Annotated in this window: 139 protein-coding genes (1 of these 139 only partly in view); 65 read left to right on the forward strand and 74 right to left on the reverse strand. The window is 38.4% G+C overall.

Annotated elements, in window-relative coordinates; all coding sequences use genetic code 11:
- On the forward strand, positions 1 to 469 hold the end of the coding sequence (gene pntB, locus R8G33_07055) for a Re/Si-specific NAD(P)(+) transhydrogenase subunit beta (GenBank protein MDW3095410.1). The gene continues 929 nt to the left of window position 1, outside the view; the window shows 469 of its 1,398 coding nt (coding positions 930–1,398); its start codon lies beyond the left edge, outside the window; its stop codon occupies positions 467 to 469.
- 122 nt (positions 470 to 591) lie between these two features.
- Here pntB and R8G33_07060 read toward each other — a convergent pair whose 3' ends face one another.
- Both R8G33_07060 and R8G33_07065 read right to left on the reverse strand, forming a co-directional pair.
- Positions 592 to 1,281 (reverse strand): hypothetical protein, encoded by a 690-nt coding sequence (locus R8G33_07060; GenBank protein MDW3095411.1) that lies wholly within the window; start codon positions 1,279 to 1,281, stop codon positions 592 to 594.
- 205 nt (positions 1,282 to 1,486) lie between these two features.
- Positions 1,487 to 1,711, reverse strand: coding sequence for a hypothetical protein (locus tag R8G33_07065; protein ID MDW3095412.1), 225 nt, complete (start codon positions 1,709 to 1,711; stop codon positions 1,487 to 1,489).
- A gap of 221 nt (positions 1,712 to 1,932) precedes the next feature.
- Between R8G33_07065 and R8G33_07070 the strand changes: the two genes are divergently transcribed.
- Positions 1,933 to 2,691 (forward strand): hypothetical protein, encoded by a 759-nt coding sequence (locus R8G33_07070; GenBank protein MDW3095413.1) that lies wholly within the window; start codon positions 1,933 to 1,935, stop codon positions 2,689 to 2,691.
- Positions 2,692 to 2,798: 107 nt separating this feature from the next.
- Positions 2,799 to 3,221: a hypothetical protein gene (locus R8G33_07075; GenBank protein ID MDW3095414.1), complete on the forward strand. Its 423-nt coding sequence runs from the start codon at positions 2,799 to 2,801 to the stop codon at positions 3,219 to 3,221.
- A gap of 15 nt (positions 3,222 to 3,236) precedes the next feature.
- Here the strand turns inward: R8G33_07075 and R8G33_07080 are convergent, their stop codons facing one another.
- From R8G33_07080 to gatC, 4 genes are all read right to left on the reverse strand, one after another.
- Positions 3,237 to 3,809 carry an NAD(P)H-dependent oxidoreductase gene (locus R8G33_07080; protein MDW3095415.1) on the reverse strand — a complete coding sequence of 191 codons (573 nt, stop codon included), beginning with the start codon at positions 3,807 to 3,809 and terminating at the stop codon, positions 3,237 to 3,239.
- A gap of 109 nt (positions 3,810 to 3,918) precedes the next feature.
- Complete coding sequence (gatB, locus tag R8G33_07085; protein ID MDW3095416.1) at positions 3,919 to 5,352, reverse strand: Asp-tRNA(Asn)/Glu-tRNA(Gln) amidotransferase subunit GatB; 1,434 nt, start codon at positions 5,350 to 5,352, stop codon at positions 3,919 to 3,921.
- Positions 5,353 to 5,361: 9 nt separating this feature from the next.
- On the reverse strand, positions 5,362 to 6,810 hold the full coding sequence (gene gatA / locus R8G33_07090) for an Asp-tRNA(Asn)/Glu-tRNA(Gln) amidotransferase subunit GatA (protein ID MDW3095417.1): 1,449 nt from the start codon (positions 6,808 to 6,810) through the stop codon (positions 5,362 to 5,364).
- Between the two features lie 39 nt (positions 6,811 to 6,849).
- Complete coding sequence (gatC, locus tag R8G33_07095) at positions 6,850 to 7,137, reverse strand: Asp-tRNA(Asn)/Glu-tRNA(Gln) amidotransferase subunit GatC (protein MDW3095418.1); 288 nt, start codon at positions 7,135 to 7,137, stop codon at positions 6,850 to 6,852.
- A gap of 115 nt (positions 7,138 to 7,252) precedes the next feature.
- On the opposite strand from gatC, the gene R8G33_07100 reads away from it, so the two are divergent.
- From R8G33_07100 to mreD, 3 genes are all read left to right on the forward strand, one after another.
- The gene (locus tag R8G33_07100; protein MDW3095419.1) at positions 7,253 to 8,296 is read left to right on the forward strand and encodes a rod shape-determining protein; all 1,044 of its coding nucleotides are present in this window, start codon (positions 7,253 to 7,255) and stop codon (positions 8,294 to 8,296) included.
- Positions 8,297 to 8,382: 86 nt separating this feature from the next.
- Positions 8,383 to 9,231, forward strand: coding sequence for a rod shape-determining protein MreC (gene mreC, locus R8G33_07105; GenBank protein ID MDW3095420.1), 849 nt, complete (start codon positions 8,383 to 8,385; stop codon positions 9,229 to 9,231).
- Between the two features lies 1 nt (position 9,232).
- Positions 9,233 to 9,718, forward strand: a complete 486-nt coding sequence (gene mreD / locus R8G33_07110) for a rod shape-determining protein MreD (protein MDW3095421.1) — start codon at positions 9,233 to 9,235, stop codon at positions 9,716 to 9,718.
- A 9-nt stretch (positions 9,719 to 9,727) separates the two neighbouring features.
- On the opposite strand, the gene R8G33_07115 is transcribed toward mreD, so the two are convergent.
- The 4 genes from R8G33_07115 to R8G33_07130 form a co-directional block, all read right to left on the reverse strand.
- Entirely contained in the window at positions 9,728 to 10,333 is a 606-nt protein-coding gene (locus R8G33_07115) for a histidine phosphatase family protein (GenBank protein MDW3095422.1), read from the reverse strand.
- A gap of 128 nt (positions 10,334 to 10,461) precedes the next feature.
- Positions 10,462 to 11,376: a DMT family transporter gene (locus tag R8G33_07120; protein ID MDW3095423.1), complete on the reverse strand. Its 915-nt coding sequence runs from the start codon at positions 11,374 to 11,376 to the stop codon at positions 10,462 to 10,464.
- 77 nt (positions 11,377 to 11,453) lie between these two features.
- Entirely contained in the window at positions 11,454 to 12,872 is a 1,419-nt protein-coding gene (locus R8G33_07125; protein MDW3095424.1) for a dynamin family protein, read from the reverse strand.
- Positions 12,873 to 12,882: 10 nt separating this feature from the next.
- Positions 12,883 to 13,869, reverse strand: a complete 987-nt coding sequence (locus R8G33_07130; GenBank protein MDW3095425.1) for a ChaN family lipoprotein — start codon at positions 13,867 to 13,869, stop codon at positions 12,883 to 12,885.
- A gap of 15 nt (positions 13,870 to 13,884) precedes the next feature.
- Here R8G33_07130 and rnd point away from each other — a divergent pair, with 15 nt between their 5' ends.
- Both rnd and R8G33_07140 read left to right on the forward strand, forming a co-directional pair.
- Entirely contained in the window at positions 13,885 to 14,991 is a 1,107-nt protein-coding gene (gene rnd, locus R8G33_07135) for a ribonuclease D (GenBank protein ID MDW3095426.1), read from the forward strand.
- Between the two features lie 93 nt (positions 14,992 to 15,084).
- On the forward strand, positions 15,085 to 15,327 hold the full coding sequence (locus R8G33_07140; GenBank protein ID MDW3095427.1) for a BolA/IbaG family iron-sulfur metabolism protein: 243 nt from the start codon (positions 15,085 to 15,087) through the stop codon (positions 15,325 to 15,327).
- 47 nt (positions 15,328 to 15,374) lie between these two features.
- On the opposite strand, the gene R8G33_07145 is transcribed toward R8G33_07140, so the two are convergent.
- Together R8G33_07145 and R8G33_07150 are read right to left on the reverse strand one after the other, a co-directional pair.
- Entirely contained in the window at positions 15,375 to 15,707 is a 333-nt protein-coding gene (locus R8G33_07145; protein MDW3095428.1) for a cytochrome c, read from the reverse strand.
- A gap of 43 nt (positions 15,708 to 15,750) precedes the next feature.
- Positions 15,751 to 16,029, reverse strand: a complete 279-nt coding sequence (locus R8G33_07150; GenBank protein ID MDW3095429.1) for a cytochrome c — start codon at positions 16,027 to 16,029, stop codon at positions 15,751 to 15,753.
- 202 nt (positions 16,030 to 16,231) lie between these two features.
- Between R8G33_07150 and R8G33_07155 the strand changes: the two genes are divergently transcribed.
- From R8G33_07155 to R8G33_07165, 3 genes are all read left to right on the forward strand, one after another.
- On the forward strand, positions 16,232 to 16,720 hold the full coding sequence (locus R8G33_07155; GenBank protein ID MDW3095430.1) for a hypothetical protein: 489 nt from the start codon (positions 16,232 to 16,234) through the stop codon (positions 16,718 to 16,720).
- Positions 16,721 to 16,818: 98 nt separating this feature from the next.
- On the forward strand, positions 16,819 to 18,093 hold the full coding sequence (locus tag R8G33_07160; protein ID MDW3095431.1) for a bifunctional O-acetylhomoserine aminocarboxypropyltransferase/cysteine synthase: 1,275 nt from the start codon (positions 16,819 to 16,821) through the stop codon (positions 18,091 to 18,093).
- Between the two features lie 28 nt (positions 18,094 to 18,121).
- On the forward strand, positions 18,122 to 19,087 hold the full coding sequence (locus tag R8G33_07165) for an alpha/beta fold hydrolase (GenBank protein MDW3095432.1): 966 nt from the start codon (positions 18,122 to 18,124) through the stop codon (positions 19,085 to 19,087).
- A 124-nt stretch (positions 19,088 to 19,211) separates the two neighbouring features.
- On the opposite strand, the gene R8G33_07170 is transcribed toward R8G33_07165, so the two are convergent.
- Together R8G33_07170 and R8G33_07175 are read right to left on the reverse strand one after the other, a co-directional pair.
- Positions 19,212 to 19,817, reverse strand: a complete 606-nt coding sequence (locus tag R8G33_07170; protein ID MDW3095433.1) for a DUF924 family protein — start codon at positions 19,815 to 19,817, stop codon at positions 19,212 to 19,214.
- A gap of 4 nt (positions 19,818 to 19,821) precedes the next feature.
- Complete coding sequence (locus tag R8G33_07175; protein MDW3095434.1) at positions 19,822 to 21,771, reverse strand: transglycosylase SLT domain-containing protein; 1,950 nt, start codon at positions 21,769 to 21,771, stop codon at positions 19,822 to 19,824.
- A gap of 184 nt (positions 21,772 to 21,955) precedes the next feature.
- On the opposite strand from R8G33_07175, the gene R8G33_07180 reads away from it, so the two are divergent.
- Positions 21,956 to 22,243 (forward strand): hypothetical protein, encoded by a 288-nt coding sequence (locus R8G33_07180; protein MDW3095435.1) that lies wholly within the window; start codon positions 21,956 to 21,958, stop codon positions 22,241 to 22,243.
- 48 nt (positions 22,244 to 22,291) lie between these two features.
- On the opposite strand, the gene R8G33_07185 is transcribed toward R8G33_07180, so the two are convergent.
- The 4 genes from R8G33_07185 to R8G33_07200 form a co-directional block, all read right to left on the reverse strand.
- Complete coding sequence (locus R8G33_07185; GenBank protein ID MDW3095436.1) at positions 22,292 to 23,500, reverse strand: hypothetical protein; 1,209 nt, start codon at positions 23,498 to 23,500, stop codon at positions 22,292 to 22,294.
- Positions 23,501 to 23,615: 115 nt separating this feature from the next.
- Complete coding sequence (locus tag R8G33_07190; GenBank protein ID MDW3095437.1) at positions 23,616 to 24,131, reverse strand: DUF4124 domain-containing protein; 516 nt, start codon at positions 24,129 to 24,131, stop codon at positions 23,616 to 23,618.
- Positions 24,118 to 24,651, reverse strand: coding sequence for a transcription elongation factor GreB (gene greB, locus R8G33_07195; GenBank protein MDW3095438.1), 534 nt, complete (start codon positions 24,649 to 24,651; stop codon positions 24,118 to 24,120). The genes R8G33_07190 and greB overlap by 14 nt, the downstream gene beginning before the upstream one ends.
- Positions 24,652 to 24,659: 8 nt before the next feature.
- Positions 24,660 to 24,881, reverse strand: coding sequence for a hypothetical protein (locus R8G33_07200; protein MDW3095439.1), 222 nt, complete (start codon positions 24,879 to 24,881; stop codon positions 24,660 to 24,662).
- A gap of 62 nt (positions 24,882 to 24,943) precedes the next feature.
- Here R8G33_07200 and R8G33_07205 point away from each other — a divergent pair, with 62 nt between their 5' ends.
- Positions 24,944 to 25,291 (forward strand): hypothetical protein, encoded by a 348-nt coding sequence (locus tag R8G33_07205; protein ID MDW3095440.1) that lies wholly within the window; start codon positions 24,944 to 24,946, stop codon positions 25,289 to 25,291.
- On the opposite strand, the gene R8G33_07210 is transcribed toward R8G33_07205, so the two are convergent.
- Entirely contained in the window at positions 25,288 to 25,959 is a 672-nt protein-coding gene (locus tag R8G33_07210; protein MDW3095441.1) for a methyltransferase domain-containing protein, read from the reverse strand. The genes R8G33_07205 and R8G33_07210 overlap by 4 nt on opposite strands.
- A 20-nt stretch (positions 25,960 to 25,979) precedes the next feature.
- Between R8G33_07210 and R8G33_07215 the strand changes: the two genes are divergently transcribed.
- Both R8G33_07215 and R8G33_07220 read left to right on the forward strand, forming a co-directional pair.
- Entirely contained in the window at positions 25,980 to 28,046 is a 2,067-nt protein-coding gene (locus R8G33_07215) for a S9 family peptidase (protein MDW3095442.1), read from the forward strand.
- Between the two features lie 229 nt (positions 28,047 to 28,275).
- A complete protein-coding gene (locus R8G33_07220; protein ID MDW3095443.1) occupies positions 28,276 to 28,491 on the forward strand; it encodes a hypothetical protein in 216 nt (71 codons plus the stop codon).
- A 5-nt stretch (positions 28,492 to 28,496) separates the two neighbouring features.
- Here the strand turns inward: R8G33_07220 and pdxH are convergent, their stop codons facing one another.
- The gene (gene pdxH, locus R8G33_07225) at positions 28,497 to 29,150 is read right to left on the reverse strand and encodes a pyridoxamine 5'-phosphate oxidase (GenBank protein MDW3095444.1); all 654 of its coding nucleotides are present in this window, start codon (positions 29,148 to 29,150) and stop codon (positions 28,497 to 28,499) included.
- Between the two features lie 20 nt (positions 29,151 to 29,170).
- On the opposite strand from pdxH, the gene R8G33_07230 reads away from it, so the two are divergent.
- Complete coding sequence (locus R8G33_07230; protein MDW3095445.1) at positions 29,171 to 29,392, forward strand: DUF2835 domain-containing protein; 222 nt, start codon at positions 29,171 to 29,173, stop codon at positions 29,390 to 29,392.
- Between the two features lie 34 nt (positions 29,393 to 29,426).
- Here R8G33_07230 and R8G33_07235 read toward each other — a convergent pair whose 3' ends face one another.
- From R8G33_07235 to R8G33_07245, 3 genes are read right to left on the reverse strand one after another with little or no spacing between them, the layout of a single operon-like run.
- Complete coding sequence (locus tag R8G33_07235; GenBank protein ID MDW3095446.1) at positions 29,427 to 29,798, reverse strand: DUF393 domain-containing protein; 372 nt, start codon at positions 29,796 to 29,798, stop codon at positions 29,427 to 29,429.
- Between the two features lie 17 nt (positions 29,799 to 29,815).
- On the reverse strand, positions 29,816 to 30,826 hold the full coding sequence (locus R8G33_07240; GenBank protein ID MDW3095447.1) for an ATP-binding protein: 1,011 nt from the start codon (positions 30,824 to 30,826) through the stop codon (positions 29,816 to 29,818).
- A complete protein-coding gene (locus R8G33_07245) occupies positions 30,795 to 31,472 on the reverse strand; it encodes a response regulator transcription factor (protein ID MDW3095448.1) in 678 nt (225 codons plus the stop codon). The genes R8G33_07240 and R8G33_07245 overlap by 32 nt, the downstream gene beginning before the upstream one ends.
- Positions 31,473 to 31,643: 171 nt before the next feature.
- Here R8G33_07245 and R8G33_07250 point away from each other — a divergent pair, with 171 nt between their 5' ends.
- Genes R8G33_07250 through R8G33_07285 form a run of 8 tightly spaced genes read left to right on the forward strand, consistent with a single transcriptional unit; the run spans position 31,644 to position 37,784 of the window.
- Entirely contained in the window at positions 31,644 to 32,198 is a 555-nt protein-coding gene (locus R8G33_07250; GenBank protein MDW3095449.1) for a chalcone isomerase family protein, read from the forward strand.
- Complete coding sequence (locus R8G33_07255; GenBank protein ID MDW3095450.1) at positions 32,185 to 32,736, forward strand: DUF3833 family protein; 552 nt, start codon at positions 32,185 to 32,187, stop codon at positions 32,734 to 32,736. Before R8G33_07250 ends, R8G33_07255 begins: the two co-directional genes overlap by 14 nt.
- Positions 32,729 to 33,154, forward strand: a complete 426-nt coding sequence (locus R8G33_07260) for a nuclear transport factor 2 family protein (protein ID MDW3095451.1) — start codon at positions 32,729 to 32,731, stop codon at positions 33,152 to 33,154. The genes R8G33_07255 and R8G33_07260 overlap by 8 nt, the downstream gene beginning before the upstream one ends.
- Positions 33,144 to 33,923 (forward strand): SDR family NAD(P)-dependent oxidoreductase, encoded by a 780-nt coding sequence (locus R8G33_07265; GenBank protein ID MDW3095452.1) that lies wholly within the window; start codon positions 33,144 to 33,146, stop codon positions 33,921 to 33,923. The genes R8G33_07260 and R8G33_07265 overlap by 11 nt, the downstream gene beginning before the upstream one ends.
- Before the next feature lie 2 nt (positions 33,924 to 33,925).
- Positions 33,926 to 35,212: an FAD-dependent oxidoreductase gene (locus R8G33_07270; GenBank protein ID MDW3095453.1), complete on the forward strand. Its 1,287-nt coding sequence runs from the start codon at positions 33,926 to 33,928 to the stop codon at positions 35,210 to 35,212.
- Positions 35,178 to 35,927 carry a DUF1365 domain-containing protein gene (locus R8G33_07275; protein ID MDW3095454.1) on the forward strand — a complete coding sequence of 250 codons (750 nt, stop codon included), beginning with the start codon at positions 35,178 to 35,180 and terminating at the stop codon, positions 35,925 to 35,927. The genes R8G33_07270 and R8G33_07275 overlap by 35 nt, the downstream gene beginning before the upstream one ends.
- Before the next feature lie 8 nt (positions 35,928 to 35,935).
- Positions 35,936 to 37,204: a cyclopropane-fatty-acyl-phospholipid synthase family protein gene (locus R8G33_07280; GenBank protein MDW3095455.1), complete on the forward strand. Its 1,269-nt coding sequence runs from the start codon at positions 35,936 to 35,938 to the stop codon at positions 37,202 to 37,204.
- Positions 37,205 to 37,211: 7 nt separating this feature from the next.
- Positions 37,212 to 37,784 (forward strand): DUF2878 domain-containing protein, encoded by a 573-nt coding sequence (locus R8G33_07285; GenBank protein MDW3095456.1) that lies wholly within the window; start codon positions 37,212 to 37,214, stop codon positions 37,782 to 37,784.
- Here the strand turns inward: R8G33_07285 and msrA are convergent.
- The 3 genes from msrA to R8G33_07300 are packed head-to-tail and all read right to left on the reverse strand — an operon-like array spanning position 37,774 to position 39,675.
- Positions 37,774 to 38,403, reverse strand: coding sequence for a peptide-methionine (S)-S-oxide reductase MsrA (msrA, locus tag R8G33_07290; GenBank protein ID MDW3095457.1), 630 nt, complete (start codon positions 38,401 to 38,403; stop codon positions 37,774 to 37,776). The two genes, R8G33_07285 and msrA, sit on opposite strands and share 11 nt — an antisense overlap.
- Positions 38,404 to 38,406: 3 nt before the next feature.
- Positions 38,407 to 38,901 (reverse strand): hypothetical protein, encoded by a 495-nt coding sequence (locus tag R8G33_07295; protein ID MDW3095458.1) that lies wholly within the window; start codon positions 38,899 to 38,901, stop codon positions 38,407 to 38,409.
- 6 nt (positions 38,902 to 38,907) lie between these two features.
- Positions 38,908 to 39,675, reverse strand: a complete 768-nt coding sequence (locus R8G33_07300; protein MDW3095459.1) for a TatD family hydrolase — start codon at positions 39,673 to 39,675, stop codon at positions 38,908 to 38,910.
- A gap of 50 nt (positions 39,676 to 39,725) precedes the next feature.
- Between R8G33_07300 and tcdA the strand changes: the two genes are divergently transcribed.
- From tcdA to R8G33_07315, 3 genes are all read left to right on the forward strand, one after another.
- The gene (gene tcdA / locus R8G33_07305) at positions 39,726 to 40,508 is read left to right on the forward strand and encodes a tRNA cyclic N6-threonylcarbamoyladenosine(37) synthase TcdA (protein ID MDW3095460.1); all 783 of its coding nucleotides are present in this window, start codon (positions 39,726 to 39,728) and stop codon (positions 40,506 to 40,508) included.
- Positions 40,509 to 40,739: 231 nt separating this feature from the next.
- The gene (locus R8G33_07310; protein MDW3095461.1) at positions 40,740 to 41,504 is read left to right on the forward strand and encodes an NYN domain-containing protein; all 765 of its coding nucleotides are present in this window, start codon (positions 40,740 to 40,742) and stop codon (positions 41,502 to 41,504) included.
- 44 nt (positions 41,505 to 41,548) lie between these two features.
- Positions 41,549 to 42,205, forward strand: a complete 657-nt coding sequence (locus R8G33_07315) for a potassium channel family protein (GenBank protein MDW3095462.1) — start codon at positions 41,549 to 41,551, stop codon at positions 42,203 to 42,205.
- A gap of 49 nt (positions 42,206 to 42,254) precedes the next feature.
- Here R8G33_07315 and R8G33_07320 read toward each other — a convergent pair whose 3' ends face one another.
- On the reverse strand, positions 42,255 to 43,127 hold the full coding sequence (locus tag R8G33_07320) for a LysR family transcriptional regulator (protein ID MDW3095463.1): 873 nt from the start codon (positions 43,125 to 43,127) through the stop codon (positions 42,255 to 42,257).
- Between the two features lie 125 nt (positions 43,128 to 43,252).
- On the opposite strand from R8G33_07320, the gene R8G33_07325 reads away from it, so the two are divergent.
- On the forward strand, positions 43,253 to 44,002 hold the full coding sequence (locus R8G33_07325) for an SDR family oxidoreductase (protein MDW3095464.1): 750 nt from the start codon (positions 43,253 to 43,255) through the stop codon (positions 44,000 to 44,002).
- A gap of 35 nt (positions 44,003 to 44,037) precedes the next feature.
- Here the strand turns inward: R8G33_07325 and R8G33_07330 are convergent, their stop codons facing one another.
- The 7 genes from R8G33_07330 to cfa all read right to left on the reverse strand — a co-directional run bounded on the left by R8G33_07330 (position 44,038) and on the right by cfa (position 47,597).
- On the reverse strand, positions 44,038 to 44,418 hold the full coding sequence (locus R8G33_07330; GenBank protein MDW3095465.1) for a hypothetical protein: 381 nt from the start codon (positions 44,416 to 44,418) through the stop codon (positions 44,038 to 44,040).
- Entirely contained in the window at positions 44,408 to 44,707 is a 300-nt protein-coding gene (locus tag R8G33_07335) for a heavy-metal-associated domain-containing protein (GenBank protein ID MDW3095466.1), read from the reverse strand. The genes R8G33_07330 and R8G33_07335 overlap by 11 nt, the downstream gene beginning before the upstream one ends.
- Before the next feature lie 15 nt (positions 44,708 to 44,722).
- Complete coding sequence (locus tag R8G33_07340) at positions 44,723 to 45,361, reverse strand: hypothetical protein (GenBank protein ID MDW3095467.1); 639 nt, start codon at positions 45,359 to 45,361, stop codon at positions 44,723 to 44,725.
- A gap of 74 nt (positions 45,362 to 45,435) precedes the next feature.
- Positions 45,436 to 45,783 carry a hypothetical protein gene (locus tag R8G33_07345; protein MDW3095468.1) on the reverse strand — a complete coding sequence of 116 codons (348 nt, stop codon included), beginning with the start codon at positions 45,781 to 45,783 and terminating at the stop codon, positions 45,436 to 45,438.
- Positions 45,784 to 45,876: 93 nt separating this feature from the next.
- Complete coding sequence (locus tag R8G33_07350; GenBank protein MDW3095469.1) at positions 45,877 to 46,131, reverse strand: DUF2470 domain-containing protein; 255 nt, start codon at positions 46,129 to 46,131, stop codon at positions 45,877 to 45,879.
- A 53-nt stretch (positions 46,132 to 46,184) separates the two neighbouring features.
- On the reverse strand, positions 46,185 to 46,355 hold the full coding sequence (locus tag R8G33_07355; protein ID MDW3095470.1) for a hypothetical protein: 171 nt from the start codon (positions 46,353 to 46,355) through the stop codon (positions 46,185 to 46,187).
- Between the two features lie 129 nt (positions 46,356 to 46,484).
- Positions 46,485 to 47,597 (reverse strand): cyclopropane fatty acyl phospholipid synthase, encoded by a 1,113-nt coding sequence (cfa, locus tag R8G33_07360; GenBank protein MDW3095471.1) that lies wholly within the window; start codon positions 47,595 to 47,597, stop codon positions 46,485 to 46,487.
- A gap of 261 nt (positions 47,598 to 47,858) precedes the next feature.
- Between cfa and R8G33_07365 the strand changes: the two genes are divergently transcribed.
- From R8G33_07365 to R8G33_07420, 12 genes are all read left to right on the forward strand, one after another.
- On the forward strand, positions 47,859 to 48,836 hold the full coding sequence (locus R8G33_07365) for a rhodanese-like domain-containing protein (protein ID MDW3095472.1): 978 nt from the start codon (positions 47,859 to 47,861) through the stop codon (positions 48,834 to 48,836).
- Positions 48,837 to 49,116: 280 nt separating this feature from the next.
- Positions 49,117 to 49,956, forward strand: coding sequence for an adenylyl-sulfate reductase (locus R8G33_07370; protein MDW3095473.1), 840 nt, complete (start codon positions 49,117 to 49,119; stop codon positions 49,954 to 49,956).
- Positions 49,957 to 49,974: 18 nt separating this feature from the next.
- Positions 49,975 to 50,457, forward strand: coding sequence for an adenylyl-sulfate reductase subunit beta (aprB, locus tag R8G33_07375; protein MDW3095474.1), 483 nt, complete (start codon positions 49,975 to 49,977; stop codon positions 50,455 to 50,457).
- Positions 50,457 to 52,337 carry an adenylyl-sulfate reductase subunit alpha gene (aprA, locus tag R8G33_07380; protein ID MDW3095475.1) on the forward strand — a complete coding sequence of 627 codons (1,881 nt, stop codon included), beginning with the start codon at positions 50,457 to 50,459 and terminating at the stop codon, positions 52,335 to 52,337. The genes aprB and aprA overlap by 1 nt, the downstream gene beginning before the upstream one ends.
- Before the next feature lie 144 nt (positions 52,338 to 52,481).
- Positions 52,482 to 52,832 (forward strand): hypothetical protein, encoded by a 351-nt coding sequence (locus tag R8G33_07385; GenBank protein MDW3095476.1) that lies wholly within the window; start codon positions 52,482 to 52,484, stop codon positions 52,830 to 52,832.
- Between the two features lie 35 nt (positions 52,833 to 52,867).
- Positions 52,868 to 53,395, forward strand: a complete 528-nt coding sequence (locus R8G33_07390) for a peptidylprolyl isomerase (protein MDW3095477.1) — start codon at positions 52,868 to 52,870, stop codon at positions 53,393 to 53,395.
- Positions 53,396 to 53,422: 27 nt separating this feature from the next.
- Positions 53,423 to 54,532 (forward strand): tetratricopeptide repeat protein, encoded by a 1,110-nt coding sequence (locus R8G33_07395; protein MDW3095478.1) that lies wholly within the window; start codon positions 53,423 to 53,425, stop codon positions 54,530 to 54,532.
- A 166-nt stretch (positions 54,533 to 54,698) separates the two neighbouring features.
- The gene (locus R8G33_07400; GenBank protein ID MDW3095479.1) at positions 54,699 to 55,547 is read left to right on the forward strand and encodes a hypothetical protein; all 849 of its coding nucleotides are present in this window, start codon (positions 54,699 to 54,701) and stop codon (positions 55,545 to 55,547) included.
- Between the two features lie 83 nt (positions 55,548 to 55,630).
- A complete protein-coding gene (locus R8G33_07405) occupies positions 55,631 to 55,957 on the forward strand; it encodes a hypothetical protein (GenBank protein ID MDW3095480.1) in 327 nt (108 codons plus the stop codon).
- A gap of 19 nt (positions 55,958 to 55,976) precedes the next feature.
- Entirely contained in the window at positions 55,977 to 56,303 is a 327-nt protein-coding gene (locus R8G33_07410; protein MDW3095481.1) for a hypothetical protein, read from the forward strand.
- A 1-nt stretch (position 56,304) separates the two neighbouring features.
- Positions 56,305 to 56,937: a hypothetical protein gene (locus R8G33_07415; GenBank protein ID MDW3095482.1), complete on the forward strand. Its 633-nt coding sequence runs from the start codon at positions 56,305 to 56,307 to the stop codon at positions 56,935 to 56,937.
- Between the two features lie 156 nt (positions 56,938 to 57,093).
- Entirely contained in the window at positions 57,094 to 58,176 is a 1,083-nt protein-coding gene (locus tag R8G33_07420; GenBank protein ID MDW3095483.1) for an alkene reductase, read from the forward strand.
- 60 nt (positions 58,177 to 58,236) lie between these two features.
- Here R8G33_07420 and R8G33_07425 read toward each other — a convergent pair whose 3' ends face one another.
- Positions 58,237 to 59,262, reverse strand: a complete 1,026-nt coding sequence (locus tag R8G33_07425) for a GNAT family N-acetyltransferase (protein ID MDW3095484.1) — start codon at positions 59,260 to 59,262, stop codon at positions 58,237 to 58,239.
- Positions 59,263 to 59,492: 230 nt separating this feature from the next.
- Here R8G33_07425 and R8G33_07430 point away from each other — a divergent pair, with 230 nt between their 5' ends.
- Positions 59,493 to 59,654, forward strand: coding sequence for a hypothetical protein (locus R8G33_07430; GenBank protein ID MDW3095485.1), 162 nt, complete (start codon positions 59,493 to 59,495; stop codon positions 59,652 to 59,654).
- A gap of 116 nt (positions 59,655 to 59,770) precedes the next feature.
- On the opposite strand, the gene R8G33_07435 is transcribed toward R8G33_07430, so the two are convergent.
- The 12 genes from R8G33_07435 to R8G33_07490 form a co-directional block, all read right to left on the reverse strand.
- Positions 59,771 to 60,298, reverse strand: a complete 528-nt coding sequence (locus tag R8G33_07435; protein MDW3095486.1) for a multicopper oxidase domain-containing protein — start codon at positions 60,296 to 60,298, stop codon at positions 59,771 to 59,773.
- Positions 60,299 to 60,447: 149 nt separating this feature from the next.
- Positions 60,448 to 62,124, reverse strand: coding sequence for a multicopper oxidase domain-containing protein (locus R8G33_07440; protein ID MDW3095487.1), 1,677 nt, complete (start codon positions 62,122 to 62,124; stop codon positions 60,448 to 60,450).
- 5 nt (positions 62,125 to 62,129) lie between these two features.
- Positions 62,130 to 62,744 carry a hypothetical protein gene (locus tag R8G33_07445; protein MDW3095488.1) on the reverse strand — a complete coding sequence of 205 codons (615 nt, stop codon included), beginning with the start codon at positions 62,742 to 62,744 and terminating at the stop codon, positions 62,130 to 62,132.
- 36 nt (positions 62,745 to 62,780) lie between these two features.
- The gene (locus tag R8G33_07450; GenBank protein MDW3095489.1) at positions 62,781 to 63,143 is read right to left on the reverse strand and encodes a cytochrome C oxidase subunit IV family protein; all 363 of its coding nucleotides are present in this window, start codon (positions 63,141 to 63,143) and stop codon (positions 62,781 to 62,783) included.
- Between the two features lie 9 nt (positions 63,144 to 63,152).
- On the reverse strand, positions 63,153 to 63,812 hold the full coding sequence (locus R8G33_07455; protein ID MDW3095490.1) for a heme-copper oxidase subunit III family protein: 660 nt from the start codon (positions 63,810 to 63,812) through the stop codon (positions 63,153 to 63,155).
- Positions 63,813 to 63,821: 9 nt separating this feature from the next.
- Positions 63,822 to 64,487, reverse strand: coding sequence for a cytochrome c oxidase subunit 3 (locus R8G33_07460; protein MDW3095491.1), 666 nt, complete (start codon positions 64,485 to 64,487; stop codon positions 63,822 to 63,824).
- Positions 64,488 to 64,489: 2 nt separating this feature from the next.
- A complete protein-coding gene (locus tag R8G33_07465; GenBank protein ID MDW3095492.1) occupies positions 64,490 to 66,229 on the reverse strand; it encodes a cbb3-type cytochrome c oxidase subunit I in 1,740 nt (579 codons plus the stop codon).
- A gap of 50 nt (positions 66,230 to 66,279) precedes the next feature.
- On the reverse strand, positions 66,280 to 67,626 hold the full coding sequence (gene coxB / locus R8G33_07470) for a cytochrome c oxidase subunit II (protein ID MDW3095493.1): 1,347 nt from the start codon (positions 67,624 to 67,626) through the stop codon (positions 66,280 to 66,282).
- Between the two features lie 37 nt (positions 67,627 to 67,663).
- The gene (gene cyoE, locus R8G33_07475) at positions 67,664 to 68,593 is read right to left on the reverse strand and encodes a heme o synthase (GenBank protein MDW3095494.1); all 930 of its coding nucleotides are present in this window, start codon (positions 68,591 to 68,593) and stop codon (positions 67,664 to 67,666) included.
- 210 nt (positions 68,594 to 68,803) lie between these two features.
- On the reverse strand, positions 68,804 to 69,337 hold the full coding sequence (locus R8G33_07480) for a hypothetical protein (protein ID MDW3095495.1): 534 nt from the start codon (positions 69,335 to 69,337) through the stop codon (positions 68,804 to 68,806).
- Between the two features lie 427 nt (positions 69,338 to 69,764).
- On the reverse strand, positions 69,765 to 69,956 hold the full coding sequence (locus tag R8G33_07485; GenBank protein MDW3095496.1) for an HIG1 domain-containing protein: 192 nt from the start codon (positions 69,954 to 69,956) through the stop codon (positions 69,765 to 69,767).
- A gap of 432 nt (positions 69,957 to 70,388) precedes the next feature.
- On the reverse strand, positions 70,389 to 70,595 hold the full coding sequence (locus R8G33_07490) for a hypothetical protein (GenBank protein ID MDW3095497.1): 207 nt from the start codon (positions 70,593 to 70,595) through the stop codon (positions 70,389 to 70,391).
- Positions 70,596 to 70,792: 197 nt separating this feature from the next.
- On the opposite strand from R8G33_07490, the gene R8G33_07495 reads away from it, so the two are divergent.
- Positions 70,793 to 72,082 (forward strand): MFS transporter, encoded by a 1,290-nt coding sequence (locus R8G33_07495; protein MDW3095498.1) that lies wholly within the window; start codon positions 70,793 to 70,795, stop codon positions 72,080 to 72,082.
- A 60-nt stretch (positions 72,083 to 72,142) separates the two neighbouring features.
- Here the strand turns inward: R8G33_07495 and R8G33_07500 are convergent, their stop codons facing one another.
- Together R8G33_07500 and R8G33_07505 are read right to left on the reverse strand one after the other, a co-directional pair.
- Complete coding sequence (locus tag R8G33_07500) at positions 72,143 to 72,559, reverse strand: EF-hand domain-containing protein (protein ID MDW3095499.1); 417 nt, start codon at positions 72,557 to 72,559, stop codon at positions 72,143 to 72,145.
- A gap of 141 nt (positions 72,560 to 72,700) precedes the next feature.
- Complete coding sequence (locus R8G33_07505; GenBank protein ID MDW3095500.1) at positions 72,701 to 73,645, reverse strand: homocysteine S-methyltransferase family protein; 945 nt, start codon at positions 73,643 to 73,645, stop codon at positions 72,701 to 72,703.
- 527 nt (positions 73,646 to 74,172) lie between these two features.
- On the opposite strand from R8G33_07505, the gene R8G33_07510 reads away from it, so the two are divergent.
- Positions 74,173 to 74,325 carry a hypothetical protein gene (locus tag R8G33_07510; GenBank protein ID MDW3095501.1) on the forward strand — a complete coding sequence of 51 codons (153 nt, stop codon included), beginning with the start codon at positions 74,173 to 74,175 and terminating at the stop codon, positions 74,323 to 74,325.
- A 324-nt stretch (positions 74,326 to 74,649) separates the two neighbouring features.
- A complete protein-coding gene (locus R8G33_07515) occupies positions 74,650 to 75,168 on the forward strand; it encodes a DUF1097 domain-containing protein (GenBank protein ID MDW3095502.1) in 519 nt (172 codons plus the stop codon).
- Positions 75,169 to 75,357: 189 nt separating this feature from the next.
- On the opposite strand, the gene R8G33_07520 is transcribed toward R8G33_07515, so the two are convergent.
- The 7 genes from R8G33_07520 to R8G33_07550 form a co-directional block, all read right to left on the reverse strand.
- Positions 75,358 to 75,912 (reverse strand): hypothetical protein, encoded by a 555-nt coding sequence (locus tag R8G33_07520; GenBank protein ID MDW3095503.1) that lies wholly within the window; start codon positions 75,910 to 75,912, stop codon positions 75,358 to 75,360.
- A gap of 139 nt (positions 75,913 to 76,051) precedes the next feature.
- The gene (locus tag R8G33_07525) at positions 76,052 to 76,492 is read right to left on the reverse strand and encodes a hypothetical protein (GenBank protein ID MDW3095504.1); all 441 of its coding nucleotides are present in this window, start codon (positions 76,490 to 76,492) and stop codon (positions 76,052 to 76,054) included.
- 115 nt (positions 76,493 to 76,607) lie between these two features.
- Entirely contained in the window at positions 76,608 to 76,823 is a 216-nt protein-coding gene (locus R8G33_07530) for a hypothetical protein (GenBank protein MDW3095505.1), read from the reverse strand.
- Between the two features lie 67 nt (positions 76,824 to 76,890).
- Entirely contained in the window at positions 76,891 to 77,568 is a 678-nt protein-coding gene (locus tag R8G33_07535) for an MBL fold metallo-hydrolase (protein MDW3095506.1), read from the reverse strand.
- Positions 77,569 to 77,682: 114 nt separating this feature from the next.
- The gene (locus R8G33_07540) at positions 77,683 to 78,366 is read right to left on the reverse strand and encodes a DUF3313 domain-containing protein (GenBank protein MDW3095507.1); all 684 of its coding nucleotides are present in this window, start codon (positions 78,364 to 78,366) and stop codon (positions 77,683 to 77,685) included.
- A gap of 116 nt (positions 78,367 to 78,482) precedes the next feature.
- Positions 78,483 to 78,938: a DMT family transporter gene (locus tag R8G33_07545; protein MDW3095508.1), complete on the reverse strand. Its 456-nt coding sequence runs from the start codon at positions 78,936 to 78,938 to the stop codon at positions 78,483 to 78,485.
- Between the two features lie 173 nt (positions 78,939 to 79,111).
- Positions 79,112 to 79,489 (reverse strand): hypothetical protein, encoded by a 378-nt coding sequence (locus R8G33_07550; protein ID MDW3095509.1) that lies wholly within the window; start codon positions 79,487 to 79,489, stop codon positions 79,112 to 79,114.
- Positions 79,490 to 79,676: 187 nt separating this feature from the next.
- Here R8G33_07550 and R8G33_07555 point away from each other — a divergent pair, with 187 nt between their 5' ends.
- Entirely contained in the window at positions 79,677 to 80,438 is a 762-nt protein-coding gene (locus R8G33_07555; GenBank protein ID MDW3095510.1) for a peptidase, read from the forward strand.
- Here the strand turns inward: R8G33_07555 and R8G33_07560 are convergent.
- From R8G33_07560 to R8G33_07590, 7 genes are all read right to left on the reverse strand, one after another.
- Positions 80,365 to 81,402, reverse strand: a complete 1,038-nt coding sequence (locus R8G33_07560) for a putative zinc-binding metallopeptidase (protein ID MDW3095511.1) — start codon at positions 81,400 to 81,402, stop codon at positions 80,365 to 80,367. The genes R8G33_07555 and R8G33_07560 overlap by 74 nt on opposite strands.
- 12 nt (positions 81,403 to 81,414) lie before the next feature.
- Positions 81,415 to 82,359 (reverse strand): alpha-E domain-containing protein, encoded by a 945-nt coding sequence (locus R8G33_07565; GenBank protein ID MDW3095512.1) that lies wholly within the window; start codon positions 82,357 to 82,359, stop codon positions 81,415 to 81,417.
- Position 82,360: 1 nt separating this feature from the next.
- The gene (locus R8G33_07570) at positions 82,361 to 83,800 is read right to left on the reverse strand and encodes a circularly permuted type 2 ATP-grasp protein (GenBank protein ID MDW3095513.1); all 1,440 of its coding nucleotides are present in this window, start codon (positions 83,798 to 83,800) and stop codon (positions 82,361 to 82,363) included.
- A gap of 186 nt (positions 83,801 to 83,986) precedes the next feature.
- A complete protein-coding gene (locus R8G33_07575; protein ID MDW3095514.1) occupies positions 83,987 to 84,619 on the reverse strand; it encodes a YchE family NAAT transporter in 633 nt (210 codons plus the stop codon).
- 151 nt (positions 84,620 to 84,770) lie between these two features.
- The gene (locus R8G33_07580; protein ID MDW3095515.1) at positions 84,771 to 85,493 is read right to left on the reverse strand and encodes a type 1 glutamine amidotransferase; all 723 of its coding nucleotides are present in this window, start codon (positions 85,491 to 85,493) and stop codon (positions 84,771 to 84,773) included.
- 66 nt (positions 85,494 to 85,559) lie between these two features.
- Positions 85,560 to 85,739 (reverse strand): hypothetical protein, encoded by a 180-nt coding sequence (locus R8G33_07585; protein MDW3095516.1) that lies wholly within the window; start codon positions 85,737 to 85,739, stop codon positions 85,560 to 85,562.
- Positions 85,740 to 86,197: 458 nt separating this feature from the next.
- Entirely contained in the window at positions 86,198 to 86,701 is a 504-nt protein-coding gene (locus R8G33_07590) for a hypothetical protein (GenBank protein MDW3095517.1), read from the reverse strand.
- Positions 86,702 to 87,081: 380 nt separating this feature from the next.
- Here R8G33_07590 and R8G33_07595 point away from each other — a divergent pair, with 380 nt between their 5' ends.
- From R8G33_07595 to R8G33_07605, 3 genes are all read left to right on the forward strand, one after another.
- Positions 87,082 to 88,569, forward strand: coding sequence for a hypothetical protein (locus R8G33_07595; protein ID MDW3095518.1), 1,488 nt, complete (start codon positions 87,082 to 87,084; stop codon positions 88,567 to 88,569).
- Between the two features lie 201 nt (positions 88,570 to 88,770).
- The gene (locus tag R8G33_07600; GenBank protein ID MDW3095519.1) at positions 88,771 to 89,307 is read left to right on the forward strand and encodes a hypothetical protein; all 537 of its coding nucleotides are present in this window, start codon (positions 88,771 to 88,773) and stop codon (positions 89,305 to 89,307) included.
- A 24-nt stretch (positions 89,308 to 89,331) separates the two neighbouring features.
- Positions 89,332 to 90,696 (forward strand): LssY C-terminal domain-containing protein, encoded by a 1,365-nt coding sequence (locus R8G33_07605; GenBank protein MDW3095520.1) that lies wholly within the window; start codon positions 89,332 to 89,334, stop codon positions 90,694 to 90,696.
- A 377-nt stretch (positions 90,697 to 91,073) separates the two neighbouring features.
- Here R8G33_07605 and R8G33_07610 read toward each other — a convergent pair whose 3' ends face one another.
- A complete protein-coding gene (locus tag R8G33_07610; protein MDW3095521.1) occupies positions 91,074 to 91,976 on the reverse strand; it encodes a LysR family transcriptional regulator in 903 nt (300 codons plus the stop codon).
- 156 nt (positions 91,977 to 92,132) lie between these two features.
- Between R8G33_07610 and R8G33_07615 the strand changes: the two genes are divergently transcribed.
- The 5 genes from R8G33_07615 to R8G33_07635 all read left to right on the forward strand — a co-directional run bounded on the left by R8G33_07615 (position 92,133) and on the right by R8G33_07635 (position 95,254).
- Positions 92,133 to 92,702, forward strand: a complete 570-nt coding sequence (locus R8G33_07615) for an NAD(P)H-dependent oxidoreductase (GenBank protein MDW3095522.1) — start codon at positions 92,133 to 92,135, stop codon at positions 92,700 to 92,702.
- An 18-nt stretch (positions 92,703 to 92,720) separates the two neighbouring features.
- The gene (locus tag R8G33_07620; protein ID MDW3095523.1) at positions 92,721 to 93,398 is read left to right on the forward strand and encodes a pirin family protein; all 678 of its coding nucleotides are present in this window, start codon (positions 92,721 to 92,723) and stop codon (positions 93,396 to 93,398) included.
- 259 nt (positions 93,399 to 93,657) lie between these two features.
- On the forward strand, positions 93,658 to 94,167 hold the full coding sequence (locus tag R8G33_07625) for a dihydrofolate reductase family protein (protein ID MDW3095524.1): 510 nt from the start codon (positions 93,658 to 93,660) through the stop codon (positions 94,165 to 94,167).
- Between the two features lie 63 nt (positions 94,168 to 94,230).
- Positions 94,231 to 94,731 (forward strand): hypothetical protein, encoded by a 501-nt coding sequence (locus R8G33_07630; protein MDW3095525.1) that lies wholly within the window; start codon positions 94,231 to 94,233, stop codon positions 94,729 to 94,731.
- 28 nt (positions 94,732 to 94,759) lie between these two features.
- Positions 94,760 to 95,254, forward strand: a complete 495-nt coding sequence (locus R8G33_07635) for an ATP-binding protein (GenBank protein MDW3095526.1) — start codon at positions 94,760 to 94,762, stop codon at positions 95,252 to 95,254.
- Positions 95,255 to 95,439: 185 nt separating this feature from the next.
- Here the strand turns inward: R8G33_07635 and R8G33_07640 are convergent, their stop codons facing one another.
- Positions 95,440 to 95,757, reverse strand: a complete 318-nt coding sequence (locus R8G33_07640) for a metalloregulator ArsR/SmtB family transcription factor (GenBank protein ID MDW3095527.1) — start codon at positions 95,755 to 95,757, stop codon at positions 95,440 to 95,442.
- A gap of 143 nt (positions 95,758 to 95,900) precedes the next feature.
- Here R8G33_07640 and R8G33_07645 point away from each other — a divergent pair, with 143 nt between their 5' ends.
- A complete protein-coding gene (locus tag R8G33_07645) occupies positions 95,901 to 97,232 on the forward strand; it encodes an outer membrane protein transport protein (protein MDW3095528.1) in 1,332 nt (443 codons plus the stop codon).
- A 103-nt stretch (positions 97,233 to 97,335) separates the two neighbouring features.
- Here R8G33_07645 and R8G33_07650 read toward each other — a convergent pair whose 3' ends face one another.
- Positions 97,336 to 97,569, reverse strand: a complete 234-nt coding sequence (locus tag R8G33_07650; GenBank protein MDW3095529.1) for an ATP-binding protein — start codon at positions 97,567 to 97,569, stop codon at positions 97,336 to 97,338.
- Positions 97,570 to 97,891: 322 nt separating this feature from the next.
- Here R8G33_07650 and R8G33_07655 point away from each other — a divergent pair, with 322 nt between their 5' ends.
- The 5 genes from R8G33_07655 (at position 97,892) to R8G33_07675 (ending at position 101,310) form a co-directional block, all read left to right on the forward strand.
- Positions 97,892 to 98,257: an STAS/SEC14 domain-containing protein gene (locus R8G33_07655; GenBank protein MDW3095530.1), complete on the forward strand. Its 366-nt coding sequence runs from the start codon at positions 97,892 to 97,894 to the stop codon at positions 98,255 to 98,257.
- A 130-nt stretch (positions 98,258 to 98,387) separates the two neighbouring features.
- The gene (locus tag R8G33_07660) at positions 98,388 to 98,912 is read left to right on the forward strand and encodes a cytochrome b/b6 domain-containing protein (protein ID MDW3095531.1); all 525 of its coding nucleotides are present in this window, start codon (positions 98,388 to 98,390) and stop codon (positions 98,910 to 98,912) included.
- Between the two features lie 104 nt (positions 98,913 to 99,016).
- Positions 99,017 to 99,196 (forward strand): hypothetical protein, encoded by a 180-nt coding sequence (locus R8G33_07665; protein MDW3095532.1) that lies wholly within the window; start codon positions 99,017 to 99,019, stop codon positions 99,194 to 99,196.
- Between the two features lie 33 nt (positions 99,197 to 99,229).
- The gene (locus R8G33_07670) at positions 99,230 to 100,405 is read left to right on the forward strand and encodes a serine hydrolase (protein ID MDW3095533.1); all 1,176 of its coding nucleotides are present in this window, start codon (positions 99,230 to 99,232) and stop codon (positions 100,403 to 100,405) included.
- A gap of 344 nt (positions 100,406 to 100,749) precedes the next feature.
- Entirely contained in the window at positions 100,750 to 101,310 is a 561-nt protein-coding gene (locus R8G33_07675) for a hypothetical protein (GenBank protein MDW3095534.1), read from the forward strand.
- 179 nt (positions 101,311 to 101,489) lie between these two features.
- Here the strand turns inward: R8G33_07675 and R8G33_07680 are convergent, their stop codons facing one another.
- The 5 genes from R8G33_07680 to R8G33_07700 form a co-directional block, all read right to left on the reverse strand.
- Positions 101,490 to 102,143 carry a DUF2490 domain-containing protein gene (locus R8G33_07680; protein ID MDW3095535.1) on the reverse strand — a complete coding sequence of 218 codons (654 nt, stop codon included), beginning with the start codon at positions 102,141 to 102,143 and terminating at the stop codon, positions 101,490 to 101,492.
- A 153-nt stretch (positions 102,144 to 102,296) separates the two neighbouring features.
- Positions 102,297 to 102,767, reverse strand: a complete 471-nt coding sequence (locus R8G33_07685) for a DM13 domain-containing protein (protein MDW3095536.1) — start codon at positions 102,765 to 102,767, stop codon at positions 102,297 to 102,299.
- 66 nt (positions 102,768 to 102,833) lie between these two features.
- On the reverse strand, positions 102,834 to 105,908 hold the full coding sequence (locus R8G33_07690) for an efflux RND transporter permease subunit (protein MDW3095537.1): 3,075 nt from the start codon (positions 105,906 to 105,908) through the stop codon (positions 102,834 to 102,836).
- Positions 105,909 to 105,926: 18 nt separating this feature from the next.
- Complete coding sequence (locus R8G33_07695) at positions 105,927 to 107,036, reverse strand: efflux RND transporter periplasmic adaptor subunit (protein ID MDW3095538.1); 1,110 nt, start codon at positions 107,034 to 107,036, stop codon at positions 105,927 to 105,929.
- On the reverse strand, positions 107,003 to 109,303 hold the full coding sequence (locus R8G33_07700; protein ID MDW3095539.1) for a TolC family protein: 2,301 nt from the start codon (positions 109,301 to 109,303) through the stop codon (positions 107,003 to 107,005). Before R8G33_07700 ends, R8G33_07695 begins: the two co-directional genes overlap by 34 nt.
- A gap of 130 nt (positions 109,304 to 109,433) precedes the next feature.
- Here R8G33_07700 and R8G33_07705 point away from each other — a divergent pair, with 130 nt between their 5' ends.
- Positions 109,434 to 109,904: a hypothetical protein gene (locus R8G33_07705; GenBank protein ID MDW3095540.1), complete on the forward strand. Its 471-nt coding sequence runs from the start codon at positions 109,434 to 109,436 to the stop codon at positions 109,902 to 109,904.
- Between the two features lie 52 nt (positions 109,905 to 109,956).
- On the opposite strand, the gene R8G33_07710 is transcribed toward R8G33_07705, so the two are convergent.
- Entirely contained in the window at positions 109,957 to 110,316 is a 360-nt protein-coding gene (locus tag R8G33_07710; GenBank protein MDW3095541.1) for a hypothetical protein, read from the reverse strand.
- A gap of 172 nt (positions 110,317 to 110,488) precedes the next feature.
- Positions 110,489 to 110,923 carry a hypothetical protein gene (locus R8G33_07715; GenBank protein ID MDW3095542.1) on the reverse strand — a complete coding sequence of 145 codons (435 nt, stop codon included), beginning with the start codon at positions 110,921 to 110,923 and terminating at the stop codon, positions 110,489 to 110,491.
- A gap of 139 nt (positions 110,924 to 111,062) precedes the next feature.
- Here R8G33_07715 and R8G33_07720 point away from each other — a divergent pair, with 139 nt between their 5' ends.
- The 5 genes from R8G33_07720 (at position 111,063) to R8G33_07740 (ending at position 115,029) form a co-directional block, all read left to right on the forward strand.
- A complete protein-coding gene (locus R8G33_07720) occupies positions 111,063 to 112,190 on the forward strand; it encodes an ABC transporter permease (protein ID MDW3095543.1) in 1,128 nt (375 codons plus the stop codon).
- Between the two features lies 1 nt (position 112,191).
- Positions 112,192 to 112,947 (forward strand): ATP-binding cassette domain-containing protein, encoded by a 756-nt coding sequence (locus tag R8G33_07725; protein ID MDW3095544.1) that lies wholly within the window; start codon positions 112,192 to 112,194, stop codon positions 112,945 to 112,947.
- On the forward strand, positions 112,944 to 113,939 hold the full coding sequence (locus R8G33_07730; protein ID MDW3095545.1) for an MlaD family protein: 996 nt from the start codon (positions 112,944 to 112,946) through the stop codon (positions 113,937 to 113,939). Before R8G33_07725 ends, R8G33_07730 begins: the two co-directional genes overlap by 4 nt.
- 14 nt (positions 113,940 to 113,953) lie before the next feature.
- On the forward strand, positions 113,954 to 114,562 hold the full coding sequence (locus tag R8G33_07735; GenBank protein MDW3095546.1) for a PqiC family protein: 609 nt from the start codon (positions 113,954 to 113,956) through the stop codon (positions 114,560 to 114,562).
- Positions 114,563 to 114,660: 98 nt separating this feature from the next.
- A complete protein-coding gene (locus R8G33_07740; GenBank protein ID MDW3095547.1) occupies positions 114,661 to 115,029 on the forward strand; it encodes a group 1 truncated hemoglobin in 369 nt (122 codons plus the stop codon).
- 42 nt (positions 115,030 to 115,071) lie between these two features.
- On the opposite strand, the gene R8G33_07745 is transcribed toward R8G33_07740, so the two are convergent.
- A complete protein-coding gene (locus tag R8G33_07745) occupies positions 115,072 to 115,278 on the reverse strand; it encodes a SlyX family protein (GenBank protein MDW3095548.1) in 207 nt (68 codons plus the stop codon).
- Positions 115,279 to 115,343: the final 65 nt, after the last annotated feature.

The raw sequence follows: 115,343 nt of genomic DNA on the forward strand, positions 1-115,343 counted from the left end.
TGTCATAATTGTTCCTGGCTATGGAATGGCAGTTGCTCAGGCTCAAACAGTTGTCAGTGACATTGTTAAAAAGCTACGCTCAAATGGCGTCAATGTAAGATTTGGTATTCACCCAGTCGCTGGAAGACTACCAGGGCACATGAACGTTCTATTAGCCGAAGCCAAAGTCCCTTACGATATTGTGTTGGAGATGGATGAGTTAAATGAAGACTTCCCTGACACAGATGTATCCCTTGTCATAGGCGCGAATGATATCGTTAACCCTGCCGCACAAACAGATCCAAACAGCCCAATCGCAGGCATGCCGGTACTGGAAGTCTGGAAAGCAAAGTCTTGTATCGTACTTAAAAGAAGTATGGCATCAGGATATGCCGGCGTTGACAATCCATTGTTCTACAAAGAAAACACTGACATGTTGTTTGGTGACGCTAAAGACAGCATGAGTGAAGTGCTGAAAAATTTAGATTAACTGAAGAGATTTGCTGTTCTAGCAAAGGCCGAGGTGCACGCACCTCGGCCTTTTTATTTATCTGAATTTAATGACAGAATATATTTTTCTTAACTTAAATCTTAGCCTGCTCTCAAGTATTCTCAAATTCGCTTCCGCACTCCAAACAAGACTAACAAGCCAGATACAAATAACATTAATGCTGCAGGAATAGGTACAGCGGTAACAGTCAAGGAGTTAATATTACCAATTGCCGCTCTATTAATTTCGTCGTTAGTAAAATCAAAAACAAAAAACTGTCCTATATCAGTCATTGCATTAGGTGGCGCATCCGGAATTGTATTCACATCAGAGAAAAAGTTGGTATTAGTGAAAAATAATAATCCAATCTGAATTCCAGTACTTAATACACCATCTCTATCCAACACAGCACCGGGTGACGTTGACTGCAAACCAAAGCCGTCATAAATGCCAGCAGGCACACCTGGGAAATCATCAATTGCAACATTGATATTATTTGCCACACCTACCTCTACACCTTGATAGTTAACATCATAAGTAGGCATTAATGGATTACCTACAACTGCACTACCAAAATATGGCGCATCAAATATATACCCAACATCATTAGGTGCATCTATCGTCATTACAGAAGACAAACTCGTGTCTGTTTCATATAAGAAGCTAGAAGAAAATGCATTACTAGTAAAACTACCAAGTACAATTACATCTAAAACTCCGCTGACATCAACTCGAACCTGCGCTGAAAATACCTGACTGGATAATAAAAGACTACTGGCAATTAACAGGCGTAATATTTGATTGACTAACATGATGGCTGCCTTAGTTATTATTCTTATTTTGTCAGAATAGCATAATTAATATGACAAAATTATTATTATTCAATAATAAACCACAACAATCATTCTCTTTAAAAATCCAAACAATTTATTGAATTTAAAGAGAGTTATATCATCTAGCTAGATTTAAAAAGAAAAAATGGTAGTAAATATTAGGAGTTAGACGAGAATCAAACCTCTATTTATTCGGTCGCCCCAAAATACCCAAAGCAAATAAAGCACTAGTTAACAACCAAACTATTGCTGGCAATGGAACAGGAGAAGGCTCATCGTCTATCGGAGTAAAATCATAAGTGAGTGTGAAACTTGCACCAAGAAATTCAGTTTGGGAAATGGTCGCGCCCTGGAGGCAATGTGGAAACAGCATCACAAATAAAACTCTCGTTGTTATTTTGCTGATCATACGAAACCTCTACGCTACATAGTGTATTATTGATTGATTTTTACAAAATATAGCATTAATCAATAAAGTAATAGCAGAATCACTACATATAATTTTTAGCCTGACAAATTTTCTTATAGAGGTTATTTTAACTTCACCTACTTACTTCCAATGCAGTTTTGCTCTAAGCTACTGGAATAATTTATACCAAATTAATTTTTATCGTCCCTGAGAGAACTCACATGAGAATAAAGTACTTCTTGAATAAAATAATATCTCCATTGGCAACATTCACGATACTCATGATTATCTCAGCTTCTAGCTTTGCCAGTCTGATCACAATTGGCACCGGCGACACAAATGTAGTTGGATCAAGCACACCAGAGGTCAATCGAGATGAAGACAATGTCGTTAATGGTTCTGGCATTGGGCTTGATGCATTAACAGGTAAACTTATCACTACAACCACGCAGCCAAATGGTTTCCACTGGAACACTTTAACTGAATTTGCAGATATCACATTTGACCTGGGTGCAGTTTATAATATTAACTTTATTCATATATGGAATTTTAATGACGGCTTTGGAAACAGTGATTTTGGCCCAGAAACGATAGACTTACTTGTTTCTAGCATTGGTACAAATGCACAAGATGCTGACTTTTCACAAGCGTCGGTGGTGCCCAGGTTATCCATACAGCACGCGCCAGGACAAATAGGATATCAAGGCGAAAATTATCGATTCAATGGCAAATCTGCCAGCGACATTCCCGATGAATTAGGTGGAGAATTACATGATTTATCATTTTTATATGTCACTGGGAGATTTGTTAAATTTTCTGACTTAGACGGGCAAGATAGATTTGGTGGCCGAGCAGGATTATCTGAAGTTCAATTCTATGGAACACCGGTGCCCTTACCTGCATCCGTGTGGTTTTTAATATCAGCGTTGATCTGTCTCTTCACGTTTGGCCGCAATAAATTTAATCAAGGTTCAATTTAAAATTAGCTTTAGTGCAAATAGCAAATAACTCATGCTTCTTTTTCAATGAAATTATTATAGAAATCTAATAATCATATGCTACTTATCTTAAATTCTATAATGCAATAATGATCCGCTTGAGATATTTTAATCACACATTGATTTTAATTGTTAGTTTCATTGTAAGCGGCTGCGCTAGCACTCAGACCAAAGAGGCCAACACAAATGAAGTCTATCCATTCAGCGCACAAGGCTGGGGCGGCACTACATGTACAGAATTAATTCACGACATCACACCTAAGAACGTTGGTTTTCAGCAAGCAGTACAGAACATTCGCCTGTATCAGTCTTGGGCGAGTGGATTTGTGTCTGGCGTGAATTACTCTGAGAGTGATGTTTATGATGTTTCTGGCGCGACTTCACCTGAAGATACTTTTATTTGGCTGAAAGACTATTGTGCAGATAATTTAGAGACGGCAATACCAATTGCATTGCATGAGCTGTTGGTTATATGGCAGCAGGAAGGAAAAACTTTAAGAGAAGCCAACTAGTAATTCTTTCATTTGCTAGAAATTTTTCACTAACACATCTAATTCTTCTAGCATTTTAGCTCGCTCTTCAGCTTTAACTATTGGTACTGAATAGAAAACTCGATCGACAATATCAGTAATACCACAAAAGGCTAAGGTTCCTTCAGTGGTGCTTTTTGTTAATTGATCTGCATTTTTTCCAAAGTCTTTTTTAGTGCCACCCGCAGTAACTACTACAATAGCACGCTTGCCAGTTAATAACCCTTGCACACCATTCTCATCGAAGTTGTATGCAAACTCTTTTGTAAACACACGATCAAACCAACCTTTCAATATCGCAGGGCGGTCAAACCACCATAATGGATATATAACAACAATTGTATCTGCCCATGTGACTTGCTCCTGTTCGCGTTTAATATTTTCAGGCAGACTGCCTTCATTTTGCAGTGATAGTTGCTCTTCATCCAAGACCGGGTCAAAACGTTCCGCGTATAAATCTTTCAGGCGTACTGTTGCACCCTTGTTTTTGAAGGATGAATTAATTACCTTCAATATAGATTGATTGAAACTTAACGGATTTGGATGTGCGTATATAATTAGTACGTTCATGATGTTGGTTTTAGAAGAAACAGGTAACTTTCAAGTATTTCTATAAAGCAATTTAAACAAAGGGGCTGCAGACTTAAATGTCTTTATGAGTATTAATTCTTTCTAAGAATTAAACCAATTTTTTCTTTAATAGCTCGTTTACTTGAGCAGGATTTGCTTTTCCCTTAGTCAGCTTCATAACACTACCCACAAAGAAACCAAATACTTTATCTTTACCAGATAAATACTGTTCAACTTGCTTAGGGTTTTCGGCAACAACTTTATCAACAATTGCTTCAAGCTCACCAACATCTGAGATTTGTTGCAAACTTTTTTCCTCGATGATCTGATCGGCAGTTTTGTCACTGCTCCACATATCTTGAAATACTTCTTTTGCAATTTTGCCCGAGATTGTGTTGTCTGAAATGCGTGAGATTAGTTGCGCTAATCGTTCAGCACTTACCGGACTTTGCGCAATGTCTAGATTATTTTGATTTAAGGCACCTGATAACTCACCTGAAACCCAATTTGCTGCCATTTTTGCTTGTCCATTTGCCTCTGCGACGACTTGTTCAAAATAATCAGCCATTTCACGTGAAGTACTAAGCTGTTCGGCGTCTTCGTCACTTAATCCATAGTCGCTGCAGAAACGTTTTTGTTTTACATCTGGCAACTCTGGTAATTCTTCTTGTAGCTGTGCCAGCAATTCCGGATCAAGCTTAACAGGCAATAAATCAGGATCTGGGAAGTAACGGTAATCGTTAGCTTCTTCTTTTGTTCGCATAGTACGAGTGGAATCATCATCGGCATCATACAAACGCGTTTCTTGCACTACGCGACCGCCACTTTCAATCACATCAATTTGGCGTTCTATTTCATAGTTAATGGCACGTTCAACAAATCTAAATGAGTTGAGGTTTTTGGTTTCTGTGCGAGTACCCAACTCTTTATCCCCTTTGTGACGCACAGACACATTAGCATCGCAACGGAACGAGCCTTCCTGCATGTTACCGTCACAAATACCCAAGTACTGAACAATAGAATGAATCTTCTTCATGTAAGCAACCGCTTCTTTAGCAGAACTCATTTCAGGCTCAGAAACAATCTCAATTAATGGTGTACCAGCTCGATTAAGGTCAATACCTGTCATACCATCAAAGTCCTCATGTAACGACTTCCCAGCATCTTCTTCTAAATGTGCGCGTGTGATGCCTACTGATTTAGTAGAACCATCTTCTAAAGAAATATCTAATTTTCCGTGCTCAACAATAGGTATGGCCAATTGGCTTATTTGATAGCCTTTTGGCAAATCAGGATAAAAATAGTTTTTGCGATCAAACACAGAGCCATCATTAATCGTGGCATCTACCGCTAAACCAAACATTGCCGCTTTAGCCACAGCTTCTCTATTCAATACCGGCAACACTCCTGGAAGTCCTAAGTCAACCGCACATGCTTGTGTGTTCGGCTCTGCACCATACGCAGTGGCTGCCGCTGAAAATATTTTTGTTTTAGTGTTTAGCTGGGTATGAATCTCTAGCCCAATAACAACTTCCCATTCCATATTCATACCCTATTCAAACTCCTTAGGCATTTGCAGGTGATGATCAGTCTGTAGCTGATACTGATACCCAAGATTTAATAATGTTTGCTCTTCAAAATAATTACTCACTAGCTGCATCCCCACTGGCAAGTTTTGTTGGAAACCAACCGGCAAGGATATGCCTGGCAAACCTGCCAGATTGACACCGATCGTGTATATGTCAGAGAGATACATGGTAATTGGATCATCTGACTTTTCATTCACCTTAAATGCAGTCGTGGGTGTGGTTGGGCTTAACACCGCATCGACTTGATTAAAAGCAGCACGATAATCTTCACTGATTAATCGACGTATTTTTTGCGCTTTCAAATAATAAGCATCGTAATAGCCGGCAGACAATGCATAAGCACCGACCATGATGCGTCGTTTAACCTCTTCTCCCAAACCTTCGCTACGAGATCGCAAATACATATCTTCTAAACTGGTTGGATTTTCACAACGATAGCCATAACGTACACCATCGAAACGTGACAGATTTGATGAACATTCCGCTGGTGCGATTACATAATAAGCGGCAATTGCTAGTTTTGCGTTTGGCAATGAGATTGGTTTAATTTCACAGCCTAGGCTTTTAAGCACGTCACAGGCTTGTTGTATTTTTTCAGCAATATCTGGATCTAACCCCTCTTGAAAGAACTCTTCAGGCAATCCAATCCTCAACCCTTTAACGGATTGATTTAAACCTGCAACATAATCAGGTACCGGTTGATCGACACTGGTAGAGTCACGCGCATCATGCCCGGCAATTGCTTGTAGCATGTATGCACAGTCTTCAGATGTAACTCCAAAGGGCCCTCCCTGATCTAAACTGGAGGCATAAGCAATCATGCCAAAACGTGAGACACGACCGTAAGTTGGTTTTAACCCTGTAATACCACATAACGCAGCGGGCTGCCTGATTGAACCTCCCGTATCGGTGCCTATACTCGCTGGCGCTAATCGCGCAGCGACCGCAGCAGCAGAGCCACCCGATGATCCGCCAGGCACACGCTCAGTATCCCATGGATTTTTTACTGCGCCGTAATAGCTCGACTCAGACGATGAACCCATGGCAAATTCATCCATATTTGTTTTACCTAGAGATACCGCGCCGGCTTGATTTAACTTTATCACCACGGTGGCATCGTAAGGTGCAACAAAATTATCTAGCATGCGAGATGCACAAGATGTTTTTATTCCGTCTGTACAAAATATATCTTTGATCGCAATTGGAACGCCATTCAATATCCCACCTTGCTCATTGCGCACATCAGCTTGCTTAGCACTCTCAATTGCCTGTTCAGGCGTAAAGGTCACAAACGAATTCAATTGTTCATCATGCGCTTCAATACGCTGAATATAATGATTGACCAATTCTTCACTGCTAAATTCTTTAGCAGCGAGTGCTTTCGCTTGCTGTGCGATAGTTAACTTATGCATAAATTAAAAGTAGGTTGTGGAATGCTAATAACGCGAAATCTATTCGATAACTTTTGGAACTAGATACAAACCGTCTTGAGTCGCTGGCGCAATTTTCTGAAACTTTTCACGCTGATTAGTTTCCGCGATTTCATCAGCACGTAACGATTGCATCATGTCTTGTGGATGTGCCATGGGCTCAATATTCTCCACATCAGCTTGGTTCATTTGTTCAACAAACCCCAATATACGAGAAAGATCTTGCTTGTAGCGCTCTAGCTCATCTTGATTAATTTGCAATTTTGCCAGTTTGGCAATATTGCGAACATCTTCCGTTGAAAGTACCATAAATTACTCCTCTATCAGGTACAGAAAGGTACCATATATAACGTCTTGCCCAAACCCATACCCGCTGTTAGAGTACCCTTTCTATTCCAATGATTATTAAAGACATTTCTCCCACATGATTGGACGAATTCTAGGATTATTTTCTAACGACCTTTCTATTGATCTCGGTACAGCAAATACCCTTATTTATGTTCGAGACAAAGGTATTGTTCTTAACGAACCTTCAGTAGTCGCCATTCGTAATGACCCGAATACCGGCACTCGCTCGATTGAAGCGGTCGGCGCAGGCGCTAAAAGAATGCTGGGCCGCACACCGACCAATATTGAAGCGATTCGCCCGATGAAAGATGGTGTAATCGCAGATTTCACTACCACTGAACGCATGTTGCAGCATTTTATCCGTGCAGTGCATAAGAATATGCTCTTACGGCCAAGTCCACGCGTTTTGGTATGTGTTCCCTGTGGTGCCACCCAAGTAGAGCGTCGTGCTATTCGTGAATCGGCTGATGGTGCTGGTGCTCGAAAAACATACTTAATTGAAGAACCCATTGCTGCTGCAATTGGTGCCGGATTACCCATTGATGAAGCACGTGGCTCAATGATTCTAGACATTGGTGGCGGTACTTCAGAAGTGGCTGTTTTATCTCTTAACGGCATAGTCTATTCAGCTTCAGTCCGTATTGGCGGCGATAAATTTGACGATGCTATTATTAGCTATGTACGACGAAATTATGGCGTATTAATTGGTGAGGCAACAGCTGAACGAGTCAAACAAGATATTGGTACAGCTTATCCTGGCAAAGACATGCTAGAAATTGAAGTCAAAGGTAGAAATCTATCTGAGGGTGTACCAAAAAGCTTCTCACTCAATAGCAACGAAATTCTAGAGGCGCTACAGGAACCACTGTATGGAATTGTCAGCGCGGTCAAAACTGCTCTAGAGCAAACTCCCCCTGAATTAGGTGCTGATGTAGCTGAGAGAGGCATTGTCCTCACTGGTGGCGGCGCATTACTGCGTGATCTTGATCGCTTAATCATGGAAGAAACAGGTATTCCTGTCATTGTGGCGGATGACCCTCTCACTTCGGTAGCTCGAGGCGGCGGCAAAGTACTTGAAATGCTTGACGAATTTGGCAGCGATTTGTTGACTGTAGACTAAACAGTTAACTGCCCGCATATGTTGCACGGAGGATCATTATAAAACCTCTATTTACATTTGACGCATCTGCCTCATCTAAACTTCTTATTCTGGTAATCATGTCGGTTGTTATTATGACCGTAGATCATCGCTATCAGCATTTACAAGTAGTTCGTTCTTCATTAGCAACGCTCACTTACCCTCTTCAATACCTTGCCCATTTGCCTTCAGCAATTAGCGAAATATTGAGTGAAAATCTAAACACACGTAATGACTTAATTTCTGACAATGAAAAATTACGCGAGCAAGCGCTCTTTAATCAAGCCAAGTTGCAACGTCTAGCCCTACTTGAACAAGAAAATGCTCGCCTGCGACAGTTACTAGATTCACCTGTGCAAATTTCTAATGAACAAGTATTGATTGCAGAAATTTTATCTGTCGATTTACACCCATTTAAACAGCTAATTTCAATCAATAAAGGTAAACGCCAAGGCGTCTATGAAGGACAACCACTAGTTGCTGCAAAAGGCATAATTGGCCAAGTTGTTGAAGTGTTCCCAATGCATTCAAGTGCACTATTGATATCGGACCCTAACCACGCGTTACTTGCCGAAACTAATCGCACTAACTTACGCGCATTATTAGTTGGCAGCGGTAAAACTGATAGAGTTGAATTAAAAAATGTTTCTTCTTCAGCTGATATCCGCATCGGTGACTTACTGCATACATCAGGTTTAGATGGTCGCTACCCTCCCAATTATCCTATTGCTGAAGTTACCACCATTAACAATCGTCCTGGTGAAGCATTTTTACATGTAGAAGCAAGACCGCTAGCAGACTTAGATACTATTCGCGAAGTATTACTATTATGGACCACACCTCCCCCAAAGGAAGAGACAGATTCAGAAAAAGATATTGGTGAACAGCCACTCTCAGACAAAAAAGACAACCCATAGTATGCACAGAACTACACGAACATATTATGTATTGATTGGCTCTTTTATTATCGCCACACTACTTACCATTATGCCTATCCCAGTATGGGCAGAGCCTTTCCGTCCAGAGTGGATTTTATTGCTTGTTATTTATTGGAGCATGACAACGCCAAGATGGATTGGTGTTGGTTCCGCCTGGGGGCTTGGGTTAATTGTGGATGTTTTGCGTGGCGCACTGCTAGCACAACATGCGTTAGGATTTGCGTTGACCGCATTCATAAGTATTCGCTTTCATCAAAGGGTACGCATTTATCCGCTGCACCAACAAGCACTTTTCATTGCAATGATCTTATTGCCACACATGAGTGTTTCGCTGTGGGTGTATGGTGTATTGGGTCAAGACCCAGAGTCATGGACTTACTGGTCTCCCGCATTAACCAGCGCTATTGTTTGGCCGTGGATTTATATTGTAATGCGCGCAGTACGTAGAACCACAGATTTAGATTAGAAAAATTCACTAAAAAACTATTCTACCTACCACTTCAACATCGTTTTTAAGGGAACGAGCGACCACTGCTTCCCCACTCGACGCATTAATCCCTGTTAATGCAAGAATATTTTCTGGGTGCGTCATCAATACTAAAGCATTTGACCCACTCCAATTCAAAATAATCTCTTTTAATTTTCTAGTATAAAACGCCTCATGTTCAGGACGCAGACGAAATGAATCAATCGATGATTCCATAAAGCTAATCCCTGGAAATGCCAAAAAGGCCGTTTCTCTTGTGCGACACCAACTAGAATGCAACACAATTCCAACTTCAACACCGTGCTCACGAAATCGCTTACCAATTCTTTTTGCTTGATTACGCCCTGTTTCAGAAAGATTAACTTGTGTCTTACAATCACCTAAGCGAAATTTATAAGGGTCATCCTCACCTTTTACATGCGCATGCGACATCAATGCCACCGCGCCACCATCAAGTGCTTGCCATGCCTGCGGCTCTAGGACTATACGGTTATACAGCACTGAATTTAAATACGCGGCGCCAAAAAAAAATAATACAAGCAACAAAATTAGCACTTGCCTTATAAAACTATCGGCGAAAAGATTTTCTCGCACAAATACCTCCCTTAGAAAGTACCTACTTAGCTTACCTTAGATATCGACAGTAACGCTAATTTCTAGAGTTATTTGTGAACCAATGAACAGAAAAAAACAAACGCTATAACTCTATCCTTTACGCGTTATCAATTATTTTTATCTTTATTCATCATCAGATTTGCGACACCAACCATCATCAATGCTACACCAAATACTAGAGACACACTAAATGGTTCACCTAATAAGTAAATCGCTAGTGCAATAGTAATAATTGGTCCCAACATGCCTACAATCCCTGACTGAGTTGCACCTATGCGGTTTAATGCCTCCACCATCAGAAAACTAGGAATGACAGTACTTAATACAACCAACATAAACAACCAAAGCCACGCAACTTGGTTTATTGCTAAATCACTCCACTGCAATACGATTACACCATGCAACAATCCAAAGCCACATGAAGAAATCATCGCAATACATGTAAATAACTGCGAACCTAACTGATTGATATAACGCTTACTGAATAGCACATAGAAAGCAAAACTTAATGCTGCACCCAATACTAAAAATGTGCCTTCAATCACCCCATCACCTGTTAATTTTAATTCTTGCCCGACAACCACATATAAACCTGCATATGTAATCACTAGTGAAAAAATTATTCGACGGGTTATTTGTTCATTAAAGAAAAAATGACCTAATAACGCCACCATAAATGGATATGTGAATAAACCCAAGCGTTCAAGTTGCGCACTTATCAGCTCCAGACTCATCAAGTCTAATAACGAAGCCAAATAATAACCAAAGAAACCAAGCATAAATATTTTAATTATTATCTGGAAATTTAAAGCTACATCGGTAGATCTATTGCGCAATGATAAAACTAAAATCATCATATAAATTGGCAATGACAATGCCATACGCAATACCAATACTTCGTCGGCATTCATGCCTTCAGCATAGAGGTATTTAATGAAAATAGATTTCAACGAAAACAATAGCGTTCCGAAGCCCGCCAAAGCAAAGCCCAGAGATAAATGCTTATCTTTTACGGTTTTCAAGCGAATAATTGGCTATGAAGAAATTTAACCGCAAGCTAAATTTCCTTCTAGATTATGAATAATACAATTTATAAAGGTTAACCTGACGGATTTGTATATTGATCATTTAGATTCTGAACGAAACCATCAGCTGAATCTCGTAGCTCACTAATTTTCTCAATAGCTTTTTGATCCCATCCAGTTATGCGTCTAAATAATATGCTTTTAAACCACCGTGTATTTTTGAGAAATGCTGCTCGTAAATTCCCATAGTATCCATCTTCCGCCAAACCCCGCGCATACCATTTCGCCATTGCACCTCTAATCACAAAATGAACTAATACAAATACCACGATGACCATTCCTAATAATGAATTAGACATAAGATTACTGTAATTGCCATCCGATATTCCCGGAATAGAAAAATCTAACCCCTGCCAATAACCATGGGAAATTGAGTAAGACAAAAAGAAGATAAATAAGGGTATCAACACTATTGCATCAGCTATCAATACACGTTTTTTCCATACACTTACCGCTGTTTGCAACTCAGGAACAATTTCTTTTTCAATGCGATTAGAAAAATTTTCTAGCGCACCAATAATTCTATAGGCGCGCTCAACACTGACTTGGGCTATACGCTTAGTGATTTCATGCAGGTCAGCATCTCGCTTCTTTTTATATCTCTGTTCTAACCCCGAATCTTCAATTTTAACAGCGGCCTCTTCATTATAGAGTGTATGAAAACTACCACTAACCAATCCACCTTGAGCAATCGCACGCTGCCATGCTGCGACGACATCTTCTAAGTTATCTTCTGCTGCAGTAGTGTCAATTTGATTCAAAATAAACATTATCTTATTTGCATCCTTACGGCGCACAGTACCAGCAACTAAATGTTCTAGCGTATCCCGCATTGCTCCAGGCTCAGGATGTCTAGCATCGAAAAATACCAACACCAAGTCAGACAGATTAATAATGTGATCAGTAATACGTAAAGTAGAATCACGTTGAGAGTCTGCATCAAACCCTGGCGAATCGATAAGAATTCTCCCGCGCATGATATCAGTGGGACAGGTTTTTAATTGCAGATAAGTATCAATCCTTGAGCCTTCGCCTTCGGCTACTTTATCTATTGCTTCACTCATCTGATAAAATGGGAACCGCGGATCAGCATCCAAAGCTATTCCTGGCAACACACGTACTGAGTTATCACTACTAAAGCACAATACAGTAAATTTATCGTCTACTGCTTGGTTGCCTGTTTTCTGAATAGAGTCACCTACATATTGGTTAATAAAACTAGACTTTCCTGCGGAGAACGTCCCCAATATCGAAATAAGTGGCCACCATGAGATTTCTGTCGTATAGGAGTCTCGTGCATTTAATACACCTAGGCCCAAACCCACTTCGTCCAGTTCCACAAATTTATCAACAACAGACACCAATAGCGGGTTCTCTTGCTCTAAATGTTTTTGCAGGCTTTTTATTCGATCAGTTGTAATTTTATCTTGCATGATAGTGTGACTATTTAGTTAACTTTTTCATTTTTTTTAATTGCTCGGCAAATTCGACACAAGGGTCTTGGTTGCGTTCGCTGGGAGTAAAGTAGAGGTAATCAAATTGCTGATTTAAATCAGCTTGATCAATATATTGTTCTACTTGCATTTTATCAGGATCAACATTTAAAAAAGCAATACTGACAGATTGCTTACCCATGCTCTGCAAGTGTACAGGCACACCGATATCTTTGCGAACATGCACTGCACCCGCAATTAAAGCCACTTTATGGGTACTAGCTATATTGGCTAGAGATAGTGCAAATGATGCATCTTTAGCCACTTGAATACGCAGTAATGGCTGAGTATGTTCTAGTGGCAAATAACCGCAATGCGCATCAAATATAAGCTGCTGAATTATAGATTCCTCTTCACTTGAGAACAAATCACATAGCTCAATCGTGTACTTATCACGTGTGATATTACATAGCTCGCCCGAAGAATATTCATCTAACTGGGTACGTGTCAGGTTCGCGCCTACTATTGGCAATTGATGTTTGATTTGCACCTCCAATATAGGTGCATACAATTCCCAATCCCATCGACCAGAATCCTCCTCAAGCGTTTGATGCAATTGTTCTAATGTGAATTCTGGATTCAGAAACTGCTTCCAATCATCATAGGCCAGCATTTCAAACACTAAAGCTGATTTTATTTCAGTAGAGAGCCAATTTTCTATAATGCCCGCTTGACCAACATGATGATCCGGATTGGTATGTGTTTCACCTAGCAATATAATTTGCTCATTACGTATATTGGCACTTAGCTCCTTTACAGATATCCATGTTTTATCTTGTGTGTAGAAAATTTTCCCCACCAGAGGGTGATCTCGATAGTATAGTGACTGCCATTCAGCGTTTACTTGAGAAACTAACAAATCAAGCGACAATATGGCTAACAGAATTAGCAAGATATAATTATCTAAGCAAGCTTTCTTTATTTTAACAATATACATAAATTATTAAATCTCATGTCTCCTAACGTTATCACCACTGTGACTGATCTAGAATCGTTTGTAGAGCGAATCTCACCCTCGCCATGGCTGGCTATGGATACTGAATTTTTGCGCGAATCAACCTACTACCCAATTTTATGCTTAATTCAAATCGCCACTGACGAGACCAGTGCATGCATTGATGTACTGAGCATAGATCATATCGATCCATTGTTGAAACTGCTTCGACAGTCATCTCAGTTGAAAATTTTTCATTCTTGTCGTCAAGATTTAGAAGTTTTGTTTTCCGAGTATCAATTTATTCCGCAGCCATTATTCGATACCCAAGTAGCTGCCAGTATTTTAGGTCTAGATGAACAAATTAGTTATGCAGAGTTAGTGTCACAAAAATCATCTGTACATTTAGCTAAAACCGAAAGCCGCACCGATTGGAAAAAACGCCCTCTTACAGCAGCACAGATAAATTACGCTTTAGACGATGTAATTCATCTTGGCCCATTATACAAGAAGCTTGAATTTGATTTAGAGGAAGAAAATAGAACGCCTTGGCAAGTTGAAGAATGTGAAAAATTACTGCTTACATCCAATTATTTTGTCGCACCAGACGAAGCTTGGAAACAGATTAAAGGGATAGGCAAGCTTAACGCAGAGCAATTTTATTATGTGCGTAAAATTGCCTATTGGCGCGAACAGTCTGCACAAACAAAGAATTTGCCAAGGCGCTGGATATTACCTGATCCCGCCATTCTTGAAACATGCCAGCTTAAAGACTTGAGTCGCGAATCTATCTCACAATGCTTAAAAGAGCATGCGCCAAAATCAATTCGCCACTCAAGTAACATCAGCAAAATTTTACAGCAGTCTATTCCCGACGATATCGTTGATAACCTTCAAGAACCCAGTGATAACAGACTTAGCAAAGAACAAAGAGCTTTAATCAAGAAGCTGATGGCATTTACGCGCAATCGCGCTGATCAGATCAATACCTCTGCGTCTTTATTAGCAAATCGAAAATCACTGGTAAATCTCGTATTAGGCAAGCAAAGTAGATTGGATTCAGGTTGGAGAAAATCCCTAATTGGAGATGAATTAGCAACCATAGTTGCATCAGAGCCAAAGTGATTACGTCGTCTTCCCTGTCAGAGATAGCAAATAAATTTGTTCAGTGCGTTACAATTAGTCAAATTTATTTGTCACAACTAATTATTAATAGTTATGGAAACAGCAGAAATAAAAAAATTAATTGAAGATGGTATTGCCAACGCAGAGGCCATAGTGACGGGCGATGGTGGTAAATATGAAGCGACTGTTATCAGCCCAGCTTTTGAAGGCCTTAGCATGCTTAAAGAACACCAGTTAGTCTACAAGACTGTCAATGCTCAAATCGCCAGCGGCGAACTACATGCATTAACTATTAAAGCTTATACCCCAGAAGAGTGGGGACAGAATAAATCTTAGCAAGAAAGTAAATGCACTTAGTAGCTACCCACTAAGTGCATTTAGAATTATTTGCTTGGAAGGCCCAGATTGCCCAAACCCTCTAAGCTAGCATAATATGCAGCTAAATCTTTCATATCCTGATCATTAAGTGCAGCAACGATCCCGCTCATAATCGCATTGTTTCTTTCTCCAGACTTATAATCCGTCAAAGCTACATATAAGTAATCTTCATATTGACCGGCAATATTAGGGAATGTAGCTACAGCACTCATACCTGCATCTCCATGACAAGCAACACATGTTTGTGATTTTTCTTTTCCGGCAGCAACATTACCTCCAGCAACAGCACTCGCTGCAAATACAACTTGTACTGCTAAAATAAGTATCAAGCGTTTCATCTAATTTCCTTTTAATTCTAAATCTTATGACTGTAGGTGGTTACTATTTAAGCGACGCTAAGTAAGCAGAGATATCCTCGATATCTTGGTCACTTAAATTAGCTGCCTGAGCACGCATAGTCCCATGCGAGCGCTCACCTGAGCGGTAGCCTTTGAGTGCAGCCGCTAGATATTCAGCGTGCTGACCACCTAATTTTGGAACTTTATAAGTAGGGTAAACGTTAGTGTAGCTCACAACACCGTGGCAACCGAGACAAGTTTCCCCACGAATCTCACCACGACTAATATCGCCGGCAGCATATGTGTGAGAACTAACTGCCATTAAGCTTAATAAAATTATTCGTCTTACATGTAAAATCATCAGTGATCTTTCCTATTTAAATATCCATACAATAGTGCCCACCGGGCGGGCGCTAGTATACCTCAAATGAACAAAATCGTATCCCACTTGATTACATTTCGCTACACTATTTGATATCGGTCAATTACACGAATGCAGACTAAACGACCGACCAAATGTAGAAATGCACAGTTTAAAAAACATCCAAGCCTCCACTTTGCGCCCACTTTTTGACCGTTACCGTCTCACTCTAGAAGAAGTAGGTAGAGATGAAGATATTCCCTATAGCTTTTGGGGGACACCAGAAGCAGGCCGACTTCAGTCGACACTTTATGCGCGCCAAGATACACCGATCCACTCACTTCTCCATGAAGCCTGTCATTTTATCTGCATGCTGCCCAATCAACGCAGCAATAACTCGTACGATGCGGGCGGTTCTGCAATTGAAGAAAATGCATGCTGCTTTTTACAGATAATACTTTCCGATTATATCCTTGGTTTCAGCAAAGCCATCCATATGCACGACATGAACACCTGGGGCTATAACTTCCGCCTTGGCTCCACTGCCCGCTGGTTTTATGTGGATAGTAGTGACGCCAGCGAATGGCTGATGAGACAGAATATAATTGATCACCATAAGCAACCTACTTGGCGACTTCGCTCACAAGCATGAATTGCTAACCCGCAATCGGCAAACACTGCTAAAATTCAATTGTTAGACGGATACATAAAGTCTAATAACTTAAATAATTATTACTCTTTGAAAAACTTATGAAAATTGAAACAATTGCTATTCACGGCGGATATTCACCCGAACCCACTACCAACGCAGTAGCGGTACCAATTTATCAAACCACTTCTTATTCGTTTGATGATACTCAACATGGAGCCGATCTATTTGACCTAAAAGTCGAAGGCAATATTTACACGCGAATTATGAATCCAACTTCCTCAGTGTTGGAAAAGCGTGTGGCTGAAATGGAAGGCGGGATTGGTGCATTAGCACTAGCATCTGGCATGTCTGCAATTACATATGCCATTTTTGCTATCGCTCAACAAGGCGACAACATTGTTTCTGCCTCGTCACTGTATGGAGGTACTTATAATTTATTTGCACATACACTGCCACGCCTAGGCATTGAAGTTCGCTTTGCCGATCAACATGATGTTGACGGAATGGAGGCTCTTATAGATGACAATACTAAAGCTGTATTTGCTGAAACCATTGGCAACCCTGCGGGAAATGTCTTAGACATTAGTGCCGTCGCTGACATGGCTCATAGCCATGGAGTACCACTAATAGTGGATAATACCGTTCCCTCACCTTATCTATGTAGACCATTTGAACATGGCGCAGACATTGTCGTTCACGCATTAACAAAATATATGGGTGGCCATGGCACCACTATTGGCGGCATTGTTGTTGATTCAGGAAAATTTCCTTGGTCCAAGCATGCTCAACGTTTCCCAATGTTAAATGAGCCAGACCCCTCTTATCACGGTGTTGTGTATACCGAAGCAATGGGTGATGCAGCTTATATTGGACGTGTTCGTGTGGTCCCATTACGCAATATGGGATCAGCCATTTCCCCGTTTAATAGCTTCCAAATTCTACAAGGCATTGAAACACTTGCTGTTCGTATGGACAGACATTGTGATAACGCCATTACAGTCGCTAAATATTTACAAGACCATGACCAGGTTAGCTGGGTTCGTTACGCAGGCTTAGAAAACCACATTGACAAACCATTAGCCGACAAATACATGGGTGGTCGCGCTTCAGCAATTTTGAGTTTTGGTATTAAAGGTGGCGCTGACGCAGGCGCCAAGTTTATCGATGCACTTAACTTAATTGTACGACTGGTGAATATTGGTGATGCAAAATCTTTAGCTTGCCACCCTGCCAGCACTACTCACAGGCAGCTATCCCCCGAAGAGTTGAAAACAGCCGGTGTTAGCGAGGACTTAGTTCGTTTATCTATTGGTATCGAACACATTGATGACATTATGGATGACCTGAAGCAAGCACTAGAAAAAGCCAAGTAGTTAGACACAACGCTTGTGGAAATCAATTATGAAACCTTATATTGGAAAAGGAATATTCCGCAACGGTCATACCAATAGCATCTTAGCCAGCTCCCCAGCGCGCAAATTAGCAGCGCACCGTAAAAGTAAATTTTTTCGCAAACATGCCGAGGAGAAAATAATTCCCGCAGGACATGGTATTCGTTTATCAGCACAATATAATCAACAAGATCAAAATGACGCACCTGTTGTTGTGCTTCTACATGGTTGGCTGGGTTGCTCAGACTCTCTATATTTAGTCACATTGGGTGACTATTTGTTCAAACAAGGTTTTCATGTCGTGCGCTTGAACTTACGCGACCATGGTAATTCACACCATTTAAACGAAAAAATATTCCACTCTTGCAGAATACAGGAGGTGATAAACGCCTGTATCTATATACATCATGAGTTCAATCAGCCAATTTCACTAATTGGTTTTTCACTAGGCGCTAATTTTGCTCTACGCATTAATGCATTTACCACTCATGAACAACTAGCTTTAAATGCAACTATCGCTTTCTGTCCAGTGGTAGATCCAAATCACACTTTGCAAGCATTAGAAAGTTCACTGCTTGTTTATAGAAATTATTTTATGCAACGATGGAAAAGTTCTTTTTACCAAAAAGTAAACGCATTTCCACATATATATTCAAAACAAACCTTCGATAAATGTAAAAACCTACGCCAAGCAACAGAAAATCTTGCAACACAATATGCAGGATTCAAAGATTTAGACTCATACTTAAACGGCTACTCAATAGCAAACGACAGACTTAGTACACTGCAATCCACAGCAAATATTATTTTTAGCAAAGATGACCCTATTATTCCTTGGCAAGACCAAGCAAAGCTCGCAGAAAATAAACACTTAAACATTCTGCTCACTGATCACGGCGGCCATTGTGGATTTTTAGAACCAGATCTATCTAGCCCTTGGATAGAAGAATTTTCATTAACCCATTTAAAATCTTAGTTCGGCTAATTCAGAGATCAGCAGACTAACAAATACGGAATACTAGATTTTAATTAATTATTTGATAGCTCAAACGTTTTCTCATACATTTACTGCATGCTGTTCATGAAAGATAATCTAATTATCATAGGAAACGATATTTACCCGTCGCAAGAAATTCAATTTCAGCAGGAGTGCTTTCACGACCCAATATTTGATTCAATTCCGGGAAACGACCAAAGTTTGAAATTACGTAGAAATGGCTTTCAGCAAAACTGAGGGATTTCGAGAAGACATGTTTCAACTCATCAGGGACCTCATCGCGTAGTTTAGTAAACATGGATACTGCGAGTTCCTGAGTGACAATATCTTCAGCATGCATTAATGGCATATAGAAGAATTTTCGCTCGATAAAATATAATGATTGATCTAATCCCTCATCTATTCCTTTCTTAACAATTTCGACAACTTTTTGATCTTGAGCAAATGATTGCGCACTATTTCTATATATATGACGAGAAAATTGGTCTAGTAATATGATTAGCGCCAATAACGTTCGAGGTGACTCTTGCCACGCCTCTAAGTGCCCATCACATGCTTGCTTATAAATAGAAAGAAAATTTTCACGGATCATGTCATCATAATCCGAACCATTAACAAACCACATTGCTGATTTATCTTGCGCAAGGTCAGTCATGCTCTTTAATGAGCCGAACCAAAATTCTATAATTTTTTCGGTTTCTTGCTGCAAATGATTATTTTGCAGGTATTGGGGGCATACGCGATTGTAAACGTGTCGTTTTTTGTGCCATCTTCCATTCGTAGACAGTTGAATAAGCCATCACACGTCGTACATACTTTCGCGTTTCATCATAAGGAATTGTATCTACCCAAACATCTGCAGACATTTTTTCCTTTGGAGGTAACCAGCGTTTCACTCGATGAGGCCCTGCGTTATAGGATGCAGTAGCAAGCACTTGTTGATCATCATATCGGTCCAACATTAAACGCAGATACTTACTACCTAATTGTACATTTAGCTTAGGTCCAAGTAACGCGTTACGATTGGGTGATTTAATGTTTAACTTCTTAGCTACATCTTTGGCAGTCGCTGGCATCAACTGCATTAATCCTCGTGCACCCGCATGTGATCTAGCGATACTATTCATTGCACTTTCTTGCCTCATAACACCGTAGACATATTCAGGCGTCAGTGAGAATCGTTTTGCATTTTTTACAACAATATCATCATATGGCTGAGGAAAACGTAGCTGCAAGTCATCATAATGTTTCCCTCTTGCTACAGTGAATATGGCAGTGTGATGCCAGTCCCATTGGTGCGCAATATATGCTGCTATTTGTAATTTCTTTTTATCAAACCCAGCCGTTAGATATTTCCACTCACTATAAGCGTGTCCTGTTTGTCCCGCTTCTAATAATTCACGCGCACGAATTAACGGCGGATAATCTAACACTCTACCAATTTCAAAATCCGTAAACTGTAATGGCTGATCGTTCATCTCATAAGGCGTCTGAATGCGATCTGCAGCTAAGAAACCGTAGTAATCTCGCTCTTGGGCAATTATTTGATAAATAAACTCAGCATCTGCATGAATACCCATTTCTTCAAGTGCGCGTGCACGCCAGTATTTCCACTCTAGCTGCTGTTTAGTTTCTATATCCATTAAAACAATGCTTCTCAACACTGCGGGCCAATCATTAGCACGCATGGCTGAACGGGCTCGCCATTGCTGAACTTCAACATCTTTGATATCCGCAGGTAGCTGCTGCATCAACTCTGCAGCAAGTGGGTGATGTCGAAATGAAGCCGATAATGCCATATCAGCCTCTGTATGGAGGCGCTGCTCTTGAGAAAACTGATATTTATCACTAAGTTTCCGCCATGCACTGGTAGCGGAAGAAACATCTTGTCTCGCCCATCGGCGTGCACCATAAGCAATTATCTTCCTTGCTAAAGGATGATCTTTCTTAAGGTCCGGGTCGGTTAAAATTCTCTTAGGATCTCGGTGCACACTATTAAACCGCGCGAACCAATGTATTTGTTTTGTGGATAATTTAGCCGCCAGATATTTTGCCAATTTGAGATCACGCTTGGCCATTGCCAGATCAATACGTTGCCAAATCAAATCATCATTCATATGGCCTTGCTTCTCCAACCAAGCAAACAATGGGTCACACTGCTCCGGCTGTGACTTACCAACCAACCAAAATGCTTTGATTTCATCAATGGCATCTGGTGCTTTACCTGCTCCCATACGTGCTTGAAGGTCAAAACAGTTATGAGCAACGTCATTTGAGTGTTCATAATATTGCTGGAACTTTACATGCTGACCTCTTTTCATCAATTCATTGAGCCAAGCTTGTCTAATCCTTCGCGTCGCGGGAATAAAGGAATAATCATCCAAGAAAGCTCGAATATCTTTTTCTGGCGCTGACGATATTCGGCGACGTAATTCTTCGTATCTCAAATAAGGATATAGAGGATAATCTTTTAATTGTGTTGCTAGATATTCGAAGTCAGTCAAATTCCCAACGGCCAGCGCATGACGCGCTTGCATATATTGCTCACGCTGCTTATATAATCCCGCAGCATCCGCGTTTGTAGCAATGAGTGCTATCGCCGTGAAAGTTAGTAATGCGCTAGTGACACTAAACGCTGACCAGTTCATGAATTGTGATTTCATCTAATTATTTCAATTAATCTACTTTATACGCCCTTGTTTAGTTAAAAATTGCGCAACCCTTCAAACATTTACTGGTCGCATCGACTTACACTATGGACTAGATAGGTGAAATAGTGAATCACTCCACAAATATATTTTTAACATACTTAAGATATTTTGGTAGAGAATTTTAATAGATTCGGAGATGATTGTAACCAATACTGACTTTATGAGGATGGATACCGGCATGCGTTTAATGGATAATGATCCGATTAGCGACACTCAAAGAGATAGCCGACTTTCGGAAGAAGGAATCAACCAAATGAACAATCCATATATAGGCAAAGAACGACGTTTAGCTGAACGTCGCATAGAGGCCAGTGAAAGGCGTGAATTAGTTCGATTTGAAATTAATAAGGCTCCACGACGCTCTGGCAAAGATCGCCGTAAAGTGAACGGATGGGCTGAGTACAACGAATATAAATTAATGTAGCTAACCGAAGTTTCTTTCCTTTCTCACGCAAAAACCTAGAATAGATAACTAGACTTTGTGTATCACTCGGAACACATTCTGTTTAGTTAATTTTTCTTGCCTCAAGTTTTCTTCCACAGCCAATGAATATTGGCTGATTTCCACTGACGGCTCAATCTTACGTGCTGCAATTGCAGAATGATATGATACTTCCCCAATCTCTGTCATCATGGCTTCTAAATTAGTAATGCCAATTTTATCAGTAGCCATATCTTCATGAACAATCAACACACCATTTACAGATAAATGCTTCCAAGCATCATGTAATAACTGTTTATACTGTTTGTCACTAACTCTTGAATACAGGCCACTTATTACAACCACATTATGTGCGCCATCGAAAGAAATATTATCTATGCTCGAATAGTCCATTTGATGTTGATCTTGAGTGTGTGCAGAAAAATAGCGATAAATACTATTAGCTAAGCTAGTATCGTAATCGCCAATATGCCAGCTATGTGCTTTATGGACCTTTACTAATGATGACAAAATTACGTCGTTAGAGAGCATCCCATAATCAGTCCCCACATGCAGCATTTCGCTGTCCTGATTCTTACCCACATAATCAGCAATAATTTTTTCAGTTACTGCACTAGTTGAGTACTCATCCCAGATCATTTTACATAGAGGTATAAACGTTTGCTTTAGATGCTTGCTTATATCACTAGCACTATTCTCTGTTTGGATACTTGCTAATAACAAATTACTACGTTCTTTAAAAAACCACTCGATACTACTTGGCATGGGCGCCGGCCATTTTCTGCCTACACGTATAGACATAACACCATCATTTTCGGCAGTTATATTACTAAACCCTGTCCAACGTGCACGACTGAGGAATATATTCTCTAAAAAACTACGCGACCAAAAATCTTTCTCAGCCGCCTGGCCTTCTGGATATACTGGAACAATAATTGAGCCACCAGGCTTGAGGTGCTTGAGCAGCTCCAATATGAAAGACGCACCCCAATGATTAGCAAACAAAGACACACTGATGCCTATATAAATTCTATCTAATGCGTCCGGCAAAACCGGATAGAAAAAATTTCCTACTTCTCCGTCATCAAAATCCATCTCAATATGTTGACTAAAGGGGGTCATACTATAAATAGACCTATCGGGACGTACCTGGTTATTTTTATCGCGCTCACCAGAAAAATAGTATTCGAGATCTTCTTTTATATATTCTTCACCGAGATGTAAAACGATCTGACTCATGCAGCGCATCCTGAATTGTGTAATTGTACAAATGAGAGGCAGCGTACATTAGCAAAAACCGTGGGCGAACTAAACCCACTGTTGTATGAAGTATAGAAGTTTATATCACTATCAATTATCGAGTTGCTGAAAATACAGCGCCAGAGCGGTTCACTTTAACTTTTTGAGAGATTCCAGAACGAGGCTTATCTAAATATGGTTTTTGGGACCGATGTTTTGGACGATACCCATTATAGTGCTTATTGTAGTGATACGAGTTATAGCGCGGATAATATACTGGCAAATAATAGCGACCCTCTGGCTCATGAGCTTGTACATAAATTATCTCAGGCACCTGTTGCTTAACTTCTTTCTCTTTCAAAGCCTGCTGTTTTTCAGCACGCTGTTGGGCACGCCTTTCTTGCAAGCGCTTCAATTGATTTTGAATTGAATAGTAGTCATCTTGAGAGTTAGACACTTGATAATCTTCTGTGAATTCAAACGTAGCATGATCAATATCCTGACTAGGCAATGTCTCTGAATAATGCGTTACACCTTGAGCATCAACCCATTTATATAGCTGTTGCGCCTGCGTCTCTATAGCAAGCATGCACAACACAACCATCAAAATTGCAATTTCATTCAGTTTCATTATCTACACTCTCTGTAGGGCTTAATGCATACCTAATAGACATTATACAGAAGACCTGAGTTCCATTGGGCAAGATTACAGAGACCTCATCATCTATGCGTTTTTTCATTAGAGCGCGTGCAAGCGGAGAGTCCATACTGATATATTCAGGAGAATCATCAAACTCATCAGGCCCAACAATGCGATATTCTGACTGTTCTCCCTGCTCATCTTGAAGCGTCACCCATGCGCCAAAATAGATACAGCCTGTATCACTAGGCACAGTATTAACCACAGTGATATCACCTAATCGTTTTTGCAAATATCGCACACGGTAATCAATTTCGCGCAATTGTTTTTTGCCATAAATATATTCTGCATTCTCTGAACGATCGCCTTGTGCTGCAGCTTCCTGAACTGAACGGGTGACCTTGGGACGTTTAACCGTCCACAAATAATCGTACTCTTTCTGCAATCGGTCTTTACCTTCTGCAGTAATATATTTTGATTTAGGCGCTGCTGGTGGACGATATCGACCCATAAGATGTATTACTCGTATTTAATCCAACCATTGATATCCTCAGGCGCATCGTGCTCATCTAGCTGATCCCAAATCACATAACCTGTATGTTTATTATAGACGGAGCGTGCAGCTTCTTCAGGAGATTCAAATGTTAACGTTGGCATTCCATCCACCCACAAATCCCACAAACCATGAGGTTCTTGATGTATCTCAAATTTAGCAACATCTGTATCTAGTTTGTATTCCATTGTTAGCACTTTCGTGAGAGTTTAGTATCTAATTAATATGCGGGTATAAGAGGAAATATACAATGAGCAAAGCAAAATTTGTTTTTCACGGTTTATTTCCAGATATTGTTGATACCAGCGGCACACCCAAAGAAATTGCTAAAATACTATTCGACGTTGAATTTAATCAGCAATTTCATTCTCACCTAATGGCAGATATTGAACTCATTAAAGAAGAGGGTGAATTTGAAGTACGCAGCGAACTTCCATTCACATGCAAAGATTTTTCTACTGCTGCAGTCCAATATTATCAATATGCCTTAGGCCCTCAATCAGCACAAATTAGCCACAGTGGGCCCAAAGGTGCAAGCATTGCAACTAACAATGTAATTCGAGCACAGTGGCATACAGAACTAGAAGCAGAAAATTAACAATATGAAATCAAACATCTGACTTCATATAGTTGGTGCTCACTTTGCAAGTATTTTCTTTCAAACGGTGTAAATGCGACATCAACATCCAACTCTAATTGCTTCATCTCAATATCACCTAAACCACTCAGTTGCAATGCTTTCACAAACTCATGGGCATAAACATTCCAGTTAGTACGCATTATCATCAAACCACCTAAAGATAACAGTACCGGGAAAATTGGATGGCCATGCCAGCGACGCTGCAAGTGACCAGGCTTTGGCCATGGATTTGGGTAAAATAAATAATGCCTTTCAATGTTCCAGCATGCCTGTTTAATTAAGCGCCATAAATGAACGCAGTCAATTTGCACAAATAATAAATTGTCTGGCTGTTCTCCATTTGCATGACGTCGTTGTAGACGTTCATTCGACTTATCAGCAGCAATCACTTTATGCTGAGGAAATTTTTTTGCTAAGCGGTAACTACTCTCACCAGTTCCACAACCACTATCCAATATTACTTTATCTGACAGTACAAATTCATTGGCAATATCAAATGCATTTATTGCATGCTTAGGTATAGAATCCTGATACAAAGAATTTTGATACTTCATAATCAACTTGGCCAGATTTTTATGTGGCGAAGTTTGACTACTAACTATCAACGGCGATTTAGCAATACTCATAACTTGACACTATAAATTAAATGAAAGCACCTATTGCAAAAAAGATATCTCACATAGTTACCATGCACGGCGACTCAAGAAACGACCCATATGCTTGGTTGCGCGACCCCAATTGGCAACAAGTCATGCGTGACCCTTCTTTATTACGAGGAGATATACGCGACTATCTAGAGCAAGAGAATGCATTCACAAAGGACTGGATGCAAGACACCGAACAATTACAAGATTCTTTATTCGAGGAGATGAAAGCCCGCATTAAAGAAGACGACTCATCCGTCCCCAGCAAAGATGGTATTTATCATTATTATTATCGTTACACTGTCGGCGCAGAACACTCTTTATATTGTCGTTACAAAACTCCTGGCAAAGAAGAAATCATACTAGATGCGGATACTCTTTCTAAAAAATATGATTATTTTGATATCGGTGAATGTGAACACAGCCCAAACCACCGCTTTCTGGCTTACTGCATTGACATTAAAGGCTCAGAGTTTTACACGCTTTATATCTTAGACCTAGAAACAGGCAAATACTTAAAAGAGACAATTGAAAACATTCAAGGTGACTTTGTCTGGGCGATGGATAGCGAAACTCTTTTCTACACCACACTAGACTCCAATCATCGCCCAGACAAAGTGTTTCGCCACACTATAAACACATCTACCCAACAAGATAAATTGGTGTACGAAGAAAAAGACCCAGGTTTCTTTGTTGGTTTAGACCGCACCGAGTCAAATCGTTTTATCTTAATCTCCGCACACGACCATACAACTAGCGAAACTCATTATCTAGACGCATACAAACCCAAACAAGCATGCAAATTATTTCAAGAACGTTTCTCCAATATTGAATATTCCATTACTGACCATAGCGACACTTGGTACATCACTACTAATGCAGATAATTGTATTGATTACAAAATAATGTGCTCACCATTGAATAAAACACAGCGCGAACACTGGCAAGATTATTATTTACCGGCAGAAGGTACATTATTAAAAGATATATATATGTTCAAAGAATACTTGGTGCGATACGAACGCCGCCAAGGATTACCAAAAATTATTGTCGCGCCCTTAGATTCTAATTCAGGAGAATACGCTATTGAATTTGACGAAGAAGCTTATGAATTAGGTATAGATCCAGGGCTAGAATTTGATACCACGACTGTACGTTTTTCATATACATCAATGACAACACCTAGTCAGATATATGATTTCGACATGCAGCATCGCACACGCGAATTACGCAAACAGCAAGAAGTACCCTCAGGACACAACCCCAAAGACTATGTCACTAAACGTATTTTTGCATGTGCACAAGATGGAACAAACATCCCTATTTCATTACTTGTTAAAAAAGATACACCCATTGATGGCAGCGCACCATTAGTGCTTTACGGTTACGGCTCTTATGGCAGCAGCATGCCTGCAAGTTTTTCAACGACAAGATTAAGTTTAGTAAGCCGTGGCTACGTCTACGCTATTGCACATATTCGTGGCGGCATGGAATTAGGGTATTCTTGGTACACTGATGGCAAGCTTAAAAACAAGAAAAATACTTTCACTGATTTTATTGCCGCAGGACAATATCTAGCAGAAAGTAAGTACACGTCCAAAGGGAATATCACTGTACACGGAGGCTCAGCTGGAGGCATGCTAATTGGCGCGGCAATTAATCTCCAGCCTGATTTATTTCATTCTGCGATTGCAGACGTCCCTTTTGTAGACGTACTTAATACTATGTGCGATGACACATTACCTTTAACTCCACCAGAATGGCCTGAATGGGGAAACCCTATTACCCAGGCTGACGATTACAATTACATTAAAAGTTATTCACCTTATGACAATGTCCAAGCCCAGCAATACCCACATCTATTAATCACTGCAGGTCTCACAGATCCACGTGTAACCTACTGGGAACCTGCTAAATGGATAGCAAAATTACGTGAGCATAAATCCGATAATAATGTGGTTTTATTGAAAACCAATATGGATGCGGGACATGCTGGCGCATCCGGTAGATTTGATAGCCTCAAAGAGGTCGCACTGATGTATGCCTTTGTTTTAAAACTGCGCAAATAACTGATTTTGTGTACTTTCAGTAGTAAAAAAGCTACATAAGCACAGAAAAATACATTAACCTATTGTTTTATATAGATTTTACAAAATTGCATCATTTTTGGACAATACGCGCTATTTGAGAAATTTATACTAGACAAGAGCGGTTAGATGTCTAAAATGACCAATCTTTTTTAGCGAACCCTAATATAATTATATTTCGCAGAAGTCCAAGGAACGAAAGGGAATCTCAATGACGAATGAAAACCTCATCAAGCGTGATGAAGACACAGGCTATATCATCGCCTGGAAGCATAAGTACGACTTTCAAACTGGCAAGTTCGATGAGCAAATGACATATGGCGAAGCATGTAAAAAATGTGAAGAGCTAATCGCCGGTGACGCAGAAAAAACATTCTGGCCAGAAAAAGTTAAGCCCTCACCTGAGTGGCATATCCTATACAGTTAATCTTCTTACGGAGACAGTCTTTCTATTGTCCAGTCTCCGTTAGCTCTCCTAATATATTTTAATCGGTCGTGTAATCGACTTGGTCTACCTTGCCAGAATTCAATCGCTGTTGGCACCACTCGATAGCCTCCCCAAAACCCAGGTCTGGGAATAACAACCAGGTCTTGATACTTTTGCTCTACTTTATCTACCTGATCACGTAATTCTTTATAAGTATTCATAACGCTACTTTGTTTTGAAGCAATGGCACCGATCTGACTCCCGCGAGGGCGAGAATTAAAGTAGTCATCACTTTCCTGCTCACTCACTTTCTCTACTTTTCCTTCTACCCGTACTTGCCGCTCTAACGCACCCCACCAAAAACACAAAGCAACTTGGGGATATTCAGCCATATCTTGCGCTTTTCGACTATCGTAATTGGTATAAAAAACAAATCCTTGCTCATCAACACTTTTAAGCAGAACCATCCTCGAGGACAAGCCCTCATGTATAGAATAAGTGGATAAATTCATGGCCGTTGGCTCTGGCATATCAGTATTTATCGCTTGATCCAGCCATTGCTTAAATTGCTCAATTGGATTTTCATTAAGCTCTGACATAACTAACTTTCCTACTTTATAATCTTTTCTTTTACTAAAAATTTTCTCTTTATTATCCACAAGGTTTCTCAAGCTATCACATGGGCTCTATAACGGTTACTTTAGCAATTAACACACAAGAATTTGCGCGATTATATCGAGGCCAAGCGCGTGATGTTATTTGCACTTCAAAAGATGGTCGCACAGTTCAATTTCCCGCAAATGCACTTAGACAATTTTTAACCCATGATGGAATCTATGGTGAATTTGAAATATTTTTCACTAAAGATAACAAGCTAGCTAAAGTTGAAAAATTAAAATGAGCAAATAATCGTCTAGTCTTAGCGTTAAAGATTATCATTTATTGATGTTACACACCCGGTTTTTCTTATATCTCCACTCTGCAAAGTACTTATAGAAATAATCCAATACTGAGACCAATTTAAATTTAGTTACAATAAAGCCAAGCACTCTATAATATTTTAGCGAATTCCAAATTAGCGCAAACGCCGCCGCACCTGAAACAATTGTTCCATTACTATGCACAGCATGTATTCTTTTTAACAATGTTTCTCTGCTGAACCCGTAGTGCTGGATATCATCCCATGATGAATCTATCCCCATCCAAGTAATATCGTGAACTGACTGCACTTTCTTATAATGTTCAATTTCAGCATCACACAGTGGGCATGTATCATCATAGAAAACAATATGCGAATTACCACTCATTTTTAATCATCCTTAATTTACAAATTCAATGTCACGCGTAGACCAGAATTTTTTTCCACCAATTCAATACTCGCGTTATGCAATTTCAATACAGCATTTACCAGACTCAAACCCAAGCCTACGCCCAGCTGAGAATGTTGACTTGGATCTCGGTAAAAGCGCTCAAATACCTTATCTCTAGATTCTAGAGGTATTCCAGGGCCATTATCATCGATGTGTACTTTACACCCAAATTCGTCCTGTACCATCTCAATATTAATTTCACCTCCTTCAGGAGTGAATTTAATTGCGTTATCTAACAGATTTGCTATTACTTGAAACATAAGATCTCTATCGCCAGTGTAAGACACATGCAATGTTTTAGTCGTTATGAACTGATTTTTCTCTTGTGCAAGCGGATCGTACAACCCAACCGCATCTTCAATCAACGCCTGCAAATCAAAGGCAACAAACTTAAGCGTTTGCCTGCCTGACTCAATACTAGAAAGACTAAGCAAGGAATTAAATGTTTTAAGTAATCCATCGACTTCATTTACAAGCTCTTCGTCGTTTTGATGATCCAGTTTATTCCTCAAACGAGCTAAAGGTGTGCGCAAATCGTGAGCTATAGTATCTGTTATGTGCTGAACACCCGTCATTAAATTTTCAATCTTATCCAGCATGCTATTTAATACCTGTGATAGAAAACTTAGATCATCCCATCGTGAATCCACCTTTAATCGCTTTGTCAAATCGCCAGTCGATATAATTTCATCTGCTGTATCTGCAATACGGTTAATACGAGTTACGACAAAAATACTAATAAGATAACCAGCTATTACTAAAAGCAACAATGGCAAAACACCTGCAATAACTAACATCACTATAAGACTGTTAGAATTTTCGCTATTGGGCTGAGAATAGTAATACAACGCAACACTCAAACACACGACTGAAAACAGCATCAACAGCAAGAAGAAATTAGCTGCTTTAAAACTAGAACTTCTCTTATACTCTCTAGCAGTCTTCAATGATGTACCCTGAACCACGTCTGGTTTTAATTAAATATTGCGGATCATCTTTATCAATCTTTTGCCTCAGCCGACTAACATGAACATCAATAACATTTGTTTGCGGATCGAAATGATAATCCCATACATACTCAAGCAACATAGTACGTGTAACAATTTGACCTTTATTACGCAACAAATATTCTAACAATCTAAACTCAGTTGCCTGCAAGGCTATCTCCTTTTTGCCTCGTCGCGCTTCTCGTTTAAGTAAATTTAATTCTACATCACGCGCATGCAGGACTGTTTCAGACTCTGTGGAATTGTTATTTCTTCGATATAGCGCTTCTATTCGCGCACTCAACTCTGAAAAAGCAAAAGGTTTAACCAAATAATCATCGCCACCAGAACGCAACCCTTTTACTCGGTCATCCACTTCACCCAAAGCACTAAAAATCAGTATCGGTGTTAAATTACCAGCACCACGCAATGTTTTAATAATGGTCAGACCATCTACTTCTGGCAGCATACGATCAATCAGGATGACATCATATTGCTCGGTTGTGGCGAGAAAGAGTCCGTCTTTACCATTCATACACACATCAACAACGTGACTATCTTCAGCTAAACCCTTTTGCAAGTAATCAAGCAATTCTTGATCATCTTCGACACATAAAATTCGCATATCAATAAATCATCTTATAACAAACACTTAGTCTCTTCGATATTCATCATAATACTTTATAGAGTTACATTGCCCCATCAATGAAACATTAAATATATTTAATGTTTTGTTCACGCGCTGATCATCCACCCTGTGACAGTATGTTGGCAGATTCATACAAAGTGCCTAGATATGGAAAATTTCATTTTATTGTTAATCGCTTGCATTATGTTTTTTGCTAGCAATAGCTTTGCAGAGAATAACAATACCATCATGCTGCCTGATGTAGTTTCAAGCAAGTGGCATAACACTGAAAAAGTCGGTGAGGCCAAATTTAAGAAGTTTGGGCTACATATCTATGACGCATCATACTGGTCACTCAGAAACAAGGATTCAGCGGGAAATGCATCTAGCGCAACGGCATTGTCGATTGCTTATGCAAAAAATATTAGAGCTAGACGTTTGCTGTCCAGTACATACAAAGAATGGCAGCGCCTTGGATTTGCAGAAGAGCATCCGTTAGATGCATGGTTAGAATTATTAGAAGAAATATGGCCCGATGTTAATAAAGGTGATTTTATAGTATTTGTGAACCATAGCGATGGTAGTAACGCATTTTATTCCGATAGTAAATTTCTTGGCAGTGTAGATGACCCAGAATTTGGTACAGCATTCTTAGACATATGGCTAAACATTAATGCCAAATATAAAAAACATAGAGAGGAGCTACTAGGTGAAAACGATTAATTTCACGTTACTTTTATTAGCAATTGTTGTCAGCTTCACCTTATCAGCTTGTAGCGCAACACTTAAAGATTATCAAAATACAGATCCAGAATTTGATTTGCAGGAGTTCTTCACAGGAGAATTGAAAGGATGGGGCTTAATTAAAGACTGGCAAGGGAAAGTGACTCAAAGGTTCAGCGTAGAACTTGATGGCAAGTGGCAAGATAACAAAGGTACGCTTTATGAACTATTTAAATACTCCGACGGCAGAACGCAAGAACGTCTATGGAGGTTAGAAACCCTTAAAGACGGAACAAGTGTTGGCACAGCAAATGATGTCATAGGAGAGGCTAGAGGCCAGCAATCCGGGTTTACATTTAACTGGTCTTACCAACTGTTAATAGACACAGCAGATGGGCCAATTGAAGTCAGATTGGATGATTGGATTTATCAAATAGATAGTGATGCCCTAGTCAGTGAAGCACAAATTAAAAAATTTGGCATCAATGTTGGTGAAGTTTTAGTGTTTATTGTTAAACAGGATCAAAATAATGGATAACACCCTGATCACAAACTTTGTTGAAAACATTAACTCGATATCCAGCGTTAATGTCAGTGAGATTTTAGAAAAAATCTATACTGATGAAATTGAATTTATTGATCCAGTAAAAGATATTCGCGGGATAGGCGAATTAACTAGTTACTTTTCAAGCTTGTACAAAAGTGTTGACCATTGCCATTTCACTATTAAAGATTACATTTCCAACGACAATCAACATTCGCTCGAATGGGAAATGAAGTTAAAACATCGAAGGTTAGCTAAAAACAAAGAAATTTCTTTACATGGCGCTTCATTTATTCGCTTTGAAGACAACAAGGTTTGTTATCACCGCGATTACTATGATCTTGGCGCATTGATTTACGAAAGAATTCCTATCTTGGGCTCAGCGGTAAGAACGGTGCGCAATGCTTTCTGAAAAATTAAATGATTATTTTGACGACAAGGTAGTTTGGCTGACTGGAGCATCATCAGGTATTGGCCGCGCACTTACTATTGCTCTCTCTGAAATTGACTGCGAGATATTCATTTCGTCACGCTCACGCATTGAGCTAGAAAAGACAAAAGAGTTATGCGCCAAGCAAGAAAATATTCATATTTTAGAAGGCGACTTAAGCAACAAAGAGTCTAATCAAGCAATCTGCAAACAAATTAAAAACCAATGTGACAACCTAGATATTGCCATTTTAAATGCTGGCACTTGCGAGTACGTAGATATTGATCAATTTGATAGCGCACTTTTTCGACGTTTAATTGACAATAATTATATGAGTATGATTTATGGAATTGAGGCCAGCCTCCCCTTACTCAAAAATTCCAAACATGCTCATTTAGTCGGCATGAGCAGCACTGCAGCATACCTGGGATTACCAAGATCAGAAGCCTATGGCGCAAGCAAAGCTGCTATTCGCAATTTATTTAGAGCATTGAAAGTCAGCCTGGCAACATATGATATTGATGTATCAGTGATATGCCCTGGATTTGTTAAGACAGAGCTAACGGATAAAAATGATTTCCCTATGCCCTGCTTAATCAGCTCACAGCAAGCCTCAAAAGAAATTCTCAATGGCATTGCAAACAATAAACATGAAATACATTTTCCAAAAAGATTTAGTTACGCGTTAAAAGCTATTTCTTTATTGCCAGACTTTATTCAATTCCGAATTATTAACAAGATCATAGAATAATAATGAAAATCGCAATCATAGGCGCAGGTATCTCTGGATTGACCGCAGCCCATCACTTAAATAGCAACCACGATATTACCGTGTTAGAAAAAAATAATTATGTCGGCGGCCATTCAAATACCATTGATGTCAATGAGGGTAACAAAAGTGTTGCTATAGATACTGGATTCATTGTCCTAAATAATTGGACTTATCCAAATTTCGAAAATTTATTAGATACCTTAGATGTTGAACTTCATAACTCTGAAATGAGTTTCTCCGCCAAATGTGAACATAGTAAATTTGAATGGTGCGGAAAAGGAATTCAAGGATTAGCTCTAAATAGGAATAATTGGTATCGCATTAAGTCCTATCAAATACTATTTGATTTTCTACGATTCAATAAGCTTGCGAAAAAATATGTTTCTCAAAATAACTTACAGCACACACTAGGAGAATTTCTAGCCCTAAATAATTTTAGTAAATCTTTTAAAAATTACTACATTTTACCAATGGGTGCTGCAATATGGTCCTCTTCAACCGAAGACATTTATGATTATCCAGCGCAAAGCTTCTTAACATTTTTTAACAATCATGGCCTACTCAATATAAAAGATAGACCGCAGTGGAAAACAATTGTTGGCGGCTCGAGACAGTATGTTAATAAATTGATTCAGCCATTCCATAAGAAAATATCACTAAACTCGAAAATTACATACATCAAACGCGACAATGGAAGCATCATTATTCATTATCTACACAAGAATCCTGAGATTTTTGATCATGTGATTTTTGCTTGTCATAGCGATGAGGCACTCGAATTACTTGAAGAACCGACATTAAATGAACAACACACTTTAGAGAAGATCAGATACCAGTATAACGAAGCGGTACTACACACAGATGAATCACTCATGCCAACTAACAGAAAAGCATGGTCCTCATGGAATTACTTATTGCCAGAGCAAGCCACGACTAATTCCAAAGTCACCTATTACATGAATCGTTTGCAGCCACTGCAAACAGAAAAAAATTACTTTGTCACTTTAAATTTAACTGATCGAATAGACCCTGACAAAATCATAAAGAAAATTGCTTATCAACATCCCGTATTTGATGAAAATGCAATACAAGCTCAAAAGAACTTGAGTCTCCTAAATGGCAATCAAAACACTTGGTTTTGTGGTGCTTATTGGAGAAATGGCTTTCATGAAGACGGCGTATGGAGCGCATTAACCACGATTGAACAATTCACTAATGAGGCGTGCAAAGCTGATGACAAACAGTTGCATTTACAAAGGGCGAGTTAATCATTGTCGCTATGAGCCCCGTACTCACAGCTTCACATACTCATTATTCATGATGTATGTAGACTTAGAAGAACTGCCTACTTTATTTAACAACCATTTTGCCTGGTCCAATAACACACCAGCACTAGCATCTTTTTATCGCAAAGATCACCATGGTAATGAATCCACATTACTATCAGATTCAATACGCGCGCTTGTAAAAGAAAAAACTGACGATGATATTGTTGGCCCAATTAGACTACTCACTCACTTTCGCTACTTTGGTTATGTTTTTAATCCAATTAGCCTATATTTTTGCTTTGATGAGAATAATAAAAATGTCACCCATGTAGTTGCTGAAGTAACTAATACACCATGGAAAGAACGACATTGCTATGTACTAACAGGCTATACAGATGGCGATATATTCACTACTCCAGATCATCATAAAGATTTTCATGTCTCACCTTTTATGACAATGGATATTAACTATCGTTGGCACATCCAGATCCCGAACGAGAATCTCAATGTGCGAATAGAAAGCATTAAAGACAAATCAAAATTATTTGACGCATCCATAAATCTTAAAAGACTAGAACTGAATTCAAGCAATTTAACCAAAACTCTTTTAAATTTTCCACTCATGACCTTGAAAGTTGTTAGCGCTATCCACCTTCAAGCGTTCAAACTTTGGCTAAAAGGAATTGATTATGTACCTCATCCAAAAAATAATTAAGTAGAACAATGTCTATTATCCCAAATCAAAATAAACCCATACGAGAAAATTATCGAAGCAATTGGCTAGATGATAATGCTATGTCTATCCTGCTGAAGAAATTAGAAAATATTCAGACGGGATTATTGCAAGTATACGCCAATGGAATGCTATATGAATTTGGCAACACCAATACTAAAAGTGAGATTAACGCAGTAATACGCATTCAAGATAACAGAGTATTCAGAGCAATTCTTACAGGCGGTGAACCAGCAGCAGGTAAAACCTATATTGATGGCTGGTGGACGTCCGACGACTTAATTGAGGTATTACGTATATTCACAATCAACAGAAATGCTTTGTTTGGATTCAAACATGGCATTGCCTCTCTCGCTAAAACTATTAACCGCTTTTCAAACAACATTCTTAGAAATACCTTAAAAGGTTCGAAAAGAAATATTAAAGCTCATTATGATATTGGCAATGACTTATATGAGTTGTTCCTAGATGAAAATATGATGTATTCATCTGCTTATTTTCGCAACGATAGCGAAGATCTCTCTAGCGCATCAAAATACAAGCTCAAATTAATTTGTGAAAAACTAAACTTGCAAGCATCAGACAATGTCATTGAAATTGGCACTGGCTGGGGTGGATTTGCTATATATGCAGCACAAAATTATGGCTGCCATGTGACCACAACAACTATTTCTGACCAACAGTTTGATCATGCCAAGGCCAAAGTTGATTCACTAAATCTATCCGAACGTATTAGTGTCATCAAACAAGACTACCGCGCTTTATCTGGAAGTTACGACAAATTAGTCTCCATAGAAATGATTGAGTCGGTTGGCCATCAATACATAGATGAATATTTCAGTGTATGTAACAAATTACTTAAGCCTTCAGGTGCCATGTTAATTCAGTCTATCACCATGTCTGATTATCTTTTTAAAAATTACGTTAGCTCAACAGATTTTATTAGGAAGTATGTTTTCCCAGGAGGGTGCTTGACAAGCATGAGTTCTATGATGTCATCTATTTCTAAACATACGGATTTAACTCTCTATCATAGTGAGAGCTTTGCATCTAGTTATGCAAAAACACTTAAAATATGGCATCAAAATTTTTATTCGAACAGAGACAAAATTATTGAACTTGGTTACTCGACATCTTTTTTAAGGCTCTGGGAATACTATATGAAATATTGCCAAGCCGGATTCGAAAACAGAATCATTGATGTCCATCATTTAGTGCTAAAGAAACCAAACAATCGTTTTAATCATTTATCGGCTTAATATAATTGTGTTATCCGTTAAAACAGCATTCTTGATTTTTAATTTCCTCGGTTTGCAGGCCACCTGGGCTGCATGTGCATATGGCGCAACACATTCAATACCAAATCTAGGAGTAATAGTTGGCATCTTCTATATTGCTTTGCATATGATGCTGACAAAAACTCGCCGCCAAGACTTACTAATAATACTAGCGGTTAGCCTGATAGGGATAAGCATAGATCATATAAACACTTATCTAGGACTAATGTCATTTTCAAATGAAAATATTGCAACCTTCGTTATCCCATCCTGGCTAATTACTTTATGGGTAGTATTTTCATTAATGCTTCCGCATAGCCTGAATTGGTTAGGCAATAATATGAAGCTTGCGTTCTTGCTTGGCGGGCTTGGTGGCTCAAGCAGCTATTGGCTGGGGCATAAACTTGGCGCTTTAACCCTATCCGAACCTTTACTCTTAAGTATTTTAATTTTGTTCATAGAATGGGCAATCATTTGCCCTGTAGGATTTATACTATTAAAGCAAATAAGGCACAGATTTACAGACAACGAATTAGAGAAATCTCAAACAATTAATAATTAATACCCAAACCACCAAGACCACAGTAGCCTCTTGGATTTTTTGCTAAATACTGCTGATGGAAATCTTCAGCATAATAAAATTCGGATGCCGGCATTATCTCTGTCGTTATAATGCCATAATTGGATTCACCTAATTTAGCCCCATAATGTTTTTTTGAATTTTCAGCCAACACTAACTGATCCTCACTAAAAGTATAAATACCTGAACGATACTGTGTGCCTTTATCATTACCCTGACGCATACCTTGTGTAGGATTATGTGACTCCCAAAATATTGTCAGTAATTTTTCAAAGCTGACCATGTTAGGATCAAACATGACCAACACAACTTCATTGTGGCCAGTTAGGCCAGTACAGACCTCTTCATAAGTTGCATTAGGTGTGAATCCCGCAGAATATCCTACGGCAGTTGAGTAAACACCCTCTTCTTGCCAGAACTTTTTTTCTGCGCCCCAAAAACAGCCCAACCCAAATATAATTTTTTCAATATGGCTCGGGAATGGTGGTTTTATAGGATTATTATTCACAAAATGTAACGGTGAAACTACCATAACAGTAGTTCTACCTGGAAGAGCCTCTTTACGTGTTGGCATGCTTAGTTTGTTATTTAATACACTCATTGCTCACTCAAATAATTGCTTCATAATATTCGACTCTCGCTGAAAAAATCCTTGTGTATGTAGCGAATCTTCCAACTCATAATATTCATAATCTAAATGATGACATAACTCATGCACCAGTGTTCGCAAATATGTTTTAAATGCAACCACCTGCTGTCTTTTAGCCGTACGCATCCATACATAAATTCGCGCCCGTGGACGCGCCTCATCTACTGGCTCATACAAACCATGCAACTCACTCATGTCATCATACGGCCTCCTTTCAAGCACATGCACACGCGCACTCGAAAATTCCAATTGTTGGCATACTGCATCAACTAGATGCTGGCTAGATCTCTCAACAAATTGTAAATTCTCTAATGTTAGCTGATGCTTTAACTCTTCAACTATTTGCTTCAGCTCTAGCAACTTCACCAGCTGAATTAATGGCAAGCCATCACTTTTGATAGCTATTCTTCTTTGTGTTCGCGTAAAACGATTATAGTGTGAATAGGCCATAGCAAATTAAATATTCAAATTTAATACATCACAGGCGTTTATTGAAGTCTGACGTGCTACTTGATTCACGGACATTGACCTTACTTCTGCTAACGACTGTAAACAATGAGGCAAATACTCCGGACTATTCCTTTCACCGCGATGCTGCTCAACAGTCATATCAGGCGAGTCAGTTTCTAATACTATAGAATCAATTGGCAACTCCGCCGCAAGCTTTCTTAGCTTAGAAGATCTCTCATAAGTTAACATTCCCCCAAAACCAAATTTGAAGTGACTAGTTTGATAGCACTCTGCTTGCTTAAGGCTGCCATTAAACGCATGCACGATACCACCTACGATAGGAAATTTCTTAATACATGCCAATACTTCTTCATGCGCTTTACGCACATGAAGGATTACTGGCAAATTAACATCACATGCTAGCTTTAATTGTTGTTCAAAAAACTCTAGTTGTTTGTCTGCTTGTAATGATTTATCTTGAAAATCTAAGCCAATCTCTCCTATCGCAACAGGATTATTAGCCTCCACACAATCACGCAGTTTATTGATATGATCTAATTCATGTTCTTGTATTAACATAGGATGCATACCTAAAGCATAATGCATATCTTGTGATTGATCACAAAGCGATATGAGCGATTCCCATGTTGCCTGCTTAACCCCGGGAACCACAAATCCACTCAAACCATATGCACGAGCACGCTTAAGTACTTCATCACGATCATGCTCGAACGCATCAAAATCAAGATGGCAATGAGTATCAATTATTTTCATAAAAATAAGTTATTGCTCTGAACATAAATTTATTCAATTATAAGCACATCATGAGCAAACAAACTTCCAGACGATTTATTGGAATACAGCGGCTTTATGGCCAACAAGCATACCAAAAAATCTCTACCAGCCATATCTGTGTAATCGGCATTGGCGGTGTAGGTTCGTGGGTAGTGGAATCATTAGCTCGCAGTGGCATACAACAATTAACATTAATAGATTTAGATCATATTTCAGAATCTAATATCAACCGACAAGTACACGCGCTTTCAGAAACATTAGGGCAGTCGAAAGTTATTGCTATGCAAGAACGTGTTAAATCTATTAACCCTGATTGCAGGATTAATTTAATTGACGATCATTTATCTTGCGACAATATCCCTCTACTATTAAACGTTTCTTTCGATTATATTATTGACTGTATAGATCAATTTCGCGTCAAAGCCTCTTTAATCCATTATTGCAGAAGTAACAAAATAAACTTACTAACCATCGGCGGTGCCGGTGGACGAGTAGACCCTTCACGCATAAAGGTCACTGATCTCAGTCGTTCTGAAGGTGATTCATTACTAGCAAAAACCCGCAAGCAGTTACGCACTCAGCATAACTTCCCAAGAAATTTACAAAGACGATTTGATATAGCCTGTATATTTTCTTCCGAACAATTACGCTACCCTACTGACGACAATGAAATCAGTACCAGCAAATCTGAATGCAGTAATATAAGTGGTTTAAATTGTGCTAATGGCTTTGGTTCGTTGACGGCAGTCACCGCTACATTTGGGATGATTGCTTGCGCACACGTCCTGAACAAAATTACCAACCAGCAATGATCTTGCTGGTTAATCGGCCATCTATGCACCTTTAGCAGAGCATTTACAAATATTATTTTACCTTATACGGATAACGCCTTATAATGACGGTAGATGCTTACATCTATAAGTAATCATCCCGCAAATGGCGTGGCTCATTTATGCATAGCCGCCTTTGTACTTATATTTATTTTATATCCCTACAACTATTTTTCGGCGAAATTATTTTTCAGCCATTAAAGGACTATTTTTATGAACGAACCAAAATCTGAAGATATCAGTATCAGCCAAACTGTTGCTATCCTCATTGATGGAAATAACATTGAAAGAAGTATTCACGACCAAACTAAAGACGTGAATACAATGCTCAACTTCGACAAACTTATCCCCAAATTATTAGGTAATCGCGGGCTCAATCGCCTAATTTATTTCCGCGAGGGCAAACAGATATCACAGAAATTAAAAGATCGTTTACATGAGTATTTCCATGGCTCAGTCCGTCCATGCCACAAATCTGCCGACATCCCCTTGTCAATTAATGCTATGCAATTAGCAAGCAAAGTGGACACTATTGTTATCATGTCAGGAGATTCAGACTACATTGAATTGGTCAGACATTTAAAATCAGAAGGCGTACGCGTAGAAATTGCTTCAGTAGACGCGACAACCGCACACATCATCAAAGAAGAGTGCGACCACCACTACCGCATAAATGATGAAGATTGGTTTACTTATGCTCCAAAACAAGCCAATCAAAACAATAAACAAAATAAGCGGCGTTCAAACAAAAAAGCACAAAACAATCAAAATGATAAGCAGGCAGCAACAGCTACTATCGATGAAAGCAAAAGCACCAAAGCTAATGCTAAAAATACAGAAAAAAAATCAGCTAAATCAAATGAAGAACGTCAACCAAGCTCTAACGAGTCAGACATATTAACAACCGTAAAAGAAACTTCTTCGCGCAAGTACGAACCTGACTACCCTCAAAGTCAATACATTGAACCTACTCAGTAAAGAAATCTTCGGCTAATTGATTCGCTCGCTTTAAAAATTCATTCGTGACTGATTTTATTTCCAATTGGCGCTTCAGCTTATTGCTATTAGCATTGGTCGCGAATATATTATTTGCGCCTCTATTAGGGAAAATAAGTTCTCAACTTGCCTTTAGCTTATTAATTATCATCATGGTATTTGTGCTGGGCGATAACCGCAAAGTTATTTTCAGCTACATTGCGCTAGCCTGTGCTTCATTATTATTTTCTTGGGCACATCTTGCGAATAGTAACGATCAAAATATTCTAATACTGATGCATGCTTTCACATTTTCAGCGTTAGCACTTGCCATTGCCCTCATTCTTAAAAATATTTTTTCAAATGACGCAGTGACTATTGATACGATCTCGGAATCTTTATGTGCTTATTTACTTTTAGGTTTTGCTTTCGCATCTGTATATGGGTTTATCGATACATTGCAACCAGGCTCATTTATTTCGTCATTAAACGGACAGATTATTTCATTCTCTAGTGAAGATGCTGGGCTAAACCGAATTTATTTTAGCTTTATCACTCTTTTAACTGTTGGCTACGGTGACATTGCTCCCAATCTACCAGCAGCTAAATTAATTACCATTATTGAAGGATTTTTTGGACAAGTGTACCTAGTAGTGCTCATAGCCAGGCTTGTTGGCATGCATGTCTCACAAAGAGGTAATTAAACTACTATTCTTAATTAGATATTATTATTCATAATAAAGAAAATTACCGCTACAGATTAATATCAATCATGTACTTATATAAAAATTGACTAAACACTTTTATTCTAGTGACTCTCCTTAAATCCGGGTGCGTCAATATCCAAATACCATCTGTAAAACGGGGCTCAATATCAAATAGCTTTACTAGATTTTTGTTGAAGTAATTAGTTGGCAACACAGCAACACCCAAAGCTTCGTTGCATAAAGTAGATATAGTTTTGACATCGCTCGCTGAACAACAAAAATGATCATTTGAGAAATTATTCATAAGCCATTTATAGGCCTCTATTCTCAATAAAGACTCATCAACACCAATGATATGAAAACCTTCTAATTCTTTTGTTTCGCTAGGCGCACCATACTTCTTTATATAAGCTTTGCTTGCGTACGCTGACCACGTGATGTCTGTTACTTTACGGCCAATCAAGAAATCGGGCGGATTATTTGTAGAACGAATAGCAATATCAGCATCTCTTCGTGATAAATCGTACAATGCACTACTCACAATAATGTTGACGGTTATTTGGGGGTGTTTAACACGAAATTTTGCTATGCAAGGCGCTAACACATGATCTGCCATAGACAAAGGGGATGTGATTCGAATTTCACCCGATAGACCAAAGTCCTTACCGGCTACAGCGCGCTCCAATGAATGAATCGAGTTCTCAGCTTCTTGTGCATGCTTCAGAACGGTATGCCCAATTTCAGTTAGCTCATAACCATCCGTCAAACGCTCAAATAGCCGCGTTTCCAGCTTTTCCTCAATGGCATTAATCCTACGAAACACCGTTGAATGATTGACACTCAGCTCTTTTGAAGCGCCCATCAACGTACCTGATTTTGCGACAGCTAAGAAATATGGCAGATCATTCCAGTCAATCATCAACTTGCATTTTTGCAAATAATTATTGCATATATTGTCTATTTATTTGCCGAAATGCAAGTGATAACATTTCTTTCAATGATCTAACAAATAATATTTTCAATCACAATTTAATGGAGATCCACATGACAAATAGTATAAACATTAACGATAAGGTCGCCGTAGTCACGGGAGCAAACCGTGGCATTGGCAAAACGATTGCAGAATCTTTTCTTGAGAATGGTGCAAAAAAAATTTACGCAGCAGTAAGAGATACCTCATCAGCCAGTGACTTAATTGAAAAATATGGTAATCGTGTATCAGCCATCAAACTGGACCTAGCTGATCCTCAAACTATCACCAATGCTGCAAAAACAGCCAACGATGCTGAAATCATTGTCAATAATGCAGGCGTATTAACCTCAACAACACCTTTAGATAACAACGCTTTAGAAAGTCTTAACTTTGAGATGGACATTAATGTCGGCGGGCTTATAAGAATGGCCCAGGCTTTTGCACCCGTACTCAAACAAAATGGCGGTGGTGCACTTATACAACTTAACTCAGTCGCTTCAATTAAAAACTTTGTGCCATTTACGACTTACAGCGCATCAAAAGCAGCAGCATATTCTGTTACTCAGTCGCTAAGAGATTTGCTCAGCGAACAAGGCACATCTGTAATGAGCGTTCATCCAGGACCTATTGCCACTGATATGGGAGATGCCGCAGGTTTAAGTGAGATTGCAGAACCTGCCACGTTAGTATCTGATGCTATTATTAAGGGCTTACAACAAGGCGAATTTCACGTGTTCCCAGATACAATGGCAAAACAGGTTGAAGGCGAATACCAGAACTTCGCAAAAAACATAGTTGAAGCTAACTTAATGGAGGGATAGAAGTCTAAGCAGCAATCAAATATAGAAATGCGAGTCTAAAATAACTTAGCAGCAAGAAATGCAAAGAAGAAGCCAACCAGATAAATTAAAATTGAAATTACCAATATTATCCAACTGATTTTTCTAAGCTTGCTACATGCTTCAGCTTGTTTAAGGTCAAGAGGGCAAGGTTGATTTCGTGCCTTCCATTGCAAACTCGCAGATGCTAGTAAAAGCAATCCGGCTACTACAAATACAAACACTTTATATTCAGATATTGCAACCAACCACGGCGCTGTAGAGACTAATCCTGCTAGCGCCGCCCCCATACCTAAAGTCACAAATAATGCGGGAAGCGCACAACAAACTAAAGTACCAATACTGCTAAACAAAGTAATTACAGGTAAAAGTGTTTGCTGATAAAAGTTATCCGCCACGGCGAATTTCCTCTATGTTGTATCCAGCATCAACAATATTTTTACGAATGACTTTATCGCTAAGTTGTTTTCTAGCCTTCAAATGGATAGTAACAATTTTATCATCAAGGTTGACATCAATATTATCCACCGCATCTTCCTTTGCGAACACTTTCTCTAATGCCTGAGCACAAAAGTCACATACGAGACCATAAATATCTACTTTAATCGTCCCCTGCGGATGGTCTGCAAAAGCACTATTCAAAATCAAAGCTACAAACAACACTAAACTCATAATTAATTTATTCATGATAATCCTCAAAGTTTAGAAACGAACAATCCAATTAAACAAGGCGTCTCGATGGTGACTAATACCCAGTTCAACTCTATGAACGTCTTTAAAAAAACGCAGTATTGGTGTCACTGTAATATTGTGTTCACTTTCCGGCTTATGCTCTACTTCAAGCATGAGCCAACTGTGAAGTTCACCATAATCTGCAATGTAAGGTGCGACACCTAAGCGAATTTTTTGCATGAAAAAATCATCTACACTTCCAGCGTCAAGAAAGCGGTTGTCATAACCTAAAAATAACTGTCGTGTTTCCCAATCACCAGACACTCCTGTAAATACAGCTATACTAGAATCATCATGTAAATGACCAGAGTTTCTATCGGCGAAGCCAACACCAGATTTGACGTAAAGATTCATTTGCGAATCTTTTTTATTCCATCGTTTAATAAGATTATTAAGTTGAATAGCAACCATTGCATATTCATTGCTTCGCCGGTATTCCGACCTGACCCCTAGTGAATATCTTGCGCTGGGTGAGTAATGCAATAACAATGAATGCTCATCACCATTGTTATTCATATCCATAGTTATGCCGCCAGGATATGAAACAGGTCGACTCCACACATCCTGCGCGATAACGCTCAGCACCAAAAGTGCTAACAATATTTTCATGATTTTCTCCTGAAAAATTTTCTTTATCGCTTGTTAAAAGCGATACAAAAAAATGAGCTACGTTAGCTCATCAATCAGGAATAATAGATAGGAGGGCGATATAAAAGTGATAAATAATTAGAAACAGCATACTCATCAATAGCAACAAATCGCTCTTCATGAGTATTAACTGCATTCAAATCACCCAATTTAATATGGGGTGTTTGGTTTGCCGAATAAATCAAACAAAAACATGCATCTTTACAATGTTTTTTATCTTCATTCTGCTGTTCTTCGTGACAGGGCATTTCTGACTCAGTTAGCATTTCCAAATGAATAACATTATTAGTCTGTTCCTGCATGCACAGCTTCACATCAGCTGAAACGATGAGGGTATTAGCCATGAATGCCATGCTAACAATATATAAAATAATATTTTTCATGCGAATAATCTTACACTAATGTAGATAGCAGAATTAATTCAATCCATACTTAACGGATATAAATATAGGACTAAATCAATTTTATATAGTTCACTATTGACGCGCTTCTTTAGCCAATTCCACTAACGCTGCTCGAACTTGCTGAGGCGTCTCACATTCTTGAGAAAAATCAATTCTAAGATTCTCGTCATTGACCAATATCACAACCCCAGCTCTGTCAATACTCAGCATTTTAGGATCAGTCTTAAACGTCTTTATGCCATTCAACCGACAGTAATCGCGCATGGCATCAACATGGTCTTCATTCATATGCGCAACCATATCTTGCTCTGTTTGCTCATCAAACATAATGACATTAAATTTAAATTATGTGGAATGTATTATTAAAAATAATTATTGATTCAGTGAACAGAATCAATAGTCGTCTCATCCATGACAATTAATTTCCATTCACTGTTTAAATCCATATTAGTATTTACCGAACCATAATATAGCGCGCCACTTTTAGTCATCGCCAAATAATATGCGCTTTTTGTATCATCCTGCTCTAGCAGCAAATAACCATCGTCCATTAACTAGCATCCTAATAATCTTTATCGATACTCGTTAACATGGTGGCGATCCAAGCTGTTTTCAAGACTAGTGAATAATAAATACTATAAGACTTTCACCAGACGCGATTGATTCATGGCTAACGCTTACTAACTAACTCTATCGTATACTCCCTGTACGCCACTCTTTGACATTACAAATTGCCACAATTGGAGATCTCGAGCACGAAAAGCACCTGCGCACGCCTGCAAATAAAATTTCCACATACGGTAAAAACGTTCGCTATATTCTCCCTTTAACTCGTCCCAGCCGGCATTGAAGTTATTGTACCAAGCCATTAATGTTTTATCATAATAGGCACCAAAGTTATGCATGTCTTCAACAAGAAAAAATTTTTCAGATGACGTTGCCACTTCTGCTAACGAAGGAATTTGGCCATTGGGAAAAATATATTTATGAATCCAGGGATCAGGTGTGAGATTTGATTCTAATCCACCAATTGTATGGAGGAGCAACAGACCTTCATCCTTTAAACACCGGTTCGCATGCTGAAAAAAACTACGATAGTTCTTGCTACCTACATGCTCAAACATTCCCAGCGAGACAATATGATCAAACTTCCCTTCTAAAAGCCGATAATCTTGAACAACAATATTTATGGGAAAATCTTTACAATCTTGCTTTGCATAATTTGCCTGTTCTTCTGAGATAGTAATACCAGTAACTTCGACTCCATAATTTTCTGCAGCAAATTTTGCAAAGCTTCCCCAACCACAACCTATATCTAATATGTGCTGTCCCTTTTCAAGATTTAACTTGCGGCATACTAAATCTAACTTAGCTTCTTGAGCTGTATCTAGATCTGTTGCATTCTTCCAATAGCCACATGTGTATGTTAATCGTTTATCAAGCATGATTTCGAAAAGCCGATTACCCAAGTTATAGTGGCTTTCCGCAACTTGTACTGAGCGTGAGAGATTTTGCAAATTGATTAACTTCGCTTGCAGTGAAAGTGCTAAAATCTTGTAGGGCTTTATGCTTTTACTAATATCACTCGATAAAATCTTACAGATAAATTCATCGACACTTTCAGCATCCCACCAGCCATCCATATAGCCTTCGCCCAAGGCAAGAGAGCCTTCTGAAAAAATACGCGTGAAAAAATTATCATTATAAACTTTAAGATCCCAAGGACGCGAACCAGACATACTGATATCAGCACGATGCAATAGCTGTTCTAATTGTTCATTCAAATTGCTCATCAACAACCTCTTTATTATTTTTATTTAATAGAGAATCAACTTTATTAAGAGTGAATAAATTATATTAACAGTAAATTATCAATGCTTGTCAAATACATGTAAATTAAAAAAAATATATCGCCGCGATAAAATTTACAAATGACAAAAATAATGTATCTTGATAAACAATAGTGCAAAAAACTTATTCCATCACTGAAATTTCGCATATTTAATTACTGGTATAATCATCTCATCTCCTAATTATACTAACTAAAAATATCAATGATTACTTTACGCTTGTCAATATTCTCATTACTTTTGCTTTTATCACCTATATCTTCAGCAAATAATCAACAGGTACCTCCTCTTGTCGAAACATCCTGGCTTTCAGAAAATCTAGACAATGTCGTTATTCTTGATGTTAGAGCTGACAACAAAAGTTTCACCAGCAAGCCCATTTACAAAACAAATAAAAAAACCAACAAACAAAGCCTAGCTCGTGTTGGCGGTCATATCCATGGCGCAAATCTTGTACTTTATAAAAATGTACGAGGGGAACAAAAGATTGGTGAGAACACAATCAAGTATATGACTACTTCAAAAACCAATTTTGAAAGCATTGTGCAACACGCTGGTGCAAACCAAGACAGTCACATCGTAATTTTGACTAACGCAGAAAGCTTATTCGATCTCACCATGGCATCTCGCATGTATTGGCAAGTTAAATATTTTGGTCATGACCTAGTTTCGATTTTAAATGGCGGGACTGCACAATGGCTATTAGATGGGAGAGAAATCACAACAAATCCTACTAATTCAACAATCGGAAACTGGAAAGCTCTAAGCGAACGCAAGCAGTTATTAGCAACCAGCAATCAAGTACACACTGCTATACAAGAGAATAACTCTCAACTTGTTGATGTGCGCGAGATCGGACAATACCTAGGAACCTATAAGAGTGGCAAAGTTAAACAAAAAGGCCATATTCCTAGTGCAAAATTATTTCCTGTAAGTCTTTTATCCAGTCGCAACACACCTGTGAAATTCTCCTCAAAAGAAGAATTAGAAAACTTATCCAAAGCGCTTGGTGTCAATTCGAAACAAGATTTAATTACTTACTGTAACAGTGGGCACTTAGCTTCGGGTGGTTGGTTTGTTTTTCATGAGCTACTGAATAATAGCAAGGCAAAACTCTATGATGGCTCTATGCATCAATGGACATTAGAAGGAAGACCAGTTGTCACTATGAAGATAGAATGATTAATTCACCGCCTCTTCATAAATGTATTGTACATTGCGACGTATACATTTAGGGGTACATCAAACTATATTAGCATTTAATAATATTGTATAACGCTCTGTTTCAGCTACATATCTCCACTAGTGCGCCATTATTATGTCCCACAATCTATCTAGGCTCTTTTGCTCATAAGTATTCTTAAAAGCGCTATAACTTAATTTATGTTGAATTGTCGAAGATTCGGCATCAAACTCGCGGGTCACAAAAAAAAATAACATTATTATCAGGAGGCCCAAGATAATGTTTAATACCAACCCCTTTGCCGAGCTCTCAGCATTTATATCGCCTGAAGTGATGCAATATTATGTAATTCTGATGTTCATCCTCGTTGTTGTTGGCACAATTCTCGATATGATGCACAAAAAAAGTGCAGAGTACTTCTTTGAAAATGCTGAAAAAGCTAAAAAGAGCGCAAAACGCACTCTAGGCGGTGGTGAGAAGGTATCTTTGGCTGTCGCGACAGTCGCTAATGAGGTTCTAACCTCTGCTGAATTCAAAGTCAGACCAGCTCGACGTTATTCCCACCTTTTGACTATGTATGGCTTTATCGTTTTTGTTGTTTGTACGGCATTGCTTATTTTCCGCCATACAGGTGCAGAAGCTTCAGCAGCTCCAGCAGCTGTAACAACTTTATGGCACGTTGGTGCAATCATGTTATGTCTTGGTGGTTACTGGTTCTGGTTCTTCATCCGCGTAGACGTCTCTTCTGAAGGTGTCAAATGGTATAACTTTAATGGTCGTGGAGATATTTTCATCGTCTCCCTGATCACTATGGGAACATTTGCATTACTTTGGTCTGGCACTCAAAACATGATCTTGTTTGGACTATTTATCCTGTCTAGCACCCTCCTGTTCTCAACAGTGTTCTGGTCTAAGTTTGCACATATGTTCTTCAAACCTGCGGCGGCTTTCCAAAAGCGTTGTATTAAAGCTGATGGTTCATATGAGAATTTGCCAGAGCTAGGAGATCTTTCAGACCCTGCTCTTCAAGCAAAATTTCCGGATATCCCAGAATATATGGGCACAAATCCACCTAACATGGGGCAAGGTATCAAGCGAGAAGCCCCAACCCATTTCTAATATTAAGAGAGAATTATTATGCCTACATTTGTATATATGACTCGTTGCGATGGTTGTGGACATTGCGTTGATATCTGCCCATCAGACATCATGCACATCGACACAACGACTCGACGTGCTTACAACATCGAACCCAACATGTGCTGGGAGTGCTACTCCTGTGTTAAAGCATGCCCACATAATGCTATCGACGTTCGTGGATATGCAGACTTTGCACCACTAGGTCACTCAGTTCGAGTAATTCGAGATGAAGAGAAAGGTGTTATTGCCTGGAGGATTAAATTCCGTAACGGCAAGAAAGACATGAATCTTCTTGCTCCTATTACTACTAAACCTTGGGGTACAGCCATTCCAAAACTTTCGGAAGAATCTGCTCCTAGCAAGGATATGACTGATAGCCAATTACTTTTCAATGAGCCGAAATACATTCGCCTAGATGAAGGTGGTTTACACACACTTGAGTCAAACGGCTTGAAGATGAAAGAAGGGGTGTACTACTAATGGGTTACAAAACTATAGTTGAAGACGACATTGATGTTCTGATCACGGGTGCAGGCATGGCTGGTACTGGTGCTGCTTTTGAGTCCAGATATTGGGGTAAAGACAAAAAAATTGTCATTGCTGAAAAAGCGAATATCGATCGTTCTGGTGCAGTTGCACAGGGCCTCTATGCAATCAACACATACATGGGAACCCGTTTCGGTGAAAACAATCCGGAAGATCATGTGCGTTATGCGCGCATGGATTTGATGGGAATGGTACGTGAAGATTTACTATTCGACATGGCAAGACACGTAGATTCAGCGGTTCACCAATTCGAAGAATGGGGTTTACCACTGATGCGTGACCCTAAAACTGGTGCGTATCAGCGTGAAGGCCGATGGCAGATTATGATTCACGGAGAGTCATACAAGCCTATCGTCGCAGAAGCCGCAAAGAAATCTGCAGATAAAGTATTTAACCGTATCTGTGTAACCCATCTATTAATGGATGACGCCAAAGAAAATCGAGTTGCAGGTGCTGTTGGTTTTAACGTTCGTACTGGTGACTACCACGTATTCAAATCAAAAACTGTTGTCTGTGCTGCTGGTGGCGCGTCAAATATCTTTAAGCCACGTTCAGTGGGTGAAGGTGCTGGTCGTGTTTGGTATGCACCATGGTCATCAGGCTCTGCTTATGGCTTGCTAATTGAAGCTGGCGCTAAAATGACACAGATGGAAAACCGTATTGTGTTAGCACGATTCAAAGATGGATATGGACCGGTAGGCGCGTACTTCCTGCATCTTAAGACATATACACAAAATGGTGTTGGCGAAGAGTATGAATCAAAGTGGTTCCCTGAATTATCAAAAATGGTTGGTAAAGAATACCTTGATACTGAAGGACAACATTTATCTCATAAGCCAATTCCAACATGTCTACGTAACCATGCATTCATAAACGAAGTAAACGCAGGTCGCGGACCGATTCACATGGTCACTATGGAAGCATTCCAAGATCCTCATTTGGAAGAAATTGGTTGGCATAACTTCTTAGGTATGACTGTCGGTCAAGCAGTACTTTGGGCTGCAACTGACGTTGATCCTAAGTATGAGAACCCTGAATTAACTACTTCAGAGCCTTATGTTATGGGTTCACATGCAACCGGTTGTGGCGCATGGGTTTCTGGTCCAGAAGATATTGCTCCAGAAGAGTATTTCTGGGGTTACAATCGCATGACTACCGTTGAAGGTCTATTCGGAGCTGGTGATGCTGCGGGTGGTACACCACACGCATTCTCTTCGGGTTCATTTACTGAAGGACGATTGGCTGCTAAAGCTGCTTGCAAATACATTGACGATGGTAAAGCAGAAGGCATCAAAGTATCTCAAGAGCAGATTGACAAGCGCGGCAAGCAAATTTTCAAACCGATGGAGCATTACAAAATCTATCGCAATGAAATCACTGCAGGTAGTGTTAACCCTAATTACATCAACCCACGTCAAGGTCTTGATCGCTTGCAGAAGCTAATGGACGAATATGCTGGTGGTGTAACAGTTAGCTACATGACCAACGACAAGCTACTTAACATCGGTCTGAAGAAGATGAAGATGCTTGAGGAAGACTTAGAGAAGATTGCTGCTGAAGATATCCATGAGCTACTTCGCGCATGGGAATTGAAGCATCGTCAACTTTCTTCTGAAGCTGTGTTACAACACACTTTATTCCGTAAGGAAACTCGTTGGCCTGGATACTACTACCGTGGCGACGCGATGAAACTAGATGACCAAAACTGGCATGTATTAACTGTTTCACGTCGTGATCCAAAAACTGGTGAGTACACCATGGAAAAAGCACCTTGCTATCACTTAGTAAGTGATGAAGAGGAAAAGGTTGCGTAAGTAATCTTGACGACAAGAGGTATTCGACATTGGATACCTCTTGTACTTCACAGCTTTAACCAAAAAAGGCCAACAGTTTTGCTGTTGGCCTTTTTTGGTTAAAAATCGTTTAAAATTATATCCTCACACACTATAGATTTACCCATGAACATAATTGATAAAACAGACGAAGAAATTTTAGCCTTAGCAAACCCGATGTGGGACGACCTCATCAAGTACTCAAATGAAGGTGAGTATGGAAAATTCATTCGAAACTTTTCATACGACTTACTGATAGGTCTAAATGAAGTCGAAGTAGGCAAGCAATTTGCAAAAAGTGAGCTAACAAGAAACCTACAAACTGATTACGATTTTCTTGGCATTATTCGTCGCGGAGAGCACGTCACTATTTTATATCGCGTGAGAAGTACCAAAAAAGAAGGTGAATGGCTAGGACGTTTTGTCCTCGGATACGAACGCGAAGAAATTAAAATTTTTGCTGCTGCTATTTTTTAGTTCAAAATGCAGTTATTACGCTCAGGAATGTAATGATGAAAGACATAGTCACTAATGGAAAGCTTGTTGAATTGACATATAAAATCATCGATTCAAAATCTAATGAAGTTCTGACATCCGTCGAATATCCAATAGGCTATATTCATGGAGTGACTGAAGCCTTTGCACCTCAGGTCACTGCTGCGCTGGAAGGAAAAGTTACTGGCGACGTCATTGACGCTCCCATTGACTGCAATAAATTATATGGTGCACGTGATGAGTCACTCGTGTTTACTGACCATATTGATAACGTGCCAGAAGAATACCGCGAGGTCGGCATGAATATTCTGATGGAAAATGATCAGGGCGATACGAAGAGTTTCCTTGTGACCAGAGTCGACGAGAAATCTGTCACGATTGATGGCAACAATCCACTCTGTGGCCGCGAAGTAGTATTCAAACTTGAGATACTAACTGTGCGGGATGCAACGCCAGAAGAAATTGAAGTAGGTGGTCCAGTGAATGCTGAACCCGATATCAGTGAAATTGTAGGGAAAGATCAACACGTAAAACCTATTAATTAATCTACCTACTTAACACGGAGTGTTAATTTGCCTCACAACTTATATGCCGAAACGCTTTTAACCCCAGGACTAAACGTTCCAATCGTATGGCGTTTTCAAAACAAAGCCTCGCATATTATCAAACTACTCGATAGTGATTCCCCTGTATGTAAAGCATTGACTCAAGCGATTGATCGTTATGGTGAAACTTTCTTTGAAATAGCTCCTAATAAAGAAACACTGATTGAATGGGCTAATTCACAAAAAACATTAGTAGACACCGCCGATGTTAGAGAATTAAGACTTGGTGGCGCACATGTATTCCAGCAGGCCATCGAGCTATTCCAGGGTCTGCAAATGATGGTAGATAAAGAAGCTGACCCTGCAAAATGGTCTGCGATTCATCACAACATTGGTGACGTGATGGGCTTCATAGGACAACGCAGCGGTAGCTCACATTTTCTTGAACAAGCAGCCATGTCTTATGAGTTAGCACTAGAAGTTCGCACGCTTGAAAAGATGCCATATGAATGGGCCAGCACGCAATATAGTCTAGGCGTGGTCATGCAAACACTTGGACAACTTGAAGATGACACCAGTTTTTTAAAACAAGCTGCTGATATCTTTAAACAAGCCTCCACTGGCTTAAAAAGAGAGGAGCATCCAGACGACTGGGCAACTGCATTATGCAGTGTCGGTAATGTGCTCTGTCTACTGGGAACACATCGCAAAGGTTCACGAACACTAGAACAAGCCGTTGTTGTCATGCGAAACGCCATGGCGGAACGCACCCCAGATAAATCTGCCTATGGCTGGGCGATCACACAGAATAATGTTGCTGCTACTCTTCAAGCTTTAGGTAAGCATGAGGAAGACATCCAGTCTCTTGAAGAATCCATTCCTATATATGATGCCACCTTAAAAGCATTAGCAAAAGATGATGTACCGATGATGTGGGCAATGGTCACCGCGAATCGCGCATCAGCCATGCACGCACTAGCAACCGAATCAGATCATGTAGAGATGGCGTTAAGAGCAGTGTCTGAATTTGACGCCATTGCCCAGTTATTTGCCAGCGCAGAATTAACGGCTTATCAAAAACTAGCTGAAGAACGAAGAGATGAGTCTAAAAAGCTAGTCAAACTACTTCAGATTTAATGTGCAAAAAGTATTCTTGTACTGGATAGACACTCTTATAAACTAATGAATCCTGTGTGATGCCGCATACAATGTTCTATGATTTCAAACTAAGCGAATAACCGTTAAATACATTCCCTTGATTAAAGCATACTCACAACGCTTAATGCCTCCTTATTCTGGGCAAATGCAAATCGTAGAATCAGACAGAGCGCGCGCACTGACTCTGGATAGTGATACCTGGGAAATTCAATTTCTTCATTCGACAAATGACTCATTAGATTCCAATGACGACAAGCAGGATGTTAAACGCTATTTCCGAGTAGCAATGATTAAAGATAGTGATATTCGTCAGAAAACATTAGCTTCATTACAAGACCAAAATAATGAAGATATAGACGAACGCATAAAGGAATTATTGCATTACCTCGCTGATGCCCAATTGCCATTTCCAGCGAAAGATATTTTTGAATATTGGTTACTAGATGGCAAAGATCAATCACCGTTAGCACTCATCTATTCCTGTACTGAAGAAGATCAAAAGAAAACATTTCCAGAACGCGCAGAATGGACTGCGTTACCCGCGGCAGTGATGCCAATAGATAGATCAGAAGAAGAAATATCTGATGAATACGCGCCAATTAATTATCAAGTAGAACGCCTGGTTGCAGAACGTGCAGGCTTTTACGCAAAGGCACAGTGGTTCACCCGGCAAGCCACACAAGATGATTCTTTCCCACCATTACTGCTGAGGCAAGACTGGGAAGAAAGTATCAGTGCAGAATTATGTCAGCGCTATCTACAACGACAGTCACCGCGCTTACTAATGCTGCATGGGCTAAATCAACAACAGCGAACCGAGTTAGAAATCAATGCCCGTCACCATGCACTTGAGGTTGAGCGCTTTTATAAACTGTATCCGGAAATTGTTGATCAAGCGCTAATGGATACCATACGTGTCGAAGCGAGGTTACGCGGCGTGACTGAAGGTCAGCCGGATATACATAAGCGTAGAGATGGAATTCATTATCTCTAATAATACATCAAACACGCATAAGCTAATACTTCAGCATAAAGAACGTTGTATTATTAGCTATTAATAATGAGAGGATATTCGTCATGCCACAATTCATTTTCATATACTTGGGGGGAGAGTACCCTACTAACCCTGAAGAAGGTAAAAAGCACTTCGAAAAATACCAGGGATGGTTATCCGAGCTAGGCGAGGCTGTCATCAGCCCGGCCATTCCATATAAAGACACCCATACAGTACACCCAGATGGAAAGACCGAGCCAGGAACAACCACACTTATGTCTGGTATGAGTATCCTCAGATTTGAATCCATGCAAGCAGCACTTGAAGCCGCGAAGTCATGTCCGTTCCGAGAAATTAACGGGACACTCGAAGTTTCTGAAATGATAGACATGTCCAAAACGGAACATTAAACAAGCAGCGCTAGTTATCATGACTCATAAATTAATTCAAAAACATATTTTGTATGGTAGACGAGAGTTCGAGTTACACGATGATTTAATTAAAATTAAAGTAAGTAGTCTGCTGGATGAAAACAAAGATTTTGAAGTTGAGCTAGCAATGATCGACCCAGAACCGATTATCAGCAAGTCCCGACTAGAATTTCATAGTCGCGTGAAGTGTAGGCCGCTAATATCGCTATTTCTGAATAAACCAAATGCACCAGAATTTAATGCCTTTGTTGATGATTTAAAGACAAAAGCAAAAAATGAGTTTAATGCGTTTGCCGGAATATCAAATCAAGATACCGTGAAATAATATGAGCACTAAACTTATTCAGAAACATCTGTTAAAACCTACTCATGAATTTGAGATAGTTAACGATCAAGTAAATATCAGCATTAAATCCCGTTACAAAGAAGAAACACTTAGCGTCACACTTGCAGTACTTAATCCAGAGCCGGTAATCACTCGAACACATCTTGATTTCGTTAGTCGTGTAAATGGCGAACCATTACTATCATTAGCCTTATCAAAACCCAATGTAACTGAGTTTAATAACTTTGTTAACATGCTAAAACAAAAAGCACTAGAAGAATATAATTCTATTTCTGGAATCAGCGTGGTAGCAAAGCCTTCTACAGAAAATACTGGCTCTCTTGAGGAACCGCCTGAATTTGGTGAGCACTCTCCTGCTGATATCAGCAAAACAAAAAAAATCGATGTTGAAAGCATTAAGCATTCAATCAAAATGCTACAAACTTATGTTCATAACAATGATATTCAACCATTCATCTCAGCATTAGAGTCACTCCAGCAAACACCAGAAGATCACTCTAAACTAGTTGAAGTCGCTACTATTTTTGATCAGCTTGAAATAAGCCAAGGCGCAGTATTAACTTATGCACCCTATATTATCTTAATGTTATCTGACGACCCCTTTGGGGATTAGCCTTGTACGTCTGTTTTTGAACCGGCAGCTGATATATTAATTTTCTAATTAATATCAGCCTATTTGTATAGTACATTCGCGAAATTATATACAAGTTTGTAATATCAGTTTATTAATATTTATTTAAAGATACTAAAATAAGCCAGAGAAATTAATATGAAATTATTTGAAGAATTTAGTCTTAGTGGACTTAGGTTAAAAAATCGCATTGTGATGGCTCCAATGACTCGAGCACGTGCTGGTGAACAACGCATTCCTAATGAATTGATGATGGAATATTACACACAGCGTGCATCAGCAGGTTTAATTATCACGGAAGCCACAACAATTTCAAAACAAGCAAATGGGTGGTTACATTCTCCAGGCATCTATAACGATGAAATGGTAGAAGGTTGGCGAAAAATTGTTAATTCAGTTCACCAAAAAGATGGAAAAATCTTCTTGCAACTATGGCATTGTGGTCGCGCCTCTCACAGCAGTTTTCATAATGGCATGCCTGCAATGGCTCCTTCTGCAATTAAAATTAATGGTGACTATATTCACACACCTCTTGGAAAACAAGATCATGAAATACCTAAAGCACTCTCTCTAGAAGAGATTGAGCAAACTAAAATTGATTACCGTAATGCTGCAAAGCGCGCACAAGATGCAGAGTTTGATGGTATTGAGATTCATTCAGCAAATGGCTATTTACTCGATACATTTCTTCAATCAAAAACTAATCATCGAGAGGATATGTACGGCGGCAGTATTGAAGCACGTTATCGCATGCTTGATGAAGTTGTAAAAGAGGTCACTTCGGTATGTTCTGCAAGTAAAGTAGGAGTTCGACTCTCACCAAATGGTGTATTTAATGATATGGGTTCTAAGGATTACCGCGAACAATTTACTTATGTTGCCAGTCAATTGGATAAATATGGATTAGCTTATTTGCATGTAATGGATGGTTTGGGATTTGGTTTTCATGAGTTAGGTGAACCCATGACTCTATCTGAATTTCGAAATGTATTCAAAAATCCTATCATGGGTAATACCGGCTATACACAAGAATTAGCAGAAAATGCCCTGCAACATAACGATGCAGATCTTATTGCATTTGGAAGACCCTATATAAGTAATCCTGATTTGGTAGAAAAGTTTAAAAACAACTTGCCTCTAAGCCCTGAGGCAGATATGTCAACGTGGTACACACCTGCTGGGAAAGAAGGGTATATTGATTTCCCAAGCGCAAGTCTCTAACAAATATATCTATGAGCCACTGCTTTTGACACAAAAGCATTTATTAACAAACGTTTAACACTAACGCTTACTCATAAATAACTTAATAATTTGGCCAAACCAATTTATTTCACTGAGCTCTTTCACAAAGTGTGTCCCAGCAAGCTCTTTTTGCACTGACATCCAATCCTGCTTGTAACGTTCATTCCCTGTTAGAAAATCAATTTCTACGACTTTGTCAGTATCAATGACATGACGCATTAAGTATTGAGTTAATATTGATCCAGGTGAATAATTTTTCCAACGCTGATCATAGGCGAGTCTGTAAATATTCGCTTTACCATGAACCACAACCCATATCTGGGCTGCCACAGGTTTTTCTTCAATATATAGAATTGCTAATCGTAACCAGCCCATTTCAGATAATCTATGAACTAAGCTTGGCGTGAAATCCGTAAAGTATTCATTAGCTTTCCAACTGGCGAGATAAACCTCCTGATAATCAGCCAACGCGCGATCAATTTGCAGATTTTGATATAAACGAATTTCATATTCCTGCTCACGTTCCAGTTTTCGCTGTTTACGTTTAATCATATTTTGAATATTGGCAGGTCGCTCAGCCATGTATTCATTGAATGATTGGCCGTTTACTGGATGACGCCAATTATAAAAGCGGAAGTAATAATGACTTTTAAACCCACATGCTTCCATACATTGACTTAACTTAATCATATTGCTGTCACTAACATCAATCGGTTCGAGTCGAATAGCTGAGACACTCATCCGAGACAACCCCTTCGCCATACAAGTCATAACAGCATCTTGTTGGCTATGATTGAAAATCAATAAAGAATATAGCGTGGTGAAGTGATTGCTTAATGCCCTCAATCCATCTCGAGAACTTTCTATCATTGGCAAAATAGCTAAAATAGTTTCACCCTCCACCACACAAATAAGGCGTATTGACTGATGGTCTGCCAACGCATGAGCAGTCAGGTTCTCTAGCCAGATTCTGGAAAAAAATAGTGAGTCCTTCTCACACTCAGCAAACAATAAACTAGCGCTGTCAGGCAGTTGGCTCCATTGGCTGTAAACTACGAATTCCATTAATCAACTAATCTAAATGTATCCAATGAAAGGTATTTTTCGATAATGCACCAAATATAGATCGAAAATTAAACAATATATTAGTCTCAATAACGCTAGATCAGCTCTAATAATAGCTGGCTATAGATAGAATTTTGCTATGCATAAAGAGAAAATTGCCATCCCTTGGTGCATTTTTGTTAGACTTGCCGGCTCGAACAATCTCTATTTTTTAAATCGAAGGGTGATTTATGAGTGACGCAAAAAAAACTAGACCCCATGTCCCAGATGGTGAGTCGCAATTTCTGAAAACATCTCAGAAACAAGCAGATGAAAAGGGCTACGTTGGGTATGACACTACCTGGACTCCGTTTCAAAAAGAAGCAGAATACAAAACACCAAAGCGACCATAAGCTTTTGTCTAGTCGTGTGAGCATGGAATGTTCACACGACTATAAACTGCAAAAAATTCAATAAAACACGTCTCTGGCTGACCAACAAGACAATTCTAGAATAACATACAAAAATTCTACTGTTTGTTTAGAATTATAAAAGTAGTCACTGCCACACCAATAATAAATGCGATAATGACAAGCAACTTGCTATAGCTAGGAAGATAAGTATCCATATAGAAATTATTACTGATACTTGGCACACCCCATAAATCTCCATTGCCTTTGCCAACTACCAACTGAGCTTTCATTCCCTTTTCCATGTGCTGCGCAATGTCACAGTGCACCAAGTAAGTTTTATCTTCGCTAGGCACAATGAATGTTCCTGTTTGTTGCTGACCTCCTGCTGCTTCCAAGTGAAACATGCCTGCATCGTAAAGATATTTTGGCAATCCGTGCACCATCCATTGATGTCTAACCTCATCCTGGTTGATAAAAGTTACTGTAATACGACTACAAGGTTCGACTTTATATTCATGCTGGCTCAAACCAAAAATATTTCCAGGGAACTCAACGGCATAGGAAGTTTCAGCAATAACTTCAAATTCATATTCTTGGGATACTTGTTGACAATCACGTGGCAACTTAGTGCTATTTGAATTCATTACCATTCCCGTCTCATCTAAAGACATATTGTGATGATGATGACTGTGATCAACTTTTGCTTCCTGAGCTATAACGGAAAAGTTAATTAATATTGCAAAAGAAAAAATATTGATTGCTAGAAATCGACTTTTAAGCGATGAGCACATTGTTACCAGCGCTTTGGAGAAATAATGATTGCTATTAAAGTGATCAACATCACGCTGAACGCTATCGCAATAATAATCAAACGAATTAATAGTGTCTTGTCAGTGCCTGTATCCGAAAATAATCCTGGAGCATAACTTTCCCATATTGGCTGTTCTTTACGATAATATGCTTCTGTAAAATATTTATTCCAGCCCACTCCCAATGTCTTTGGCCAACCGTCATCCTGCAAATATTTTTCGTAAACAATCGCGCTTATATGCCCACCCGGACCTATTCCATCTGTAGTAACACTTTTATATTGGTGATCGTGGAACAACCATATACCTTCACCATAAGAGTGTAGACCATCATTCTTAGTATCTAGATCTAAATCTATTCTCTGCGCTGGAGCAATGAAGACAACATCTCGTTTAAGTTGTGAAGCGGGAGGACTAGGATTGCCATCATGATGGGTAATAGTAACGTTGTGTCCATGCGTATGAAAAGCAAGGCTTTCTCTTCCACCATTAGCAATACGTAGTTTAATTTTCTGATCAGGCTTAACAATTACAAGAGATTCTTGAAACGTGTAAGGAAATGAACGGCCATTTAAAGTGAAATAATCTTGTGTTGCATCAGTAATATCATATTCACGATGCATCGACTTTGTTATTAAACGTGCATCGTTAAACTTTTGAATACGACTACTAAGATCAGCATCGATATCCATATAATGTAGATCGTATTCACTATCATACTTTTCTTTACTGGCAACAGAAGCAGAACGAATCTGCCCAGCACCAATATTTAAAGTTTGCACCCAGTTATTGGGTCTATTCTCTTCAATGACAAACATTCCCTGCAATCCCATCATGACATGCACATGCGGCTGCACATGACAGTGATAGAATTTCGTACCGCTATTGCGAGGCTGCATTTCGTATGTGCGCGCTTTCCCTGGAAGTACAGGCATTTCACTTGCAATTGGCACTCCATCATTACCTTCACCATTATCATCTACAAATGCATGGTCAACTCCATGAAAATGAATTGTATGGGGCATGTAATGGCTATTCTCTAGAGTGATTTGGACCTTATCTCCCTGTTCAACACGTATTGTTGGAGATGGCGCTCTTAAAAGTTCTCGCGATTCTGATGATTCAAAATTTTTAGTCGCCATACCAAAATGTTTAGGTGCAAATACCCAAAACCCGGGCTTTATTCCAGGCGCAATAGAAAATTGTGTTGCTGGCTCTTTAGATTGTGGAGACATGCCATTCAATTCAACCACTTCCAACCGAATATGAATCAGATCTGGGTCACCGTCACCATCAATATCAGTATGTTTTTCAATAGAGTCAGGCGTCAATCCACTTTGATGAAGCACATGATCAGACACATTATTCGTACCACGCACAAAAGCTGCTACTGCATAAGGATTATCTACAATACAAGTGGATGATTTCTCTATAGTCACAGATTCTATTGTTTGCTGTTTACGCCAGCCAGCAACATCCTCTAAGCAAGCATCATCAATATCACTTGGCATTGTCATTGGCATTGATTCTGGGGAAGACTGGAAATTACTTGAACCAAAAATTTTTGCAATTTGAAGACGTACAGGCATTGGATACCAATGAGAAGGCAAGCAGACAATGGCGATTGTTACAGATAATAAAAGTGGCCACCGTAATTTCAAAACATCTACCTTTTAGATAATCTATTACACCAACGTTGCAGAGTTCCATTACTGTATAGGTAATAGATCTCGACTAACAGTATTAATAATAAAAACAGCGGAAGATATCCAATTTTACTTGCGCCCACCTTAAATGGAAACACAGCACGATATATTTTCTCGCTTCCTTGCTGTTGAGTTGTAATAATTCCAATATATTGCCCATTATCGATGAATCGATGTTCGACTGTAAAACTACCATTCTGTGCAAATGTATGTGATTGATAAAATATTGTCTCTTCATGCAGATTATTCAGCTTAACAATATCTTCCCACTTTGTGGAACGTCCGAGACCAGTAACATTTTTTATAATCCGAAAGTCCACTGGCATTTGCTTCAAGCTATTATGGAGATAATCTAAAACAAATAGCGTTTCACCAGCGCTGGGGAGATCTTCACAGTACTCTTTGTTTGCGCTTATTTGTGGCAGATAAACTGTAAAATGTGCTTTAAAGAAACCTATTTGAATGACACACTGATCATCTTCAAGAAACACACCCCCATGCGGGAAAACATCATCAAGAGAAATAAAAAACAAAAAGAATATAGGAATTACATTCCGCGCAATACCTTTATACACAATACATAAACACCACTACCATAAACAGGTATGAATTTAGTGATGGATTTCTGAGGGACTCAATGGTACTGCATTTGGATCTGCGCCAAAATAATTAACGCGCGCTTTGAATGTGTAATCTCCTTCTACACTCATCAAAAATACCAAAACCAACAAACAAAGAGGAGGTATCAATATTGCAGTGATTAAAGCAAGTCTTTCCCATGCCATATGCATAAAAATGGCAACAATAAAACCAGCTTTTAAGGCCATAAATATCAGTATTAGTGACCAGCGTAAATAACCTTGAAATTGAAAATAATCGACTAAATAAGAAAATACGCTGAGTACAAATAGCAGCAACCAAATTTTTAAATAAATTCCTAATGGGTGTTGTTGTTCTTCTGCAGTGCTACTCATGACGACTCCTTACCAAAGATAAAAGAATGCAAAAATAAATACCCACACCAAATCAACAAAGTGCCAATACAATCCACAAATCTCGACAATGTCATATCCTTTCTTTTCATAACGTCCGTTAATCACACCAACTGCAACATAGAGCAGGTATATGACACCTCCCGAGACATGTAATCCATGAAAACCTGTGATCATGAAGAAGCATGAACCAAATTGTGCTGCGCCCATTGGATTTCCCCAAGGACGAACGCCTTCTTGGATTAACTTTGTCCACTCAAATGCCTGCATGCCGACAAACATAAGACCAAAAAAGGCAGTGATGAGTAATAAAATTGCTGTTTTTTTACGATCTCCTCGATAACCATAATTAACCGCCAAAGCCATGGTGCCACTACTAGTAATAAGTACAAATGTCATGATGGCAATTAATATTAGAGGGATGTGTTGTCCAAACAACGTCAGGGCAAATACTTCACTTGAATTTGGCCATGGCTCTGCTGTTGACATGCGTACATTCATGTACGATGTTAAAAAACTGGTAAAGATAAACGTATCACTTAAGAGGAAGATCCACATCATGGCCTTACCCCAATGAACTTTAAACGTCTCTTTATCGCTACTCCAGTCGGTAACAAGTGTATCCAACTCTACATCATTGCTATTGGCCATTGCTTCTCCCTAGGTAGACAGTAGTAAATAAAACATAATTAACCAAAGCACTAACAGAAAATGCCAGTACAAAGTACAAAGATCGACTGATGATTTAACATCATCAGCTTGCGCACCTAGCCATACTTTTGCGGTAGATCGCGCCCATACCCATAATCCACCTATTATATGTAATGCATGCAATCCAGTTAGCACATAAAAAAATGCATTTGCAGGGTTAGAATAAATAAATAAACCTTGGTCATGGATTTGCTGCCATGCCCATAATTGACCATAGAGAAAACAAAACGTAAACATACCAGCTAATATTAAACCTACGCGTATTCCACCTTCTTTATTTCGTTGCGCTGCATTTTTTGCTTGTTGATAAAATATGCTCGCTAAAATCAGGAGAACACTGTTAACCCAAAGAATCTGAGGATCATCAAGCGGCACCCAATCTGGATACTCCATACGAATACGGTAAGCGCTGAAAAAAAGCATGAACAATGAAGTTAGAACAGCAAGCAGCCCGCCTAGAAAAACTTTTTTTGAGCCTATAAAAACAGGACCATTAGGGTTATCGTTATCTATCACTCCAACTTCTGCCCATGGCTGGCTATTGATCGACTGTTTCACCAACCAAGTAACAACAATTCCCATTAAAAGAGCAAGAAAGATTAACGTAATAGTCACTTTTATTTATTCCCCGTAGCTGCACTTGGTGGAACATCTTGAGGTATAAAATCTTTTTCAGCGCCAGGAACACTATATGCGTAAGCCCAACGATAAACTGTTGGCAATTCATCCGACCAATTACCATGTCGTGGTGGCGTCTCTGGTGTTCGCCATTCCAATGATGTCGCGTTCCAGGGATTACTGGGCGCATCTTTCGGTTTCATTAAGCTAACTATCAGGTTGTAAATAAATATTAATTGTGCTGAACCAACTATTAGTGCAGCAACGGTAATACTTGCATTAATTGATGCAACGGAATCAGGCATAAAATCAGTAACGCCATTAGCATAATAACGACGTGGTACGCCAAGTATTCCAATGTAATGCATAGGCAAGTAAATGGCATAAGTCCCTAAGAAAGTAATCCAGAAATGAGCTTTGCCTAATGTATTGTTTAACATCCTCCCCGTAAACTTAGGATACCAATGATAAATTCCGCCAAACACGACTAGAAATGGTGAGACACCCATAACCATATGGAAATGACCAACAACAAAATAGGTATCTGATAACGGCACATCTACAACCACATTACCTAAAAATAAACCTGTAATTCCGCCATGAATAAATGTAAACACAAAGCCAATAGCAAAAAGCATAGGAACTGTTAAATGAATATCTCCTTCCCACAAGGTCAGCACCCAATTGTAAACTTTTAGCGCGGTAGGCACTGCAATAATTAATGTGGTTGTGGCAAATAAGAAACCAAAGTATGGATTCATTCCACTGACGTACATATGGTGAGCCCAAACAACAAAACTTAACCCACCTATAGCAACAATAGCCCATACCATCATGCGATAACCAAATATATTCTTACGTGCATGTGTGCTTATAAGATCTGATGCAATACCAAACATTGGCAACGCAACAATATAAACTTCAGGATGGCCAAAAAACCAAAACAAATGTTGAAACAATATTGGACTTCCACCAGTGTGGTCAGAAGTAACACCCATTTCTGAAATTGCTGGCATGAAGAAGCTAGTGCCTAACATATTATCTAAAGACATCATAATCACGCTTACAAAAAGCGCCGGAAAAGCAAGCAACCCTAGAATTGTTGCCATTACTATTCCCCATACAGTTAAAGGCAAACGCATTAATGTCAATCCGCGTGTTCGTGCCTGTAACGTTGTTGTTAAGTAATTCAATCCACCCATGGTAAATGCCACAACAAACAATGCTAACGATATGCACATCACCAAAATACCCCAATCCCCACCAGGCGTGCCTCCGGTGATTGCTTGAGGAGGATAAAGCGTCCACCCTGCTCCTGTCGTTCCACCTGGCACAAAAAATCCCGCAATTAAAACCAATACAGATAATAAATAGACCCAGAAACTCAACATGTTCATATATGGGAACACCATGTCACGTGCGCCACACATTAACGGTATTAGTAAGTTACCAAACCCGCCCAGGAAAAATGCAGTAAGCATGAAAACGATCATAATCATTCCATGCATAGTCACAAACTGGTAATACTCATTTGGTTCTAAAAATGTAAACTCACCAGGAAAACCAAGTTGCAGACGCATCATGCCTGACATAAATAGAGCAATAATCCCAACTAATGTTGCGACAATAATATATTGAATACCAATGACCTTATGGTCTTGGCTCCAAACATATTTAGTTATCCATGAATGTGGATGCGAAAGTTCTTGACCCTTGTCGGCAATTGCTGCATGTGCCATCGGATTCTCCTAAATTACCTATATAATAGTTTCAATAAAATATGTTTTTTTTAAAATGTATTCATGTAGGCGACAACTGCGTCTACTTTTTCATCTGTTAAGCTAAGCACCATAGATGTCATTTGATAGCCAGTAGAATCATCAGGATGTGCACCACGTGCACCGTGCTTGAAATTCTTTAATTGTGTCACCATGTACCAATCGCTCATACCAGATACACGCGGCGCACGTAATGCCCAATTACCCTTTCCATCTAGGCCATGACATTTTCCACAGGTTAAATATATATCTTCACCTTTATCAAGATCACCTTGCACTGTGTGTGTAGCAGGATTATCAGGAAGCGTAGTTATATAAGCCACTACATCATCGATTGCTTTATCAGTCGCTAAGATTGAAGCCATAGGCGCCATTTGCTTGCCGAAAACATCATTTTCTGCTGACCCTCGAATACCTGATTTGAAGTAATCGAGCTGCCGTTTTAAATACCAGTCTTGTTGCCCGCTGATCTTAGGTGCGTTCAGCGCTTGAATACCTTCTCCATCCGCTCCATGACATGCACTACATGTTTGATAAAGTGCTTTTCCTGCAGATAAGTCTGCCGTTTGAGTCTTGAGATTTAATTCAGCATACGTAGGCTGTTGAGCAAGCCATGCGTCAAAGTTTTGCTTTTCTTCAACAACTACTTTTCCTCGCATAGCATGATGGCCAATACCGCATAACTCTTCGCATAAAATATCGAATGTTCCAGCTCTATTTGGTGTTAGCCACAAATAAGGCACCATCCCAGGCACCAAATCCATTTTCACTCGGAATTGCGGGACTGTAAAATTATGTAAAACATCCTTAGAGCGAATAACCAGTTTTACTGGTCGATCTAATGGTAAACGAAATTCATTAGCATCAATTAAAACATCGTCTTGACCAAGCGGGTCATCAGGATTCATACCAAAAGGATTATCAATAGTAATATTACGTGCATCAACAGTACCCAATATTCCATCTTCACCTGGGTAACGAAAACTCCACTGCCATTGCTGACCGACAACTTCTACTATATCTGCATCATCTGGCACATCAACAAACTGTGCCCAAACAAATAGCCCTGGCGCCAGCATCGCTATAACGCCAATGGAAGTGACAACAGTCAACCACCATTCAAGCTTCTTATTTTCTGGATCGTATTTAGCTTTAAGACCTTCTCGGTGACGGTATTTAAGAATGGCATAGGCCATGAATAGGTTTAATGCAACAAAAACTATTCCGCAAACCCAAAATGTAATAGTAACCGTGTTATCAATCATGCCCCAATTAGACGCGATCTCAGTAAAGTACCATGGACTCATTAAATGAAATACCACAGATCCAACGACCAATATGATCAATACTATTGCCATAATCATAATAAACGAACCCTTTTCATTTTATTAATCATCAAACAATCAATCTGTTGAGCTGATAATCAACAAATATCAACGAGAATATTCCTAACAAATAAAATATAGAGAAACCAAATAAGCGACGGGCACTCTTAATAGTGACAGGCTTACGCATGAAATTAATAGTCAACACTAAATACGCAATCCCAAGTGCAGTTGATACGGCTAGGAATATAATTCCATTTAATCCGAACAGATACATTGAGATGGTGGTTGGTAGTAAAGAGATTGTGTAAAGCAACATGCGAAACTTGGTAAGACGAACGCCTTTTACAACCGGCAGCATTGGTATGTTTGCTTTCTTATATTCATCAGCTCGCGCTAAAGCAAGCGCCCAAAAATGCGGAGGCTGCCAAAGAAAAATCACCAAGAACAGCAAAGCAGCTGGCCATGTAATTTCATTTGTGACTGCAGTCCATCCAATTATTGGTGGTAACGCACCAGCAACACCACCCACTTCTGTACAAAGCGTAGAATAGCGTTTAAGCCACATTGTATAGATAACGACATAAAAGAAAATTGTAAATATCGCTAACCATGCGGTTAACAAATTAGTGAATGATGATAAAACTGCGAACGCCGCAACTGCCAATATCGCAGCAAATATAAAAGCAGCACGCGCTGATAAACGCCCGGCTGGTAGTGCGCGATTGCGTGTACGCACCATACGTACATCAATATGACGATCTATAAAATTATTAAATGTTGCACTTGAAGCCGACGCCATGCCAGTGCCAAGCAATGTAAAAAATACTAGCGTTATATCAACTGAACCACTACTAGCAACCCACATTCCGACAAATGTGGTCACTAGTACTAAGATCGTAATACGGGGCTTTGTTAATTCATAATAATCGACAACCAGCTTGCGAAATACAGTGATCGCAGTATTTCCTGTTACTCCTCTGGCTATTGTCGATAACATATTTAGTAATTATTATTATAATTTTGAACACCTAAGTTTAGTTTCCGCTAATTCTATCTCCCTATAAAATTTACTTTACTCGCATATATCATAAACCTTGATCTAATCAGAACACAAAGTAATTACGCTTATGAGCCTTGTTTGTAATACTTATCTACTTATAAGCCTCCTTGATAAAATTTATTCACTTATGCGCCTAGTTAATATTTTTTATACTCGTTCTAGAGAACTAAACGGATTAAGGAAATGAGAATCCATCGCCACTAGATTAGCTTCAGGATGTTTACTATTCATAGTGTTTCGAATTGTTTCTTCATGATGTTTTTTAGCATAAATCAATATTAAGTATTTCCCAGATTTTAATTCATCATCGAATTTTGCATGTTTCTTATTTTTACTTGCTATACCCATTAGCCCACCTTCCCATGAACCAAATAGTGTTAGTACAATAATAACGAATAAGTAAACGATTTCAGGTATCTGTGGACCAAATGGCTTTATATACATAAGGATTCCAGCAACAATAACCCCTACAAAAAAACCAATCATTGCGCCTATGGCACCATCACGTACCAGGTCCAATGTTTCTAGATAATTACTTGAGTGAACATGCTCTTTACTGAGTCCCGCCTCATCATTACTGATTACATGTAAAAACCAATCAGTAACACCTGCTTCATGTAAGTCATCAGAAATTTTATGAGCACTAACTAAATTTGGAGCGAGGTAATACATTGTTTTCATTTCGAGCCTCCTGGCAGTTGCTTTCGAAAATGTATGCCGACTAGTTATGAATTATTATTATCGACACACTAATATGTACGCTTTCAATATCCACTTATCAAGGATGTATTTATTATCTTCAAATAAACTATACTAATTTTATAAATGTAAATAATTTATTGATAAAGTAGAAAATATTTTTATATTTTAAGAAAATTTTTGACATCGAGCATCAATAAATCTAATGATGCAAAGAAATTGTCTTGATTAAAGCACGATATAATCGGTATATGATTTAACTAACCCGGCTAAATCCATCAATTATCACTCGATATTTCCAGTAGATTATGGACTTCAAAAAATTTTGAAACAGGCGACACTAACCCGCATGATAATCATCAATAGGGTGATTAACAGGTTAGCTAAAATTGTTAATCAGTCTTATCTATCAGGTGTTAGCTAAATATAATGCTAATAATATAAGTACAACTGCTGCTCCCTGAATTATAATGCGCGACCACATAATGCGCTCACCAAATTCTTTGTCAGTTGATCCTCCAATTGCCATAGATAGCAAGCCTAGACCAAGCGTGCTTATTGTTGCTAATAACGCAAGTATTATTATTATATTAAGCGTCATGACTCCTCCTTATTTTTATTATCACGACTTATTATACTAATTGTTAACGGCTTGACTAATAAATGGAAATTATAATAAATATATTTACATACATTGCATGTCTTTCATTTATCCTATAAAAGTAATTTATGTTGGTTATCAAATAACTTAAGCCTTCAGTAAAACATTGTTATATACAACCACATACCAATCAGACTACCAAATGCGATAAGCGTGACAAACAATATAAATACTCGCTGTCTAAATTGAGATTTCATTTATTCAAGCCTTTCCTATTAAATTTATGTACACGTTGAGTCTTACATAATAATAACGTGCACACATATTTTGCGCAGACTTGATTTTAAGTTAATAAATTTGAAATGTAGACATTTACCAGCATTTAGTCAGAAACAATACAAATGAGGCAAAAAAATAAACGAACGTGTGAAATTAATGGCGTGCAGTTTGTGATTTTAACTTTTCAATCCAGACAAACAAACGAAGTAATATAATAGAAGTAACTATAAACCCGAGACCTTTCCCGACATAATCATTAAACAAATTAATCATGCCGATCAGACCTAACAACACAATGCCAATAAGAACAAAGGTGCTGGTAAATCGATTAACATTATTAACAGTAGTTTCAGAAGCCATGCACTCATACTAATACTGTCATTTAATTAAGTTCGTGCTTAACAGCTCAAAATAATCATGCATTAATGAATCTAGTTCTCATAATACATATTCCATATTAATATTTTCTCGCACTTGCACCAAATTGAGTGAAACTAATCATATAATGAGTAAAACTTTTTCATTTAATTGTAATCCTGCCTAGATTATAATTTACCGTGACCAACTCAATAAAAACATACAGCACCTCGACCAAGAATAAATTCATTGCAATCGCTAGCCTTATAATTGCTGGCGAAATTATCTTCGCATTGCCCTTTCATTTAGCTCGCTTTTTTCGCCCGACAATGCTGGAAGTGTTTGAACTTTCTGCCACACAATTAGGTACTGCCCAAGGCATTTATGGAATAGCTGCGATGCTCTCTTATTTTCCTGGAGGATTTCTTGCAGATCGTTTTCCAACTCACAAACTTTTAGCCATATCGTTATGGATGACAGCTGCAGGCGGTTTATATCTGGCAAGTTCTCCTAACTACATAGAGTCATTGTTCATATTTGCTTTTTTTGGTGTCACCACAATTATGTTATTTTGGGGTGCACTCATTCGAGCAACGAGAGAATGGGGAGGTTTACAACAACAAGGTATGGCATTCGGATTGCTGGAAGGCGGTCGAGGATTACTGGCTGTAAGCTTGGCATCTTTAGGTGTTTTATTGTTTGAGATATCCTTCCCAACAGGTTACACAACCGCTACATTAGCTCAAAAACAAAGCACATTTAGCATCGTTATTTATGCTTATACATTGGTAACGTTTTTCACTGGTGTGCTTGTGTGGTTTAGCTTAAAAAACCATCCCAATCCTTTATCGAATAATTTTGCCAATAATATTGGTGCACACTTTTTTTCAAATATCAAAAAAGTTATTTTTATTCCTGCGGTATGGTTGCAAGCACTCATCGTACTCTGCTCATATGTGGGTTATAAAGGCTTAGATAATTTGTCATTATACGCAGTTGATGCTTATCAATATGATGCTCTGCAAGCGGCTAAACTTGTCACGATTGCAGCATGGATCAGACCAGTTGCTGCAATTATGGCAGGGATCATTGCTGATCACACTCATCCCATCAAAATGTTAATTCTAAGTTTTGCCATGCTATTATTGGCCAATCTATATTTTTCCTTATCTACACCCACACTTCATTTTGCATGGATATTATTTGCCAATGTTATTATTACTTGTATAGCTGTATTTGCTTTACGTGTATTATATTTTGCAATATTTGAGCACTATCAATTGCCACGCACACACACTGGATCTGCTGTAGGGCTTATTTCAATCATTGGTTTTTTACCAGATGTGTTTGTGCTTTATACTGCAGGAAAGCTAGTAGATACTTATCCAGGAATTGAAGGTCATCAATTCTTTTATATGTTTTTAGCAATATTTTCTTTAGTTGGATTACTTGCGAGTGTAAAACTAAAGCTACAATCATTAACGCTATGACTGCTGAAATAATAAAGGTGAGCATATGCCCACCTTTATAATCCATTTTATGTTTAACAATTAACTATCAGATTTTTTCTCTCCGCATTTTCCTTCACCACATTTACCCTCACCGCATTTACCTTCTTTATTTTTTTTCTTTCGTTTCATTTCTTCAGCGCTAATTATGCCGTCGCCATTTTTATCTTTACGAGAAAATTTTTTCTCAGCATGCGCCATAAATTCATCTTTACTGACTGAACCATCTCCATCAGTATCCATTTTTTTCATCTTCTTCTTACACATTTTCTTTCCTTCGCCGCACTTACCTTCACCACATTTTCCCTCGTGGCCATCTGCAACCATGTATCCAGATGATAGCTCTGTCATTTGAAATGGATTTTCATCTGCACTTGCGGGCGCCATGAATATAGTGCTAGTAGCAAAGACAGTACCAATTGCAGCTGCAATGGGCTTGATTTCAGACTTCTTAAACATAGTTATGCCTCTTTGAGTAAATTTAAAGATATATCCCTACATTAGATTCACACCGCCGTAAAAGTTCACCATTCCTTGAAACTCTCATCTCTAATCATAGAATAAAAGGCTTTGGCATCTTTATTTTTCGATTGCAATCTATTACCTATTTATACATGCTCTACATATTGTTTCGATATGTTTACTATCAGTGCCACAGCATCCACCAAGCACATTCAAGTTAGGTAATTTTTCAACTAATGCTAGATACTGTTGAGCAAGCTCTAATGGATCTCCTTCATCTAATTCTTCAGCCTCATCCAACTCAGCATGACTACAACTTGATGCATTTGCACGAATACTATGTATTCTTTCAAGCCATGACTCACCAGTAGACACAACATCCTCAAAATGCGTAGGATGTGCACAATTAATTTTATAGTAAACAGGCGCTTGATCGCTTTCGCTTTCAACTTGCTCAATAGCATCTTTAAGTGTTTGTCCAGTAGGCAGCCTTCCATCTGTTTCAACGGTAAATGCTAATACAATAGGCATATCACATGCTCTAGCAGCACGCACAACTCCTATTGCTTCCTCCACATAGTTAAAGGTTAATGCAGTGACCATGTCTGCATCAGTGTTACTTAAAGTGTTAATTTGCATTGCATGATAATCTTGCGCTTCATCAACAGACATTATTTCACTAGGCACATAACCATCCCCTCTTGGGCCTACGCATCCACTAATCACCATTTTTGTGTGATCATTCTCATAGAGATCTCTAAATGGAAGCAAAAATTCCACTGCCTTATGAAGAAGCTTATCTAGCTCCTGCTTGGAATAGCCTAACTTAATACTCCAATCATGACTCGCGCGCCATGTGATAGTCTCTAAAATAAAACCTACTTGATGTGTCGAAGCAATCTGACAATGTGCATGAAAATATCTATTTAATGCATCAATCCCTCTAGGATTATTTAACAAAGTAAAAGCAGCGAATTCTGGTAAATCTAACTTCTCATGAAAAATCATGGTGGTCTCTATTCCACCATCTGTCAGATACAAATCACCAGATAATTGCGGAAGATTATTTCGATACTTAGCCATACTTCCCCCCTCATTTAAATAAATAATACCTACAATATAAACTCAGTCATATATGAACATAAGTTAGCATTTATTATAAAAGAGAATTAGTAGCCAAAAGCACAAGTAACAAATAAGAACGTCACCTCATAAACACAGTATTCAGATTTAAAAATTAAACTCTAACATTATTATATTTATAGCTTATTCTGTCTGATTCTTACTCTTGTTATGCATATCAAATTTTTGGCTATGCAAAATGATAGTAAAATTTACGTTTCCACCCATAGCACACATACGAAAACAGTCATCAGCTTCTAATTATCCAGATAATAATATTAATATTTAATAATATACTCTTTCTAAATTTGTGATAGCCATCAGACTATATACGCCTAAATTTAAAAGACTGATGCATTTTTGCGAGTTAACCACAAAAAATCTATCGAAATTCACCTAACTTTTTAGTCAAGCAATATTCAGGTTGTAATTTCATTATTCCAATTTTCTAAATCAAAACATTATAAAAGTATGGATAGGAGAGCAAAATGGATTCTGTAAACAAGAGAAATAATACTTACCAACAATCTGCAATGTTCAAATTCATGCAAATGTTAGCAGAGAGCATTGACGCAATTGGTGAAGGTATGTCAAAGCAACATGATGAAGACTTATTAGTTAAGAAAAAGTCTTCAAAATAAGCTCTATAGAATAATAGATGTTATTTTTAATAAATGTAATATTAGAATATATCAAATAGAAACAATTTACTCTGAAATGAGTTATTAAAGTCGCAGTCAATCCTCTATTGTTCTGCTCATAATCTACTGCCCCACTGTTTCTAAATGAAACCTAAAAGACCATAAAGACTAAAAGTCGACATCATTTTACTAATATTTTGGTGTTAACTCCTTGCACTTTTATAGTGCACATGTAAGGTGTCATCTGAACTTTATATACATAGAGCTCATATAAAAATAACAAAATATAATAATTAAAATCACAATAGTGATAAGGGGTAAATAATGACAAGTCATACAGCATTATCAGTGAGTATCGGTGTTTTAGGTGGTATCGCAGCAGCATTATGCTTGGGACCATTATCAGGGATAGTACTAATATGGGCGGTATTTATCACATGGGCTTGCTTTTTCGCCACTGGTGGTGATAGCAGTGCATTAATAAACACCATCGTTTGTAGCTTATTAGGCGCGGTACTGGCCTGGATCGCATTAATAATAATCCTTGGTATTCCATTAGCGGGCGTTCTAACTTTACCAATATGGGCAGGTATTGTGATTGGCCTAACTGTGTTTATCATGTGTATGCTTGCGCAAATCAGCATATTTTCTACACTTCCAGCTAGCGTTTTAGGTTATGCGAGTGTTGCTGCTTATGCACTTCAAACACCAAATGCGCTGTCAATGAGCTGGCTTACTTCAATTGACTTTGACAATGCATTAATTGTTATTGGTGTTTCACTAATCGTTGGAGCTGTTCTTGGAATGATATCTGGGAAAGTTGCAGCAGCCATCGGTTCGTAAGCATCACGAATTAATATTCATCAACTTTAAATACGCCTTATTAATATATTGATAAGGCGTATTATTCATTTTCGCCTGCAAATATTTCTATATTAAATAATGCATCCAATAAGGAAACCAATGTAAATTTTTGAATAACTGCTCTCTGCGCAAAAGCGATCATTAGCCTCATATAAAGTTAATTCTCGATTATGCATTTTTCCTTTTAAGCATTTCAGATAACAATAATCCTATAGAAAACATAACCCACCACGTTACTTTATGCGCAGCTAAATACCAATCAATATTAAATTCTTCTAATATCCAAGCAATACCCGCCAATGAACATAAAATTACAACAAAAATATAGCTGAGTGTTGTTAGTTGAGATGAAGCTACCAACATGTCTAATAAAAAACAATAAAACAAAGCACCCAATAAAGAATACCAAGAAAATATTATGACAGTATGATACAGAGAGTTATATAAATTCAAATTTTCAGACAATAGTGCCGGTAGTACAACTACATATGGCCAAAGCTCTATTACAAATACATAATTGAGCAATGCTGCAATCACAGGGAATAAGAACCATAATTTGATGTTTTTTATATTAAATGCTATCAAAATAATTATTGAATACACGCCTGCCTCAATCATCGTTACGAAAGCATAATAATTATCGATTTTCTTTGGCCCATACAATAAATATATTGCGGATAATGCAAATGTTCCTAACATAAGTTTTGTGGGACTTAAATTCATAGTTCAGTTCTTAATTTATAATTTATTTAAAGGTAATCACACAAATGTTCGCCTTGAAAAAATGTGTCGCTTGATAATAACTCTGATCTTATTTTAGTATTTTCTATGCCTTCAAAAAAAATAAGCACTCATTTACAGCTTAAGAATTTGCTACTAATATAGCTCCAGCAACTATTAATGCTGAACCTGATAGTAATTTAATCGTATCTAGATCTTTCCATTCACTAAATATAATTAAAGCCAAAATGACTGCGACCAAAGTATTCATATTGTACAGTGGTACTAGCTGGGAAATTGGCACTTCAAAATTGATTAAAGTATATCCGACAAGTCCAGTTGCAATCCCCCATGTCAAGCCAAATGCACATGCATAAATACCAGATTTAATAGAGAAAGCGAAAGAATTGTCAAACAAGTAAAAACCGACACCAACAATCGAGACACCGATTCCTGTTGCAACCAAATAAGCAGAAAGACTGATTCCAAGACTAGTGCTAATTTTTTGAAATATAGCGGAACCACCATAAATTAAAGCAGGCAAAAAACCACCCAATAGCAAAGCTGTCGATTTAGATGTCACTGTGAAATCTCCTCAATATTACCTACTGGACGAATAATTCTATATCACTTACCGGCTTAAAGAGGTTATTCGCCGCCAATCTCTTTTAAAGAGTATCTTATGAACACTTAGCTAATTATTGAATCAATATGCGAAGTTTAATATGCCTGTTGATAACGATGACAATTGCAATAATGAACATGATAACAGTTAACCAATTAATAGTGCCTGGCCCTTCACCATATACTCCAAACCATCTCATTAGCGCGCCTAGTGCAGCCACTACAGCTACTATCAACCAGACACTTCTACTTTTCTTTAATTTATTAATATTTTCTGAATTATTCATCACTGAAGATTAAATATTATTTACTATATATAATGTCACTTACTGACCAAAGAGCATTCATTCATTGTAATCATTTTAGTGGGTTTTTGAACATTTTCCCATGGCCAGGAATAATGAAGTCAGCGATCTCTGTAATCATTTTGCGGCTTTCAATTAAATTATCAGCATCTTCCGCAAGTGGATCTATTACTGGTTCCATCTTTTCATTCCACCACACATGTGTAAATACATAAGTTCCATTTTCAGCTACAACTACTAACGAGGCATCCTCATCAGTATGTCCAGGGGTACGTATAACCATCACATTCTTAGCAATTTCATATCGATCGCCATGATCTTCCCAAAAATCATTTTTATAACTTCCCCAGAAATCAACTACACTTGCATTAGGAAACATACCAATCCTAACAGTATGATCTGGATGATGATGACTTATAAACACATGCGTAATACTTTCTATTTCTACTCCGACACTTTCAATCTTTTTTACCAGATCTACGTCTTCAGACACCATTCCAGGATCAACAATAATAGTAATGCTACCAGCTTGAATCATCGCTACGGTGGACGCCACTAACCGAGCTCCATCGTTACGTTCTCCAGGAACGAAGTTGCGACCTTCTATTGGCATTACGTATCCTTCATTCAAAATAGTTATCACCGGATACGATGTTTCAGCATGAATCAGCAACGGTTGCAGCAAATAAAAACAAACCATGATTCTGAAAATATACTGAGTTCGTTTCATTGTTATTCTTTTTCTCAAAAAATTAATTAATAACATACATATTTTATAGTCACTTATCGGATAAATTAAGCGCGTCGCGCCAATCTTTTCATTAATTTAGAATGCAAGTACAAACTAAAGCAGGCCACGCGCTTCATCCATCCTCTCGCTAATTTTTTCAGCCCAATGATCTAGTATTTCTTTCATTGGTGTCCAGTTTGCACTTCCTTTCTCTCTTTTTACTTTACTAGATTGATGCGTATCTATAGCTGCAACAATTCTTTCTTCGGAAACTGAATCTAACCCTTCTAATTCAATACTAGCTTCTACCAAATCTACCGTTTCACCTGCCGCAGATTGCGCTACTTTTTTTGCTCCACTTACCACAAGAGCAACAGGAACATAACCATACCATTTTCTTTTTGGCTTAGTTCTTGTTACGTTGGTGATAGCGATGCGTAAATGCAATACACCAGGACCTGGCTGATCTACGAATTCATATCCGTATTTTAGTTTTTCATGAAGAGCAATTGTAAAATAATCAGTCATTGCTTTTAGGGCATCCGGGTTAATTCCCTTATGAGAGCTTTCTGTTAGCCATATTTCAACTGGGGACAAAAGTATTTTTCTATATGGCTTTAGTACTTTTACTCCTTCTTTTTTAGATTTAAACCAAACTTCAGCTCCTGTTTCCTTGTTTCGTTCGAAATTAGGGTAATTTTCCAGAAATCCGGATCGCTCATGTTTTTCTTTAGCGATCAATAATGGTGAAAGTATCAACAAAATAATACATGCAACAATTATATTTCTTATTAACATTAGCCACTCCTAATTAGATTGTGGTAGAAACTGACAGTACGATATTAAGATCCTGCTCTTAATGTTAGTAAAAGACAAATATTTTAGTATTATGTAGGCACAATAAATGATAATTTTTATGTCCGTACTGATAAAAATACGCCGACCGCCATAAAGGACAAACCTATTATTCGTTTAAAGGTAATTTCATTATGTAGGGCGCCTAGCAAACCATAATGATCAATGATACTCATAGATAAGAGCTGGCCTAAAAGAACAAATGCGACTGCGTTACCAACACCAAACCTAGGCGCCACCCAAGTTATACTTAAAATATAAAATATTATAAAGAGGCCACCAAAATAAGTATAAACCGGAGCGTTAGAGGCAAATCTCAACTCTTGAAAGCTGCCAAATGATAATAAAAAAATGAGTGATGCTATGACGCCAACAGTCAGTGATATAGTTGCTGCTAGTGCCGGATTTTGAAGCTTTATTCCTAGCTCCCCGTTTAATGCTGCGAATATTGGAATCCCTAACCCAGCAACTAGCATTAATATTCCATAAATAATTGGATGTTGTGCATTTTCCATATTAAAGCCCTAAATAGTTGGTTTGTGCTTTTTTAAGTTAATTGATGATAATTTCAGAATAAATTTCAGCGACCTGGCTAATGTCGTCGCTCTTAGACAGATAGTAAAAATTATGCACGCCAAACGATATTTATACATTTAAAATAAAAAGTCGCCTATCAGTGCAAAAGCGTTCATTCATAACTTGATAAAATTAGATCGTTAAATGATACCGGATCACTCAATTTATATACTGGCATCTCGACTACACTAAGTATCCTGAAGTAACCCGACGAAGCATATTGCAATCGACCCTCTACTATTCCATCAATAAGATAATCGTAATTAATCTCTTTTGGCGCCTCAACAGTTTTTTTATTGGCCCAATGGGATTGTATTTCAGAGATTAGCTGAGGATCTTCTATGGTTCTTGATTCATTCATCTCTCCCGCCACCCATACTGTGATGTAACCACTATTGCTTAATCGCTGTGGTGACAAAAAGTCATATAGGTATGAAGTGATAACTGCTATGGCAATTAATGCGAGGAATAAACTAATTATTTTTAACATGGCTTTGTATAATTATATGTCTCTTATTGGTGCAGACATAGAATGCTCTAAAACTCACCATTTTACAAAACAATATTACCCACATCTTTTTTTGCACTGAATTATCTAGCAGGCAATATTAGTTTATTAATTATAAAAATTTGATGTATTTACTTGACGCTAATAATCATTAAGGTATCTTGTATTTATGACTTATTGTGTAGCAATTAAAGTAGATTCTGGCCTTATATTCTGTTCGGATTCAAGAACAAATGCAGGTGTTGACCATGTAAGCACTTATAGCAAAATGCATACATACGGTATTCCAGGTGAACGTCAAATCACTATCATGTCTGCAGGCAATCTTGCGACTACTCAGTCTGTTATTGCACAGATTCAGCGCGGACTCGAGAGTCAGAATGAGCCAAATATTTTAAATTTGCCAACGTTAAGAGATATTGCTGACTATGTGGGCAATATAAATAGCTATGAACAAGACAAACATGAGGTTGATAACGCTCAATTTGAAGCCACATTTATTTTAGGGGGGCAAGTCGGGCTGAATTCAGATCATGAAATTTTTATGGTTTATCCTGAAGGAAATTATATTTCAACATCATCAGGAACACCGTATTTACAAATTGGAGAAAGTAAGTACGGAAAACCAATTTTAGATAGAATTTTAACACCATCAACAAACTTGGCCACATCAGCTGCAGCAGCATTAGTCTCCATGGATTCTACAATGCGTAGTAACTTATCTGTAGGACCGCCAATTGAAGTTTATATTTATAATACCAATACACTTCAACCAGGCGCATATATTAAACTAGAGGAAGATAGCAAATATTTAAGAGAGCTTAAAAAAGAATGGGATGCCAGAATCAAAGAGGCATTTAGTCAGCTCCCACCTGTCGAATGGGCGCATAACTGGGATCAATCACCTGATCAAGAAAACATAATTTCTTAACTACATCTGTGTTTAGAATAAATGGGTAAGCGTCATTTAGACCCATGCTTCGGTTAAGTTCATTCATAACAATAGACAAGCTAGACCAATTATATAATTGAGCATCTATATCGTTATTTTCATCAAAATCTAGTATGTTTAAATTTTTTGCCGACTCTAATGTATCAATCATATGAAGATAATGTGCCCAACATTCTGCCCAGTCCTCTAATGGATGAACCATTGAATACTCACTAATATAATTTTGATTCCAATTTGAATGGGGTTTAGATTGATAATAATGATCTAAGGCTTCTTGATAGTCACGCTCTTCATTACCGAAAATATCCCTAAAAATATTTAGCCATTTAGAATTCCTTATTAATAAATCAAAATAATAATGGCCACTCTCATGTCTTAGATGTCCTAAAGGCGTGCGATATTGTTCGCCTAGTTCACTTTTAGTATTTTCAAGATATATGTCATCAGCTTCTGCTAAATTTATCGTTATTAACCCTTTGTAGTGACCTGTAGTCACAAATTCATTGTCAACATTTGGATTTTGTTGTTGACCCTGAAGAAAATCAAAAGCAAGACCATTTTCACTTTGTGCATAACTAATTACTGGCAGACCTAGTTGCAATAAAGAACGAACTAATCTTCTTTTCGATTTTTCTAACTTTGCCCACTTTTGAATATTATCGATAACATCTAAATTAGGAATTGTTCGGTTAAGTTGACATGAAATACATAAATCGGATTCAGACTCAGAAGGAATTGAAGCATTGCATACATTATATTCTGAATAATTTTTACAAAGCTTGAGTTTTTTATTGGAATCGGTTAGGAAGTAATTGTCATCAAACTTAGTAAGTCTGTTCATTTCATCTGATGTGAAATCATAAGCAATTATTTTATTGCATGACAAGCATACGGTATTCTCAAAATACAGCTGACTACCACATTGACATGCAAATGTTTTCATAAGTTTTGTCTATTATACTAAGAACCATTGTGCATTTATATTATCATCAATTTTGATAAATCTGATTTGCAAATCATCGATAAATTCATGCAGTTTTTTATCGATATTAACTTTGGTTTTAGCTCTAGTTATAGACCTTTTAATTTTCTCGACTTCCATAGCGATATGTATCCCATCAGGCAACTTTTCCAGACATTCTTGAATCTGATTTAGGCAATGCATTACTGCACGAGGAAAATCATTATCTTTTAGTAAATAATTAACAACATCTATGCCATTCACGCGTTCTCTGACATGTTGACGATACATTTGAAATGCGCTTAATGAGATCAAAATATTCATCCATAAAATAGGTTGATATAAATCTGGAATATGAGACTCATCGTCAGTTAATGAGCTATCAGTTAAAAAATTCATACATCCCATATCAATTAGACGTGTACCCATATCTGCGCGTTCTAAATTTCTACCAATACGCATGAAATCATATGCTGCATTATTACTCATTGTTCCAGATAGTAGCCCAACCAGTAATTGACAACCATATATGATTTTCTGAAGTGATTCGTAACGATTTTTTCTGCCAATCCCTCCTGCAATATCCTCAATCGCAATGTGATATGTTTCGTTAATTTTCTCCCAGCATTCTGCAGGCAAAATTTCTCTAGTAGTTCGCGCATTTTCCCTTGCCATTTGCAAACAACATATTATTGATGATGGATTTCGACTATCAGAAATCAAATATTTCATAATAGATCGTTCATCGAAGGTAGAATAAAGCTGTTTATAAAGCTCTTCCGACCCTGTGATATCAATTAATGTCTTCCAGCTAACCCGAGAACCTGTTGGCAGATCAAATAACAAATTCGAATTAACATTAATTATTCTCGATGTATTTTCGGCACGTTCAATATAACGAGCTAACCAGTAAAGCCTATGAGCAACTCTAGATAACATGTCAGGTATCTACAACCCACGTATCTTTGCTGCCACCGCCTTGTGAAGAATTTACTACATATGATCCTTTTTTCATGGCAACTCTGGTCAGCCCACCAGGGGTAACGTAGCTATTATTTGACTGCAATATAAATGGCCTGAGATCTATATGTCGTGGTTTGGCGCCAGAACTTGTAATTACAGGGCATGTTGATAAAGAAATTAGTGGCTGAGCAATATAATTTCTTCCATTCTTTTTGATTAGCTTTTTAAACTTGTTAATCTCTGACTTACTCGCTTGTGGACCAATTAGCATTCCATAACCACCGGATTCATTTGCAGGTTTCACTACGAGATTATGCAAGTTGTTAATTACATAATTGTACTGCTGTCGCTCTGAACACAAATAACTTTCTACATTATCGAGAATAGGATCCTCATCTAAATAATATTTAATCATTTTTGGTACATAGGTGTAGATAACTTTATCATCAGCAACTCCTGCGCCAGGAGCATTTGCTATTGATACATTCCCTTTTCGCCAAGCTCTCATTAGTCCCTTGACACCTAATAAAGAGTCTTCATTAAACACTTCGGGATCTAAATATAAGTCATCAACCCTGCGATAAATAACGTCAACTTTTCTTAATCCCGCAACAGTCTTCATATACACTTTATCTTTATCTATAACTAAGTCACTTCCCTCTACTAATTCAGCTCCCATTTGCTGGGCTAAGTATGAATGTTCAAAATAAGCGGAGTTAAATATTCCTGGTGTAAGGACGACTACTTCCGGGTTTTTCTTTTTCATTGGAGCTATAGAGCTTAAAGTATCTAATAACTGGTTTGGATAATCACGGAGATGCTGAACATCATAGGATTCAAATAACTCGGGCAATACTCGCTTGGTAACTCTGCGATTTTCAAGCATATAAGATACGCCTGATGGTATGCGAAGATTATCTTCAAGAACTAGAAATTTCCCTTTAGCATCTCGGATTAGATCTGTTCCACATATATGCGCCCATGTATTAAACGGCAACGAAACACCTTCACACTCTTTCCTATAGCCAGGAGAGCCTAATACAAGTTCTAGGGGTATAACCTTGTCTTTGAATATTTTTTTATCATTATAGACATCATTTATAAATAAATTTAAAGCAGTAAGTCTTTGCACTAAACCCAGGTCAACACGTTGCCATTCTTTATTAGAAATTATTCTGGGGATAATATCTAAAGGCCATTGACGATCAATATTTCCTGAATCACTATAAACTGTAAAAGAAATACCCATTGTCTTTATAGCTGTATCACTTGCCTCAAGTCGTTCTTTAACATCAGACTCAGACAACCTATTTAAATTTTTAAGCAATTTTCGAGAAGGTGCTCGCGCATTTGACGGACTACTAATTGTCTCGTCAAATATATTTTCAAGTGGATACTTGTCCCAGTTAAATTGCATGAAGTTATTAATTAGAATTGCTTATAATTGGTAGCTAAGCATTTATTATACCAATTATAGAGCCATCTATTTTACTAAATTATTGCAAGCACTCGTTAACTAGTACAGTTTCGAGCATTTGAAAGGTGCATTTGTGGAAATATGCACTAGTACAGGTCATATCTGCTTCCGGCGCAAAACAATCAATTATACTAAACCAGGGAAGAGTTCTTTCAAACCATTTGCGATAAATTCAATTGCAATCGCAGCAAGAATTAAACCCATTATACGAGTGATTATATTCATTCCTGTCATACCAAATCGCTTAGATATCCAAGGAGATAGTAAGAACGCAAACCACAAGACTGCTCCCACGGCTAATATTGCAACACCGACTAAACTATAGTGTGCAATATCATTACTTCTATGCCCATAAAGGATCACAGTACTAATAGCTCCTGGCCCAGCCATTAATGGCATAGAAAGTGGAACTACTGCAGCAGATTCTTTTGATTCGCCTTCATGCAATTCCTCTTCAGTCTGAGTAGCACCGCTAGGACGCGCATGCATCATTGCTATGGCCATGAGTAAGATTAAAATTCCTCCACCCACTTTGAATGATGCGATTGTAATTCCAAAAAAATTTAGAATGTATTCACCGGAAAATAGTGACACTAATAGAATGATAGAAACAGTAATTGCAATGACATTTATAAGATGAATTTGTTCTTTCTTACCTGCTCCGTATGTCAATGTTAAAAAAATTGGAATAGCACCAAGTGGATTCACGACCGCGATCAGGCCTATAAACATTTTTATGTATTCATTAAATTCAAGCATTATTAATTTAGCAAGCTGTCATCTGTATTTGAAACATTGGAGTTTAGCACTTATGTGCCTGATTAGAGTTAGAACCAGTCCTTAATATCCGAATCACAAAATCATGTCTTCTTTTGGCTCAAAAACAAATATTCAATCAGCGTCCACGTAGTTATATAGACTGCTTCCAGTTTTCATATAGAAATCTAGAATACAGATTAATTTCATTTAAATGCTTATTTGTCTCATTACGCATTTCTTCGATCGCGTTTTCACCAAACTTTGATTCTAGTGACAATTTTAATTCGGGTATTTCACACCACTCTGTAATTGTAGCTTGGGTAGCTTCGATGTGGAATTGAATACTATATGCATTACTACCAAAAGAAATAGCTTGGCTTTCGCATGCATTTGAAGAAGCAAGAACTTTGGCATTGTTTGGCACTCGCTTTACCTCTGCGCTATGCCATTGTAAACATTTGAATGTATTTGGTAGTCCATTTAAAAAAGAGCTTTCCAATCCTGTTGGAGTTTTATGTATATCAAAAATACCAATTTCTGATTGTTCGGCTTTCCCCACTTCTCCACCCAAAGCGTCCGATAACAACTGATGGCCCAGACAAAATCCTAAGTAGGGCATACTGCGATCTAATACGGCCTCCCGAATTGCCGCCTTTTCTTGCTGGAGCCAGGGATACTTTGCCTCTTCCCAAACATCCATCGGTCCACCCATCACCCACAATGCATCAAATCCCTCTAAGCTAGGAATCTGTTCACCCTCATTTAATACAATTGGGCACCATTCAATATTATCTTTTTGAAAATATTTACGAAAGCTTCCGGGGTGTTCAGCAGTAGCATGCTGAAATACTAGTATTCGAGATAGTTTTTTCAAGATAAATTAATTCGGATTCTTTTTAGTCATGTAAAATATCGTTGTTAGCAAACGGCGCAAAAGCAGTCATTCATCACGAATCACCTTTTTTGCTAATGGGTATGCAGCTATTGCAAGTAAGCCCCACGCTAAACCCAAATATTTCATGACAGTTTCTGTCAAGGGCAGACTTAACGATATTAACAAAACAACTACAACAAACAGAATGCCAAAGCTAATTATTAATGATCCTAATATATATTTCATATATCAACTCTAAATTCAATGTTAGCAAAAAAAGTTTTTGTCGGGTATCGGCGCAAAAGCGGTCTTCATTTATTTGGTTGAAAATTAGCAATAAAGCGCTCTGACTCCTTTAGCTTTCATCTTTAGAAAAAAGAAAAAATAGAGCCACACCAAACCATACCATCAATATTAAGATGAAATATCCTGGATTTTCTTGAAAACATGGCGTCTGATCATATGCTATACCTGGCAGAGACAAGCAAAAATCACCTGTTCTGTAGTATGAAGTTGTTAAAATTAACATGCAAAGACCCGCCATAAATACAAACCAGAATACATTACTAGATTTAAACCTCATGTTTTTTAAATTTATTCATAATATGACGCCTTTCGGCGCAAAAGCAGTCATTCGATAGTTATGCTAACAGGCGCACGCGTATCGCACGTCCCGTTTGAATGACTTGTTATACAACACAATGTCATTTGTTATCGTAGTTATAAGTGCATGCTTCATGCATTAGTTTAAGAGCGTCTCCGAGTCCAGTTACGTCATAGCTATATTCCTGTATTCCATTTCTATCTCTAAATTTTAAATTAATTGATTTTCCTTCAATCATTTCTTTAACTAGCCAACTAGGGCTGCCTGTAATTAACCTATCTTTGGTATGAAACCACTCCAAACTAAATGGCGAATTAGAGTCTACTTGTACCTTTATATGAACAGCTTGTGGATCGTCGGTTTGAAAACCACCTGTTCTCAGCAAGGACATATCGTAATTACTTCCTTTGTTTGGGAGAAAACAAGAAAGGTCAAATTGAGGTTTTTCTGAGGCCTCTTTTGTTGGATTAACGAATGTAAGAGCAGCTTTTTGTTTGTAGTCCAACATAACTATCCAATTACCTACCGACGTAAATATTTGACCTTCTTTAGGCTTGATATTTGAATCTGCATGAGAGATTAACGCATAAGCACACAAAGTCATGAGCATACTTATGTAAACGTAGTATTTTATTTTCACTGCATATCCATTTGTTGCATAACAGTTTCTAAGCAGAGTAGTTTTGTTTTACAAACCAATATAATAAATTTCTATCGCGGTTCCGCAAGTTATTGATAACTGTAACAGTTATAGAATGGTGATGAAATATTGAAATAAGAAAATGCGGACTGATTTATCGTTATTTGTTTAATGTCCGCTTTGGGTCGTTAGCAGACATTAAAATCTATTGTAAATCAGTATATTTGATTTTGCTAATATATAGTATGTTCTAATGACCGCTTTCGACCCAAAGCGGACATTTAGTAAGTAAGCTCTTCTTAGGTATAATGTTAAAAATAAAGCAAGGTATTGGGGTTTGATTCATGAAGATTTTGATACAAATTTTAGTTTTATTTATAGCTCATTTATCAGTAACTATTCATGCTGATGATAATTCTTCTGATGAAGAAAATGTAGCCCCAACAAAAATCAGCCGCGTTGCACTTCCTGTGATGATAAGCACGGCTGGTAAAAAGTATCACCGCCAGGATCTTATACGCTTATGTGAACCTTGTGAGAAATATATAGATATATATACATATACTCGAAAAACATTGGTAGAAATTGACGAGGAAATAAGGCAACAGAAATTAACTTTAAAGAGGACTAATAGAAAACTCTCAGATAATCGTGATAAAGATGGCACAGACGAATATCAGTTGATACTTAATCAGCGTTTCAAGGAAAATCAGGGATTAAAAAATCTGATTTTGCAAAGAGAAGAAGTAATGTCCACGCTAACAAAAAATTATAATAATCTAATTAAATGCATATATGAAAAATGTATGGCAGACGCATTTGATGCTGGTTATAAAGCTTATGAAGATTCATTTCTGGTAGATGTAAGTCTTGATAAAGATGAGGTTACAAATTACTTTGATACTAATTTTGAAGTAGATGATTTCACCTATAGCCCTATATCTAAAGTTTATTTGTTGACGATCACAAAATGCAAAGAATGCAAGCATAAATCAAACGAAATTAATCAGTGGATCTTAGATAATTACGATGAAAATTTACAACTTCCAGAAAATTTAAAGGGCGATAATGCTAGTAGTGAAGAAAAGGAGCTCTTTAGAAATAAAGTAAGGAAATTTATTCGTATTATAGACGAAATGAGAGCTGAACTTCGACAATGTGAAAAGCAGTGCATCAAAAAAGATAAATCACATGGGTCGATATTGCCTGAAAAAAGAAAGACCCGTTATTACGCAGCAGCAGGAGTATCACATGTCAAGTCTGAAGATTTAAGAGAAAGTATCAATTCAGGTAAAGAGATTTTTGCTGCAAATGGCATTGATGGTAATTTCAATTCTGACTCTCACGATTTCGGATATAAGCTAATTCTTGGTGCTGAAATTCCATTACAATCAGGATCATTAATCGATGTTAGTGTTTTCTTTCAAGATGGGGTAGAAATCAGAGGTGATGTAAGTGGCACAGCCGCAACACTTGGTGGCCCTTTCACATTTGACTCAACTGGCAAGCAAGAGATCAAGGTTTATGGTGTTAATTTAAGTTACCTACATAGACTCACAGAAAATTTTTACTTTGGAGGCGGGCTAGGCTATCACCTGTTTGATATCGTAGACGAGTCAAATGTTATTACAACTTTAAATGGTGTAACTACTAGCTCGGTTGCGTCACGTACTAGTGAACATGAAAATGTAGTAAGCGCAATCATAAAAGCTCGATACAAGATCGGAAAATATTTAATTTTTGGCATTGATGCATCTCGCACCTTAGATAAAGTTGGTTTTAACGAAGAGCATGTCACATCAGTCGATAGCTATGTAGGCGTTCGTTTCTAATATATATTCACTAGTAAAATTTAGTCCTACTAATGACCGCTTTTGCGCCGAAAGCAGACGTGATTTTACGATTTAGCTTTTAATGACTGTTTCCGACCCTAAGCAGACATTATAGTGAACATAAACTTCATGCATATTGTTTGTAAGATATATAGTATTTCTACGCACAATAGGAATTTACCTGCTTAACACTCTGAATAAATGAAATACTTAATCCTAATTATATTTTTTTCATATCTGTCATTAACAGCCTCAATATCTGGTGATTCGAGTAGGATTATTGGCTCATCGGAGAATGACACCATTATTGGTACTACGAGGTCAGATCAGATCTATGGGGGAATGGGTGATGATTCTATAAATGGCGGCTTTGGTGATGACATCCTTTATGGAGGTCCTGGTGCTGATACATTCGTTAAGAACCTATCTCATAGGGACATAGATATAATTATGGACTATAGTATCGATGAAAATGACTCAATAGTTTTAAGTGTCAAAGATTTTAATCTAAATAAAAAAGATAAATTAGATTTTGTTAAAGATATTGAGTTGGATATACATGGAAATTTGAATGTGCTGCTAGAGGATAATAACTGGCATACACATTTAAAAATTTATAGTAATTCGCCAACAAAACCAAATATAAAAATGGCAACAGATCTTGATTATTCTAAGGTTGATCTACGAATAAACCATGAGCATGAAGCAATAAGAATAAAACTAATAAAGTCTTTTTAATTTAACATTTAATGCTAATTAATTATGAAAGATGACCTTGCTCATAAAGAGAGAGTTAGATTTTTCATTCATATAACCTTCATATTCTTTGTAAGTGCTTGTGCTAATCAGCCAGCGATGGAACTTATAGAGGACAAGCCATTGCCAATCAATTTAACAAGGAATCAGCAGCAATCTCAAGATGATGTCACTGTTCATTTGGCAATACCAACAGCAATACAAACGGAAGTATATTTTAATACGCAACTTGATAAATTTAATATTCAACCGATCTGGTTAAAAATAGAAAATATGAGTAATGTTGATTACTGGTTGCTTCCATATGCAATTGATCAATCATATTATACTGCTGATGAAGTAGCTTTCATCACTAGCAAGCATTTAGAAAAGCATGAATTTGAACAGAGACGAAAATTTCTAAGAAATAATGCTATGCCGTTTTTCCAAAAAGCTAACTCTACTAATGAAGGATATATTTATACAACGCATAAACGAGGTGGGCGTTTTGTAGACGTACATTTAACTGGTCATAATCAAGCAACCCGCCTAAGATTTGCTGTTTTACTACCTACTCAGCGTTTTGATTATGAGTATTCAGATCTGAGAGAGAGATACTCTAAGCTAGATCAACTGCCAAACTTTACAGCTGAAGAAATGCGCACCTATCTGCGTGAAACACTTCCTTGTTGTACGTCTAATGATTCAGGATCAGGAGAAGGTGATCCTATAAATTTTATTTTGATTGGTTCTGGCGAGCTTGCAGTATCCGCGCTGTCCGCTAGTGGTTGGCAATTTACTGAGACTGTAACTATAGATAGTATACGTAGAATGATAGGCGCTGCAATTGAAGAAAAATCATTTCCTTCTGCACCAATAAGTGCACTATATGCTCTTGGTCGAAAGCAAGACGTAGCACTGCAGCGAGGCCGGTCAAGCATAAACCAACGTAATCACATGAGACTATGGTTGGCACCCTTTCGTTGTGAGGACAAACCAGTCTGGCTGGGTCAGATTAGTCGAGATATAGGCGTCAAGTTAACTACTAAGTCCAAAACATTAACGACGCATATAATCGATTCAAATGTCGATGAAGCAAGAGAGTATCTTTTGCATAGTCTTCTACATAGTGAGTCTGTTGAGAAGTTTTCATTTGTTAAAGGAGTTGGGAGGGCAACTCAAGATAAGCCTAAAAGAAATCTAACTGATGACCCTTATATAACTGACGGAATGAGAATGATAGTATGGTTATCATCAAAACCAATTCCACCTCATCATGCTAAAAACTTGGGTTGGAATGCATCTGCAGATCCCACTCTTGAATTAATAAACCAATCAAAATTAGAGAATCTAGGTGAGACTTCTTTAGTCAAACCATTATTGGAGCCTTAAAAAATATACTTATAATATACCGTATACTTATGACCGCTTTTGCGCCGAAAGCTGACATTCATCTATTCGATAGAAGTCCCCTCTACCAAACTCACGTTCATTTGAAGTGTTATCAGTAAGAAATTCATATAAAAATATCCAAAAGGCTGTACTTCATTGGATGTCTTTAAACTTTGTTGGACATTATTTGATGGTGGAGGCGGTAGCTACTTTAATGGCTATCTAAGTATCTATATATATTGAAAAAACACATATTACTTAAAATTTTGTGCTTTAAAAATGACCTTAATCTACCTGGCTGTAGTTAGATTATTCTAAACTTCTTTGGACGTTAGTACATTCATGAAGCTTTTTTTGCTCATTATGCTACGTAAGTATTAAGCAAATGCCTCAACCAAAAAATCTACAAAGGCACGTACTTTCGCGGTGAGGTATTGTCGATGCGGGTAGATTGCATAGACATCATGTGTTATTTCATCGTAATCATCTAATATCACATTCAAATCGCCGTTATCGACTTCTTTTTTACAGGTAAACAATGGTAACCGAGTGATACCAATTCCGTTAACAACCATTGCTACTTCAATGATCGAGCTGTTACACATTGCGCGTGGATCAACGGTTACATTTGTACGTACTCCGTCTTTATAAAAATCCCACTGCGTTGGCATTGGTAATAAAGAATAGGCAACACAATCATGATGCACTAAATCTTCAGCTTTTGTTGGACAGCCTTTACGTTTTAGATAATCAGGTGATGCCACGACTACATTTTTGGATGATGTAAATTTACGTGCCACCAGATTGCTATCTTTAATCGCATCAACACGGATTACGATGTCATAACCTTCTGCTACCACATCAATAAGTCGATCATTAAACTCCACTTCTAGTTTCACTTCCGGATAGCGATGCATAAATTGCGGCAAAACATCGAGCAAGTAATTTGTACCGAAACTTCCTGGAGCATTAATGCGTAGCAAACCGCTTGGCTTTTCTTGTAATTGGTTAATGGAACGCTCGGCGTTTTCTGCGTCATTCACGATCTGATTTGAGCGTTCGTAAAATGCCCGACCCGTATCAGTAAGGCTGATCGTACGTGTAGTGCGATTGAGCAAGCGGCTGCCCAGGCGCTTTTCGAGTCGCGTGATTTCTTTACTGATGTATGAGGTGGAATGTCCTAAGGCACGTGCCGCAGCCGTAAAAGAGCCGGCATTAATCACCCCGACAAATACAGCCATTCCATCTAATACATTAGTTTTAACGACTTTCTGTGCCATTTTCCGCTCTATTACTATTCATCTGGAAATAATGTATTTCTATTTACCATATTTATCCACATATGTGAACAATATATCATTTTTTCAAGTGATCAATTTAACCGGCATGAGCCAGATGTACTGGCTAAAACAAGCCAAGAATTCGGAGACAGCAACATGAAGATACTCGCATTCGCAGCAACCAGTAGCACAAAGTCCATCAATAACCATCTGGTTCAATACGCTGCCAGTCTGCTTGCCAAAAATGATCAAGATGCAAAAACCGAGATTCTCGACATCAATGATTATGAGTTGCCTTTATTCAGTGAAGACAGAGAAGAACAACTCGGTCAGCCCGAATTGGCAAAGAAATTTCTAGACAAGATTGGAAACAGTGATGTCGTGATGATCTCTTTTGCCGAACACAATGGTTCATATTCCGTGGCTTATAAAAATATCTTTGACTGGGCATCTCGCATCAATCCAAAAGTATTTCAAAACAAGCCAATGGTTTTACTCGCAACTTCACCTGGCCGAGGTGGCGGCAACAATGTTTTAACCGCTGCAACAACATCCGCCTCACACTTTGATGGTGTGGTAAAAGCCAGCCTTGCCGTACCCAGTTTCTATGACAATTTTGATATGGAACAGGGTCGAATCACGAATAATGAAATTAATAGTCAACTACTTACTGCTGTGAATAGTTTGTTTGAGGCCTCTCATTCAGCAACCAAGCAAGTTGCTTAAAAATTTTTGGAGAATGTTATGGAAATTTTAAAAAGAGACAGTTTGCACGAAGGAGGATTCGCAGGGTTAAAAGAGCATCGTCTGATCAAGGACCCAGGAATTTTTGGCACACAGGGAAACGAAGACGGTAGCTGGCCAGGCTTGGAAAGTTTTGTTTATCTTGCTGATGCTCGTTTCATGCCACATGGTGAAACGCATATGCACAGCCATCATGAAATAGATGTCATCTCTTTAATGGTTGACGGAAATATTAAGCATGAAGGTTCTTTGGAGCACGGAAAAGACTTGTCTCGTAACGATGTGCAAGTGCAACGCGCAGGCGGAGAAGGTTTCTCACATAATGAAATTAATCCAGATAATAGTTGGAATCGGCTAATACAACTGTGGGCATTGCCTGAAGTTGCTGGCCAACCTGCTGGCTATAAAGTTTATCAACCAGCTGCTGGAGAACTTACGCGCATCTACGGTGGTGAAAAAAATAGTGGCAGTGATTTTGCATCAAAGACAAAAATTGATGTTGGCTTGCTGAGTAACGGCCAACAAATAAAAGTGGATGGTGCATTTGTATTGTACATCACACGAGGAAAAGGAACGGCAAATAATGAACAAGTACAAGATGGTGATTTAATTCGAGGTAGCTCGCTAACGTTTAAAGCAAGTGAAGATGTGCAGTTAATCGTTATTAACGCAGGATAAAATATAATGAGACCAACTAACCAACATGCAATGGCAATTTTTACGTTCATAATATTATTACCATTGGTTTATTACATTCCGCCATGGATAACTCACAATTTCACAGATAACCATTTTTTCGTGACTGTAATTTCACTCACGATCATCGTGCCGATCATTTCTTATGTTGCGATGCCGCTTTTTAAAATATCATTAATAATATTGCAAGAAAAATAATTTATAAACTTAAATTTATAACGTTTATCTTTAGGAGAACTATATGAAAACAACTCTTTTTCTATCCGTTTCAATTGATGGAATGATTGCTGACAAGCAAGGTATTCCAATGTTTCCTCAAGGTGCTTGGGAAGATTGGTGTTCACTGGTCAATGACACAGGTAATGTGATTGCGGGTCGCAGTTCTTTTGAGCAGGTAAATAACCCGGAAATGGGTGCAGCGTTACATCCGCAATATAAAATTGTACTTTCCTCTAAAGATCTAGATTTGTCAGGTACTGATTGGCAGCAAGCTAAATCTCCAATAGAAGCCTTAAAAATTCTGGAAGAAGCAAAAGTTGATGAAGCAATTATTGGAGGAGGCCGTGCAGTCGCACATGCGTTTATGCGTGAAGGTTTGGTTGATGAAATCGTGATAGATTTACATCCGGTTGCGTTTGGTGAGGGTGTACCTATGTTTGGCGATGCAATCGATGCCCCTAAGTTAAAACTTATAGAGTCTAAATCCATTAGTGAAAATGCACTTCGGCTGCGTTACGAGATTATTGGCTAGGCGCTTACCAATTAACATCAACTAACGGCCCAAAAGCGGACATTATATTTTTCTGATTAAATTATGACGACACCAATAATCATCCTGATTTTACTAACATCACCACTTTTTATAGCTTTCATAATTACGAAACTTACTAAGACTAGATTAAATATTAAAAAATATGCGTGTTGGGGATTAGGTATAGCATTTGTATTTTTCTCGGTAGGTCATTTTGTAAAAACAGATGGGATGATTGAAATGCTACCACCCTTATTGCCTTATAGGCTTTTCATAATTTATTTAACCGGGGTTATAGAAGTTTTTATTGGTATCGCTCTATTTATACCAAAGTTTCAGATCAATGCAGCTAAAATGGCAATTGTTGTATTCGTAGTATTCTTTTCAGCTAATATCTATGCTGCTCTAAATGCTACAGGCCTCGGTGGACACCTATGGGGGCCTATTTATTTACTAATCCGTTTGCCTTTGCAACTTATCTTAATCGCATGGGCTTATTTTTTATGCATAAAAAGCCATATCAAATTAAGCCAGCAGAACGACACAAGCGAGTCCTCTACTTAAGGCGTTATACATAAAAAAGAGACCGAAGATGAAAACAGGGGAGTTAATATTTTTTTGCGGAAAAATGGGTGCAGGAAAATCCACAGAATCGATGGTGATTGCTCAAGTAAAAAATGCTGTATTACTTTCAGAGGATGAATGGCTGGAGTCACTGTACCCCAATAAAGTACGATCATTGGACGACTATATTAATTACTCAAGTTTAATTAAGCCTCAAATTAAAAAGCTAGTTCAATCTATATTGAAAACCGGAACAGATGTGGTCATGGACTTCCCTGCAAATACAATCACACAAAGAGAATGGTTCAAGGGCATTTTCTCTGAAATAGATGCAGCTCATACAATAGTATATATAGATGTACCAAATACAGTCTGCTTAGAACGAATTACCAAGAGAAGGGCAGAACAGCCTGAAAGGGCAGCTACTGATACAGTTGAAATCTTTGAAGCTGTAACAAAGTACTTCGTTGCCCCTGAGGAACATGAAGGTTTTAACATAAGAAGTGTTACGCAAAATGTATAAAAAGGCCATGAAAATCACGCACTATGTGAGCTGGACTCGAAATAAGCTGCTAGCCTTTTATGGCAGCGTTAAATGACCGCTTTTGCGCCGAAAGAAAATATGAATTTATAATTTATCTTTTAATGAGTTGATCAGACCTTTAGCGCACATTCAAAATCAGCTGACTTTGTATATACAAAGTTATTTTATTTGCAATATAAATTACGAAGAGTATGGATTATTTCTGATAAGTTTTTGTCGGAAAGCTTATAGTAAATTGTTTGCGATTTTCTGCGAGTAGATACCAAGTTGTTCTTCCGTAATATTGCAAGGTGTTGAGACAGTGCAGATTGACTCAGGCTAATTTGCTCATTTATCTCACCAACAGGCATCTCTTTTTTTTCTAATAAACATAAAATCATTAACCTAGACTCATGTGCAATGAGTCTAAGCAGTTGAGCTAGCTCTTCTCGCTGCTCAAACATCTCCTCATAAAGATTTTCCTTATTTTTTTGTGTATCCATAATTAAATTATAAAATTCTAAATTAATAATATATTAGACACAGCTAATTTAGATTGTACTAATTTAGTGCATTCTGATATAACTCCAAATGAAATATATTCCTAATTGAATATGGGAACACAATCCCATAAGGAGAAGCTGCCTTGAAACACACTACCCACTGTATTGCATTGCTTGCATTTTGTCTTTTCTTTTTAACTCCATCTTTTGCCACTAATGGCTATTTTTCACACGGAACGGGTATTAAGAACAAAGCAATGGCAGGTGCAGGAGTAGCGTTGCCACAAGATGCCCTGGCCGGCGCAACAAATCCCGCAGGCATGGCATTTGTAGGGAATCGTTTTGATGTCGGAGCTACAATATTTGTTCCAGATCGCGATTATTCATCCTCGAGTAGTATTGCTAATGGAGGAGGTGGAGCATTTACTGTTGGGCCTAATTCTGAAACTAGTGGTGATAATTGGTTTCTAATTCCTAGTTTTGGTATTAACAAAGAAATTTCGGATCGCACCGCTATTGGTTTGTCGCTTTATGGGAATGGTGGTTTGAATACTACCTATGATGGAGGTACAGCGGCATTTGCAGCTATGCCAAATGTTCCAGGAACGTTTGGAGCCGGTACAGCAGGCGTTGATTTATTTCAAATCTTCTTGAATTTATCCATTGCGCATAAATTTAGTGAAAATGTGTCTGTAGGAATCAGCCCGCTTTTTGTTGTGCAAGGATTCAGAGCCAATGGTCTGGAAAATTTTGGTGGCTTTACAAAAACATTCGTCGAAAGTGGTACTCCTGCAGATAATTTAACAAGCAATGGTCAAGACTATTCATTTGGTGGTGGAGTTCAAGTCGGTGCATTAATAAAAAATATTGCTGACGTAGTAGATTTTGGAATTTCATACCGCACTAAGATATACATGGATGAATTCGATGAATATTCAGATTTGTTTGCTGAAGATGGAGACTTTGATGTCCCGCCAACATTTTGGGCTGGCTTTGCTTATCACCCTACCAGTAACCTCACCCTATTATTTGATTTTCAACGCATCTGGTATGAGGACGTAGACGCAGTCAGTAATGATATTCAAAATTTATTTTCATGCAGTCCAACGAATGTTGAAAACTGTCTAGGTGGAGATAATGGAGGTGGCTTTGGCTGGAGGGATATTAATATCTTGAAATTTGGTTTGCAGTGGGAGCAGTCAAAGCAAAATATATTCAGACTAGGTTACAGTCATTCTGATCAGCCTATTGCCAGCGATCAAGTGTTATTTAATATTCTTGCTCCTGGCGTAATAGAAGATCATATATCTGCAGGATATACACGCGTACTTGATGATAAAAGTGAGATCAGCTTTTTACTTATGCATGCACTTAAAGAATCAGTAGAAGGTGCTAATGCGTTTGATCCTACTCAGACGATTGAACTAGAAATGCAACAATTTGAAATGGGTGTTAGTTGGTCTAGAAAATTCTAAGTATGGAAAAGTATTTTGTAGATTATTATTGCTCATTTTTTGGCGGATATAACAATGAGTTATGAACAATTTTTTTCAATAATTATAGTTTGCTAAATGTATTTCACAAGCCAACCAACTCTGCGTGAACATTTTGCTTGGTGACCACATCAAGTAACTGCTTAGATGTAACTTCATCAGGATCATACTCGATCATCATTAAATGAGGTTTCTCATCATGATATGCCGCTGCATCTACACCATCATGCTCTAAAAGCAAATCACGTAAAAATTCACGCTGCTCATGATTAGTTTCAGGATCTATGTGAATTAAAACATCAACCATTTTTGTTTCCATAATTTCACCTACTAAAAAACGACTTTTGTCCCAGTATATTCACAGCTAATCAAACGTATACTGATACAGATCAAATAAAATTCAATCAGAAGAAGGATTACTTTTTAGACCAAAGCAATCATGATTTTTCGTTTCGACTATGAAAGACTGGTTCCAACCCTAGCAGACATTAAGCCAGTTTTTAAAACAGACCCTGTATTTATATTAGCTAGAAAAAAATAAAACTATTGCTTTAGATCAATAAATTAATTGATAGATGCAATATACTTAATTTAACCTGAGAATTTGATGTTTTCATACGCGCTGAGGAAAGTTTAAGCGAATGTTTAAAGTAACTAAAAATGGTCTCAATCGAATTGATATAGAATTTAGTGGAAAACTCAATAGTGATGATATGAAAGTCGCACTTGATGATTTACTAAATAGTTCCAAAGATATCGAGAATGGAAGAATGTTATATCGCTTAAGTGACTTTAATATACCTACACTAGGTGCGCTTGGTGTTGAACTATCACGAATTCCTGAATTATTCAGATTTGTGAAAAAATTTGATCGTATAGCTGTAATAGTCGATAAGGAATGGGTAAAAAAAGCTACTGAGCTAGAAGGTGCAATTATCCCGGGACTCAAGATAAAAGCATTTGATCTGGATGAGCAAACAGAAGCTGAGAAGTGGCTTGTTAGATAGTGCTTCTATATTAGCGAGAGTATGCGAACAAACAGATTAATCCCTGCTTCAATTCAATCTTAAGTAACTATGTAGTTATTTAAGCTATATTTCACCCATTATTAATCAAAATAACTTACATATTCAATCTATGCGCAACATTGTTTATAAAATACGAACCTATCATGCCACTCTTGCTTGCATTTCAACTTTAGCCTACATCACTGGTGAAGTAGGAATTATTCATAACTATTTGGGTTACGCTGTCTCATTAATAATCATATTTCGAGCATTGTGGGCATTAAGCGGGCATAGACAACTAGGATTAATGCGTTTCTATCCTGATTTTGAAGGCCTTAAATTGACAAATATGTTTACTCATCCTTCTATTACACGGTCATTATTACTAGGGATTGCCGTATCCATAATACTTACTGCCTCTACTGGGATACTGATGGACCAAGGTGAATCCTTAGGCTTAAGCACTGTATCAATTATTGATAATGCATATGCTAATGGTGATGATCATGACAATGAAATTTTAGAGGAAGTACATGAATTTTTTGCTAATTTGGCGATTATATTTGTAGCCGGACATATTGGATATTTAATATTATTTAAATTCCCATTGGCAAAATTTATGCTGTTCATGCCATGGAAAAAATTTCTCAAATAAAACAACTTACTATATCCTTCGACTTTTTAATAATGTGAATGACCTCTTTTGCACCAATAACCGACAAAACCTTATTTGGCTAACATTAAATTTAGAGTTGATATATGAAATATATATTAGGAGCATTAATAATTAGCTTTGGCATTCTGTTTGTTGTAGTTGTTTTGTTAATATCGTTAAGTCTGCCCTTGACAGAAACCGTTATGAAATATTTGGGTTTAGCGTGGGGCTTACTTGCAATAGCTGCATATCCATTAGCAAAAAAGGTGATTCGTGATGAATGACTGCTATTGCGCTGGAATATGACTTGTATTGATATGAAATCTAAATGCAAAGTTTTACTCTTAACTCTCTTCTTAAGTTTTGTAGTCAATGCAGATGCCCCTTACATCGATCCTACTGAGGACCATAAGCACTTTGGCTCACCTAATAATGTCCTTTTCTGGACGCCTGAAGAACAAGTTGCAGGATTCCGTAACTCCGATAAGCTATTTTGGACTAGAAAAATCAATGCAGGAGATACAGTACGTTCACTACCTTATGCAAAGATCGATCTGAGCAATGTTGAAGTAAAAATCGACGGTGCTTCTATGACCGTCAATGAGTATTTCTCAAGGCAGAGTGTTGCCGGCCTGCTAGTTATCAAGGACGGCAAAATTCTTTATGAGCGATATGGCTTAGGCAACACTGAAAACAGCAAGTGGATTTCTTTTTCTGTTGCCAAGTCCGTGGTTTCAATGTTAATTGGTGCAGCTATTCAGGATGGCTATATCAATAGTGTTCACGAGAAAGTGACAAGTTACCTGCCGCGCTTGAAAGGTTCACCATACAGCCAGTCATCGATAGCTAATCTTTTGCAGATGACTTCAGGCGTACAATGGAATGAAGACTATGCTGACCCGCAATCTGATGTCGCCATAGCCTCTTGGAAAGACGATGATCTATACAAGTTCTTACGACGCAAAGCGCGCAATGCCAATCCGGGTGAAAGATTTAACTACAATACAGCAGAGACAAATCTTGCTGGGATACTACTTCGTTCTGCTATTGGCAATAATCTAGCAAACTATCTTTCGGAAAAGATTTGGCAACCCTTTGGAATGGAGTCTGATGGTTCGTGGAATCTTACTGAAAATGGTGGTGGTGAATTTGGTGGCTGCTGTATCAACGCGACGTTGCGAGATTATGGCCGCATCGGTTTGTTTGCATTATCCGACGGCCGTCTTGCAGATGGAACAAATGTGTTGCCACCAGGATGGATGAAAAAATCGACCGCCCCATCGAGAGGTTACAGAGGTTATGGCTATTTCTGGTGGTTGATGGAAAAAGGTGCTTTCAGAGCTACTGGTATCTTTGGTCAAGGCATTTACATTAACCGCAAGGAAAATGTTGTGATCGCACATCATAGTGCACGGCCCATCGCCTACGATCAAATTGATTCAGCATGGGAGCAGGCACTATACAGAGCGATAACAAACACAATCAGGGATTAAATGTCTGTAATTGAACCGTAAGCGGACATAATACCTAGTGTAGATCACTTATGACTGATGCCGATAATTACTCCCAGTATTTTGACAACAGAATTATGCTTAAAGATTGGCTGCAAGAAGAATAGTTAATTCGTGAATATCTCTTCCTAGCAGAGGTTATCACCAGCGGTACTTTTATATAGCTTATGAATTCTCGCTCTAGCTATTTATTACCCTTTTATCTACAAGGAGATAAGAGGACTATCCTTTTATTAGTATATAAGTAATAACTAATATAATTAATAATTTCTGTAGAAATTTTAAACAATTATTATTTAACCTTACTATATTAAAGGAAACTTAAAATGCTTAAGCAAACAACTCTTACGCTTATCAGCCTTGTATTGCTGATCACAAGTACTATCTCATTCGCTGATGATACTGCACCAGCCGAAACTTATGCCCATAGCCATGCCCAGGCGACTGTGCCTAATTTTTTCGATCCTAATGCATGGTTCGGAAGTTTTGGTGCTGCTCCTGCATATCCTTCAAGCAAGTTATCATTTAACGCGGCGCACCCGAGTTCTTGGATGAAGTTTATTGATCCAAAAACCCACAATATGATGCATATGCAATTTGCTAACCCAGCAACTTATATGCAATTCATGCAACCGCAGTTTTGGATGGAATTCATGAAGCCACAAAATATGATGGCATGGATGGACATGAATCAATACGCTGTCATGATGAATCCACAAACTATGACTTACTGGATGAACCCGACTTCCTACCAGCATGCGTTCGATCCAAAGATGTATGCTGCGACAATGAATCCAGCTAACTACATGGCTTATATGAATCCGTCAATGTATATGGGTTGGGCTGGCATGCAGTACCCTAGCAAGCAAGTCGCGGCCACTGAATAGAGAAGTAAAATTCTAGATGTTGTAAAAAAAGCCGCGGCAAATGTCGTGGCTTTTTTTTAAATCTATAACATTTATTTGTATAGGTGCTTTTTCAGGTTATATATTCTGGCTAATTGGTTTTTGGAAAACTAACAAGTGAGAATTTATACGCTATATACCACCTATGGTGATAATCTCAGTTAATAAAATAAATTCACACCAATCACCAAAGTGTGACGCGTAATGAAATCCCCCTGAATACGAATATGGTTATGGCGATAGCCCGCTTTGACCTTTGTATTATCAATCGGAAAAAAAGAAAGTCCGATCGTGGCCCAGTTAGCTTCAATCCAATCATTGCGTGTGCTGTAAAATATTTCGTTTTCTACGAAGGGCTGCATTTCTAAAAGCGTGAGCTTAAAAGGTGCGGTTGCTGTAAATTCTTGGCGAAGGCGAACATCATTTTCACGCCAATCGGGTTGACGAAACTCGATTCGCGAACGGCTGGTTAATCGCCAGCCATCATACATGTTGCCATAATAAGCTTCGACCATAGGTCGCCTTTCCGTGCGCCAACTCTCTCCAATCCGAAAGCGAGCAATCCGGTATCCGGCGCGAACGCTCCATTCCTTATTAAGATTATACCCAAGGCTGGCACCCGTATAACCAAGGAAAAGCTGTTCATTATCGCGGCGTGTTGCCAGATTGGAGCGAGAAAGCATAAACCATTCTTCGTTTATTGCCTTTTTCAGAAGTAGATTATAGCTCGAACCCCAATCATCTTCAGCTTGCACATCAGACACAAAAAGAATAATAAGAAGCAAAGTTAAAAAAAGTTGAACTGGAAATTTCATATTATTACTCAATAAAGTAATAGGGGACGGACCACGACTTTGATTAATTCATAGAAATATAAGTAGTGAATAGCAGTCTATTCCCCTATTACTTTCTATAGTCACCTTTCGACTCAAAAGCGGGTATACAATAAATTGGAATGCGTGTTTAATTTATTGATATTTTGCTGCAGAGATAAATTCACCAAAAGACTCACACCAAATTATGACTGTATTAAATTTGCTAGGATCTACAGAATCGGAAACAGCAACAATAAAATTTTCAAACGTTCTTACTGCATCTACTTTAATCATGGTTGACTTAAGCTGCTTAAATTCTGACTCTGTTTCAACAAACTTTGGTGATAAATATAAATTATAATCTGGACCTGGGGCAATTGACCCTTCGAGCACAATAAATTTCCTGCCTACAAGTATTTTTCCATCTCCCCAGTGTAAAAAATCACTACCTTTTAAGTCCCTCTTGAACTGTCCAGTGAATTCCGCTTGCGCCGAAGCAGTAATCATTTCATCTTCAGTCGGAGCATTTGGAGCGGTAATAATGGGTAAGGTATAAATACCTACCACAAATCCAAACATAGCAAATAAGAAATGTGTAACTATTAGGATACTAATCTTTTTCATAAAATTCCTGATTATGAAATATTTCTTAAGGTCCGCTTTGGACCGAAAGCAGTCTTTAATAACAAATCAATATTTGTGCTTCACTCGATACAAAATTGAATACAGCACTGGTACAAATAGCAGTGTTATGACGGTAGCAAAGGCCAGACCAAAGATCACAGCAATAGCTAGGGTCTCAAACATCGGGTCATGAGAAATCCATAATGGCAGCATGCCGCCGATGGTGGTTGCAGTGGTAACTAATATTGGTCGCATGCGTTGTTTGGCGGCATCGATGATTGCAAAATGCATTTCTTTGCCTTCTTCTTCAATCTCCAATTGAATACGGTCTATGAGCACAATGGCATTATTAATAATTATACCTGCCAGTGATATCACCCCAAGGATTGTCATAAATCCAAAGATCGAATTTGCAACAATTAATCCTACTGTCACGCCTATCATGCCTAATGGTATGGTGGTAAGTATGATGGTTGTTTTTCGCAAACTGTTAAATTGACCAACCAGCAACAAGAGAATCAACATTCCTGCTAATGGAAGTTTGGCAGCAATGGCAGCATTAGCATCACCAGAAGTTTCTGATTCACCGCCCTCCTCATAAGTAAATCCACGTGGCCAGCTATTTGATTCCTCTAATAAATATGGTGACAGGGTTTTATTAATTTCTGTCGCGGTAATACCCGGCACCAACTGTACACCAATTGTGATTGTTCTAACTCTGTCTCTACGATAAACAATGGGTGGTTGCCATTCTATAGTAACGTCTGCTACTTGCTTTAATGGTACAGAACTGCCACTTGTTTTAGAGTAAATAGTCATGCCGTCCAGCTTAGCTATATCTTCTCTATCTGCAGATACTGAGCGCATTGTGATAGGAATTAATTCATCTTGCTCTCTGAACTCAGTCAGCTCGATACCTGACAAACCAGCTTGCAATGACACTGCGACGTCTTCACTCGTGACACCTGCTCTTCTTGCACGACTCTGATCGACTGTGACCAATAGTTTTTTAGTTTGTAATCCCCAATCATCAACAACGTCTGCTACACCAGGAGTGTCGATCAACTTGTTTTTAATGGTGCTTGTGATCGAATACAGTTTTCCAATATCACTGCCCATCACACGCACTTCAATGGGGTAATCAATTGGTGAACCATTTTCAAGTTTTTTCATTTTTACTTCGAGATCAGGATATTTTACTCGCAAGTAATTTTGCGTCTGTTCGATCACATCAGGGATATCTAAATAACTATTAGTATTAATTATGAGTTGAGCTAAACGCGCATCACGCGGATCTGGATTTACTGTTAATACATAACGAGGTGCGCCTAATCCAATAAATGACACCCAACTATGAATACCGGCTTCACCAGACTTTGGTGTAACGACATGGTTATCCCGAAAGTACTGTTCTATATCAGCGACGACAGTCGCAGTTTCTTCGATGTCTGTGCCACGCGGCATGTTAAATTGCGCATTAATAATGGAATCAGTTTTTGGCGGCATAAACACTTTAGGCACTAAACCTAGTCCTTTTATAGCCACAACAAATAACACTACAACCAAAGCCAAGAAAATAATACGGTTGTTTAATGACAGCCGTAATAAAGAATCATAACGCCTGTCCAATACACTTTCTTTAGCTTCATTGCTGCCACCGTCTTTTTTAACTCTTAAAAACAAAGTCGTCATTAAGGGCAAGAAAGTCATAGCCAGCACCCAGGAAATCATTAACGCAATGGTAACTACTTTGAAAATGTCTGCAGTATATTCGCCAACAGTAGACTCAGCTAAAAAGATTGGCAAAAAGGCTGCAGCAGTCGTTAGAGAGGAAATTAATAGCGGTAACTTTAATTCATTGCATACAGCGATTGCAGCACTTACAACATTTTCACCCTTCTCCAAACGGACCAACACACCTTCCGCAACCACAATGGCATTATCCACTAATAACCCCAATGCAATTATCAATGCAGCCAAAGAAACCTGATTAATAGTGATATTAAATAATCCCATCGCCACAAAAGTAAGCACTACAACGACTGGCACCATAGTGGCCACTAATAAACCTGTGCGCAAACCTAAAAACACTAATAAGACAGCAATAATAATAGCGACGGCCTGGCCTAAATTACTCATAAACTTAGCAACGTCTCTATTCACGTAATCTGGCTGGTAAAATAATTTTTGCAGTGCAATGCCGTGAGGATATTGCGCCTCAATATATGGGATTTCATCATCCAGGCGCGCGCCAAGATCTACAATGTTGCCGCCTTCTGTCATTGAAATAGAAATAATAATTGCCGGTTTGCCATTTACGCGTGCACGTTGAGTGGCGGGATCTTCATAATCCCTATATACAGTTGCGATATCTTCCAGATAAACAATACCGCCATCATTAGGTAACTGTATGACAGTTTTCTTCAAGTCTTCGACGCTTTCAAAGTTACCGGAAGGTTCCAGTGTTACTCGTTCTGGGCCAACACGAATGCTTCCACCTGATGAAATTATATTGAGCGAGGCTAGATCAGCATTGAGTTGCTGTGGCGACAAACCTAACTCGGTTAAACGTGCATTATTGTATTCAACAAACACGACTTCATTTTGAATGCCTTGAAGTTGCACTTTCGCGACATCATCAACTTTTAATAATTCGTCTTTAATTTCATCGGCAATGTCTTTCAGTTCGCGGTAACTAAAACCATCTCCCATTAAGCCATAAATAATTCCATAAACATCACCAAAGTCATCATTCACATGAGGACCATCAATACCTTGCGGCAGCGTGCTTTCAATATCTTCCACTTTACGACGAAGATCATCAAAGATCGGCCGCATGTTTTTATAGCTTTCTTTGTAGTTTGGCGTAATAACAGAAATGCCAGTACGCGATTGACTTGTTATAAAATCAATCTCCGGCATCTCCTGAACAGCTTTTTCAATCTTATCAGTGATTAAATTCTCTACTCGTTCTGGACTGGCACCAGGAAAGTAAGTAGTGATTTGGGCTGCACGAATGATAAAACCGGGATCTTGCGCTTTAGGTAATGCAAAGTAGGTGGAAATGCCAAATAGAATTAGTATCACAACTAAAATAATCGTGACCCGATTATTGCTAATCGCGAATTGGGTAATATTCATAATAAGTTACTCGTCTAACTATTCTACTTTAACTGTCATACCATCACGTATGACTGTAATACCGGCAGTAACGACATTATCTCCATTACTCAACCCGCTAGTAACTCGTACGCCTTGTTGAACAATCTCTTTAACTTCGACATAGGTCTTTTTGACAATTGCTTGTTTGTCATTATCACCAGGCGTTAAAATAAATGTGAAGTCGCCTTGCTCATCATGAGCGACGGCTGTTACAGGAAGAATAAAATAGTTCTCTTCATCACCATTGCTTTGAGTAAATTCTACTTCGGCAGCTAACCCGGCACGCAAACCTTCGTGTTCACCATCCAATGTTATTGTCACTGGAAACGCAGATGCTTGATCACTGCTACCACTACTGATTTCAGTCACACGGCCCGTATAACCAACGCTATCAACTGCTGTCAACGCTACATTTACCTTTTGATCTTCTTTTACTTGATCAATGTATGATTCTGGCACGTCCACAATCACTTCAACTTTCTTGCCACAGTTAACACTCACTACGACTTGACCAGAAGACACGTTTTCATTTTCTTTCACCGGTTTGGATGACACGATACATTCTTGCGGTGAATACAGATTTGCATAACTTAATTGCAAGCGTGCCGCTTCGACTTGTTGAGTATTCGCCTTGACTTGCGCTTTTGCAGATTCGGATGAAGCACGCGTGGTATCTAACTGGCTTTTTGATGCATTACGTTTTTCATATAGGCCGATAGTACGATTATATTCAGATTCCGCGCTGCGCAATGACGCTTTCGCAGAAGCCAACTCTGCTTTGGCTTGCTCATATAAGACTGAGTAATCATTGTTATCTAAACGCGCAACCAGCTGGCCTTTCTTTAAGTTATCACCAACACTCACAGGAATTTTATCAACGCGTCCTGATACACGAAAACTTAAATTTGCTTCGAGTTCAGCTTTAGTGACACCACTGAAAGTTTTGACTAACTTATCCGAACTATACGTAATGGCTTGATGCTTAACAGAACGAAGAGGTATTTCGATTACTTCTTCTTGCTTGTCGCAGCCTGATAAAATTACTGCAGCACATAATGGTAAGATAAATTTTTTCATTGCATGGTTGCTCGCACTCGTTGCTGCCATAGTTTTATACCGTCTTGTTGTAACAATAAGTCAAAATTGCTTTCCGCTCTAAGCACATCCACCAAATTAATTAAAAATGCGTATCTTGCATCTGCCGCTTGTAACTGTGCAGCGAGCGCAGCATCTTGCGCATCAATTAAATCGGTAATTGATACTGCTCCTTCTGAATAAGAATCCGTCACTAACTCCAAGTTTTCGCTAGCCGCTGCCGCGGCATCCATTGCCAGACGAATAGATGAATGTGACGCGGCGGCATTATACAAAGCGGTACGCATGCGTGTTTCAACTCGTTCTTTCTCAGCTTCCTGCTGCAAATATAATTGGCGATGAGTATTTCGAGACTTTGACAATTGCGACTTTAATTGACCGCTAGTGAAAATAGGTAACGTTGCTTGAACGCCGATACTCCATTGATCATCATGAATACCCGTACCATTTAAATCAGAGCCTGCACCACTTCGACTGACGTTTTCTGTTAGTGAACTGGTGAGCGACACATCTGGCACATAGTAAGCCCGCTTATCCGCAGTCACCTGTCTATTTTGCGCTTTGATTAAATAATCGAAGCGTTTTACTTCTGGAGCATTTTCTTTGGCGATTTCAGACTGAAAGACAATAAACTTTTCCCAAGCTAATGGATTGTCATATAAATCACGATTTTCGCTGCGGTTTAGTTCAGATAGAACTTGTTGTATAGATTCATCCGATGTAGCTATCGGCTCAGATATAGGCAAATGCAGCACGCGGTAAAGCTCTGATTCAGAAATTAACCGGTCCGCTTCCGCCGCTAATAAACTTTGCCGGTCTCGGGCAATCTGACTTTTCCAACGCAGCACATCTGCTCTAGATGATTCACCAATCTGCACTCTAGATTTAGCTAATTCTAAATTGTCGCGAGTTAATTCCACGTTTGATTTCTGCACTTGCTCTAACGCAATGGTCCTCAATACATTAAGATATGCAGTTGCTGAAGATTGCAAGGTATCAAGCATAGTAATTTTTGTTTCTAAATTTGTACTACTACTTAAGTATTTGGAAATGGTGAAATTTGCCCATTGATCATCTGAATAAATTGTTTGTGATGCCTGTACACCAACATCTCCGGAATTTTCAGCAAAGCTTTGAGGGTTGGCCCGATCTTTATCAATTGTTTCGTATGAAGTATTTGCATTTAATTGAGGCAATAAACTTGAACGTGCAATATCAATATCATTATTTGAAATATCAATATTGACCTGACTTGCTTGCAAATCTACATTTGCCTCTAGTGATCTTGCCATCGCTTCTGACAAGGCCAGAACCTTGGCATTAGTTACAACATCATCGTATAAAAGCTCAGCATCTTCTAACTCTACCCACCGCGGTGAAACACCAATGGCACGCGCTGTTCTCATATTAATAGAGAGACGATCACTTTCATAAAAATCTACATTTAACTCTGATGCAGGCGTACCCAATAAAATACGGTACACATTGGTAGCAATGCGCCTTGCAAATATCACTTCATCATCTGCGCGACCTGCGACTGTGGCCATTAAACCTAGCTCTAATTCGCGTTGGCCAAGAAAAGAATAGGTAGGTAGTTTTTTCTCTATCAAATAATCAGCCAGTTCTCTGATATTGTCATCATTCACTCGCAGCAATGGCGCTACCATTACGGCATCTACACTTTCAGGTATTTGTGCAGCCATTTCACGAATGTTTTCCTTACCTTTAATTAACGTAATGTTAAATCCAAAATCTTTCGCTGCTCGATCTACTGTGCGAGTCAGGCCCGGAATTGCTTTAACCGGCAATTCATCAACCATTATTCCTAAATGATCAAACTGTACCAGGCTATGAAATCGCGTGAGATCGTCAGATACTGATTCCATAAACCTCATATAGACATAGTTGTTTTTACCGCTGGTATTATTGTCGTAAGGCATTTGTTGCAATGCCACATCAATCACGATGGGCGAGACAACTGGCCTTTTTAAGTTTTCGGTATGCGCTGCAAGATGAGAACCGACAATCCCCATGGTTAAAATAATATCGACCTGTTCGTTATTTAATAATGTATCTAGTTGTGACTGAATTCCTTCTACTGTCCAGTCACCATCAACAGCAAGTGATGCGGGAAATGAAATATTAAATTCGTCGCCAACGATAGTTCTGATTTCTTGCTTGACGGTGGGGAGTAGAACGAACTCTCTGGCTTGCGGGCCGTCCGAAAGCGTGGCGATAATAACATCACGCGCTATAGCTTGTACTGCAAAAATATTCACAAGCAAAATTAAACCCAGACACAGCAACCGAACTGAAAACAATGCAAAACCCTTATAATTATTTATGATTCTTATAAATCAATGTTACCATCTTTTATTCATTTATTGACATTGTACAGGAGCCATACCGATGATACGCAGTATCATGTTATTTACTTTTATTGTCTTTTTTATTACAAGCATCCAGGCAGATGAACTAGAATCTTCCAGAATTGAGCTTGAAGCGAAAAAGAAAGTTCAAATCTCAAAATCACTAGAGTTAACTTCTGAGCAAAGCGGCCCATTTTGGGATGTTTATGCCGCGTATGAACGTGATCTTGCCAAAATTACAAAAGAATCATTTGACTTGATTCGAAAATTCAGCGATCAACATCAAAAGAACACTATAACCGAGCAAAGCGCTTCAAATATGCTATCAGCTTTCTTCAGACTAGAAGGTCAAAAACTTCAAATGAAACAGCAATATTTAAGTGGCTTTAAAGAAGTTTTGCCTACGAAAAAAGTATTCCGTTTTTATCAGATTGATAACAAGATTGATTCGCTAATTCGTTGCGATATCGCCAAGAAGTTACCTCTGATTGAGCCTGACATGGAGTTTTAAATTACTAATTTAGGTGAGATAGCAAAAGCTGCTATCTCACCAATTGATTTCATTAGTGCTCTTCTTCTGGCTCACCCTGCCATAGCATTTCGTAACCCACTTCATAGGTCTCATTGGCATAATCTGCCAGCGCTTCAAATTTTTCCTTAAAAGTAGCATCAGCATGTGATTTTTCATGCTGCTCGAATGATTTCCAGTAGGTCACAATGGCGATGTGATCTTGCGTTTGCTGTTTTGACGCAAACGAACCTTCATCAGAGATAAAGCCACCAAACCTATACACCTGACCACCAATGAATCCGCCTTCGTCATCACCATAGGTGTTTTTCACTACATTACACATTTCACCTAAAGCTAGTTCGACATCTTCGACTTTTACGCCATCTTTTAATTTGACAACGTTGTATAGCATTACACACCCAAACGGGATGGAAAGCGCGTTAAACATAACAACTCCTTAGTGCAGTTAAAATTTCTGGCTCAAGTATATAAGAACTGTACAAATAATCGGTATCTCATTTGCGCTATAAAACGAAAGCCCCAAAGTGATATTGGGACTTTCAGAGCAATTCACATATTACAAATTAGATACATTTGTCATGATCGGGGTGTTTCTCGCAGAAATGATGGTGGGCTTTTTCTTTTGCTGTCAGACACTCTTCAGATTCCGGATCATCTTTGCAGGTTTGATGTAATCTGGCACGGACGCATTTCTTAGACCCTGGATGCTCATCACAGTACGCCTTAATCCGCTCTTTATATTCGTGGCATTTTTCTGAACCTGGATTTTGCTTGCATTCCTTCATTGCATGAAGTTTACGACAACGCTTTTTATTTGGGTGTGCCTGACAATAGTCTCGAGCCTTCTCTCTATATTCTAGACATTCGGATGATTCATGATTACCTTTGCAAGCGGCCCGCATATCTTTCCAAGCAAATCCTGCTTGTCCCTCATCCGCACTCACCATACCTGAAGATAAGACAAACAATAATCCCAACATACTCAAGACGTATCTCATAAATTTTCCTTTTAAAAATTTTGTCATCAGAATCAATAACGCCTCGAAAGCCGATTGGTTGACAAGATTGCAATATTTTCATCAGATTGATAGTGATACCATTACATACGGACATATAATTAATTATGGATAGCGCCATTTGAATTCATCTTCTGCACAACCTGACTTCAGACTCACGCGAGAGCAACAAACGACTCGCATAGAACTACTTGGTGACTGGCTGATAGAGCACTCTGTATCAAATACCCAGCAAACTATCGATAGCTTAAACACTCAATTTATTGAGTTAGACGCATCATCACTCGGCAAATGGGACAGCAGGTTAATTACCTTTTTAGTAAAATTACGCAAACATACCGATAACAATAACCTGGCATTAAATTTAGTCGAATTACCAGAAGGTGCTCAGCGACTTCTAAACTTGGCATTTGCTGTTGAAGCACCTGAGGGCGCTAAAAAGCTAAATAATAGAGAAAATTTCTTTTCTCGAATTGGAAAGAAATTTCTTTCTACACTTGCTAGCATAAAATCGATCATTTCATTTGTCGGAGAAATAACTTTATCTATTGGTCGATTTCTTCGTGGAAAGGCTAATTATCAGCGCTCAGATTTATGGGTGACTATTCAGGAAACTGGAGCAGAAGCATTTCCCATTGTTAGTTTAATAGCATTTTTAGTCGGCGCAATTCTAGCATTTGTAGGTGTTGTGCAACTTAATAAATTCGGCGCAGGTATTTATGTTGCTGATTTAGTCGCTGTAGGTGTGGTAAGAGAAATGGGCGCAATCATGACAGGCGTAATCATGGCAGGACGCACAGGTGCAGCGTTTGCAGCGCAGCTTGGCACGATGAAAGTTAACGAAGAAATTGATGCACTCACCACAATGGGAATAGACCCTATCGACTTTCTCGTGCTGCCCAAGATCATTGCTTTAATATTAATGCTACCTCTATTAAGTATCTACGCTAATTTACTTGGAGTAATGGGAGGTGCTGCAGTTTCACTCGCGGTACTTGATGTCAGTATTTATCAATATATGGTACAAACAATTTATTCTGTTAATTTAGTAGATTTTATTGGCGGCCTATTCAAGGCTATTATATATGGTGTATTAATTGCTATTGCTGGTTGTCGTTGCGGTATAGAGTGTGGCAAGAGTGCTGCAGCGGTTGGACTTGCCACGACTTCTGCGGTGGTGAGTGGTATTGTGGCTATTGTCGTGGCTAATGCCATTTTAAATGTTATCTATACTTTGCTTGATATCTAAAATGACTGATACACATATTTCTGTAGATAACCTCACTATGGCCTATGGCGATTATGTCATTCAACGAAATTTAAATTTTGCCATCAATCGTAACGATGTCTTTGTCATTATGGGTGGCAGTGGTTGCGGCAAAAGCACTCTACTTAAAATTATGCTGGGGCTGAAGTCCCCTGCAACCGGTACTGTTAATTACCAAGGCGACAGCTTTTGGGACGCAACTGACCATCAGCGAGATCAACTAAGGCGTGAGTTTGGCGTACTATTTCAAAGTGGTGCTTTATGGAGCTCAATGACATTAAAAGAAAATGTTGCCTTGGCACTCAAGCAATATACAAATCTATCTTACAATGAGATATCAGAGCTCAGCTCTTTAAAACTTGCTTTAGTAGGCCTTGCTGGATTTGAAGATTATTATCCAAATGAAATTAGTGGTGGAATGAAGAAACGTGCAGGACTTGCTCGTGCAATCGCCATGGACCCTGAATATTTATTTTTTGATGAACCTTCCGCGGGCTTAGACCCTCTTAGCTCGCGTCTACTTGATGATCTAATTTTAGAATTACGTGATAGTCTAGGTGCAACAGTCATCATTGTGACCCACGAATTAGCAAGTATATTTGCTATTGCTAACAACTCAGTATTCTTAGATCCAGAAACAAAAACTATGCTGGCTAATGATGACCCAAAATTTTTACGAGATCATTGCGACAATTTCAAAGTTAGAAACTTCTTACAACGTGGTGAAGCAAAACAATGAGTAAACAGGCTAATCCAACTATCATAGGTGCTTTCGTTGCAGGCGCCATTGCACTCATTGTTGGCAGTCTAATACTACTAGGAAGCGGTGCCTTATTTAGTGACAAGCAAACTTTTGTAACCTACTTTGATGGCTCTATACAAGGTTTAAGAGTGGGCGCTAATGTCAACTTTCGAGGAGTTCGAATTGGTCAAGTTCGCGATGTGCATGTACGATTTGATAATTCCATGAATGAGTTTGATTTGCCGGTCTATATCGAGTTGGAACCAGGCGCGATTCAATCTTCACAAGAGATACAGTTCACTAGCGATGATTCACAGAAAATGATGGGCACTTTAGTTGAACAAGGCCTTAGGGCAAAATTGCAAATGGAGAGCTTTGTTACTGGACAGTTATTAGTTGAGTTAGATTTTTATCCAGATAGCCCAATAGAGCTTCGTGGCGACAATAATAAAATTCTGGAAATTCCTACTATTCCTTCAGACATACAACTCGCCCTTGAACAGACACAAGATATTATGGCAAAACTAAGAAGTCTGCCTGTTGAAGATCTTGTCGTTAACCTTATATCTGCTGTCGATGGTATAGAGGAGTTCGTGCGCTCACCTGAAATGGGCAACACTCTAAAAGGGTTAAATCAATTAGTGAATTCGCCTGCCACTCAAAATATTACCCATGAATTACAAGCATCGATTAAGCATCTCAATTCAATCGCCGAAGAGATTAAAGTGATTATTCAGGAAACTAGCAAGCGAGTGAATCCAGTTATCGCTGACAGCGAATCCACATTAACAGAAATTCAAATGGCTGCTATTCAAATGCAAAAAACGTTCGAGGAAATTCAAACTAGTCTAGATGATGACAGTGTTCGATATGAACTTACATCTACTTTAGATGAATTACGAAACGCCGCTCGTTCGTTTCGCATCTACTTAGAATATCTAGAGCAACACCCCGAAGCATTTCTCAAAGGAAAACAGGAAATACAGTAAATCAAATGAGAATTATGAATATTCAAAATAAAACAATCTCAACTACCACTATTCTGAATACAATTATATTATGTATATTCGTCTCAAGCTGCTCAATTGGAGGCACCACACGATCTTCACAATTCTATGTTTTAGATGCAATTGCAACAGCAGACTCGCACGAAGCAAAAAACTTACATCTAGGCGTCGGTCCAATATTAGTTCCTGGATATATTAACCGTCCTCAAATCGTAACCAAATCAGAATCTGCAGAATTAATTTATGCAGAATTTGAGCGGTGGGCAGAGCCAATGGATGAAATGTTTACCCGCACACTAACGCAGAATATTACTATTAATTCCGGCTCAAATAGCATCATCAGCCACCCATGGTCTTCCAATGCCAATTTGAATAAGGAATTGACAGCAAAGATAATAAAATTTGAAAATAATAGTAAAGGTCATGCCTTGCTGATTGTGCAGTGGCAATTACTCAATAAAGATGATAAGAAACAAGCTTCTTCTGTTTACTCAGAATTTAGCGCATCTGCAAGAAGTACGAGCACACCAGATCGAGTATCCGCCTTAAATGACACCGTCAAACAATTTGCAGATGAAATACTCAGACTTATCTCAAATCAATAAAATTTCCGCCTGCGGCTGATACAGATCAATGTTAACCACAGTGATATTAATTATGCTCTCAAGCATAAATTACTTAAATCACATGAGGTTAGCTCTTTATGGAAGAAACACTGTTTGAAAAAATTGGCGGTAAAAATGCAGTAGAACTTGCTTCTATTAAGCTTTATTACCATATCTCGGAGGACGAAAGAATTAATAAATTCTTTGATAATGTTGATTTCAGAAAGCAATCTACCAAAATGACAGCTTTTTTGACTTACATATTTGGTGGTCCATCTCTCTATACTGGCCGAAATATGCGTAAATCACATAAAGATGTCGTGGCTAAAGGCTTAAGTGATGAGCATGTTGATGCCATGCTTGAAAATGTGCACACCACACTTAATGAAATGGGTATCGAGGCTGACTTACAAAAGCAGGTGTTAGCTAAACTTGAAAAACATCGTGATGATGTTTTGTGTCGTTAATTCAAATATCTGATAAAAATTAAACATCAATAAGCCGCCATATTAATAATGCGGCGGCTTTTCGTCGTGATCTGAACCCCCTCCCTGCGACCCACTCATTTCGCGCATTCTATCTTTAAGCGCTTGGCAGCAAAGCTCTAAGTCATCGATTTGCTTCTGCATAGCAATCACCACCGCACCCAATTCCTGAATACTATCTTCTTGATAGGCTATTTTTGATTGCAGCTCCATAAGAATATCTTCACTCATATAATCTCTCTTTTTATTTCAGGACTAACTCGACCAACGGATGCTATTTACACGCAAATTTCATT

The sequence above is a fragment of the Gammaproteobacteria bacterium genome (assembly GCA_033344735.1).
Classification (GTDB): domain Bacteria; phylum Pseudomonadota; class Gammaproteobacteria; order UBA4575; family UBA4575; genus UBA1858.

Coding starts and splice junctions, on each gene's coding strand:
- R8G33_07060 (MDW3095411.1), bottom strand. CDS start 1,281: ATGTTAGTCAATCAAATATTACGCCTGTTAATTGCCAGTAGTCTTTTA.
- R8G33_07065 (MDW3095412.1), bottom strand. CDS start 1,711: ATGATCAGCAAAATAACAACGAGAGTTTTATTTGTGATGCTGTTTCCA.
- R8G33_07070 (MDW3095413.1), top strand. CDS start 1,933: ATGAGAATAAAGTACTTCTTGAATAAAATAATATCTCCATTGGCAACA.
- R8G33_07075 (MDW3095414.1), top strand. CDS start 2,799: ATGATCCGCTTGAGATATTTTAATCACACATTGATTTTAATTGTTAGT.
- R8G33_07080 (MDW3095415.1), bottom strand. CDS start 3,809: ATGAACGTACTAATTATATACGCACATCCAAATCCGTTAAGTTTCAAT.
- gatB (MDW3095416.1), bottom strand. CDS start 5,352: ATGGAATGGGAAGTTGTTATTGGGCTAGAGATTCATACCCAGCTAAAC.
- gatA (MDW3095417.1), bottom strand. CDS start 6,810: ATGCATAAGTTAACTATCGCACAGCAAGCGAAAGCACTCGCTGCTAAA.
- gatC (MDW3095418.1), bottom strand. CDS start 7,137: ATGGTACTTTCAACGGAAGATGTTCGCAATATTGCCAAACTGGCAAAA.
- R8G33_07100 (MDW3095419.1), top strand. CDS start 7,253: ATGATTGGACGAATTCTAGGATTATTTTCTAACGACCTTTCTATTGAT.
- mreD (MDW3095421.1), top strand. CDS start 9,233: ATGCACAGAACTACACGAACATATTATGTATTGATTGGCTCTTTTATT.
- R8G33_07125 (MDW3095424.1), bottom strand. CDS start 12,872: ATGCAAGATAAAATTACAACTGATCGAATAAAAAGCCTGCAAAAACAT.
- R8G33_07130 (MDW3095425.1), bottom strand. CDS start 13,869: ATGTATATTGTTAAAATAAAGAAAGCTTGCTTAGATAATTATATCTTG.
- rnd (MDW3095426.1), top strand. CDS start 13,885: ATGTCTCCTAACGTTATCACCACTGTGACTGATCTAGAATCGTTTGTA.
- R8G33_07140 (MDW3095427.1), top strand. CDS start 15,085: ATGGAAACAGCAGAAATAAAAAAATTAATTGAAGATGGTATTGCCAAC.
- R8G33_07145 (MDW3095428.1), bottom strand. CDS start 15,707: ATGAAACGCTTGATACTTATTTTAGCAGTACAAGTTGTATTTGCAGCG.
- R8G33_07150 (MDW3095429.1), bottom strand. CDS start 16,029: ATGGCAGTTAGTTCTCACACATATGCTGCCGGCGATATTAGTCGTGGT.
- R8G33_07155 (MDW3095430.1), top strand. CDS start 16,232: ATGCACAGTTTAAAAAACATCCAAGCCTCCACTTTGCGCCCACTTTTT.
- R8G33_07160 (MDW3095431.1), top strand. CDS start 16,819: ATGAAAATTGAAACAATTGCTATTCACGGCGGATATTCACCCGAACCC.
- R8G33_07165 (MDW3095432.1), top strand. CDS start 18,122: ATGAAACCTTATATTGGAAAAGGAATATTCCGCAACGGTCATACCAAT.
- R8G33_07175 (MDW3095434.1), bottom strand. CDS start 21,771: ATGAAATCACAATTCATGAACTGGTCAGCGTTTAGTGTCACTAGCGCA.
- R8G33_07180 (MDW3095435.1), top strand. CDS start 21,956: ATGATTGTAACCAATACTGACTTTATGAGGATGGATACCGGCATGCGT.
- R8G33_07185 (MDW3095436.1), bottom strand. CDS start 23,500: ATGAGTCAGATCGTTTTACATCTCGGTGAAGAATATATAAAAGAAGAT.
- R8G33_07190 (MDW3095437.1), bottom strand. CDS start 24,131: ATGAAACTGAATGAAATTGCAATTTTGATGGTTGTGTTGTGCATGCTT.
- greB (MDW3095438.1), bottom strand. CDS start 24,651: ATGGGTCGATATCGTCCACCAGCAGCGCCTAAATCAAAATATATTACT.
- R8G33_07200 (MDW3095439.1), bottom strand. CDS start 24,881: ATGGAATACAAACTAGATACAGATGTTGCTAAATTTGAGATACATCAA.
- R8G33_07205 (MDW3095440.1), top strand. CDS start 24,944: ATGAGCAAAGCAAAATTTGTTTTTCACGGTTTATTTCCAGATATTGTT.
- R8G33_07210 (MDW3095441.1), bottom strand. CDS start 25,959: ATGAGTATTGCTAAATCGCCGTTGATAGTTAGTAGTCAAACTTCGCCA.
- R8G33_07215 (MDW3095442.1), top strand. CDS start 25,980: ATGAAAGCACCTATTGCAAAAAAGATATCTCACATAGTTACCATGCAC.
- R8G33_07220 (MDW3095443.1), top strand. CDS start 28,276: ATGACGAATGAAAACCTCATCAAGCGTGATGAAGACACAGGCTATATC.
- R8G33_07230 (MDW3095445.1), top strand. CDS start 29,171: ATGGGCTCTATAACGGTTACTTTAGCAATTAACACACAAGAATTTGCG.
- R8G33_07235 (MDW3095446.1), bottom strand. CDS start 29,798: ATGAGTGGTAATTCGCATATTGTTTTCTATGATGATACATGCCCACTG.
- R8G33_07245 (MDW3095448.1), bottom strand. CDS start 31,472: ATGCGAATTTTATGTGTCGAAGATGATCAAGAATTGCTTGATTACTTG.
- R8G33_07250 (MDW3095449.1), top strand. CDS start 31,644: ATGGAAAATTTCATTTTATTGTTAATCGCTTGCATTATGTTTTTTGCT.
- R8G33_07260 (MDW3095451.1), top strand. CDS start 32,729: ATGGATAACACCCTGATCACAAACTTTGTTGAAAACATTAACTCGATA.
- R8G33_07265 (MDW3095452.1), top strand. CDS start 33,144: ATGCTTTCTGAAAAATTAAATGATTATTTTGACGACAAGGTAGTTTGG.
- R8G33_07270 (MDW3095453.1), top strand. CDS start 33,926: ATGAAAATCGCAATCATAGGCGCAGGTATCTCTGGATTGACCGCAGCC.
- R8G33_07275 (MDW3095454.1), top strand. CDS start 35,178: ATGACAAACAGTTGCATTTACAAAGGGCGAGTTAATCATTGTCGCTAT.
- R8G33_07280 (MDW3095455.1), top strand. CDS start 35,936: ATGTCTATTATCCCAAATCAAAATAAACCCATACGAGAAAATTATCGA.
- msrA (MDW3095457.1), bottom strand. CDS start 38,403: ATGAGTGTATTAAATAACAAACTAAGCATGCCAACACGTAAAGAGGCT.
- R8G33_07295 (MDW3095458.1), bottom strand. CDS start 38,901: ATGGCCTATTCACACTATAATCGTTTTACGCGAACACAAAGAAGAATA.
- R8G33_07300 (MDW3095459.1), bottom strand. CDS start 39,675: ATGAAAATAATTGATACTCATTGCCATCTTGATTTTGATGCGTTCGAG.
- tcdA (MDW3095460.1), top strand. CDS start 39,726: ATGAGCAAACAAACTTCCAGACGATTTATTGGAATACAGCGGCTTTAT.
- R8G33_07310 (MDW3095461.1), top strand. CDS start 40,740: ATGAACGAACCAAAATCTGAAGATATCAGTATCAGCCAAACTGTTGCT.
- R8G33_07320 (MDW3095463.1), bottom strand. CDS start 43,127: ATGATTGACTGGAATGATCTGCCATATTTCTTAGCTGTCGCAAAATCA.
- R8G33_07325 (MDW3095464.1), top strand. CDS start 43,253: ATGACAAATAGTATAAACATTAACGATAAGGTCGCCGTAGTCACGGGA.
- R8G33_07335 (MDW3095466.1), bottom strand. CDS start 44,707: ATGAATAAATTAATTATGAGTTTAGTGTTGTTTGTAGCTTTGATTTTG.
- R8G33_07340 (MDW3095467.1), bottom strand. CDS start 45,361: ATGAAAATATTGTTAGCACTTTTGGTGCTGAGCGTTATCGCGCAGGAT.
- R8G33_07345 (MDW3095468.1), bottom strand. CDS start 45,783: ATGAAAAATATTATTTTATATATTGTTAGCATGGCATTCATGGCTAAT.
- R8G33_07350 (MDW3095469.1), bottom strand. CDS start 46,131: ATGTTTGATGAGCAAACAGAGCAAGATATGGTTGCGCATATGAATGAA.
- R8G33_07355 (MDW3095470.1), bottom strand. CDS start 46,355: ATGGACGATGGTTATTTGCTGCTAGAGCAGGATGATACAAAAAGCGCA.
- cfa (MDW3095471.1), bottom strand. CDS start 47,597: ATGAGCAATTTGAATGAACAATTAGAACAGCTATTGCATCGTGCTGAT.
- R8G33_07365 (MDW3095472.1), top strand. CDS start 47,859: ATGATTACTTTACGCTTGTCAATATTCTCATTACTTTTGCTTTTATCA.
- R8G33_07370 (MDW3095473.1), top strand. CDS start 49,117: ATGTTTAATACCAACCCCTTTGCCGAGCTCTCAGCATTTATATCGCCT.
- aprB (MDW3095474.1), top strand. CDS start 49,975: ATGCCTACATTTGTATATATGACTCGTTGCGATGGTTGTGGACATTGC.
- aprA (MDW3095475.1), top strand. CDS start 50,457: ATGGGTTACAAAACTATAGTTGAAGACGACATTGATGTTCTGATCACG.
- R8G33_07385 (MDW3095476.1), top strand. CDS start 52,482: ATGAACATAATTGATAAAACAGACGAAGAAATTTTAGCCTTAGCAAAC.
- R8G33_07390 (MDW3095477.1), top strand. CDS start 52,868: ATGAAAGACATAGTCACTAATGGAAAGCTTGTTGAATTGACATATAAA.
- R8G33_07400 (MDW3095479.1), top strand. CDS start 54,699: ATGCAAATCGTAGAATCAGACAGAGCGCGCGCACTGACTCTGGATAGT.
- R8G33_07405 (MDW3095480.1), top strand. CDS start 55,631: ATGCCACAATTCATTTTCATATACTTGGGGGGAGAGTACCCTACTAAC.
- R8G33_07410 (MDW3095481.1), top strand. CDS start 55,977: ATGACTCATAAATTAATTCAAAAACATATTTTGTATGGTAGACGAGAG.
- R8G33_07415 (MDW3095482.1), top strand. CDS start 56,305: ATGAGCACTAAACTTATTCAGAAACATCTGTTAAAACCTACTCATGAA.
- R8G33_07420 (MDW3095483.1), top strand. CDS start 57,094: ATGAAATTATTTGAAGAATTTAGTCTTAGTGGACTTAGGTTAAAAAAT.
- R8G33_07425 (MDW3095484.1), bottom strand. CDS start 59,262: ATGGAATTCGTAGTTTACAGCCAATGGAGCCAACTGCCTGACAGCGCT.
- R8G33_07430 (MDW3095485.1), top strand. CDS start 59,493: ATGAGTGACGCAAAAAAAACTAGACCCCATGTCCCAGATGGTGAGTCG.
- R8G33_07435 (MDW3095486.1), bottom strand. CDS start 60,298: ATGAATTCAAATAGCACTAAGTTGCCACGTGATTGTCAACAAGTATCC.
- R8G33_07450 (MDW3095489.1), bottom strand. CDS start 63,143: ATGAGTAGCACTGCAGAAGAACAACAACACCCATTAGGAATTTATTTA.
- R8G33_07455 (MDW3095490.1), bottom strand. CDS start 63,812: ATGGCCAATAGCAATGATGTAGAGTTGGATACACTTGTTACCGACTGG.
- R8G33_07465 (MDW3095492.1), bottom strand. CDS start 66,229: ATGGCACATGCAGCAATTGCCGACAAGGGTCAAGAACTTTCGCATCCA.
- coxB (MDW3095493.1), bottom strand. CDS start 67,626: ATGGCAATAGTATTGATCATATTGGTCGTTGGATCTGTGGTATTTCAT.
- cyoE (MDW3095494.1), bottom strand. CDS start 68,593: ATGTTATCGACAATAGCCAGAGGAGTAACAGGAAATACTGCGATCACT.
- R8G33_07480 (MDW3095495.1), bottom strand. CDS start 69,337: ATGAAAACAATGTATTACCTCGCTCCAAATTTAGTTAGTGCTCATAAA.
- R8G33_07485 (MDW3095496.1), bottom strand. CDS start 69,956: ATGACGCTTAATATAATAATAATACTTGCGTTATTAGCAACAATAAGC.
- R8G33_07490 (MDW3095497.1), bottom strand. CDS start 70,595: ATGGCTTCTGAAACTACTGTTAATAATGTTAATCGATTTACCAGCACC.
- R8G33_07500 (MDW3095499.1), bottom strand. CDS start 72,559: ATGTTTAAGAAGTCTGAAATCAAGCCCATTGCAGCTGCAATTGGTACT.
- R8G33_07505 (MDW3095500.1), bottom strand. CDS start 73,645: ATGGCTAAGTATCGAAATAATCTTCCGCAATTATCTGGTGATTTGTAT.
- R8G33_07510 (MDW3095501.1), top strand. CDS start 74,173: ATGGATTCTGTAAACAAGAGAAATAATACTTACCAACAATCTGCAATG.
- R8G33_07515 (MDW3095502.1), top strand. CDS start 74,650: ATGACAAGTCATACAGCATTATCAGTGAGTATCGGTGTTTTAGGTGGT.
- R8G33_07520 (MDW3095503.1), bottom strand. CDS start 75,912: ATGAATTTAAGTCCCACAAAACTTATGTTAGGAACATTTGCATTATCC.
- R8G33_07535 (MDW3095506.1), bottom strand. CDS start 77,568: ATGAAACGAACTCAGTATATTTTCAGAATCATGGTTTGTTTTTATTTG.
- R8G33_07540 (MDW3095507.1), bottom strand. CDS start 78,366: ATGTTAATAAGAAATATAATTGTTGCATGTATTATTTTGTTGATACTT.
- R8G33_07545 (MDW3095508.1), bottom strand. CDS start 78,938: ATGGAAAATGCACAACATCCAATTATTTATGGAATATTAATGCTAGTT.
- R8G33_07550 (MDW3095509.1), bottom strand. CDS start 79,489: ATGTTAAAAATAATTAGTTTATTCCTCGCATTAATTGCCATAGCAGTT.
- R8G33_07555 (MDW3095510.1), top strand. CDS start 79,677: ATGACTTATTGTGTAGCAATTAAAGTAGATTCTGGCCTTATATTCTGT.
- R8G33_07560 (MDW3095511.1), bottom strand. CDS start 81,402: ATGAAAACATTTGCATGTCAATGTGGTAGTCAGCTGTATTTTGAGAAT.
- R8G33_07565 (MDW3095512.1), bottom strand. CDS start 82,359: ATGTTATCTAGAGTTGCTCATAGGCTTTACTGGTTAGCTCGTTATATT.
- R8G33_07570 (MDW3095513.1), bottom strand. CDS start 83,800: ATGCAATTTAACTGGGACAAGTATCCACTTGAAAATATATTTGACGAG.
- R8G33_07575 (MDW3095514.1), bottom strand. CDS start 84,619: ATGCTTGAATTTAATGAATACATAAAAATGTTTATAGGCCTGATCGCG.
- R8G33_07585 (MDW3095516.1), bottom strand. CDS start 85,739: ATGAAATATATATTAGGATCATTAATAATTAGCTTTGGCATTCTGTTT.
- R8G33_07590 (MDW3095517.1), bottom strand. CDS start 86,701: ATGACTTTGTGTGCTTATGCGTTAATCTCTCATGCAGATTCAAATATC.
- R8G33_07595 (MDW3095518.1), top strand. CDS start 87,082: ATGAAGATTTTGATACAAATTTTAGTTTTATTTATAGCTCATTTATCA.
- R8G33_07600 (MDW3095519.1), top strand. CDS start 88,771: ATGAAATACTTAATCCTAATTATATTTTTTTCATATCTGTCATTAACA.
- R8G33_07605 (MDW3095520.1), top strand. CDS start 89,332: ATGAAAGATGACCTTGCTCATAAAGAGAGAGTTAGATTTTTCATTCAT.
- R8G33_07610 (MDW3095521.1), bottom strand. CDS start 91,976: ATGGCACAGAAAGTCGTTAAAACTAATGTATTAGATGGAATGGCTGTA.
- R8G33_07615 (MDW3095522.1), top strand. CDS start 92,133: ATGAAGATACTCGCATTCGCAGCAACCAGTAGCACAAAGTCCATCAAT.
- R8G33_07620 (MDW3095523.1), top strand. CDS start 92,721: ATGGAAATTTTAAAAAGAGACAGTTTGCACGAAGGAGGATTCGCAGGG.
- R8G33_07625 (MDW3095524.1), top strand. CDS start 93,658: ATGAAAACAACTCTTTTTCTATCCGTTTCAATTGATGGAATGATTGCT.
- R8G33_07630 (MDW3095525.1), top strand. CDS start 94,231: ATGACGACACCAATAATCATCCTGATTTTACTAACATCACCACTTTTT.
- R8G33_07635 (MDW3095526.1), top strand. CDS start 94,760: ATGAAAACAGGGGAGTTAATATTTTTTTGCGGAAAAATGGGTGCAGGA.
- R8G33_07640 (MDW3095527.1), bottom strand. CDS start 95,757: ATGGATACACAAAAAAATAAGGAAAATCTTTATGAGGAGATGTTTGAG.
- R8G33_07650 (MDW3095529.1), bottom strand. CDS start 97,569: ATGGAAACAAAAATGGTTGATGTTTTAATTCACATAGATCCTGAAACT.
- R8G33_07655 (MDW3095530.1), top strand. CDS start 97,892: ATGTTTAAAGTAACTAAAAATGGTCTCAATCGAATTGATATAGAATTT.
- R8G33_07660 (MDW3095531.1), top strand. CDS start 98,388: ATGCGCAACATTGTTTATAAAATACGAACCTATCATGCCACTCTTGCT.
- R8G33_07665 (MDW3095532.1), top strand. CDS start 99,017: ATGAAATATATATTAGGAGCATTAATAATTAGCTTTGGCATTCTGTTT.
- R8G33_07670 (MDW3095533.1), top strand. CDS start 99,230: ATGAAATCTAAATGCAAAGTTTTACTCTTAACTCTCTTCTTAAGTTTT.
- R8G33_07675 (MDW3095534.1), top strand. CDS start 100,750: ATGCTTAAGCAAACAACTCTTACGCTTATCAGCCTTGTATTGCTGATC.
- R8G33_07680 (MDW3095535.1), bottom strand. CDS start 102,143: ATGAAATTTCCAGTTCAACTTTTTTTAACTTTGCTTCTTATTATTCTT.
- R8G33_07685 (MDW3095536.1), bottom strand. CDS start 102,767: ATGAAAAAGATTAGTATCCTAATAGTTACACATTTCTTATTTGCTATG.
- R8G33_07690 (MDW3095537.1), bottom strand. CDS start 105,908: ATGAATATTACCCAATTCGCGATTAGCAATAATCGGGTCACGATTATT.
- R8G33_07695 (MDW3095538.1), bottom strand. CDS start 107,036: ATGGCAGCAACGAGTGCGAGCAACCATGCAATGAAAAAATTTATCTTA.
- R8G33_07705 (MDW3095540.1), top strand. CDS start 109,434: ATGATACGCAGTATCATGTTATTTACTTTTATTGTCTTTTTTATTACA.
- R8G33_07710 (MDW3095541.1), bottom strand. CDS start 110,316: ATGCTATACAACGTTGTCAAATTAAAAGATGGCGTAAAAGTCGAAGAT.
- R8G33_07715 (MDW3095542.1), bottom strand. CDS start 110,923: ATGAGATACGTCTTGAGTATGTTGGGATTATTGTTTGTCTTATCTTCA.
- R8G33_07725 (MDW3095544.1), top strand. CDS start 112,192: ATGACTGATACACATATTTCTGTAGATAACCTCACTATGGCCTATGGC.
- R8G33_07730 (MDW3095545.1), top strand. CDS start 112,944: ATGAGTAAACAGGCTAATCCAACTATCATAGGTGCTTTCGTTGCAGGC.
- R8G33_07735 (MDW3095546.1), top strand. CDS start 113,954: ATGAATATTCAAAATAAAACAATCTCAACTACCACTATTCTGAATACA.
- R8G33_07740 (MDW3095547.1), top strand. CDS start 114,661: ATGGAAGAAACACTGTTTGAAAAAATTGGCGGTAAAAATGCAGTAGAA.
- R8G33_07745 (MDW3095548.1), bottom strand. CDS start 115,278: ATGAGTGAAGATATTCTTATGGAGCTGCAATCAAAAATAGCCTATCAA.